Below are 115,343 nucleotides of genomic sequence, written 5' to 3' on the forward strand. Positions count from 1 at the left end.
GTAATTAGTTCCAGCTACAAAATTACCCGCATGATAAACAGTATTATTATTTATTCTAACTCCATTAACTAAATCATATATATTATTTATATTCAAATATGTATTATTAGTATCTCCAAACCCTATCCATCCTCTTACAGTACTTGTATCATCTCTAAAAGCTAAATAACCTGTTTGAGAATTACCTGTACTGTTAGAATCTTGTATAGATAATATAGGTGTATCAGTTAATATTGTTTGATTTACTGAAAAATTGTTATCAATATTTTTTCTAGCGACATCACTGCTAACTGACATTACCTCTCCTGACATACTCAATCCATCACCAACCTTAACTCCTCCTAAAACAGAAGAAGATGCAGTTTGTAATATATAACTTTGTGCAGGGATTTTTTCCCATACGCTACCAGTATAACTAACATCATCACCAACTGCGAATGTTATATTACCTGCTCCGAAATCTCTAGTTCCTGCTACGACTACCCTATAGAAATCACCTCCTGTTCCTGTTCCATTTGATAAACTTGGCGAATTAGTAGAAGCATTATACGTTCCTTTATAAACTTGACTTGCGGAAATTGGTTGCCATGTACCGTTGCCTGCCGCATCACTTCGTAAAAAATATCCATTGGTTGCTCCTGCTGTTAATTTAATTGAAGGAGTTGTTATTGTTCCACTTATTACATTCAAGTTTTGTCCAATACTTACATTATTTGATACTGCTAAATCTTCATTAATTGTTACATCATATTGTAACCTTGTTGTACCCCAAACAGTTAATGCATAACCAGAATCTACAGTTGTACCTATTAATACAGTATCATCAAGAATTGAAGTGCCATTTACCCTAAAATTATATTTTGCATTTAAGAGTCCATTAGATTCAATAGTAGCTCTTACAGTTCCTGTTCTAGTATTAGTTAAAGGTGTTGTGTAGAAATTAATTTTATTAGCGCTATTTTGTTCTGCTAAACCTCCTCCAATGTTAATGTTATTATAACTTATTGAGGATAAACCATTTATAAATGAATACCCCTCTGATTCATTCGTGTGAGCATATTGCGTTCCAGTAATACCATGCCACTTGGTAGTATTATTTGACCGTAACCCTAAACTTAAATTTCCTTTTGACCTGTTACCATTTGTAGTTGACTCCATAACACCTCCAAAAGTTTGATTTACTAAGAAGTTATTATTAACATTAGTATAAGCTAAATTACTAGGTAAACTCGTTAAATAATTTCTTGAATTAACCCAACTTTGAGTAGCATAACCACTCAAACTTTGATGCGAGGTTAAATAACCTTTCGCTGTTATCCAAGATTCTAAACCTAAGTTTGTGATACCGTTGGTTTTTTGTGTGCTTGTTAGATTTTGGTTGTTTACATCTATTCTTAGGCGGTTTCCTAAAGAAGTTGCCGTAGTGGTTGCAAAATTTGGATCATCACCTAAAGCATCAGACAGTTCTCCCAAAGCGTTTAAAGCTTCTGGCGCAGTACCAACTAAACTAGCTACAGCCGCAGCCAATTCAGAATTATCTACAAACGTAGTATTTAATTTATCTATAGACCAGGTTTTGATAGTTGATGTTGTTAAGGTGTCATCTATAGAACTTGCTTTATAATACGTTTCCGCGATGGCAGCTAATAAAGAACTCTTATTATTTGTTGGTAAACCATCCAAACCAATTAACTCTGAAATGTTACCATCCCAGATTGTTTTCCCAAAAATCTTATCTACTAACTCTTTAAAGTTTTCGTTAATTTTTCCACCACCTACTGGCCCACTATCACCAGTACCTACAATATTAATTTTTTCCATACCTAACTAATTTTAAAAACATCATCATCACTAAATAAATCATCTGACTTACCAAAACTCCAAGGTGTATTTACACCACCAATAGAATCTTCTATTTTATACTGTTTAACTTTAAAAGTTAATTGATGTACTGTATTATTTATCATACTATTAATGTCATAAATCCAATTTTATTGGACACGTAACCATCCGCTTCTAAATGAAGATTAAAAAAACCATTCCCATAATTAGGAGTTTCTATTTCAGAAGCCACATTACTAATTACCGTAATCCTAGGAGCACCAATAACTTCACCAAAAACACTTACTTGCTGTAAATACTCCTTAACTAATATGGGTGTAAACCCAGTATAATCAATTCCATATTTTATGACCGTATTTTTAGAATTACCTATATCAATTTTATTAATTGTCACTCCTTGTGATGGTGTAGAAACATTTGTAGCTATCTCCACATACACAACATTACTAAACACCCCACCTTGGTTTGTAACCAATTCATAATAACCAGCTTGCGCACCAATAACAAAAGGAAAAGAAACCAACACATTACTGTAAGCAGCTGTTACATTTACCGTTTTTTCAAAACCAGTGTAAACACCACCATTTGCAATTGTGTTTGTCATTTGCTTAGCAGTAAGCGTTGCATTTACAGGATCAATACCACCAAAAACATGAAACACATTTATACCCCAGATAGGGAAAAAAGCAGATGGCTCTTCAACAAAAGCCGTTATAGAAATAATTGGCGTAACTTTTATAGCTTCCAATACAATTTCTTCAAATGTTGCTATACTTGGAAAATAAATATCATCATAATTAGACTCTATTAAACCCACTTCTGTAACACCTTCTGTTAAATTTAATTCTAACGTTACAGGATTATATCTTCGAACTCCTTTATAACTAAACTCTATTAAATCAAAAGGACTAACCAAACCAATATAAGATCCGCTTATACTTAAATTATATTCTTTTAAACATCCATGATATATTTGATTTAAGCATTCTAAATACGATTGTGATTCTGTATAATTAAATCGTTTCCATTTATCTAACCAAAAACCGACATAATCTACCGTATTAGAAGCATCCGTATTTATTTTACAAAACAATTCATCTACAGCATCTACATATACTGCGCCAGAAGAAATATTTACATAGTTTTTTTGCTCGATAATCTTACCACCTAAAGACTCATCAATTTTTACCACATAATCATCTAAAGCAACTTTTACCGCTGCTACATTTGGTTTTTTAACATATAATTGATACCCAGATTGTAACCTAACATAATCTTCATTTGATAAACCAACTATAATATGATGATACCACAATACGCCAGATTGATTAACAGGTGTTGTGTTATAAAATGTTTTCTGTAAAGAAAAACTTTGCGGCAATAACGTGTTAGCAGTTAATTTATCTTGAACAGACTTTGCAAAACTAAATCTACGTTTAGACAAAGGCATTAAACTATCTGAATGAAACACATCCACACTATGCGAAGTAGTATAATTTAAGTTTCTAGTATTGGTCATCTTTATCTCCTTACCTGTTTTTAACTCCAACACTAAAGACTTATATATTTGAACTCCTAAAAACTTAGCATGTGTTACCGATGGATAAATTCTTAAATTATAATACCCAGCATCTGTAATTTTAAAATCCTTAATATCTAGCGCAACCAACAATTTACCAGCATCTTCTTTATACTCAAAATCATATAAAGACTCTGGTTGCTGAGTAGTTATAAAGTTTGAAACCACTATTTTAGCCGCAGAATCTAACTGAGTTGGCGCAGATTTTTTGGTAATTGAAAAAAAGAAATGACTATCTAAATCCTTATCCTTAACCAAGGTTTTTAATTCATCTACCGTTGTAGTTTTTGCTAAATAAGAATGAAAAGATATTTTTAAAGACAATAGATTTTCATCACCTTTAGATTTTTCTATATAAAACGGTGTTTCTAAATTAACATAATTAGTTGCTAAATCTGCTACCGTAAGAGTTTCACCATACGTATCAAAATAAACATAAGGCCCTTGATCTACTTTTATCATAAAAGTTTCTGCAGTTACTGGCCATGATTTATATTGTAATAAATTATTTACTGTCTGATAATTACTAAAAGCATACTGCCAAACCTTAAAAGTAAAATTCTTACTTCCTTTTTTTTGCCAATACAAAACAGTTTCATCAGCCACATCTGTAACTAAGTTTTTTGGTAAATGCGTTATAATATCAGCAGGCACTAAAGACGTATCATTATTATGATTCCATGTAGTTGTAACCGATTGCAAAGGCGGCACAATAGAAATAGTTGGCGTAGCAAAAAACTTGTTATTTAAAATTGAACGCTCTAAGGTTACATCTTCTACATACTTTAAAACCATTTGCGCATCTGGCGCATATTTCTTAAATAAAATAGTAGTATGATTTATTCTATTAATACCAATAATCATCCATTGGTTATTGTATTGAAACAATTTACAACCAATAGAAGTTAGTAAATCCACCAAGACATCATACACACTTTTTTTATCTTCACCTTCTAAATAAGAAGCTGTATTTACTTCTAACTCCTGGTAAGAAATATCGAAGCCAGTATTTTGTATTGCAGGCGCAAACAAGACATTTAATTTTAATCCTGTAAAAGTTAAACACCTATTTATTACTTCTAAAATCGACTTATGATCTCGATAAAAGTCGTTTGGTAATACTTGATTTTTTAATCGACCAATACCATCTGTAGCCACAAACTCTACAAAGAAATTTTTGTTTATAAAAGGCTCGCTAAATTGTTCTGGTAATAAAAAACCAGTCCACAATACCTTTACATTTTGTGCATCTGTAATATCTTCTAAGTATATTTTAAAGCGAGTTTCTAAACCTGTAAACAAATGAAAAAACACCCCTTCATCTGCAGAAGTAACCAACATATTAAATACTAATTCGCTAGTATTTAGATTCGCAAATTTATCATCTTGACCATTCCAAAGTAAACGCGGAGACTCTACAGATGTATTTTCAAAAATCAACTGTCTACTATTTTCTATAGTATCTACAATTCTAATATTTAGTTTTTCCGCTTGATGCATTATCTTTTTCTAGCGTTTCTTTTTTCTACCCTATCCAACATGATTTTAAACTTATCTCCACTAAAATCTATTGAAGGCATTAAATTAACTTCTACAGCACCACCACCAGCAGCACCAAACATACCATGTAAGTTTTTTTGTTGGCGTTGGTTTAAAATCATTTCACCGCTATTAACTCTAGCAAATAACTTATCTCCTACCACCGAGTTACCACCAACAACACCACCATTTGCAAAAGCACCTGCGTAATTATTATTACCAGAAGTAATACTAGCCGCACTACTTATTAATGTACCTATAGCTACTAATGCAATACCAGCAGCAATTGCAGTAAAAGGATTGGTAAAAGCAGCTTTAATAGCCAACATACCCACTCCAATTTCTATAGCCGCCTTACCCAATTGAACCGCTAAATCACCAATAGTTTTCATTAACCCACCAGCAATATCACCCATAGACAATGACCCATTTGCTAAGCCAGCAATCATTTCACCAAAACTAGACAATACATTTACCGCCGTTGCAGAAACAACGTTCGACGTCTGTTCAGAAAAATCTATAAAACGGTTATTTATATTTGTAAGCGATGTATCAATGTTTTTTTCTTCTTCACTTAAACCATCCGCAATTCCTAAACCTGTTGCTTGCGGCCCTTTAGTTTTTAAACCATGATTTAATCCAACCGCAGTTGGTCTTTTTGCTTTACCAGAACTAACCGCTACACCAGTAGAAACAACTTTATTTTTAACCTTGTTGGCGGTAATTATTTTTAGTAATAAATCTTCTTCGCGCTGTAATTGCTGCAATTGCGCAGCATGAATACCATTTGAAACCTTACCGTATCCAACCTTCTCTAAAGTACGAACCCTTAAACGATCTTCTATAGTAACAGCATCAGCTTTTAACTGCTTTAATTTTTTAGCATCTTTAACTAATTTCTTTGCCTCAGAAATTTCTATATCTATTTTTTTAGATTGTATTTGTTGCAACTTAGATTGCGCGGCCTTTACTTTTGCAGTTTCTAAAAGTTGTTTATTATATTTTTCGACTGCAACTCTAGCTAAATCCGTATTAATTGTTTCTAACGTTAAATGACCTAAGTATTTAGGTGAAATTTTATTTATTTCTTTTAACGCTTTTAATCGTTGAGCCTTAGAAACTCCCTCATGTTTAGCAATAGCCAACAGTTCCGTTAACTTCGCTTTTTCGTTTACAATAGACTTAGCAGCTGTATCATTTATTTGAACTAGTAAACTTTGTGTTTTAACTGTTTTTTCCGTTTCCTCTCTAAAAAAAACAAAATAACTAGCCGCCGCTGCAATTGCAACAGCTAACGCTCCAAATGGATTCGCAGCTATAATTGCCGTTAACTTTATAAAACCTGTTTGTAACAATAATACAGAAGCCCGTAAATAACCAAAAGAAGTAATTAAACCAGGTACAACAGTAGTCATTAATAAACCCAGCGCAACTAATAAAGGACCAATTGCCGCAGCAAAAGCACCGAAAACAACTATAGATTTCTTTGTTTCTGGTGATAATTCTCTAAAAGAATCTGCCAAACCACCAAAATACTTAGCAACTTTTCTAATACCAGGTGCTAAAACCTTGCCAAAAGAAATTGATAAACCCTCTATAGATGATTTTAAACGTAACATAGAACCCTCTAACGTATCTTCAACAATACTAGCCATCTGTTTAGCAGCACCAGAAGAATTCGAGTAACTTTCCGCTAAGTCATCTGCTTTTTCTATATTTTCTGCCAAAACCGTAGCAACCGTAGCACCACGCTTACCAAACAACGAAAGCGCGGTTATGTTTTTATTTGCAGAATTATTAATTTTACTCAAAGCATCCCTAAAACTAAGACCACTTTTTGCAGCATCTAAAAAAACATTCCTCAAACCAGTACCCGCTGTGCTTGCGTCAATACCCGCATTTACCAATATAGATAAATAACCTGTTGCACTTGACAAGCTTTCACCAGCTGTCTTAGCTACAGGAGCTAAAACCCCCATTGCTGTTTTAAATTTCTCTAAATCTAAAGCAGATGAAGAAAAAGATTTAGCCATAACATCTACAACAAAACCTGTATCCGCTGCCGTTAATCCAAAACCACGAATAGTTGAAGCAGCTACCGTAGCACTTCCAGCTAAATCCTCACCAGTAGCAATTGCTAAATCAATAGTAGCCTCTGTAGCTGCTAAAATCTCAGTAGATGAAAAACCTAATTTTGACAAATTAAGCTGCAAACTAGCAACTTGTTTTGCAGAAAACTGAGTGGCCGAACCCAGATCTAAAGCATTATCTTTTAAATCTGTAAAATCCTTTCCAGCCGCGCCACTAACAGCTTGAACCTTTGCCATTTCTTGTTCAAAATCCGAAAAGGTTTTTGAAGCAATTACACCCAAACCAACAATAGGCGCAGTTAAACCAACAGAAAGGTTTGAACCCATTTTCTGCATGTTTTTACCCATCTTGCTAATCTTACGATTAGCATTCTGCATAGAAGTCGAGAAGGACTTTAGATCTGCGGCAAATTTTATATTTATAGTAGCTAAACTCACGTAGTAGATTTCTTATTTTTATCGTATTCATCCCAAAAAGCATCTTGTTCTTCTTGCGATATTGGTTGTTTTTCTTCTAGTTTAGATACTTGTTCTGAGTCCCAAGGAAACGGTAATACATCTGTTATTTTTAATTTTTCTGCACCACCAAAAGCAATTAAACTGCAATACATTTGCCAGCGAGAACGCTCCCAATCACTCTTATACTTATCTTCTTCTTTACGCCTGTACCCTTCTAAAATATTATTAAACTGGCGTGGTTCTAAAAAATAAAACTCATCTATTTTTAACCCTATCTCTCCACAAGCAACTTGTTCTAATTCATCAAATGTTGGGTCAAAAACTTCTGCTTTCGACCCTTTTAGTTTCCCCTACTCTCTGGGTTTACTGGTTCTTTAATTTGCGATTTAGTAAATTCTGCAATTAGATTTTCCATAGCATTTGGCGTTTTCATTACCGTATCTAAAACATCTTCTACAGAAAAATCATCTTCTGCACCCGCATTTAAAACAGCGCATTTAAAAAACTGTCCCAAAAAAGAATATTGTTCAAAAGATGGATCTTCTAGCTTATCAAGCTTATATTTCTTAACCAACTTTCCAAAATCTGAAGGCTTACTATAATCGTAAAACTCTACAATTCTACGTGTTGCACCGAAGCCAAATTTTACTGGATATTTTTTACCGTTAATTGTTAAATGCATGGATTAAGCGTTTGTTGCAAAAGTTGGCTCGCCAATTCCTTTAATAGAAAAATCATAAGTAACCTTTTCTTTGTTAGCAGATTTAATTGTTAAAGACTCATAATAACCATTACCAGAAATAGCCATGTTGCCAGCAACCCCATCAGTCATTTCTAACGCAGCTAATTGCTTAGCTTTCATCGCATCCGCTAAATCTTTTATACCTAACTCACCCGCACCCTCTGGATTATCAGCAATACCGCTACCAGACATAGACCATTCTAAATCTTGTGGATTATAATTTTTTCCAACTATATCTTTTGTCGCTAATTCTTGCATAGCAACATTCATAGAAATATTACACTCAATTTCGTGCTTAAATGTTTTTGTTCCCGATTTAATTCGCATTTTTCCTTCGTATGCTAACATGACTTTCTTATTTTAAAATGTTAAATATTTGTTCTGTATAAATTATATTTTCTTCTGTGTATTTAGGTGTTCCGCTTACCTGTCTGTATTGTTCTGTACTAACACCTAATGCCGCGGTTACTTGATCTGCTATTGCCAAACTATCATCATATTTTTTAGCCCAACTTTCGGTAATTAATTGAAACTGTATAGCATTATCTTTAGATTCTGTTCCTTGATACCTTACAAAATAAGTTACAAACGCATCGCCATCTTTTTCTTCTGCTATTAAAGGCCTTACGCCTTTAACTCCATTATCTAACAAAGCTGTTAAGCCACTAAACGTGCTTAAATCACTATAAACTTTACTTGATATTGCTACTAACATTTATAATCTATCTATTGCTTTTTGTATGTACTTAGTAATCTTACTTTCTGCTGCTGCAGTAACCAATCCTTTTGTTTGGTTATATGCTTTATCCATAAATGGATTCGACTTTATATTTTTTGTTCCTCTAAGAATAAACTGTCTTAAATAGAAACCACCATATTTCTTTTTACCACCAATCGAAATATCTCTTGCTCTTACAACTAGCATCGGGTTTTTTGCCTTGGTTAACATTTTTTTACCAATACTTTTTTTACCCATTCCAGCAGTATAATTTTCTTCTACTACCGTTTTTCTTACTTGACGTTTTTTTCTTGAATAACTTTTACCGTTTACTTTAATATCTGAGGCACTTGGCGTTAATTGTTTTGCTGCTTTTACAGTTGGATTTGCTACTTGACCTAATATTTTACGGACTTCTCTACTCTTTACTTTATCGTTAGTTAGGTTTTTAAGTTTTTTTTCTAACTCATTAAACCCTGTAATTTCTACTAACGACTTACTCACGTCTTAATGTTTTTATTGATAAATACCTCTTTGGTATTTTATCTATTACTGATATTATTTGATATTCCAACCCTTCATCATCTACCACCATCATATCATTTATTTTTCCTTTTGTTAGTGCTTTATCATACCTAACAATAAATTCGGTAGTTATTAAAAATCGAATTTTACCATCTTCTTCTTCATTACCTCGTAGATCAATTTGCTTTGCTCTACAACTTTTAAACAACTCTATTGTATCTACTGGCGCACCTGTTGGCGATTGTGTAGAAGTCTTTTTTTTGATTTCTATACGTACATTTAATTCACCAGGAAATACACTATTTTTCATCTACTTTATAATATCTATACGATTGAAAAATAACGTCTGCAGTTGTGTTTTTTTCTTTTACCGTTGTACCTCTAACTTCATAAAAATCTGTAATCAATAACATAATTGCCTTGATTAAATCTTTTGGTTTTTTAGTATATCCACAGGTTACTTTAAACGATACTGCATCTGGTGTAAACGCTTTTACCTTTGGAAGCGTAACACCTTCTGTATAACAGATTCTGTTTTCGAAATCATCTACGGTATTTAAACTATAACTATCTGCAGATAATGTTTGTACATTACCTTCTTCATCTTTGTAGGTAAACTCATCTAACGACTTAATTTTTTGATACCCAAACGATAATACATCAGCAAAATCTACTCCTGTAATTTGATATTTAGCTTCTGTAATAATAGTATTGGTTGCACGTTCTGCATAAGCAATTGCCGCATCAATACAATCTTGAATTAAATCGTCATCTTCTGTAAAAGAAGTTTCTATATTTAATTGTTTTTTTGCCTTTGCCTTGGTTATTAACTCAGTTGGCGTATGTGCTACATCTATTATTCTAGCCATGATATTATTTTACAAATTCTGCGTATTTATCTTCTACTAGTTCTTCTGCTAATGCCTTTGGATATGATACCACATCACCAACATTTGCTGATAAAAAATATTTACCAGCTACTGGTAATAAAATTTTTATCTTTAATCCTTTAGACTTATTTACTTGCTTTGCCATTTTTTGTTTTTTAAAAAAAAGCCTGCCATTTTTAACAGGCTTTTTCAATTAACCAATAATCAAATTATGAAAACAATTACTATAACGTCATCACTTTATTTACTGCAAATGCTTTTTCATTTGCTACTGCTACATCAGAAAAACCTTCTATAATTAATCTAACATTAGAAGAAGCTGCCTGCGTGTAAGGATCTACCATAATAGAAATAGAACCCCAGTAACCTACTGTTAACTGATTCCAATCTCCAAAAATTAATGGATGTTTGTTTGTATCTAGCGTTGGAACTAAAGTGCTTGCTAAATAATTATAACCGTTTAACTCTTTACCATCTGTTAAGAAAATACCAGAACCTGCATCTATCTTAGTAGTTTTTAAAGAAGCTCTTAACTTAGTGTCCGATAAATAACCTCTTGATACAGATGTACCATTTGCATCATCTACTAAACCTTCTAAAGCAACTACCGTATTATATGTTCCTACACCTGCAGTTGTATTTATATTTGTAGTAATTAAATCTAACAAACCAGTTGGCGCAGCACCACCAGAGCCAGAAATTGCGTTTTGCATTACAGCGTTACCGTATGCTATATTTATTTGCTCTATAATATAAGCTTCAATATCAAAAGAAGTCTGAGCTAATAATTTTTTTGAAATATCTACAACCCCAGAACATCTTTTCGGCTTTAATGTAGGACCAGAAAAACTTACATCTGTTGGATTAACAGGCGCGTTTTCTGCTGCATAACTAAAAGTGAAAGCACCAGAAGTTGGTAACGGAACATCACCCACTAAACCACTCATAACATTAACACCTAAAGATTCAATTGCTATTTTTGGTTGTAACGGCCTAATTAATTGCGGTGTACTAGCAACTAAAACACCACCTTTTGCACCAGAAGATCCATCTACATTTTGGTTTCTGTTTTCCATTGGCATTGATAACACTAAACCTTCTTTTGTCTCCAAGCCTTGGTTACGCATTTCTTCTTGCGTTTGATCATGCAAATCTTTTTCTGCACCAACCAAAGATTTACCGTTTGCTAAGTTTCTTAATCCTTTAAGCAAAGAAAAACGCTCCGCTTTTTTAGGACCATGAATTACAGGCGCGCCAATAGTTCCGCCAGATTTAGACCTAGCCGCTTGGTTTGCTTCAAACTTTTCTACTCTTGCAATATCCACATCAAATGCTTCTACTTCTACCTGTAACGCATCAAACCTTACAGTTTCAGCATCCGTTAAATTTCTTTCACCTTCTGCTCTACCTTTTGCAGCATTCATAATTACTTCTTGTGCGTCAATTTTAGAAGCACGTTCTTGTTTTAACTCTGTTGAATTTTTCATTTTTAAATTCTATTTTTATTAATTACTATTTGTGCTTCTTCAACACTTCTATTTTCGTTAACTTTTATTTCTTCCTGCTCTACAACAGAAACATCAACAACTAATGCTGTTCTAATTTCTTCTAATGTTTGCGCGTTTCTTTTGTGCGCTTCTGGGTTTGCTCCCACAGACACTACAGACCATTCTACTAATTCTGCTCTATCGAAATAAAGCACATCTGCATTTTCACCTGCTTTTTCATCGCCATAATGAGCGTCTAAAATTCTAGCACCTACAGAAGCCATTTTTAAGGTTCCGTTTTGTACTTTTCTAAATATTTTATCGGCCTTTGGATTTACATCGGCTTCTTCAAAAGTTACTCTACCAATCAATTTTCCATCTTCAATTCTAAGCGTAGAAACACCAATTAAATCATCTGGATTATCTGTAGAACTTCTATGCTGATAACACACCACAGGGTTTTGTAAATACCTTTTTAAATCCCAACCATCCATTTTAAAAACAGTACCATAAGAATCTATTGCTTCACTAGAAATAACAAAATCTACTTGTCTATTTTCAATCATTTCTGCAGTTGTCTCTCTAACAAAAGCATCTCTAACAACTACCTTATTTATATCTTGCTTATTCATTTTCTACTTCTTTTAATTTCTTTTGAATCTGCGCCATTGTTTCCATATTTACAGGCGTTAACGGCTCATCTAATCCAGCTAAAGAGTTCATATCTAACAAATTACGAACTTCATTCCTTGTCATAGCACCAGAATAAACCAACGTACTAAACCACATGGCCTGCGTTTTTTTATCAGCTTCTAATAATGAATTTGAATTATGATGTATTCTATATCCGTTCGCTTTTTCTTTTGCAGTAAATAGTTTTTCGTTTTGTTCTTGTCTAAATTTTATAGACCATGGAAGCACCGAATTAGACGTGTGGTCTATATTCTGAGATTCCATATTTGAATAATTACTATTTTCTGTAGATTTTAATTTATGTGAAGGAATGTTTAACCAACGCGCCACTTCTTCTATTGCGTGTTTGTTGGTTTCTAAAAACATTGATTCTTGTGGTGTTAGTTTTACATGTTGAAAACTACCTGCTTGATCTAAAACTGCAACTTTAAACGGATTTGCGCTACTTAATTGGTCTGAAACCGCCTTTGCATAACGTATTTTTGCGTCATCCTTTATTGGTACAGCGTTAGTTATAACACCAACACCAATTCCTTTAGACCTGTAATACTCCTCTGCAAACTCTTGACTTTTTAAAGGAACACTTAAACTTTTTGCAGCATAAGCCACAACACCAATCCCTGTAATTCCGTTATCTGAAAAACCAATAATATGCTCCATGTTTTCCGCAGGAACAACTCTATTATTAAAATGATAGAATAATTTTTCTTCAAACTCCTTTACCGTTACAGGCGTTTTATTTTCGTTGATAAATTGGCGCGATTCAATTTTGCCTGTAAATTTATTTCGTACAATTTCTGAATATGCGTTCCCTTTTAAAATGGCGCATTGCATCATTATAGAATCGTAATTAAACGCACTCATGTATTGATTTGGGCGCGTACCAATTAAGTTATTTACTACGTGTTTTGAGTCTGGCGTTCTGTTATTATCTGCTTTTACTATTACAGATTTTGGTAATTTTGCATAGTCGTTTGACAGTATTGTGATTCCGTTATAAAAAGCTGATAATGTAAGCGCTGAATTGTTATTTACTACTGTTCCGTTCTTAGTTACTGCACCACCACCAAAGAAATTACCAAGAAAGCCACCAGAAGATACTGGTTGTGCCGATCTTGTTTGTAGGTAATTTTGCTGTAATGCGTCAACAATCATAAATAACACCGCTTTTAGACGGTGCTAAATTGTTGCTATTTGATGTAAAAAGTGTGGAATTTTTTCCGCAGTATTAAATTATTTTTTATAAAGTGATTGATAGACAATAAAACCTAAATACAGTTCGAAGATTATTAATAACACCACTAAAATATAACGTACTAAATTTTTAAACAATTCTAATTCTAATAATAATGACGTTATAAAAGCGATTAAAAAGGTTGAAAAGATAACTAAGATTAGTTTTAAATTTGGATTCATTGTATTGTTTTAGATTTTAAGTACTTATTTAAAATTGTGTTGATTCTACTTTCTTTAACTCCTGTTAATTCAGAAATTCTAACTTGGGTGTTATTCTGTTCTGTTAAGAAGTAGTGTATTACTAAAGCTTCTTTTCTTTTTGCTAAATCCATTATTTTAAATTTTTGTTTTTATACTTTCTAAACGCATCATAGGAATTATATAGTTCTTCATCAAAAACCAAATAATACAGTAAATTAACCACCTCAAAAGCAGCTCTTTGCGATCTACATTTTGATAAAATACTATGGTAGTATTGTAAAAAAGCTTGCTTGGTTGCCAAGCGTTTCATTAATACATATAATTGCGACTGTAATTCCTTCTGATATGCTTCGGCTTTTTGTTGTTGGGTCATTGTATTATAGGCTCATTAAAGTAGTTGATGTAGTTGTTTATAGCGTTGAAATCTTTACAACTTCCGTTTTCGATTTCTTTAATTTTTGTTAATGAGATTTCTAAGGTCTTAGAAACATCTTTTTGAGTTTCAAAACGTTTACCCTTAGAGTTTACCACAGATTTCTGTAGTTGATTTCTCAACTCTGCATCGTCTAGCCATGTAAAAAAAGGTTGGTTTTTCAACTATTATTATTTTTAATTAATTGTTTTTTAGGTGATTGTAAGTTTTGTTGGGTTATAACTAGTTAGAATACAATATGCTTTGCCAACGCTTTTTGCAGCCGCCAAATAAAAGAGCTTTATCAAGCACATTTATTCTTTTCCACCTCCGTTTTATTAAGGTTCTCACTTTCACTTGGTTTGTATTTATTTATTAATTCTATCGCTTCTGGTATGTAACTAAAAAAGTGTTCAACCATTGGTAAAGTCCACCCATCACCAACTAAACTTGCTGTATGATTTCTGCTTAAAATATCACAATAATCATCTGGAAAACCTTGAAGCCTTAATAATTCGATTTTTGATAATATTCTAACTGTATAATCTTTCAAAGAATATAAAGGCTCATTTCCTGCTAATAAACATGGGCTTTTACCTTTTGTCACTCTTCCTCTTCGAGTTGTAGAAGTTGGAAAAGATAAGTTTAAACAATCGTTTTCAGTCATTACATCATAACCTTTAGATGTATTTGTTTTTACTCTTACCTCTTGGTTTTCTATGTAAACAATATTTGTAAAGCCTTTTTTATTTCGTTTCCTTAAACTTTCTTGGTTGTTATGTGGTCTGCTTTCAGATTCTAAAACACAAGTTGCTTTTTCCTTATCTACATAAATCATATTTGGTAATTGCTTACCTGCTTCTTCTCTTCTTTTAATAAGGTTTGTAAACTTTTCCATGTCCTTATAACCATAAGTTTTCGCTTCGCTTTCCAATAAAGCTTGTGATTTTTCATTATTTACAAAACCATCTTCAATAATATCTTTAAACATTATTTTTTTGTCTTTAGGTTCTGGAATATGTGTCCATTTATAACCGGTCCAATCTTCATAAACCCTTATATTAGACCAATAATATCTATCTCTTTGCTGTGCAGTAACTAATTTTGAATTATATCTAACAGGTAAAACACCTAAAGCATCACTCATAATCCTAATATCTTTTTTATCAGCACTACCTACATTCTCCTGGAAGAAAATAACATTAGGGTTTAAAGTTTTTATATGGTTTAATATTTCAATAAACACCCAAAACAAACCACTATTAGATCCATTAATTCCTTTTCGCTTTCCGGCAATACTTAAATCTTTACAAGGAGAACCACTCAAAACCAAATCAATACTTTTCCAATCAATATCCCATTCTTTCCAATTAAGAATATTACCTAATTGTATTGTGTCTGGAAAATGGTGTTGTGTTAATTTTATTGCAAATGGTTTTATTTCACTAGAATAATATTTGTTTACTGGTATATCAAGGTTTTTAAGTGCTTGATGACCTGTGCTCATTCCGTTAAAAAGTGATACTACATTTAGTGGTTTCATAATTCTTTATTTCTTATTATCGTAAACAGTTGCGAAAAGCAACACTTTACTACACGTGTTATCCCACGCTAGCATACAGTATCTAACACTGTACAAAATCCATTTCGTGCCTCAACGTATCTTGTACATATACGTTACTAGTAATTGCAATTAATGTTCTGGATAATTTACCCACTCATGTACATCTTCCCAATCAATTATATCTTTGCTATTACCATCAACTATAACCTGTCCGTTTTTTGTGGTCCTAAAAACACCTTTAAACATTCCTACATTATCTATAAATATAATTGCTTGCTTTTCGCTTGGTCTTTCAGTTTCTGCATCAATCCATTGCAACGTTCTAGTAACATCGCATAAATTTAATTGCTTGGTTAGTGTAATTTTACGTTGGTTAATAAGTGTTTTAAGGTCATTTATTGGCGCACCAATATTCATCTTACTTTTAAGGCTGTTTAAAAATTCTATTTCTTCCATTTGTATTTATTTAATTCTGTAATTAATTATCGCAACTAAACTTATGCACGTGCGTTACCCCAAAACAATAGGCACATCTGGATCATTATATTTACTTTCTTTAACTTCTTCTACACCCATTGTGCCAGCCAATGCCATAATTGAAGCGATGATACCATCTATTCTTTTTGTGGACCTTGATTTATCTAATCTTATATTTTCATTAGTATCTGTAATTGAAACACAACCAGAAAGCATCCATTTTAAAATAGGATTATTACCAACTCTTAATTTTCCAGACATTATTAAACGCATAAACTCTTTTGTTGGACTGGCATAATTCATTAAAGTTTGAGTAAATGGAGACAGCTCTATATTCTCTTTTTGTAAATTCTGAACTAACGAACCAGAAAATTTACGATCATATTCTATATGTTTTGTTTTGTTTTTGTAATACTGATTAATAACTACCTTTTCTACTTCTGAATATTCAACCATATTACCAGGTGTAGCTATTAAATACGTGTCATTATCATCTACTGTATTTTCTCTTTTTAAGTTTGACCAATATTTATATGGCACTCTATCTTCTTTACTTCTTTTCTCTATAGTGTCTAAAGGACAAAAGCACCAAACTTTTAAATCTCTTATTCCTTCTGCATCTGGCTCACTCATTAAAGCAAAAGCTGTAATATCTGTAGTTGTAGATAAATCTAAACCGCCACAATTACCTAGTAAAGCAAAGTTTTCTTCCTTAATTGGAACCATACATTTATTCCAATATTCTGAGGGTATCCATTCAGACGCTCCATCCACCCACATATTTAAGTGTTTGGTTTTGAAATTGGGTATTTTACTTGGTTGATTCTTTGCTTTTAAATATTCTTTTCTTAAAAAATCTAATGATACTGTTACTCCTAAATTTGGATTTGCTTTGATCCAATTATCTTCATTTTCCCAATCATCATTTTTATCTAAATCATGTATCATTATCAAAAAAGTGTCATCTTCTGCAACACCTTCTAAAATATTAATACAAGCATCTTCAAAATTTTTACAAACCCCATGTACATTTGTTCCTGCGGTTGTAATTGTAACGGTTAGAGGTTGCAATCTTGATGCAGATGAAGATTCTAAATTTTCTTTTACAGAATCATCTTTATGCGCATGGTATTCATCTATTGTTGATTTATGAGCATTAATACCATCCTGGGTTTTAGAATCACCACCTAAAGGTTTCATAAAACTATTTGTATGAATAAATTTTATTTCTTTTTGATAAACCTTAAACCCTAACTTTTTAAGTGTAGAACTATTATTCACAAATTCACTAGCTTGATTAAAACATAATTTTGCTTGATCTTCCTTTGTTGCTCCTACATAAATTTCTGCACCATATTCTTGATCAAAAGCCATTAAGAATAAATCATCAGCTGCTTCTTCTGCAGTTTTTCCATTTTTCTTAGCCACTTTTACATAAACATTTCTAATCAATCTAATTGATATACCAGATTCATTTGTAGTTTGCCAAGCATACGTATTATAAAATCTAAATTGTTGATATGGTGATAACAAAAACGGTGTGCCTGCGGATTTTCCTTTTGTATGAAAAATAAAATTCTCAATAAACTTAATAACTGCAAAACCTTTTTTATGGTCCAACCAATAACCTTTATCATCTGCAGATTCTATTAATTTATAAAAACGATCAATTGCTTGTTTGATTCGTAAACCACAAATAATTTTACCAGATTTTACACCAGCCGCATACTGAAAGGGTATTGAATTTTGTATGTCTTTTGGTATCTGCATTTAATAAATAAATTCCTCAATTAATTCTATTTTAATTAACTTTTTAAAACCTATTTCACCTTCTTTTTGCAGATGAAAAAATTTTCTCGATACATCACTATAAGACATTCCTAACATAAATATTGTATCATTTTCTTCATCTGTAAGTTTATATAAATGTTTACTGTTCATTTTTTTTAGTATTTAATATTATTTTAACTCCCTTATAATTGTTTATCTATTTACTCCAATAAATATTTATTTATTTATTATCACCCGTGTAACATTTTTTCTACTTCGCCAAATAAAAGACTTAATTGATTATCATTTTCAGAATTTACCGCACCTAATTTTTTACGGTCTTTTATTGATAAGCCAAAATGTGCAGAAACTTCTGCCAAATGTTTATCAGCTTTTTCAATTATAGAAACATAACCAGTTACATTAGTTGCGCCAGAAGCAAACTTTTGTACTAAACCATCAATTCCTTTTTTAGAATTTACTTCTGCAATCGCTTTACATCTTGCATCCATCCAAAACGCGGCCTGTTGTAAATGAATAAGATCCACTTTAGTGGTTTGGTTTGTTTTTACAAATTCATAACCAAACCAAAGCCACCATTTTTTTTGTGAAGCTGACAACTTCATAGATGATTCTGGTTTCGGTAATTCTTTTAAAACCTCATATAAGTTTTGCGTTTCTGGTGTTGTAGATTCTGGTTTTAAAATTTCAGAATTTTTATGTGCAATTTCTAATTTTGTTTTACTCATAACTTATTGGTTTATACCCCCCTTACCTAATTATTACTGTAACTATTTTTCTGACTACAAGGCGATGTACAGGCGGTTTCACTTCTTGTGATTTTACCCCATACCCCTTATTTATTTTACTTTTTATGAGCCTCACGTCCAGACTTTTTATTATGATGACTTGTACATTGCGGTTGAAAGTATTTATCATCTAACCTATCTAAATCAAATGCTTCTGGGCACTCCTCATAAGTTTTAATATGATCTGTTACCTTAGAAGCCTTAACAACACCTTCGCGCTCACAATCTACACACCATGGATGCCTAACCTTATAATCCTTAGAGAAGTTGCGCCACTTTCTACTGTTGTAAAACCAACGCATATCTTTTGTTCTCTGGTGCTGTACACGTTCTACGTGCCATGGCTTCCTCTTAACCGTTGGTGCTGTTGCCATTTTCTTGTTCTTTTAATATTGCTTTACTCCAAGCTATGTAAGTTTTTCTTACTGCTGCCGCCACACCTTTAGAAGATACCAACGCATCATACCTCTTTGGTTCGCTATTCTCTTTTTCTACTTCTACAGCAAACAATTTACCTACAGGAACAGCAGAAACTTTTACACCGTTTCTAATACATATACTCATTGCTTTATTAATATCTATATGTAATTCTCTTACTGCCATTTATTTTTCCCATGGAGCTTTATCCACACTTACGCTATTACTAATACTTTCTATCACCTCTGGTAAACCATCGTCTGAAATTTGAAAAGAAAACTTCTCAAAACCTTTTCCACGTCCAAATACTTCCTCTACATAACTAATGTTACCATCAACAGCATCTTTTGTAATTCTAATAATCGTCTCTGCTTTATTGTTTAATTCAGTTCCTATATGACCCCTAGAATTACCATCGGCTTTATTTTGATGCAATACAGTTGCAATATGAATATCATAATCAAAAGACCATTTCATTAGCAACGTCATTACTTCGGTTGACTCTACAGCATTATTAATATCCATCAGTAAATCACGTACACCATCAACCACTAAAACATCTATTCCATTATGTTCTTTTAATAACAATTCTATCGCCTGGATTCTTTGCTTAGGACTTAACGGACGTAAACCATACATAAACAAACCCTCTTCTTTACCAACTATAGATTTAACCCTTTTAGTTACTCTTTGCACATCTGCTGGACTTTGTTCTGTATCTATATACAACACATCGTTTTTACTATTTGCATTAAACTTTGCAAACAACCGCAGACAACCCACTAAAGCAGATACAAACATTGTTAACGCAAATGTTTTCTTAGATTTAGCTAAACCAATCCATCCAGATATATTACCCTTAGAAAACTTATTTGTATTATCAATCTTCAATAGATATTCATTCTGCTTTATCTTATCTGTAGATTTAATTCTCTTAGATAAAACAGATTGTAAAAAGGTTTCTTCCACAACTGGCGGTTTAGTTTTAGAGACTAATTCCATTGAATACCCTCTTTAAATTCATTCAACTTCTCATCTACCAAAACACTCCAGCCATCACCAGATGCAGATTTAACCGTTTCATCCGTTAATCGGTTATTGTTAACCAAATAAGTTAGTTCTTCCATAAAAAGAAAACTAACTAACTTCTCTTTTTGCGCAGATAATGGATTTTGTATATCCTGCCTTATCTCATAAAAGATTCTACTTAAATGCATTGGAACACCTTCTGCAGCATATCTAAACATATCTCTATACATTCGCTCCAACAACAAAGAATCAATCACTTTTAACAACTTGCTTTGATCCTGTAAAGCTTCAATAGTATTTATTAAAACAATAAAAGCATTAATCATATCTATCTTAAAATCTCTTTGTTTAGCAGACTTTACTGTCTCTAAATCTGATTTCATAACATCAATAAAATAGATAGCGTTTTCTATGTTTTTAGCAATATTCATTTAAAACTTAATATTTAAGTACTTGTTTAAATTATCTTCTTTTAGTAAATATTCTGGTGTTGCAAACTTAAATCCGTGTTGTAAATGAAACTTATTCTTAACAGAACTAGAATACAGATTGGTTACTGCTTTTACCATCTGATCTCCTGTAAATCCACCCGCAAACTGAACAGCAAACAACTTTTTTATATTTTCAGTTATTTGAAACTCCGATTTAGAAATTGTATTAAAAACCCCAATAAACCAATTAAGCTCTAATTCTAAATCAACATCTTTTAAATTTTGTTTACGCATCCATGCTGGAAAATGTTGAAACAATTCCGAATCTGAATGATTTCTTTTTCCTTCTTGACTTTTACACCACAAAACATACTCATCAATTTTATTTTTTACAGTAACAATCTTTATTTTATTTTGAATCGCTACAACTTCCAATAAAGATTCATTTGAAAGTATTTTTTCTTTGTAGTAGATGTATCTATATTCTATATCTACTTCCTTATATATAGAAGTTACATTTTTGTCAGTCGGAGTGACAATTTTGTGAGTTACGTTGTTTACATTTTTGTCACTCAAAATTTGAGGTGTTTCGGTAGGTATATTTTCTTCTGATTTTTTACTGTTACTTACATTTTTGTCAGTCGAAATATTCATTATTTTTTTAGCAGAATTAGTTAAAGAATACCACTTGGTCCTGTCGTTTTTTTTATCGTTAAATTCATCTTGTTTCAACAACTTTTTATCAATCATCTTATCCACTAAATACCTTAATTGTCTTTGTGTGAAATACGGAAAATACTCGTGTAATTGCTTTGCTTTCATACGCACCCAATAATCACCTTTATAATAATTAACATGGTCTGCTTTATTTTTTAAATACCAGAAACAAAAATGCTGCAACAGCAACGCAATATCTACATTGAATTGCTGTGCAACATCGAGAGAAAAAGAATGCGATCTACTCATATAACTTTACTATTAAAATATCTTCTAATTACATAACCTCTTAAAATACTTACTACAGTAAAAAAGACTGTTATTAAAAAATTCTTGGCAACAGAACCCTGCATACCCATTAATGGAAATATCACAAAAGTTGCAGCAAATGAGATAACAAAACCCACTAAAGTATTTGTTAACGATTCTAAAAAGGATTGTTTTTTTGTCTGCATTTTATGCGCTTAACTTTAATTGATTATCAAAAAAGAACTCATTAAAAATTGCTTTTAGTTGTTTTTCAAAAAACCTATCTTTTTGCAATCTAACACCACAAACGGTAACTGCAGATACTACTTTTTTATCTGATAACTTAAAAAATTTAGCCGTTTCTGCAATACTATTATGCAGCATAACCACCGTTAAATACACTTTTAAAACGGCTCTTTTATCATCTGATTTCTCATACTTTTTAAGTATTAGATTTAAACACTTTCTTGGTTGTTTCATACTTTATGATTTCTAAATTGATTAGGTTTTTGCATTTTTATACTGTACGTTTTATACACTTCCGTGGCGTTGTGCTTTCGTTTAGGTAAATAATATCCTAATACTGGATGTATTCTACCTTCTACCACATCATGTAACGTTATTTGTTTAGGCGCTTCCATTTATTTCTTTAACTTTTTCTGTTGCTTTTTCGAAGATTAAAAACCCATTATCTACACCCACATTATATACACCTCTAAACAGCGCAGCTACTTCATTATAATACTGCAATAACTCACTTGGTTTATCTAATCTCTTATACTTAGCCTGTATATCACTTAGCGCATCTATACAATCATTTTCGTTAAAATCACCTTTAGAAAAGTCCACAACCTCACTCATATCACTTTATCGCATTTTTTACATTTTTCTAACTGATCAAAAACATCTACAGGAATACAAATTTTTAACGGATCACATTTTCTTGCACGTACATTACCAATTCTACATGTTAGGTTAGAATCTTGCATCACATACACACGCTCACCTTTACTATTTGTACCTAAAAATCTCATTATATAGCTAGTCTGTTTTGCTCGTCTATTAACGATTGTTCGTTGTATTTTTTCTTTGAAGTTCTACCTTTTCCATGCATCACCTTTAAAACAGAATTAGGGTTTAATTCATTTTTTTGCAACCAATCTACAGTAACACCATATTTTGCAATAGCCGTTTTTCTGTCTATCCATTTTACACGTTTATCTACAGAAGTTTTAATATTTACTTCTACCAACAGATTTAGTAATTGATTTTTATCAATCAACACCAAACCCCTGTTTTCTATTTCATCTATAGATATTACGTTTATACTACTCATATTGTAAAGTGTCTAGTATTTCTTCTAGTCTTGTAACTAAACCAGGTGATGATTTACCATGGTCATAAAAATTTAGTAATTCAAAATCACTAAGCGTTACATCTATACTTTTACAAACATTAAAGAATGCGGTTCTACCTCTAAAACCTAGTTTGTAAAATCCCCTTTGTATAGCGTAACGCTTTTTTATTAATGATTTATGTAAGCTCATTCCTTCTAACTCTAACTGTTTTTCTTGCTGTTTTTTGATTTCTTGGTTTACGCATATCATAATCGCTTGTTGTAGCAATCATAAAAGACTGCACCACCAAAAAGAACATCGATAAAAAGAATTTTACAGGGTTCTGTAAAATGTAAAATCTTGTTACATCTACTGCAGAACGTGCATCTATTTTTTTACGGATATTCTTTGCATGTGTATGCACCGTACTAGTTGCAATAAATAATTGCGCTGCAATTTCTTTTTCAGAGTACCCAAACGAAATTAACTCCGCAATCTTATTTTCTTGTTTTGTAAGTTGCTTTATCATCCTTAAAACTGTTTATTAAAATTGTTACCACCATATTAGAGAAGGAACGATTTTCTTTAACTGCTTTTTCTCTAATTTTATCCGCAAGTGACGAATCTAACGTCAGTAATTTTTTTTCTTTTATTTCTACCATTTATATAGTATTTTATAGTGTAGTTTATTAAAGCTATATATTATTGTATATATTTGAAAGCTGTTTGTTTACAGTTCAAATATATATTAAAATATACTATAATACACTATAATATAGTATATTTAATTTAAATAAATATTTATATGCCTGAAAATCAATTAAATAAAAAACAAGATTTAATAAATTATTTAATAGAATTAGCAAGAAAAAATAATATTTCCGCCTATGAACTCGGAAAAGTGAGTTCAATATCTTCTAGCTCAGTTAATAAAATTTTCTCAGGAGAAAACAAAACCCCAAAACAAAAAACACTAGAAATCTTATTAAATGACTTAGAAAAATCAATCGCAGGAACTACAGGTGATATTGAAGTAAGAAAAGAATATACTACCGAAGCAAGGAGGCAACTAAATATAGTTGCAGAAAAAATATCACCCTACCCAGATTTTGATAGTTTAAAAATAGATGATAAACTAAACATTATACATAAGAAAATTGAGTTAATTAGTAACGCGTTAGGAAACATTATTCTAAATCAAGAAGAAGATTTAGAAAAATTATTAAAAAAACATCTTACAAAGAATTAATTAAATCTTTTACTACATCTTCTTTAGACTTATTTAATTGCTCTCTATATTTTTTTCTAATTTTCTTACGCTCAAAAAAACTAAATTCGTGTTTTTCTTGTTGGTAGTTCAGTATATTGAGTAGTACTTGATAACTCATACATAGCAGTAGTTTTTAGTTATTATTTTAGGTTTTTTTCTAATAGGTCTAGCATTTTTTCTCGCGCCTCTGGTTTGGTATGCAGATACACAAATTTTGCTATTTCTTTACGTTGTTGTTCTAGTTTAGATACTTTAGATTCTGTGAATCTTTTTACCAACCACACCATCCAAACCACAATTGTTGCAGAAATTAGTGTCATTAAATAATAAATTATTCTAGGAAAATCACTCATTTCAAACATCCATAAAAAATAGAAGATTGTACCAGAAATAATTAAACCATGAAGTATTTTTAAAGCTATATTCTCTTTATCAAATTTAAATGAACGAACTAGCATAAACATTGCATAAACAAAAAAGCAAAACATGGGACCAAATTCCCCTAAAAACAACTGCAACGATTTAAAAGCAAAAACACGCTCATCTTTTTTAGCCATTTTAAACGTATTCCATTTTTCTAATGCTACAGCATAGGTTGCAGCATAAGCATCTCCAGCAACAGTTCCCTTAGCATTATCTTTTACAATTTTTAAAGCTGCTTTATTCTTTTTTTCTGCTAAATTATATTCAGTTAAGGCACTATTATACCTATCACTAAAGTTCGGTAAAAACTCAAATGAGTAAAAAGATGTTAAACAAATAACAGCTATTAAGTATGGTGCAAGTTTATTTCTAACTCGGGCCTTTCGGGTCGTTTGTTCCTGGATTGTTTGGGTTTGATGCGTCGTCCTGCTCCGTCCCTTGAATATCCGCTTCAATAATTGTCGATTCATAGTCGTCATTTTTAACAGATAAATTACCACAACCAATAAATAGTCCTGTTATTGCTACAACAATAAATGCTTTTAAGAATTTTTTCATAATACTTATTTTTTAAGATTTTTGAACCTTAAAAATAAGCAAAATAATTCTAAGCCATGTTAAATAGCAATGTAATTTGTCTGTATGTTAGTTAATTTATTTTTCTCTTAAAAAAGCAAAGCGCATCGCTAAGCCTACATTATTTTTTACCCCTATTTTATTTCTTATTACTTCCGTTCTTGATCTAACTGTAGATTCTGTAGTTTTCATATCCTCTGCAATTTCTACAGTAGGCACTTCATTAACAATAGCATTTATAATATTCATTTCTCGCTTCGTTAATGTTTTATTTAACATTTCCCTTGCTTTTTTACTTCGGGTGTTTTTTTCAAACCCAACAAGCTCTAACATAGCCCTCACTTCATTAGAAAAGTACCAGGAATCATTACCAACTGCTTCAACTGCATCTACAATATTTACCGCTAAATCGTTTTTGGTAACGTACCCCATTACCCCTAAATCCATTATAGCTTCAAGTAAACCATAATCTAAAAACCCAGAAAGCACCACAATTCTATGGCGTAGATTATGTTTTTTCAGATACTCCAACACTTCAATACCACCCATTTCTGGCATTTCTATATCCAGCACCACTACATCTGCAGAATTTAGATGCAACCACTTTAATAACTCTTTACCATTTAAGCAACAACCAACTACATCAATAGCAGTTTCTTCAAAAATCCTTTTAAAACCATCGATAACTAAATCGTGATCATCAGCAATAAATACATCCATACAACTTTTAACTTTTTCTCAAGTGTAAAATTAAGAATGATTTTTAAATAAAAAACTAGACGAAATGATGATATTTGTGTTAATTTTTACTAAAACAGTAGGTGTTTTTACCTGTTTTTGTACACTTAATGAAGTTTTTGTATTTTTACTATCAAATAAAATGCTATGAAAAAAATACCGCTTCTCTTACTATTAATATCCAGCAGCTTATTTAGCCAAAAATATTTAGATAGCCTTTATAATTTTAAATTAATAGAAAAACAGATCACATGGCAAAAGGTATTTACAAATATAGACAGCTCTAAAATTAACAGTCACTTAGCAACAACAGAATTTTCCTCTACATTAAAAAAATTAAAAACTTCTTTTACAGGACGAACTGTAAACACTCAAAAAAGAGTTGTAAAAAACCACCCATATTTCGCCACTTTCGGATTTGATGGTTTTTGTAAAATAGAAATAAAGTCAAATAAATTTAGAGTAACATTAAAAGATATTTATTTTAGAGGTCCTACAATACAAGTATATGGTGTTCAAAATAAACAAGACTACCCCTTACAAAACAACGTTATAAAAAAAAATCAGATTAAAAATTCTAAAAGAAATAACAGACTACTAAAAAAATTAGACTCTATTATTAATAGTAAATTCACTATAAAAGAAGAAAAAAAAGATGATTGGTAATTAACCAATAATTTTAAGATGCGCTTCATCACGCACTTCTTGCGGGTGTGTATCTTTATAGATAGTATCAACATCATCGCGCTCATGCCCCATTAATTCACGTAACAAATCTGGATCAATAAATAAACGTTTACCAAGCGTACCAAAAGTATGCCTAGCAACCTTTACAGATAAATTACCACCTAAAGGCAACACTTCTATTTCTAACTTTTTCTGTACATCAATTAAATCTTGTCGCAAGTTGTTATAGAACGTTTTATACCCTTTATAATCTTTTCTCCAGCCAAATAAATACTCACCAGGTACATTATACTTCTTTATAATTTTTCTCGCCGCAGGTGTTATTTTTAAGTCGAATTGATACCCACCATCATCTAATTTACCACGCACAAAAAAGACCCTATCTTTAGCTACATACTTATTTTTTAAAAAATACACATCTTTTAAATCCTGGCCGCCAAAGTAAAACATCAACAACCAAAAATCAACCGAACGTTGTTGCGCTTTTGTAAGAAATTTAGCAGTCTCTAATAAAACAATAGACCCTTTAGATATATTTCGCTTCTTGGTTCTATTACTTTTTACAGTAACACCTTTAAAAACTCCAGAAAACGGCTTTGTATCGGTAATTACCTTTTTTCTAACAGCTTCGTTATAAACAGCGCGATACTTCCTTAAATATGTATGAATGGTGTTTTTTGAATTTCCTAGTTCTAGTTGCCAGTTTTTAAATTCGGTTAATAAACTATAACTAAGATCACTAAATAACAAAACCGCTCTAAACTTTTTTAGTTGGTTTAACGCTGTTGTGTAAATATCATATGAAGCCAATTTATTATTTTCTTTTAAACCGCCTAAAAATTGATTGTAAAACAGGTAGAAGTCCACCATCTGAATATTAGCATTTCCAAACAGCAAATCTTTTATATCATCAAAGGTTATTTGTTTGCCATCAAAACTACTATATTCTAATTCTTCTAACAATAATCTTTTTTTCTGAATTAAAATACTAAGTCGTTTATCTGTTTTCGGAAGCTCGGTTTTTAAATTCCAATCCTCTAAAAAGGAATATTTTTTTAAAGAAATAAATTTACGTTTCCCAGATAAAGAAACCGAAGCAACAATAGGATAGCCATTTTTTCGTAAATTAGCAGTTCTAGTATCTAAGAATATCCTACATTTCATTCCATAAAAATACACAAAAAAAACACACTTTAGGAATAAAAACACCTAAAAACCCACAAAAACCGACATTATAGCGTTGCTTTTTAAGAAAGTAAAAAACAACAAAAAGCCACACTATCACTAGTATGGCTTATGTGAGCCCTAAAGGATTCGAACCTTTGACCGCCTCCTTAGAAGGGAGGTGCTCTATCCAGCTGAGCTAAGAGCCCTAATTTGGATTGCAAATATACAATTTCTATCAAAAAAGCATAATAAAAAACAAAGTTTTTTAAACTATTTTAAAAACTAAAAAACAATAAATTAATTATTAAAATTTTCATTGATTTCTACAGTATTTGCATTCATAGATTTTTGCAATTCATGTAATCTTTTTTTGAGGCTTATTGCTTTTTCAGGAAATTTCTCGGATAAATCTATAGATTCAGAAATATCATCTTTTAAATTGTATAATTCTATTGTGTGATTTACATAAAACTCTAATAATTTCCAATCTCCTTGACATATAGCAGAACCTGGTAACCAACCACTTCCATGATAATGAGGATAGTGCCAATAAATTTCCTTTCTTTTAATAGATTTACCCTCTTCTAAAAGCGAACTAATATCTACCCCATCAATCATTTCATTTTTAATTTTCATGCCTGCCATTTTGTGTAAAGTTGGATAAAAGTCATGGCTCACTACTGGCTCTTTTATAATTTTAATGTTTCCTGAATAATTTGCTGGTTTTATTAATAGTGGAATTCGAATACCTCCTTCATATAACCAACCTTTCCCTGCTCGTAAAAGTAAAAGTGCTGTTGGCCCTTTATTCTTATAATGATAAAAAACAGTCGATAAACCACCATTATCTTAAGTGAAAATTATTGTAGTATTTTCATATAAACCATCATCTTTTATTTTTTTTACAATTCTTCCAACATTTTCATCTAAAGCATATAACATAGAAGCATATTCAGCATTTTGTTGTTTTAAAGTTGTTGTGCCTGCCCCTTCTTTTTTATAAATTGAATCAGTATTTTTAATCGCAGCTAATTTATCTTCAAACTTTTTAAGGTGTTTTTTATTTGCTTCTATTGGCGTATGAACAGTGTAATATGATAAGAACAAAAAGAATGGATTTTTCTTTATAGAATCTATATACCGAATTGATTCTGATGTTAACCTATCGGTTAAATACTCTGCCTTAGATCCATCTTTTAATTTTGGATTATCATAAGGACTATAATAACCACCTCTTGGACTCCCTTTATGGTAACCTCCTTTATTAATATCAAATCCTTGCTGTTCAGGATGAAAATCTTCTTTTCCTAAATGCCATTTTCCTGCAAAAAAAGTATGATAACCATTCTTTTTAAACGATTCTGCTAATGTGTTTTCTTTTAAAGGTAGTTCAAATAAATCTTCTGGTGTTTTCAATTTTTTGTTTTTTAAACTTAACCCAGGAATCCAATCAGTAATATTTACTCTTGCTGAGTGCTTTCCTGTCATAATTGCTGCTCTGGTTGGCGAACAAACTGGGCTTGATGCGTACGCATTTGTAAATTGAATTCTAACTTTTCTTAGTGCATCGATGTTAGGTGTCTCATGAAAAGTACTCCCTGAATACCCTAAATCTGTCCACCCTAAATCATCAACAAGAATGAAAATAAAATTTTGCTTTTTCTCTTCTTTTTTGCAGAAAAAAGCAATTATTAAAATAAAAAAAATAAAATATTTTTTCATTTATAAAATTATTTGTCCTTGTAAATTAATTTTGCCCCAAATTCTTTAAGTTCTTCATCTATATGTTTATTTACATTTAACATATTTACTTTCGATAACGGTGCATGTTTATTAGGCACTAATTTCTTGAAATTATTTACTATAGTTTTATGTTGGTTATCTAGAAATAAATTCTTCCATTCGTTTGGATCATCTTTCAAATTATATAGCTCTCCAGAACCATCTCTATATTGAATAAAATGAAAATCTCCTTTAAATAAAGAAACATTTTTGTATCCATAAGATGTAAGTGCTGCATGATTCCATTCTGTTTTTTCATCTTTAATTAAAGGTAATAAAGTATTTCCTTCATTCTGAATATTATTAGGTAATCCAGCAGCATCAAGTATAGTTGGATACAAATCTATTAAACCAACTGGTTTATTCGTTTTTGTACTTGGTTTTATTCCTTTACCAGCAAATATTAAAGGCACATGAGTTGATCGTTCCCAAAGAGAGTGTTTTGCTGTCCTATCTTTTTCTCCTAAATGATATCCATGATCAGACCATAAAACAATTAGTGTATTGTTTTTATATTCGCTTTTTTCTAGTTTATTCAAAACCTTTCCAATCTGTGCATCTACAAAAGCCATACAAGCTAGGTAAGATTTCACCATATCTTTCCATTTATTTTCTTTAATTAACCAGTTTGTATCTGGCATGGCAGAAATTTCATGTAGCTTTTTTGAAATTTCTGGAATATCATCATAATCATTAGCTTTATATGGTGGTACTTTAATATCATCATCTTTAAACAAATCAAACCATTTTTTTGGGACATACCAAGGCACGTGTGGTCTAACAAAACCTACCGCCATAAAAAAAGGTTTTTCATGTTTTTTATCAAGTTCATTTATTGCCCAATCAGCAATTTTGTAATCTGTCATAGTAGAATCGGGTAAATCCATTGGCGCCCAATCTGTTACTGTATTCCCTCTTTTTTTAGGAAACCATGCTGGATTATAATTCTGACGTTTTCTGTTTTTAAAAAATGGGCCAAATTTCATTTTAGGAAATATGCCGCCATATTCTTGAAACACTCCATTTTCATCACCATTATGAAATACTTTACCAACTGCTAATGTTTTGTATCCGTTATCTTCTAGATAATCTGGTAAATATTTCGTTTTTTGAATTGCTTTATTTTCAACTTTTAAATCTTTATCAGTAAATTGATAATACAGCCCTGTTGTATGAGGATAAAGTCCTGAAAACAAAGAAGCTCTAGAAGGTGCACAAATTGGCGCTTGACAATGCGCGTTGGTAAAAGCCATTCCTTTTGATGCTAAATTATCAATGTTTGGCGTTTTAACATTTGGAAAGTTTTTTAAAAACCCAGACCAATCATTAAGGTCATCAACAGAAATAAATAAAATATTAGGTTTATTTGTAGCAATTTTGCCTTTTATACTTTCTTTTTTTGGTATGCAAGAAATAAAAAAAGAAATAAAAAAAACAGCAGAAATAAAATACTTCATAATTAGTTTGGTTAAAAATTACTTTGAATATCACTTTTAACTTTTCAAGTAGCTGACTTTCATAAATATATGTTCTTAAAATAAAGTAAAACAATAATAATGTTCAAAATTAGGGGGGGGGTAATCAATTTGTTTTGCCTGTTTCTTTTTTTCTTAAAAATATTTACAGTAATATTATTTATTAAATTTTCAACAATAATATAGATATGAAATATTCTAAAATCTTTTTTTTATTTTCAATGATAATTTCAATTTCTTGTAAAGATATACAAACTAAAGAAATTATTTATTCTGATAATTTTGAAAATAATATTGATAGTTGGGTTGTAGAACAAATGAAAGATGGAACAGTAAAAATACTAGACAATAAACTTGATATTTCACAAGGAAATGGTGCTGTAATTTGGTTTAAAGAAAAATTAACAGTTCCCATTACAATTAGTTACGAAGTAACCATAATAGATAAGGGTAACAAGCATGATAGAATTGCTGATATGAATTGTTTTTGGATGGCAAATGATCCAGAAAACCCAAATGATTTCTTTAAAAACTCAGAAAAACGTGGTGGGGTTTTTAAAGAATATTTTTCACACAGTTTGTATTATGTTGGTATGGGTGGACACAACAATACTAAAACTAGATTTAGGAAATATTTTGGAAATGGAGACAGACCTCTTAAACCAGAACACGATTTAACCGATTCAAAATTTTTAATCACACCAAATAAAAAGAATAAAATAAAGATTGTCGTTACTAAAGAAAACACCCAGTTCTATTGTAATGATTTATTAATATATAATATTAAAGAAGACACTATATACACTTCTGGATATTTTGGGTTTAGGTCTTATAAAAATCATCAAAGAATTGATAATTTTAAGGTGACAAAACCATAAAAAAAGAGGTTTCTAATACTTCAGAAAACCTCTTTTAATAAAGAATGGTAGTTATTTTGGATTCTATTTTAATTCTATTTGTTCTGTTTTAGTTTCAACATCTCCTTTAACCATTTTAAACCCAGCTTTCATTTCTTCTAATTTTTTTGGATTTACTGACGCTAAATTATTTTGTTGTCCAATATCATTAGTTAAATTATATAATAAGTATTCAGAAGAATTACCAACTTCAATTTCTACTTGATCTAATACTTTTGGACCTTCATATGGTGGTATCATCACCCAATCTCCTTTTCTATATGCTAATCTAGATGTAGCTTCAATCATTAAATCTTCTCTTCCTTTTTTACTTTCACCTAAAAAAACATCTAATAATTCTTGACTGTCGTCAACTCTAACATCACTTCCAACAAGTTTTGCTATAGATGATAATAAATCGATCTGACAAACCAAGGCTTCAGAAACTGATGGTTTAATTTTACCATTCCAATAGGTAATAAATGGCATATGAGTTCCGGCTTCAAATAAACTGTATTTTCCTCCTCTAAATGAACCAGATGGTTTATGTTTTCCTAATTTCTCAACAGCATCATCAAAATAACCATCATTTAAAACTGGCCCATTATCACTCGAAAAAACGATTAAGGTATTTTCTAATAACCCTTCTTCTTTTAATGTATTAATAAATTCACCAATAATCCAATCAGCCTCCACTATAACATCTCCTCTTGGACCTAAACCAGATGTACCAACAAATCTTGGATGTGGTGTTCTTGGCACGTGGGGTTGTTGAATAGGATAATATAAAAAGAAAGGTTCATTTTTATTTTTCTTAACATAATCTTGCGCTCCTTTTAAGAAATGATCAGCCATATCAACATCACTCCATTTTGCTGCATCACCACCTTTCATATAACCAATTCTGGGTATTCCGTTTATAATAGAACTATTATGTCCATGATGCCATTTCATAGTTAATAATTCTGGATTATCTTTTCCAGTCGGTTGACCTTCAAAGTTTTTAGCATAATTAATTTCTATAGGATCATTTGGGTCCAAACCAACAACATCTCCATTTTCTATGTAAACTGTTGGAACTCTATCTTGTGTTGCGGCCATAATATAAGAATAATCGAATCCTACTTCATTTGGACCAGGAGTTACCTTTTCATTCCAATTTACATGTCCACTTCCAAGACCTAAATGCCATTTACCTACAATCCCTGTATGATACCCTTCTTTTTTAAGCATTTTAGGAATTGTCATTTGATCCGTTTTAATAATCAATGGTGCTGTACCTGGTAAAATTTTTGCTTTTTTATTTTTCCAAGGATATACTCCTGTTAATAAAGCATATCTACTTGGTGTACAGGTTGCAGAAGTTGCATATCCGTTTGTAAAACGAACTCCTCCATTTGCTAAAGCATCAATGTTTGGTGTCTTAATTTCTGATGTTCCGTTTATTCCTATGTCACCATAACCTAAATCATCTGCATAAATAATTACGATGTTTGGTTTTTGATTATTGTCTATTATCTTTTTATCTGTCTTGCAATGGATGAAAATTGAAGAAATTAATAGTAGAAAAAATGTTTTTTTTATAAATGTATCCATCTATTTATTGATTATTTTATTAATAAAAGAATTAATTTAACTTCAAAAAAAAATGCGGCTTTTATCAAAAAACCGCACTTATATCTAAATTTTATATGTCGTTATTTACATTCATTCTTTAAGAAATCTTATAACTGGCACAAAATGAGTTTGCTTTTCATTTAACAAAAAGAATAAAGCAATTAATTATTAATCTTAACAATTAAAGGTGTTTGCTTCTTTTTTGAAAAGTCATTTAAATAATTTTCCCACTCTTGGTTATTTTTAAATTGACCACTTTCTTTCCATCCAAATCCAGAATAATAAACAACCGTATTTCTTTCAACTTTTAAGTTTGCATATGCATTACTTAAATCTTTAGCATCAACATTATATGTTTCAGAATCTAAAAAAGTTGATGGTAAAGCAATAATAGCAGTTCCTAATTCAGAATCTGCATGAGGTTGCCAATAGCTTACCCAACCGTTTTCTTTGTTACTATTTACAACACCATCTTTTTCATGCAGTGTTAATCCAGCAGAAATATTATCTGATCCGATAATAGTTGTTTCGAATTTAGAAAAATTACTTCCTTTATCTAAACTAATAATTTTAGATTCTTTTATTGTTGATTCTCCTGCTTTCCAATCTCCATATTCTAAAGAAAAACTAGTTCTTAATGGACCAGTAGTGATGGTTCTCCATTTTACATAGTTCTTAGAAAAATAATATGTTGTATCAACTTTTACAGCGATTCCTCCAGCTCCACGACTAATCCCTACATGAAAATTATCTAAACCTTCACCAGTATCTTCATGATACGACCCAGTTCCATCTACATATTCTTTATACCATTTATTGATAATAGGATAATCCACTTTTTTTAACCAAGGATCTACACCACTAGAAAGTGTTCCTCCAGGAACGTTATCTTCAATCATTTTCTGAGCTGTTGGTCCGTAAACACGAAAAGCAACTCTATCATTTTCCCAAGTATAATCATCTGTTCTTTCAGGAACAAAACGAGAAAAACAATATTCAATTGAAGATGGTTTTTCTTCTCCCTTAATAGTTACAACTTCAAACTCTGATTCAGAATTTGCAGAAACTTTAGGCTGAAATAAAATTTGATCTACAACTCCATCACCATCATTATCAACAGTTTGTGTAACTTGTAAATCACCTGATTTTACATCACGAATACCAACAGTTGTTAAATCTTCTACTTTTAAATCATCTTTTGACAACTCAACTGTTTCAAAAGATTTATCAACATCTAATGTGTTTTTAATTGTAATAGAAGTATTTTCTTTTTGCGAACAAGAAGTAAAAACACCAACTAACACTAAACATAAAATAGTTTTAATAGTATTCATCATATATATTTTAATTATTATTCATTTGCTGGTTTACCGATAGTCGCTAAAATTCCACCATCTACATAAACAACATGACCATTTACAAAATCACTTGCTTTAGAACTTAAAAAAATTGCAGCACCTTGTAAGTCTTCTGGAGCTCCCCAACGTGCAGCTGGAGTCCTTTTGATAATAAATTCATTAAAAGGATGACCATCAACTCTTATCGGTGCAGTTTGACTTGTTGCAAAATACCCTGGACCAATTCCGTTGGTTTGTATATTAAATTTTGCCCATTCTGTAGCCATACTTTTAGTTAACATTTTTAAACCTCCTTTTGCAGCTGCATAAGCACTTACGGTATCTCTACCTAGCTCACTCATCATAGAACAGATGTTAATAATTTTACCACCACCTCTTTCAATCATTCCTTTCACTACATTTTTAGAGACAATAAATGGCCCAACAAGATCTACATCAACTACAGCTTTAAAATCTGCAACTTCCATATCAACAATTGGTGTTCTTTTTATAATACCAGCATTATTTACTAAAATATCAATATTACCAACTTCTTTCTCAATTTTTTCGATGGCTGATATAACTGCTTTTTCATCAGTTACATCAAACACATATCCATAAGCGTTTAAACCACAAGCTTTATATTCTGCAACAGCTTCTTCTAATGCATCCTTAGAAAAATTATTCACAACAATTGTTGCTCCAGCATTTCCTAATCCTTTTGCCATAGCCATTCCTAAACCATGAACTGCTCCTGTAACTAATGCTACTTTCCCTGTTAAATCAAATAAGTTAACTGACATATTCTTTATTTTTTATTATTTTAATTCGTTTGTTTTACAGTGATCCATATCACCATAATCTAAGTTTTCTCCTGCCATTCCCCAAATAAAACTATAAGAACTAGTTCCTGATCCTGAGTGAATTGACCATGGTGGAGAAATTACTGCTTGATCATTTGTCATCCAAATGTGTCTAGTTTCAGTTGGTTCTCCCATAAAGTGACATACTGCTTGATCTGCATCAATTTCAAAATAGAAATATACTTCCATTCTTCTATCATGTACATGTGCTGGCATTGTATTCCAAGAACTACCTGTTTTTAAAGTAGTCATACCCATTTGTAATTGACAAACATCAACAACACTATTTACAATATATTTTCTTAATGTTCTTGCATTTGCAGTTTCTGGTGATCCTAATTCGATAACTTCAACATCATCTGTTCCAATTTTTTTGACTGGATATTCTTTATGTGCTGGAGCTGAATTTAAATAAAACTTTGCTGGATTACTTGCGTCATCACTTGAAAATATAACTTCTTTATTTCCTGACCCAACATACAATGCTTCTCTGTGTGATAAATTATAAACTGTTCCATCTACAGAAACTGAACCACTTTCACCAATATTAATAATACCTAACTCTCTTCTTTCCAAAAAGTAAGATGCTTTTAATGGATCAATTGTTTCTAAATTTAAAGGAGTACTTGTTGGAACAGCACTACCTGCGATATATCTATCGTAATGCGTGTATACTAAATTAATAGCATCCAACTCCATTAAATTATCTATTAAAAATTCTTCTCTTAATCTTGTTGTATCATAAGATTTTACATCTTTTGGTGATGCTGCATATCTAGTACTGTAATTTGTTTTCATATTAATATTGACAATGATTTATTATATTATACGTATATTTTACAAATATATGAAATAAAACAACAAATACAATCGATTGTATTTTAAAATATTTTATATATTTGTCTTCTCCCATTCTCCCATTAGTTATAAATTAATGATCATTTTATGAAAACAAACAAAGTAACAATACACGATATTGCTAGAGCTTTGGGATTAGACAGCTCAACAGTATCACGCGCATTAAACGACAGTTCTAGAGTCACAAAAAAAACTAAAGAAAAAGTACAAGCAAAAGCAAAAGAACTTGGATACCAACGTAATCTAATTGCTGCAAATCTAAGAAAAAGCGTAACAAATACCATAGGTGTAGTTGTACCTAGGATTTCTCGTTACTTCTTCTCCTCTGTTATTGAAGGAATTGAAGAAACTGCCTACAAAGAAAATTACAATGTAATTATTTGTCAATCTTTAGAAGAATTAGAAAGAGAAAAACAAATTTTAGACACATTAGTTTCTAATAGAGTTGATGGAGTGTTAATCTCTATATCAATGGAAACAAAGGATTACAATCATATGGATAGTTTAAAAACTAGCGGAACTCCATATGTGCTTTTTGATAGATATTGCGATATTCCTAAAAATAACAGCGTATTAATTGATGATTTTAAAGGTGGATACAAAGCAACAAATCATTTAATATCTAAAGGGTATAAAAATATCATACATTTTTCTGGACCATTGGATTTAGAAATGTACAAAAACAGATTAAAAGGATACAAGAAAGCACTAGAAGACAATAATATTAAATTTAATGAAGATTTTGTTCTTACATCTAAATTAATGGAAAAAGATGGTATGAATATTGCTGCTCAATTATTAGAAAACAAAGTAAATTTTGACGGTATTTTTTCCGCGAATGATGTTGCAGCAATTGGAGCCATGAAACATTTAAAAAATAATGGTATTAAAATACCTGATAACGTTGGTATTGTAGGCTTTTCTAACGAGCCTATTTCCAGAGTAATAGAACCCGGCTTAACAACAATTGATCAATCTGGTAATATTATGGGAAAAAAAGCGACTGAATTACTATTGAAAACAATAAAAAATAAAGATTTTATTTCGGAAAGTCAAACAATTATATTAGATTCAAAACTTATTGAGCGCAACTCGTCAAATAAATAATGAAAAATATTAGGTATACTACTTTTTTTATATGTTACTTCCTCTTTTTATCAGTCTTTGGACAGGAAGAAAGCACTTTTAAGTCGATAAAATTTAAGCATTTTTCTCTTAAAGATGGTCTTTCTCAAAGCTCTGTTTTATCTATAACTCAAGATAGTGATGGCTTCTTATGGTTTGGTACAAGAGACGGACTTAATAAGTATGATGCCTATTCGTTTAAAACTTTTAGACATCATCAAGAAGATTCTACCTCTATAAGTAATAATTATATAAAAACTCTTTTTGAAGATCCAAATGGGAATTTGTGGATAGGCACTCAAAACGGTCTTAACAAATACAATAAAGAGAATGACTCATTTAAAAAAATTCACTTAAACAATTCGAACAGTATTAATGCTGAAATATGGAATATTATATCATTCGATAAGGAAAATATCCTTGTTGGAACAAATAAGGGTATTAATAAAATAAACATCAATACAGAAAAAGCTGATGATAGTTTTCCAAAAATCTCAACTCCAATAAGGGCATTATTTATTGATAGTAATAGAAATTTATGGGTAAAATCAGTAAATAATGTAGAGGTTTATAATTTAAATGATAAAGAGCAAGAAAAAAGATCTTATAAATTAGACAAAACAGAAGAACTAACATCAAATAGAGTTTCTTCTATTTACGAAGATCGACAAAACAACATTTGGATTGGTTATAAAAACGGTTTAGCTATTTATAATAAAGAAAAAGATAGTTTCGATCTTTTTAAACTAAATAACAAACCTGTTATCTCCGAACACGTAAGAGACATACATGAAGACTATCTTGGAAACTTATGGATAGGAACTTATGATGGAGTATATATTTTTAACAAAACAAAAACACAAGTTAAATATATTCAACACCAAGAAAATGATCCTAATAGCCTAAGTCAAAATTCTGTATATAAAATTTTTGAAGACAGCAAAGGAGATATTTGGGTAGGAACTTATGCTGGTGGAATTAATTATTATGATAGAAGTTTTGATTCATTTAAACTTTTTTCTTCAGGAACAACAAACTCATTAAATTATAAAGTTGTTAGCTCAATCGTAGAAGACAACCAACACAACTTGTGGATAGGTACTGAAGGTGGAGGGATAAACTTTTATAATAAAAAAACAGGGGACTTTAAACACTACACAAAAAACAACTCTCAAAGAAGCCTTAGTACAAATAATGTAAAAGCAATTTTAAAAGATAATGACGATAATCTTTGGATAGGAACACATGATGGAGGATTAAATTTTTTAAATACTAAAAAAGAACCTTTTTCTTTTGAAAAATTCAGAAATAACCCGAATGATACATTGTCACTTAGTAATGACAGAGTAGTTGTATTACATGAAGATTCAAATAAAAATATTTGGATTGGAACTTCAGGTGGCGGAATAAACACACTAAACAAAAAAAGAAAAAACATTAAAAGACTTCCTGCCTTATCTACTACTGTTGGAGATTATATTTATACAATCACAAACTCAACTGATAAAAACTATATATATATCGGAGGTGACAAAGGATTATGCAAAACTGATATAAACACTCTTAAAGTTGAAAAAATAGATTTTCAACAAAACAAAAAAAACAACAATACACTTTCTGTTTTCGAGGATGAAAATAAAAATTTATGGATTGGTACCGAAGGTGATGGTTTGTATTATTACGATTCAAAAACCAAAGAAAGCACAAAGTATGGAACAACCAATGGTCTATTAAGTGAAATTGTTTACGGGATCTTACCTGATGATGATGGGAGTATTTGGCTAAGTACTAATAAAGGTTTAAGTAAATTTGATATAAAAAACTTCCAAATAAAAAACTTTGACGTATCTGACGGCATTCAAGGAAATGAATTTAATTACGGAGCCTATTTAAAAGGATATAATGGAGATTTATACTTTGGAGGTGCAAACGGTTTAACTGCATTTAATCCTAATAAAATTACAGAAAACTCATTTGTACCACCTGTACTTATTACCGATGTATTAATCAACAATCAACCCTACAAAAAGAAGTATAAAGAAAAAATAACATTAACACATGATCAAAATGTTTTTGGCTTTAATTTTATTGCATTAAGTTATTCAAAAGCAAATAAAAATCAATTCGCCTATAAATTAGAAGGTTTTGATAAAGACTGGAATTATGTAGGCACAAGGAAATCAACAGTATATACAAATATAGACGCTGGCACTTACACTTTTAGAGTAAAAGCATCTAATAGCGATCGATTATGGAATGAAAAAGGAGCTGAATTAAAAGTTAGAATTCTTCCTGCACCATGGAAAACTTGGTGGGCTTATTTGATTTATATTATTGGAGCTGCATGTTTGCTTTATTTATTTAGAAAATATTATTTAATTAGAATAAAAGAAAAAAACGAACTTAAAAAAGAACGTGAAGAAAAAGAGCAGATTGAAGAAGTAAATGCTTTAAAACTACAATTATTCACGAATATTTCTCATGATTTCAGAACACCTTTAACATTAATTATTGGTCCTTTAGAAAAAATGATTAATGAGCAAAAAGGGGATTCTTTTATCAAAGAACAACATTCTGTAATGCACAGAAATGCAATGGTTTTGCTACAACTTATTAATCAATTATTAGATTTTAGAAAAAACGAATCTGGTCAACTTAAATTAAAAGCTTCTAAAAATAATATTGTTTCATTTATTAATGAGATTAAAATTTCTTTTAATGAATTAGCTAAAGCAAAAAATATAAATTTCAACTTAGATACTTCTGATGAAAACATAAAAGTTTGGTTTGATAAAATTAAACTAAAGAAAATAATGTATAATTTATTATCTAATGCATTTAAGAACACAAATGATGGTGGAGAAATTTCTATAAAAATCTCAACAAAAGAAAAAAAAGACACAAAGTATATTCAATTAGATATAGAAGATACAGGCAAAGGTATTTCTAAAGAAAATGTAAAATATATTTTTGATCGCTTTTACCAATTAGGACAAAAATCAAATACCCAACTAGGTACTGGTATTGGTTTATCTTTAACAAAAAGTTTGGTAAACTTACATAACGGAAAAATAACTGTAAAAAGCACAAAAGGAAAAGGATCTGTATTTACAGTAACATTACCTCTTGGTAAATCACATCTAAAAAAGAATCAATTAGTAAATGATAAAAATTTAATTGAAAACAGCACCTCACAATTTCTTAATCCGATTCATCAAGCAACTCCTCAAACAATAAATAACGATATTTCAAAAAATCAAGTAGATAATACTTTATCTACACTGCTTATTGTAGAAGACAACCCAGAAGTTAGATCTTTACTTAAAAGCATATTTAATAACAACTACAATATTGTTGAAGCCGAAAACGGAAAAATTGCATTAGAATTAGCAATAGAAAAATCTATTGATTTAATTTTAAGTGATGTAATGATGCCTGAAATGGATGGAATTGAGCTATGTCAAAATATAAAATCTAATATAAAAACCAGCCATATTCCAGTTGTGTTATTGACAGCTAAAACATCAAAAAAATCACAAGATTCTGGCTTTCAAACTGGAGCAGACTCTTATATACTGAAACCATTTGACCCTAAAACATTAAGCTTAAGAATTGACAACCTTATCAATTCAAGAAAAAACTTAATCTCTAAATTCAGAAAAGAATTAATTACCAAACCTAAAGAAATTGTAGCTACTTCTGCTGATGAAAAATTCTTAGCAAAAGCGTTAGAAATTGTTGAAAATAATTTATCGAATCCTGATTTTTCTGTAATTGATCTTACAGAAAAATTAAATATGAGTAGATCTGTTCTATACAGAAAAATTAAAGCATTAACAGGGCAGTCAATTGCAGAATTTATCAGGACTATTAAATTAAAAAGAGCTGGCCAATTAATAACTTCAAAAACAGACATGAATATTTCTGAAATAGCTTATGAATTAGGTTTTAATGATTTAAAACATTTTAGAAAACTCTTTAAAAAACAATATAATGAGCTCCCCTCTCAATATAGAGTAAATCACACAAAATAAAGCACTTAGAACCTCACAAAACCTTTATGAACAAATAATACCCCTTCTTAGGGTCTTTTCCCCCTTGGTTATTATCTTCAAAAGAATAATATTTGTAACTTACAAATAACTAAAATTCTAATAAATATGAAAAATGAGTCTAAATTTTTCTTAAAAAAGATTAAAAACTCTGTAGTACTCTATATCTCTATTTTTATAATAGGACTAAGTACAAATGCTACTTTTGCTCAAAGTAAAGTTGTTAAAGGTACTGTAAAAGATGATACTGGAGAAGTTGTACCTGGAGCAAGTGTTTTCGAAAAAGGCACTTCAAACGGTACTTCAACGGATTTTGATGGAAACTATTCTTTAAAAGTAAGTGAAAGTGCAACATTAACTTTTTCTTACGTTGGTTACGCTGCTAAAGAAGTTTTAGTTGGAAACCAAACGAACATCAATGTTACATTAATCAGCAATAATTCACTTGATGAAGTAGTTGTTATTGGTTATGGTTCTGTAAGGAAATCCGATCTGACCGGCGCAATCTCTAGTGTTGGAGCAAAAGATTTTGAAAAACAACCTTTATTTAGAGCTGAAGACGCTTTACAAGGAAGAGCTGCTGGTGTTCAAATAAGTAAAAACTCTGGAGCACCTGGAGCTGAATTAAAGATACGTATTCGTGGAAACAACTCAATAACAAGAGGAAATCAACCCTTAGTTGTTGTTGATGGTGTATTTGGAGCAGATCTAAGAGCTGTTGATTCAAACGATATTGAATCTATACAAATTTTAAAAGATGCATCCGCAACAGCAATCTATGGAGTTCAAGGGTCTAATGGGGTAATTTTAGTTACAACCAAAAAAGGACGAGGTAAAGCAAAAATAAGTGTGTCATCTTATACTAGTTTTTCTGAAGTTCCGCGTTTTGTGGATAAATTAAGCCCTGAAGAATTTGCACAAATAAATGGAGAAACACTAATTGGATCAGGGACAGATTATCAAAAAGAATATTTTAAAACTGGTATAACTAGTAATACTCAATTATCTCTTAGAGGAAAAAGTGATAATGTTGGTTATTTTATTTCTACTAGTATTTTAGATCAAGAAGGTATTGACATTAATTCTGGTTATGAAAGATATAATTTAAGATCGAATACAAATGTTGATGTAAATGAAAACCTTAAAATTGGACTGAATATTAATGGTACCGTAGAAAATTATTTTAATTTATTATCTAACGGATCTAGAACATCTACAGACAATAGAGCTGGTATTAATGCTCTAATAGGATGGGATCCATTAACGCCAGTAACAGATGAAAATGGAAGTTATAATTTAACATCTACAAATAACTTAGCTTCTCAATTTGTCAACCCAATTGCGGTTAGAAGAGAATCTGAAAGAAAAAATACTAAAACAACAATTAACACCAATTTAAATATTAATTATAAGTTAAATGAAGATTTAACATTAAACTTATCTGGTTCATATTTACATAGAGGGAGTTTTACAAGGAACTATATTGGTGTACAACCTGGATTAGATCCTTTAAGACCTTCTAATTCTGGTGCAGGTTACAGCTCTCGAACATCTATCCAAGGAACTTCAACTTTAAATTGGGTAAAAGAATTTGGTAAGCACAGAATTGAAGCATTAGCAGGTTTTGAAATAATATCAAGATACACCAAAAGGTTTAGTGGTAGTGTTGGTGATATAGATGACCCATTTGACACTAAAGAGTTTTATCTTGTAGATCAATTCCCTTTAAATGAGAAAGGGTACTCTAATGATTTAGACAAAAGATTTATCCGTTCTTTATTCGCAAGAGTTCAGTATGTTTTTAATGATAATTTATTAATTACAGCTACAGTTAGACGTGATCAAGCTGGAGTCTTTGTAGGAAAAAATCAAGTTGGTATTTTCCCTTCTGGTGCTATTGCTTATAAGCTTGACGAAATACTGCCTGAAGATTCTTTCATTAATTCATTAAAATTAAGGATGAGTTATGGTGAAACTGGTAATCAAGGTGCAAGCTTTGGAGATACAACTCCTAAGTTTGAAGAACGTACTATAAATTTCCCATTAGATGGAATAAATGCAGATAATGGTGGATTAGTTTTAGGAAGTCCCGCAAATGGAAATTTAGTTTGGGAAACTACAAGACAAGCTGGCTTAGGTTTTGACATGTCTATGTTTGATAATAGAGTAAATTTAACCGCAGATGTTTATTACAAAAGAACTTCAGATTTATTTTTAGATGTTGATTTACCAACATTTTTAGGCTTAGATCACGCAAATAATCTTGGAGGAAACATAAATATTAAAAAATTTATTGATAATGTAGGACAAGTTTCTAATAAAGGGTTAGAAATAAGCATAAATGGAAATATTATAGAGAATGACAAATTAACATGGAGTTCATCTGTAAACTTTTCTATGAATAGAAATAACGTAGACAAATTAGACGGAGTTCAAACTGAAATATTTGTAAATCCAGCCGGAAGAAGTGGTTCAACAAATGGGGCAATGGCAATTGTTAAAGTTGGAGAACCTTTGGGACTATTTCATGGTGTTACTTTTCTTGGAACTATTAAATCGGCAGAGTCTGGTCTTGGTAAACCTGCGGGTGGAGTTAAATATATTACTGATGACACTAATTCATCCATTACTGGCATTATTGGTAACCCTAATCCAGATTACACACTAGGTTTTAGTAATACATTAACTTATGGTAATTTAGACTTTAGTTTTCTTATAAATACAACACAAGGATTTGATGTATTAAACTTAACTAGAGGAGTAAATTCATTAAATGTTGATAATCCTACATGGGGAGATTATAGAGATAGATGGACACCAGAAAATGAAACTGACATTCCAGTTACTGGTACTAACTTTATTAATTCAACCAGATATGTTGAAGATGGTAGTTTTATTAGGTTAAGTAATGTGTCTTTAGGGTATAATTTAAAAAATATGATTAACGGATTTAATTTAGTTCGTGTATATGCAAGTGGACAAAATTTATTTACAATTACTGATTATACAGGTTACGACCCTGAGGTAAGTTCTACAACGGTTAATTCATCTACTGGAGCTTCTATAGATTGGGGAGCATACCCTAACCCAAGAACAATAACCATTGGTATCAATTTAGAATTTTAAAATATAAAATAATTAAAGTCATGAAAAATAAACTTAACTTAATTAAGAAACCTATAGCATTACTTTTATGTAGCTTATTGTTGTTTGTATCTTGTGGAGATATAAACGATACGCCAAATGAAGCATTAATTGATCCAGCGAATTTAACTAGTGTAAATAGTTTAAAACTAGCAACTATTGGAATGTTTAAAACTATTACTTCTGCTACCAGAAGAACTAATTCATTTCAAAATGCTTTTGGAGGCGATGATATTACTAGCTCTGCAGCTAATAATAAACTTAGGTTTCAAACAATGGACAAAAGAACCTTTGATAATAGTAATGAGGATTTAATATGGCAATGGGGAAGACCTTATTCTGTTATAGAAGCAACAAATTTTATTCTTGAAAATGAATCAAATATAGAAACTAAAAGCTTAGACGAAAAAAATCAATTAAATCTTTTTATTGGTGAAGCATACTTTGTTAGAGCATATTTTTACTTTGAATTAACAAATAATTTCGGTAAAATTCCTTTAGTACTAAGTACTCAATTAGATTCGAAAACACCTAAATCTGAAATAATTGATGTTTATAAACAAATTGAATCTGATTTATTGAAAGCAGAATCACTACTTCCAAACAAACATCCTGATGTATCTGTTGGTATAAAACCAAATAAAGGTTCCGCTAAAGCTATCCTAGCAAAATTGTATATGCATTGGGCAGGTTGGCCATTAAAAGGAGGTACAGACATGTACAAAAAGGCAGCAACTAAAGCGAAAGAAGTTATTAATAACGCAGGTACACATGGTTTTGCTTTGGTTAGTGACATGAACACATTATGGACAGAAGAGGAATCTGAAAGGTTGAATTCTGAAATTGTATGGGGAGCTGCACACGCGCAACATGTCGACAACCACTTTTCAAATAGAGTTACTGGTAGCGTTGCATTTCCTACCGAAGCTGGTGGATGGAATGAAATTTTTTCTGAAATAAAATATTTTGAAGATTTTCCTGCTGGCCCAAGAAAAGATGCAACATTTATAACAGAAATAAAAATAATAAGGGAAGATAAGTTATTACCAGACGGCACAGACAGAACAACACCACTACCGTTAGGAACGATTGTTAGTTGGGAAGATTTAGATACAGGTGCACGTCCAATGTTTAAAAAAGCCATCGGTCAAGGAGATATTACATTAATTAATCCTAGAAATAGTAATACACGTATAACAAGTTATTTTATGAGATATTCAGATTTACTATTACTATATGCTGAAGCAGAAGGTAGGTCAGGCGGTAACTCTCCTGATGCTTGGAGAGCTATAAATGATGTAAGAGATAGAGCTTATGGTGTTGGAAATCATAATGATGATAGAAGTGCCGGCTTAGCAGAAACTGCTTTTAAGGAACGCAAATGGGAACTTGGAGGTGAGTTCAAGCGTTGGTATGATTTAGTTAGAATGGAAAGAGTTGAGTCAATTCTTACAGCAAATAGATCTCCAAGAGAATCTATTGATAAAGTTATATCTGGTTGGGGAGACTTATCTCCAAATAATTACTTTGTGCCTATTCCTCAAGAAGAAATTGATAGAGCACCACATTTAGCAGACTAATCTATTATATTTCAAAAAAATATTAAACACCTTCAAGATAAAACCTTGAAGGTGTTTTTAAATGTAGTAATTTAGTTTTATAAAAATCTTTATGAAAGTTTTAAAATTTATATCATTTTTAATAATTCCTTTACTAATTTTCTCTTGTCAAAAGAAAAAATTATTATTTGATCACGTATCATACAAAGAAAGTGGCATTACTTTTTCTAACAAAATTATAGAGTCACAAGATTACCATTATTATAAATATATTTATTCTTATAATGGTGGAGGTTTAGCAACTGCAGATTTCAATAACGATGGCTTAGTTGATGTCCTTTTTACTTCAAATCAATTTGAAAACAAACTTTACATAAATAAAGGTGAATTAAAATTTGAAGATATAACATATCAAACTGGATTTAAAAAAAATAATGGTTTTACATCGGGGGTTTCTGTTGTAGATATTAATAATGATGGTTTGCTAGATATTTATATTTCAAAAGCAGGTAAATATAATGACGAAAGGCTAACAAATGAATTATATATAAACAACGGGGATTTAACATTTACTGAAAAAGCAAAAGAATATGGTATAGATGATTCAAATAGATCTACCAATGCCAGTTTTTTTGATTATGATAAAGATGGTGATTTAGATTTATTTGTTCTTAATACTCCAATAATTACAGGAAGAAGTCAAGGAATTGAAAACTTAGATTCTATAGCAGAAGACCCAAAAACTATAGCTTTAAAAGGACATGATAAATTGTACAAAAATAATAATGGAAAATTTACTGATGTATCTAAAGAAGCTGGAATACAAATTGACAAAGCATTTGGGTTAAATGCTCAAATAAGTGATTTAGACAATAATGGGTATCTAGATATTTATGTAAATAATGATTTTGATATGCCAGATTTTGTATATCTAAATAATGGTGACGGTACGTTTACAGAAAGTAGAAATAAGATTTTAAAACACATGTCTTTCTATAGTATGGGTAGTGATATTGGAGATATTGATAATGATGGTTTAATGGATATTATTACATTAGACATGAGTCCAGAAGACTATATCCGTTCAAAAACAACCATGGCTATGAGTTCTGTTGAAAAATTTGACAAAATGGTTAAAATGAATTATCATCATCAATACATGCATAATATGTTACATGTAAATAATGGTAATGGAACTTTCAGCGATATATCACAGATGGCAGGGGTTTCAAATACGGATTGGAGTTGGTCTACCCTGTTTGCAGATTTTGATTTAGACGGGTTTAATGATATTTATATAACTAATGGAATTTATAGAGATGTTTTAGATCAAGATAAAACAAATGAAATCAGAAAAGTTATTAGATCTAAAAAAAGGAAACCAACTCAAAAAGATTTATTGGAATATTCTCAAATGTTTCCTCAGCAAAAACTGAAAAACTATTTTTTTAAAAATTCAGGAGATAGAACGTTTACAAATCAATCTGAAAATTGGACAAATCAAAACCCAACATTTTCAAATGGAGCGGCTTATGCAGATTTAGATAATGATGGAGACCTAGATATTATTGTAAATAATATTAATGAAAAAGCTACAGTTTTAAAAAATAATGCGATTGAAAATAATATTGGGAACTACATTCAATTTAAATTTAAAGGGTCAAAAGAAAATCAATTTGGTACTGGAGTAAAAGTTGAATTGTTTTTAAATGATAATCAAATATTAACAAGAGAGTTAATTACAAATAGAGGCTACCTCTCCTCTATTTCAAACAAACTACATTTTGGACTTGGAAAAACTTCAACAATACCTAAAGTGAAAATTATTTGGTCAGATGGAAAAGAACAAAAACTAACAAACATAGAATCTAATCAATTAGTAACAATTAACTATTCAAATGCTTCTGAAATTAATCATAAGATAAAGGATAATAAAGATGATCTTTTCAGCAAACAAACTTTTAATTATGCTCATAAAGATTCGGTTTTTAATGATTTTAATAGACAAATATTATTACCTCATAAATTATCTCAAACTGGTCCAGCAGTAGCAGTTGCAGATATAAATAATGATGGTATTGATGATTTATACCTTGGAGGTTCATTTGGTTTTGAAGGACAATTACTAATAGGGAATAATAATGGCGAATATAATAATATTATAGTTAATGATTTTATAGAAGATAAATATCATGAAGACATTTCTGCTACATTTTTTGATTCGGATAACGATGGAGATTTAGATTTATATGTGGTAAGTGGTAGCTATGAATATTCAGAAAATCACCCATTACTAAATGATCGATTATATATAAACACAAATGGAAACTTTAAAAAATCAATAGATTTATTACCAGAAATTAATTCAGCAGGTTCGATAGTAAAAGCTTCTGATTATGACAATGATGGAGATATAGATTTATTTATAGGCAGTAGAGTAATTCCTGGATTATATCCTTACTCACCTATTAGTTATCTTTTAAATAATGAGAAAGGTAAATTCACAATTGTAACGAAAAATATAGCTCCAGAACTTGAAAAAATAGGCATGGTAACAGATGCTGTGTGGAATGATATTGATAATGATAATGATGTTGATTTAATTGTTACTGGTGAATGGATGGGAATTGAAGTATTTGAAAACGCAAATGGAAAACTTAAAAAATCAAAAAAAAATTCAGAACTATCTAATCAAAAAGGTTGGTGGAATAAAATTGTAATTACTGACATCAATAATGATGGAACAAAAGATATTATAGCTGGGAATTTAGGCCTGAATTATAAATTTCATGCAACTAAAGATAAGCCTTTTCATGTGTACACTTCAGATTTTGATAGAAATGGTGCAGCTGATATTTTACTAGCAAAATATTATAAAAACAAACAAGTACTGGTAAGAGGAAAACAATGTACTACTCAACAAATTCCTGGTTTAGAAAAAATCATTCCTACTTATACAGATTTTGCAAATAAAGATGTTAAAGGTGTTATAGGCAATAATTTAGAAAGTGCATTACACCTTCAAGCTAATGAATTTCGATCAGGTATATTTTATCAAGATAAAAATGGTGATTTTAGTTTTAATTCTTTTGAAAACAAAGTCCAACAATCTCCAGTAAATAGTATTTTATATAACGATTTTGATGGTGATGGAATTAATGACTTATTATTAGCTGGAAACAACTATCAATCTGAAATTGAAACAACTAGAGCCGATGCAGGAATTGGTTCATTATTAAAAGGAAACACTAAAGGGGAATTTACTTTTATTGATAATAAATCTCATGGATTCTTTGAAGATAAGGATGTGAGAGATATGAAAATTGTCAAAACAAACAATGGTGAAATTATTATAATAGCAAATAATAATGATAAGTATACTACCTACAAATACAACACACCAAAATAATAATGAATATAAATACTTTGTTCTTTGGTTGATAATCACCTGTTAAGTGAACTACAATTCCACCTATAAAACTTAGTACTATAGCTATCTTTACTTTATTAAACATCAATATTATATATACAATATTGATTCCCCCTTAAAAAGATAGTTTAGAAAATGCTTAACCAAAAAAATATATTACTACATCTAAAACATTTTTTGGTGATTTTATTTTTACCAATATTCTTATTTACAAATTGTAAAAAAGATAATAATAAGCAAACAAGTTTTAGAATTGATTTTAATGATAATCAAAATCAAAACTCACTAAAAAAACAATATCAATCAAATTCTAAGCATGAATGGAAAATAAAAAACAAGAAAATTGAATGTTTAGTTAGTAGAAAGAATAGAAGTGTAATACTTCTCGATAGGCTTTTATCAAAAGATATAGGAAATTTAGATATGAGTTTAAATATTGGTTTTTTCAATAAGAAAATTTCTAAAGAAAATAAAAATTGGGCGGGATTTAGTATCGGACAAAAAGATTATTCTTCAGAGAATATAAGTAAAATAGAACCTGAACACGGACTAAATCTTGGAATCAGTACCAATGGAGCATTATTTATTGGTAAACCAACCTTAAATCATAAAAATCAGATTATAATAAATAAATTATTTAATGGAATTATCTTGCATGTCAAAATCACTCCTATAGAAAGTAAGTACACAATCGATTTAACTGCTAAAGATATTGAAACTGAAAAAATGCTAGCAAGTATTTCAAAAAATAATATTTCTAATGAACAATTAAAAGGAAATATTTCTCTTGTTAGTAATTTTGTTGATACAAATAATAAAAATTCAGATTCTAAAAGTGTTTGGTTTTCAAGCTGGGAAATAAAAGGGAATAAATTATCAAAAAATAATTAAAATATTTAATCATAATTTCTTTAAAATTAGATTTTAATAATAAAATGGTATATTTAAGAACTGTTTTTACTTTATTTTAAGTAAATGTATAATATATGGCTAGCCCTCAAGAAGAATCTTTTGAAAACGTAGATGTTTTAGAAAAATACCAAGCTAATAAAAACACTATTTCAACTACAAAAAACCACAAAAGATTCGGCCAAAATTCATTGTTTTTGCAATGAAGACTTAAAGGAATTTCTTTTCAGAACTTCCTTTTTTATTGCAAAAAAAAAGGAATTTATTTACTATCATGAATAAACTTAAAAGAAATTTTCAACTCATTTTTTTAGTTATTACTAGCTTATTTATTTTTTCATGTAAAACAGATGAATCAAAAAAGGATTCTAAAAAGATAGAAAAAGTGTTGAATGAGAATTCATCTCACCAAGAAAGTAAAGAAGAATTTTATACAAGAATGCAATGGTGGAAAGACGCTAAATACGGTATGTTTATTCACTGGGGATTATATTCTGTTTTAGCAGGCGAATATAAAGGAGAGATTACGCCAAAAATTGCTGAATGGATTCAGAATACGTTAAAAATCCCACTATCAGAATATAAAAAATTAGTTAAAGAATTTAATCCACAAAAATTTGATGTAGATGCTTGGGTAGCTGTTGCTAAAGCAGCAGGTATGAAATACATTGTACTCACTTCAAAACATCATGATGGGTTTGCTTTATTTGACTCAAAAGTATCCAATTATGATATTATGAGTACGCCCTTTAAAAAAGACATTGTCAAGCAATTAAAAGATGCATGTCATAAAGGAGGTTTAAAATTCGGACTTTATTATTCTCATATGATCGATTGGGAGCATCCTCATGCGTATGTTGGAAAAGGTAGATTAAATCAGCGAATGAACACCTTAGATTATAGTCCAGATAACATGAATAGAGAAATCTATTTAAAAGAAAAATCAATTCCACAATTAAAAGAAATTTTAACTAATTATGGTAAAATCGATATTATTTGGTTTGATATGGGTGGTGGCTTATCTTCAGATGAAATTAAACATTTTGCTAAAACAGCAAGAGAATTACAACCTGAAATAATAATTAGCTCAAGAATTGGAGAATATGGAGTTCCAACAAAACTTGATAAAAAGATTGTATATGATTTTTATACTCCTTCTGATAATTACTTTACTGGTGATAATTTGCCAACTCCTTGGGAAATGTGCGGAACAACAAATACGTCTTGGGGATTTAGAAATGATGATACAGAATGGAGAAAACCTAAATTAATTTTAAATTCATTAATTGCAAGCGCAAGTAGAAATGGTAATTACCTTTTAAATGTTGGTCCCAAGGCTAATGGTGAACTCCCAAAAGAACCTATAAAAAATTTAAAAATTGTTGGGAGTTGGTTAAAATCAAATGGTGAAGCTATTTACGGTTCACATGGTTCATCTTTTCCTTGGAATTATGATTGGGGTTATATTACAGAGAAATCCAAAAAAATATATTTAAATATATTCAATTGGCCAGAAAATAATAGTATTGAATTAAATGGATTACTAACAGAGATTCAATCCATCACTCTTTTAAATAGTGAAGAAAAATTAAATTATAAACAAGAAGGCAGATTTCTTACTATTGATATTAGTAAAATTAAGAATAATGATTTAGCTACAGTAATTGTATTAAATCATAAAAACAAAAAGTTAAAAGTAGATACTGAAATATCACAATCTTTAAATAAAAAAATCAGATTAGATAGAATTTGTTCAACATATAATGAAGAAAAACAAGTGTCAACTTGGAGATTTAATATTCATGCCCCTGGAAAATTTAAAGTTGAAGTAATTAGCAATGAAAAAGCAAGACATTCAAATCCAAAATGGATTGGTTCAGAACAAAAAGGAGTAATTAAAATTGCTGATAAAATTATTCCTTTAGAATTAAAAAGAGATCAAGAGGAAATTAATAAATCATTGTTTTTCTATAAAAAAATAACAAGCAATGCAGGAGAAATAATTATTAATAAAAAAGGTAAATACAGCTTGAATTTAGAAGGGTTTAACATCAATGCAGGGAAATGGAAAAAAGGCCTAGGTTTAGATTATATTTTGTTGTCCCCTATTTAACAAATGTCAATGATTATTTAGATTTAATCAATAAAATATAATTACAACACAAACAATACAATCGATTGTATTTTTAGTTATATTTTATATATATTTGTTTTCAATTGATTGTTTACTGTTAAAATAGTCAAGATTAAAAACTAAGACTTAAAAGCTGAATTAAATTTTATAAATTCAGTTTAAAATAACATACTAATTATGAGAAAAATTTTCATCTTACCCATACTTGCTCTATTGATATTGAGTTCTTGTAACTCGGTTCAAAAGCAAAAAACTATAAAACTGGCTCATGGGTTAGATATTAGTCATCCTGTTCATAAAGCAATGGTTTTTATGGGACAAGAATTAGAAAGAAATTCTAACGGAACAATGAAGTTGGAAATTTATCCGAGTCAACAATTAGGTTCAGAACGTCAATGTTTAGAGTTATTACAAATTGGAAGCCTAGGTATGACTAAAGTTTCTGCTGCAGTAATGGAAAATTTTTCACCTAATATGAAAGTGTTAGGATTACCTTTTATCTTTAAAGGAAAAGAACATTCTTTTAGAGTTTTAGATGGTCCAATTGGCCAAGAATTATTAGATGGTGGAACAAAATATTGGTTAAAAGGTTTAGGATATTATGATGCAGGTAGTAGAAGTTTTTATACGAAAGAAAAACCAGTAAATAACCCTGATGATCTAAAAGGATTAAAAATTAGAGTGATGGAAAGTGTTACAGCCATGAATATGGTAAGTAATTTAGGTGGATCCCCTACTCCAATTTCTTTTGGTGAATTATATACATCATTACAACAAGGTGTCGTAGATGGAGCAGAAAATAATCCACCAAGTTTTTATTTATCTAGACACTATGAAGTATGTAAATACTATGCGTTAGATGAACATACTACAATTCCAGATGTATTAATTATGAGTACACATTTATGGGATAGTTTAACAGAGGAGCAACAAGGCTGGGTTACAAAAGCTTCAAATGCTTCTGTAAAACGTCAAAGAGAATTGTGGTCTGCATCCGAAAAAGAAGCTTTAGAAGCTGTTCAAAAAGCAGGTGTTACTGTAGTAAGACCAGATAAATCTGCATTTCAAGAAAAAGTATTATCAATGTATGATTCATATAAAGATGATAAAGAAATATATAGTTTGATTAACCGAATTCAGGAAACAAATTAATTATGGAGTTAAGAAAAAAAATAGATAAAATTCTAGGAGCTGCACTTGCAATTATAATGGGTGCAATGGTAATCAATGTATTATGGCAAGTATTTACCCGTTTTGTAACAAGCTCTCCAAGTTCTTTTACAGATGAATTGGCAAGATATTTAATGATTTGGGTAGGTGTTTTAGGAGCAGCATATATTTCTGGAAGAAGAATGCATGTAGCTATTGATTTATTACCAGCAAAATTGAATAAAGAAGGACAAATAAGACTTAAAAAAATAGCGAGTATTATCATTATCGCTTTTTGTTTTTTCGCATTGGTTGTTGGAGGTTTTAGATTAGTATATATAACCTATACTCTTGGACAATCTTCACCAGCATTACAAATACCTTTGGCATTTGTTTACTTAGTAATTCCAATTAGTGGAATTTTAATTATTTATTACAAAGTTTCTGACATTTTAAACAAACAATTCTAATGGAATATTTACCAGTAATTATATTAATAGTTAGTTTTTTAGGTTTATTATTAATTGGTGTTCCTGTAGCTTGGAGTATTGCAATTTCATCATTATTAACAATGATGGTTAGCATACCAACCATACCAGCCTTAACAACAGTTTCACAACGAATAGGAACAGGTTTAGATAGTTTTGCTTTATTGGCCATACCATTTTTTGTCCTCTCAGGTCAACTCATGAACAAAGGTGGAATTGCCCATCGATTAATTGATTTTGCAAAAACTTTAGTAGGTTCACTTCCAGGTGGATTGGCATTAATTAATGTTATTGCAGCTATGTTAATGGGAGCAATTGCAGGTTCAGCAATGGCATCTGCTTCTGCAATGGGTAGTATCTTAGGACCTGAAATGGAAAAAGAAGGGTATTCAAAAGAATTTGGAGCTGCAGTAAATATTACATCATCTACTACAGGATTAATAATCCCTCCAAGTAATGTATTAATTGTATATTCTTTAGCAAGTGGTGGTGTATCTATTGCTGCTTTATTTTTAGCTGGATATATTCCTGGAATCATAACTGGATTACTTTTAATGATAGTCGCGTCTTTCTGGGCAAAGAAAAAAGGCTATAAAGTTGGTAAGAGAAGTACATTAAAAGAAGTTGCTAGAACATTTGTAAGAGCATTTCCAAGTTTAATGTTGTTAGTGGTTGTAATTGGTGGAATTGTTGCAGGTATTTTTACTGCTACAGAAGCTTCTGCAATTGCTGTTTTATATACACTACTTTTAGGGTTCTATTATAAAGAAATTAAAACAAAAGACATTCCAGAAATTCTATTAGAATCTTGTGGAACAACTGCTATAGTTATGCTATTAATTGGTGCTTCTATGAGTATGTCTTGGGTGATGTCTTATGAAAATATTCCTCAAAATATTAGTAATTTATTATTAGGTGTAAGTGATAATCCAATTATCATTTTATTAATAATAAACTTGATATTATTATTTGTTGGAATCTTTATGGATATGACGCCTGCTGTTTTAATATTCACACCAATATTTTTACCAATTATCACTAAATTAGGAATGGATCCAGTTCAATTTGGAATCATGATGGTATTAAATCTTTGTGTAGGTTTATGTACACCACCCGTTGGTTCCGTCCTCTTTGTTGGAGTTGGAGTAGCAGGAACAACTATAGAAAAAGTCGTCAAACCGTTATTACCTCTTTTCCTGGCAATGATTGTTTCACTTTTATTAGTGGCTTATATTCCTCAATTAAGCTTATGGTTACCGAGCTTATTTGGATTATAAAAATTGAAAAAAAAATGTTATGATAAAATTTATTAAAAAATCTAGATTGGAATTATTTTTAGTGTTTTTTTATATATTAATATTTCTTAGTGGTTATATGATTATAAAAACATTTTAATTAATAAATATAGTATGAATATTTAATCTACCAAACCTTAATAGAATTGTATTTTTTGATTAATTTAGAAACTTATTTTTTAAATTAAATTAATGCAGAAAAATAAACCTACACTTGTCATACTTGCAGCAGGAATGGGTAGTAGATACGGAGGATTAAAACAAATGGATGTTTTTACTCCAGAAGGTGATACTATTATTGACTTTTCTTTGTTTGATGCATTAGAAGCTGGTTTTGGAAAATTTGTATTTATTATCAGAAAGAACTTCGAAACTGAATTTAAATTAGCGTTCGATAAAAAATTAAAAAATAAAGCTGAAGTAGTTTACGTTTTTCAGGAAGTAGAAAACATCCCTGTTAAATATTCTAATCAAAATCGTATTAAACCTTGGGGAACTGGTCATGCACTTTTAATGGCTAAAGAAGTAGTTTCAGAAAACTTCGCAGTTATAAACGCAGATGATTTTTATGGGAAAGAAGCTTTTATAGAAATGGCTAAGTCTCTTATAAATACAGATAAAAATTCATATGATTTTAAAATGATGGCGTATTTATTAAAAAATACGGTTTCAGATTTTGGATATGTTTCGAGAGGAGAATGTAAGGTGAATGGAGAAAATCACTTAACTGAAATTACTGAAAGAATTCATATTGAAAAAATTGACAATCTAATTCAATTTAAAGATGAAATTGGAGAAATATCAATCATAGATAAAAACACAATTGTTTCTATGAATTTTTGGGGGTTTTCTCCAAAAATATTTGACTATACAAGTAAATTATTTGAGCAATTTTTAGAAGAAAATCACAATGATTTAAAATCTGAATTTTATATTCCTTTAATTATCTCAGAATTTATTACCTCTAACAAGGCAACTGTTGAAGTTTTAAAATCAGATGCAAAATGGTTTGGCGTAACTTATAAAGAAGATAAAGAAGTTGTTCAAAAAGCAATTCAAGAGTTAAAAAGGAAAAATGTCTATCCTAAACATCTTTGGAATTAATGAATTTTCCTAAAGATGAATTAAAATTAATCTTTAACACTTTTAAACACAGAAGTGAAATCTCATCTATTTCAGAATTTATTTTTGGTCATATAAACGATACCTTTTTAATTAAGACAACACATAAACCTTATTATATTCTCCAACGCATTAATCAGAATGTTTTTATAGATATTCCAAGTCTAATTCACAATAAAGTTAGTGTCAGTAAACATATTTTGAAAAGGTTATCTCATTTATCCGAAGAAGAATTAAAACAAAAAGTTCTAACTTTTATTCCTTCTAAAAAGGAGGTTTTTTATCATATTGATGAAAAAGGAAATTACTGGAACTTGATGATTTTTATTGATAACAGTATAACTTTTGATCAAGTTCCAAATGAAGAAATTGCTTATGAAGGAGGAAAACTCTTTGGAGATTTTCTAAATCTTACAAATGATTTTGATGTCAATAAATTAATTGAAGTTATTCCTAACTTTCATAAAATGTCCTTTCGTTTTTCACAATTCCAAGAAGCTTTAAAAAATGCTTCCAAAAAGAGGATACTAGCAGCATCAGAATTAATTGAAAAAATAAAGGTAATTAAAGATAAAATGCATCAAATAGAAAAATATTTAAATAAAGGTGATATTAAATTAAGGGTAACACACAATGATACAAAAATTTCAAATGCACTTTTTGATAGTAATAATAAAGGACTTTGTGTTATAGATACGGATACTGTGATGCCTGGAATTATACATTATGATTTTGGCGATGCTATAAGAACAATTTGTAATTCTGCTGCAGAAGATGAAAAAAACTTAGATTTAGTTACCTTTAACCTCAACTTTTACAATGCTTATAAAAAAGGTTTTTTAGAAGAAGTGAAAAATACATTATCAGAATTAGATATAAAATTATTGCCTTTAGCAGTAAAAACAATGACTTTTATCATGGGAATTCGTTTTTTAACCGATTTTTTAAATAATGATACTTACTATAAAACTAAATATTCTGATCATAACCTTGTACGTGCAAAAAATCAATTTAAATTAATTGATAGTATGTCGAATCAACTTAAAATATAAATTCTAACTAAAATTTATGATTTCATTAAGCACATTAGATTACGCATTAATAATTTTATTTTTCTCAATTACTTTAGCTATAGGGATCTATGTATCTAAAAAGTCTGGAAAAAATTCATCTGAGTTTTTTCTTTCTGGCAGAACAATGCCTTGGTGGTTATTAGGTGTTTCAATGGTTGCAACTACTTTTTCTACCGACACACCAAACTTAGTAACAGATATTGTTAGAACTAACGGTGTTTCTGGTAATTGGGTTTGGTGGGCATTTTTATTAACAGGACTATTAACTGTTTTTGTCTATGCAAAACTTTGGAGAAAATCTAACGTAAAAACAGATTTAGAATTTTATAAATTACGATATGGCGGAAAACCAGCAGAGTTTCTTAGAAAATTTAGAGCAGTATATTTAGGTGTTATTTTTAATGTGATAACCATGTCTGCTGTAACATTAGCTGCTATAAAGATTGGCGGAATTATGTTAGGATTAGAACCTTGGCAAACAGTTATATCTGCAGGATTGATAACAGTCGTTTTTAGTGCTTTAGGTGGATTTAAAGGTGTAGTATACACAGATTTTATTTTGTTTTTTGTAGCTATGGCTGGAGCAATTGGCGCAGCATATTATTTAATTAATATTCCAGAAGTTGGTGGTTTAGATGCTTTATTAGCAAACGAAAATGTAGCAAATAAGCTTTCTATTTTACCAGATTTCTCAGATAAGAATGCCATAATTACACTTCTAATAATTCCGTTAGCAGTACAATGGTGGAGTTCTTGGTATCCTGGTGCAGAACCTGGTGGTGGTGGATATATTGCTCAAAGAATGTTAGCAGCTAAAGATGAAAATCATGCAATTGGTGCAACTTTCTTTTTTAATATTATGCATTATGCTTTACGTCCTTGGCCTTGGATTCTAGTTGCTTTAGCTTCATTAGTGGTATTTCCTGATTTAGCAAGTATTCAAGAAGCATTTCCTTCGATTTCAGATGATAAGCTAGGACATGATTTAGCGTATTCTGCGATGTTAACAAAATTACCAAGTGGTTTATTAGGACTAGTTTTAGCATCGTTAATTGCAGCTTATATGAGTACAATTTCAACACAATTAAATTGGGGTTCTTCCTATTTAGTATTTGATTTTTACAAACAACAAATAAATCCAAATGCTTCAGAAAAAAAATTAGTTGCAGTTGGTAGAATTTCTACAGTTATCCTCATGGTTTTAAGTGCTGCATTGGCATTATTACTTCAAAATGCGATGCAGATATTCGATTTACTTTTAGTTTTTGGAGCTGGAACTGGACTAATTTTTATATTACGTTGGTTTTGGTGGCGAATAAATTCTTGGAGTGAAATAACAGCAATGTTTGCATCTGGAATTATATCAATCTTACTTAAATTAACACCCTTAGGAGAAACATTATTTGGAGCAGAAAACGGAATTTTTGAAAGCTATTTACAATATCCTTTTGTTGTTTTAGTCACAACAGTTATATGGTTAATTGCTACTTTTATGACACAACCAGAAAGTCAAGAAGTACTCCAAAGTTTCTATAAAAAAACGCAACCAGGTGGACCAGGTTGGTCAAAAGTTGTCAACAAAGCAACTATCAATAATATTACGATTAAAGAAAACACAGAATCTTGGAGCGTTCCTTCAGGTATTTTAGCAATGCTACTAGGTTGTGTGTTAATTTATAGTTGTATGTTTGCTACAGGATATTGGATTTATGGTGAATATAAAAGTGCTATCATTACGATAAGTCTTGCCATAATATCAGGTTTCTTACTTATAAAAACTTGGAAAAAAGTAAAAGCCAATATTTTATAAAGACATTAATTTAAAAGTATAACTAAACAGATGAGCAATTATCATATAAAACATTTAGAAGAATATTATCAAGTTTACAGAAAATCAATTCAAGAGCCTGAAAATTTTTGGGAAGAAATAGCTGAAGAGCATTTTGTATGGAGAAAAAAATGGGACAAAGTTCTAGATTGGGACTTTAACAAACCTGAAGTTAAGTGGTTTCAAGGTGCGAAATTGAATATTACAGAAAATTGTATCGATAGGCATTTGGCTACTCGAGGAGATAAAACTGCTATACTTTTTGAACCTAACGATCTCAATGAAGTTGCTGAACACATCACTTATAACCAACTACATAAACGCGTAAATCAATTTGCAAATGTTTTAAAAGAACAAGGTGTAAAAAAAGGAGATCGTGTTTGTATTTATGTTCCGATGATTCCTGAATTGGCAATATCAGTATTAGCATGTGCAAGAATTGGTGCTATCCATTCTGTTGTATTTGCAGGATTTTCGGCAACAGCTTTAGCGACACGGATTAATGATTCTGATTGTAAAATGGTAATTACCGCCGATGGTTCATATAGGGGTTCAAAAACAATTGATCTAAAAGGAATTGTAGACGAAGCCTTAGAACAATGCACTTGCGTAGAAACGGTTTTGGTAGCAAAACGTATTCAATCAAACATCAACATGAAAGAAGGTCGTGATAAATGGTTGCAACCTCTTTTAGATAAAGCATCAGCTGCATGTGAAGCAGAAATAATGGATGCTGAAGATCCGTTATTTATACTATACACTTCGGGTTCTACAGGAATGCCAAAAGGTATGGTTCATACAACTGCAGGCTATATGGTTTATAGTGCTTACACGTTTAAAAATGCATTTCAATATAAAGAAAACGATGTGTATTGGTGTACCGCAGATATTGGTTGGATTACAGGACACAGTTATATTGTTTACGGCCCATTAGCAAACGGTGCAACTACTGTGATGTTTGAAGGTGTACCGAGTTATCCTGATTATGGTCGCTTTTGGAATATTGTTGAAAAGCATAAAGTGAATCAGTTTTATACAGCGCCAACTGCCATAAGAGCATTAGCAAAACAAGGCGTTGAATTAGTTGACAAATACGATTTATCTTCTTTAAAAGTTCTAGGGTCTGTTGGTGAACCGATAAATGAAGAAGCATGGCATTGGTATAATGATGTTGTTGGAAAAAAGAAAAGTCCGATTATAGACTCATGGTGGCAAACAGAAACTGGCGGAATTATGATTACACCAATTCCTTATGTTACACCTACAAAACCAACGTATGCAACCTTACCATTTATTGGAATTCAACCAGCCATTATGGATGAAAACGGAAACGAATTAGAAGGTAATCAAGTTGAAGGTCGTTTGTGTATAAAATTTCCATGGCCAAGTATTGCAAGAACCATTTGGGGAAATCACCAACGTTATAAAGACACCTATTTTTCTGCTTTTGAAAATATGTATTTTACTGGTGATGGATCACTTAGAGATGAAGTTGGCTATTATAGAATTACTGGTAGAGTTGATGATGTAATTATTGTTTCTGGTCATAATTTAGGAACGGCGCCTATTGAAGATGCAATCAATGAACATCAAGCAGTAGCAGAATCGGCAATTGTTGGCTTTCCGCACGATATAAAAGGAAGTGCATTATACGGTTACATTACCTTAAAAGATAGTGGAGAAGATAGAAACCACGATAATTTACGTAAAGAAATCAATCAACTTATATCTGATAAAATAGGTCCAATTGCGAAACTAAATAAAATTCAATTTACAGAAGGATTGCCAAAAACACGTAGCGGTAAAATTATGCGACGTATTTTACGTAAAATAGCTTCTAATGACACCTCTAATTTAGGAGATACTTCAACCCTTCTTAACCCAGAAGTTGTAAATGACATTATAAAGGAATCTCTTTAACATGATGCTAAAGCTTTGATTTAATTAGTGAAGTTGACGACTAATTAAACACCTCTTATTGTTTTTGAACGATACCCCCCTTAAAAATGACTCATATATTCCTTTATAAATGTAAATAAAAAAAGAAATTTACATTTTCTAAAAAAGAAATAATACAACCATAATTAACATCAATTAATATAATGTTTTTTAGGTGTATTTTTTTTTAATAAGAAAAATCAATTTATCAACAAAATTAACCCTTGACCTAAAATTAGACTCGTATGAGAATATTAAAATTTGGATGTATTCTACTAACTATTTGTATAATCCAATCTTGTAATTCAGTAAAAGAGGAAACTACTTTAAAATCATCAACTGCCAAATTAGAATTAGCAGAAAAACAATTATCTCTTTTATTATCTGATGCTGAAAAAGCAAACAAAAATCCAAGAACTTTAAATGCAGATGGAGAAATGCATTGGGTTAGAGATGGTTTTGATTGGACAGAAGGTTTTTTTCCAGGGAGTTGTTGGTATTTATACGAAGCTACAAAAAATGAAAAGTGGAAAAATGCAGCAGAAAAATTTCAAGCATTATATGAAGATCATAAGTATAAAACTACAAATCACGATTTAGGTTTTATTTTCAATTGCTCATACGGAAACGGATATAAATCAACTAATAATGAAGCTTTTAAAAATGTAATGATTACAGCAGCAGATTCATTATCAACACGTTTTAATCCTAATGTAGGTGCAATAAAAAGCTGGGATGTAGATGGTGGATGGCAAGCTAAAAGAGGATGGAAATATCCTGTTATTGTTGATAACATGATGAACCTTGAACTTTTATTTAAAGCAAGTGAAATTACAGGAAAAGATACTTATAAAAATATAGCAATCACACATGCAAACACAACTATTAAAAATCATTTTAGAGAAAACAATAGTTCATTTCACGTTATAGATTATGATCCAGAAACTGGGGCTGTAAGAAGTAAAGAAACTGCACAAGGATTTGCAAACACAAGTTCTTGGGCAAGAGGTCAAGCATGGGGAATTTACGGATATGTTGTTTCTTTTAGGTATACGCAAGATCAAACATATTTAGATCAAGCTAAAAAAATAGCTGATTATATTATTAATTTTGAAGGAACACCAGAAGATGGCATCCCTTATTGGGATTATCATGCAGGTAAAATCCCTAACGAACCTAGAGATGTTTCTGCAGCTGCAATTACAGCTTCTGCTTTAATCGAACTTGATGGATATACAAAAGAATCTTATCTACCAGCTATTGACAAAATAATGAATTCTTTAGCAACTGATGAATACACAGCTAAAATAGGTGAAAACAAAAATTTTATTTTAAAACATAGTGTTGGGAGTATTCCACATAACAATGAAATTGATGTTCCATTAAATTATGCTGATTATTATTATATTGAAGCTTTATTAAGATATAAAAACAGGTATAATAAATAATACAACAATTTAACAAACAACTATTAAAACAATTTCTAGGATTAACTTAGAGATTGTTTTTTTTTACACTACATTTAAAGAGTATAGTAATATTATTGATTATGAAAATCGTATTAAAAATTTGTTTATTAATATTCTGTGTTATAGCTATAAGTTGTAAAAATGAAAAAGAACAACTAGCTAAAGAAAATATAAAAAGCGATAAAAAACCCAATATTTTAATCATCTATCCAGATCAATTAAGAAGATACAGTGCTGGTTTTTGGTCAGAAGACAAATACAAAAAACATGTTATTGGAAAACCAGATCCAGTGGTAACACCAAACATGGATAAATTAGCAAAAAACGGTGTGGTTTTCACACAAGCAATAAGTAATTTTCCGCTATGCAGTCCAGCAAGAGGAATGTTACTATCTGGTATGTATCCTGAACAAAACGGGATTTGGAATAACTGTAGAAAAGACAGGAAAGATAAATTAAAAGATGAAATTCCAACTATTACCGATTTATTTTATGATGCAGGCTACAACACCTCTTACTTCGGAAAATGTCATTGGTTAAATAACGACCCTTTGTTTGATAATAAAGGTAATTATGTTGGCACAATAGAAGAACCTGGAGGTCATTATCTTAATAAATACGACACCTATATTCCACCAGGTAAATCAAGACATAGCATAGAATATTTTTATCAATCTGTAAAAGATGCACATGTAGATCCTTTAGTCTTTTCTAATATTCCAAACACTATTGAAGGTAAAAAAGATGGAGAGCTACATCAACCAAAAATCTTTACACCTAAAAATGAGGCGCAAAAAATAGTTGAATACCTTCAAAACAAAAATTCTGAAAGAGATAATAACAAGCCATTTTGTATGATTTGGTCTCTTAATCCTCCACATAATCCTTGGAATGATAAAAATACAGATATGGAGATGCTTAAAAAGCATTATGATACTGATAAATTTCCGAAGATTGATTCAACTTTAGTTGTAAGAAAAAATGCAGATTTAAAAATTGCAAAATATGCACGACATTATTTTGCAAATGTTACTAGTGTAGATAAATACATTGGTATTGTTATAGAAGAATTAAAAAAACAAAATCAATTAGACAATACCATTATTATTTTAAGTTCAGATCATGGTGAATTATTAGGAAGCCATGGAAAAAAAGGAAAAAACATCATAGAAATGGAAGCAATGGCTGTCCCCTTTACAATACATTGGCCTAAAGGCATAAAAGCTGGTACTATTAATAACACATTATTAAGTGTTCCAGATGTTTTACCAACTTCAATGGGACTTGCAGGGTTAAAAAATAACATACCGAATGAAGTTGAAGGAATTGATTTTTCAAAAAATATTACTAAGCCTTCAAGTAATTATAAAAACAAACCGGAAAGTATTTTATTATTACTAAGTAATTCAAGAGGAATATTAACCGATAGGTATACACTTTGTATTACTGGTGGTAAAAAACCTTTTGAAGCATTTATTTATGATAATGTAAATGACCCATATCAACTTAATAAAATATCTTTTAATGAAAAACCTAAAATTGCCACTCAATTACTCAAACAATTGGGTGAAAAATTAATTGCTACAAATGATCCTTGGTATAAAAAAAGGAGATATAAAAAAATCATACCTTATACAAAAACCCAGTGACAGTAAGGTTTTTTTATAAAAAAATCATTAAATGAACATTTACCCCCCTTATTTTGATTCATTTAGAACCTAAAAACACTAACATATTAATTATGTTTGTATAACTTTAATCAATAAATATTTTAAATTATGAAAAAAATTACTTTATTATTTGCTTTACTAATAACATTTAGTTTTGCAAACGCACAAACAGATTTTACTGAGAATTTTGACACACTTACTCATAATGTTTGGCATAATGATCACGATGATCCTGTTAATGAAGAACAAACACTTGGCTGGGATCGTAAATGGAAATTAAAAGATGTTAAAGCTGAAAAACCAGGTAGATACGACAGTTCATTTTCATTAGCTGGAAGATATAATACCGAAAAATCAGCACTAACAGCTTACGACTTACCAGGAGGGATAAGTAAAGTAGCTTTTAATGTAGCTCAATATTGGGGAAATCCTACAACAGGTGTTGGCGGTTTTAAAATATTCATTGACGATCAGTGGGTGAAGGATGTTAAAGCTACTGTTACAGGCAAATATCAAGTATCTGAAGCTATAACAGGTGCTGATGATAGTAAACTACGTACTTTAAGAATAGAATGGTTTTGTTTTGATTGTGCAGATGGAGAAAAGCAAAATGCTGCTATAAGTAATGTTACAATTACAACAGCTACTACATTAAGTCTAGAAAACAATACTTTAAGTAAATCTTTAACTATATACCCAAACCCTGCTAATGGTTTATTAAACGTTAAACTTAACAACAATGTTGCTGCAAAAAGAGTACAATTAGTTGACTTAACTGGTAAATCTGTTTATAGCAGTAATAATGCTAAAGCAATCAACGTAAGTAAATTTGCTAGAGGTTTATATATCTTAAAAGTAACTTCTAATGATGGAGCTACTGCTAGTAAAAAAGTTGTTTTACATTAAACTACCTTTTTAATATAAAATTAAAAAATCTCTAAGAATAGTATTCTTAGAGATTTTTTTTATCCGAAAGGGAGAATTACTTTAAAAATAAAAAACCTTGTGAAATTTCACAAGGTTTTTTATTTTTAATTAATGTAGTCGGGGTGGCAGGATTCGAACCTGCGACCTCCTCGTCCCAAACGAGGCGCGATGACCGGGCTACGCTACACCCCGAGGCAATTCTTAGCGGAGAGACAGGGACTCGAACCCTGGCGACAGTTTCCCGTCGACAGATTAGCAATCTGCTGCATTACCACTCTGCCACCTCTCCTCGACTTTAATACTAAATGTATTAGTAAAAATTGCGAGTGCAAATGTAATATTAGAATTACAAATTAGCAAACCTTTTTAATTATTAATTTGATTATTTTAGTCTGGGTACTCTACTCTAAGATGATAGATATTTAATAGCTTCTTTTTTATTATTTTTTTAATTACCTCTATCTCTCTAAAAGTAATATCAGAATTTACAAATTGATTATCATTTTTTTGCTTTTCAACAATTTTATTAATCAATTCATCTATAGATTGTGCTGTAGGGTTTTTAATACTTTTTGTTGCAGCTTCTGCTGCATCGCAAATCATTAAAATAGCAGTTTCTTTAGAAAAAGGAATGGGTCCATTATATTTAAATTTATTTACATCAACTTTTACATCTGGATTTGAATCTTGCTCTTTCTTATAAAAATAATACACTAAGCTTGTTCCATGATGTGTTCTAATAAAATCAATTATTCTATCTGGTAATCTATGCTGTTTAGCTAATTCTATTCCTTTAATAACATGATCTAAAATAATAGTTGCACTATCTCTAGGCGATAAATCATTGTGTGGGTTTACACTTGTGGATTGATTTTCTATAAAATACATTGGATTCAACATTTTACCAATATCATGATATAATGCACCTGTCCTTACCAACATAGAATTAGCACCAATTTCATTTGCCGCTGCTTCAGCTAAATTAGCTACTTGCATTGAGTGCTGAAATGTTCCAGGTGCTTTTTCATTCAATTCTCTTAATAACTTGGTATTTGTATTAGAAAGTTCTAATAAAGTAACATCAGACACTAAACCAAACATTTTTTCATACATATAAATTAAGAAAACAGCTAAAAACGATAAAACTCCATTCGCTGCAAATAACCCGAAGTATGTAAAGTTTAACGACGATGCATTTCCTTCTTTTATAATAGAAAAAGCAAAATAAGTAATCATATAAATCAAGGTAATTTGACCTATAGAAATAAATAAATTCGCTCGTTTGTATAATTCTGAAACTGTAAGAATTGTTACGATACCAGCAATTATATGCAAGTAAATAAACTCGAAACTATTAGGCACAATAAATCCTAATAACAATACTGTTAACACATGTGTAAACAACCCTAAACGCGCATCAAAGAAAGCTTTGATAATAATTGGTAACACACTTAATGGCACAATGTATAAATAATCTGAGTTGTATTTTATAACAAGAGTCTGCACCAAAATCATCAATAAAACATTAAAAAAAATAAAGGTTACTTTCGTATTATTATTATAAATTTCTACTCTATATTTTTTTAGAAAGAGTAATAACATCAATAATGCTAAAGAAACTAAAATTGAATATCCAAAAACAATCCAATTGTAATTAGATTCTGTCCAAACTTTAGATTCAGACTCCTGTTTTAAAGAGTTTAACACTGCAAAATTTCTTCCTTCTACTATATCACCCTTTAAAATAATAAGCTCATCTTTCGACACTTTTCCTTTTGTATAGGAAATATTATTAAAGGATTCTTCAATAACTTTTTGAGTAAAATCATCATCATAAAAAACATTCGGTTTTATTATCTCTGATAAAATATTTAAAAGAATATCTTGTTGAAAATTAAAAGGTTTATCTCCTAAACTATTAGTTATTGTTTTAAAAACTTCATTGGAAATTAGCACTTTTTTATGCGAAATTTCTTCAACCTCATTTCCTTTTCGTAAAACGATAAGATCTTTTTTAATTTTACTTTGACTAGCTACATCTATAAATCCACTTTTATAAACTTTTTTTATAATATAATTTCCTTGACTTTCAAGTTTTACAATATCAGGTTCCGTTAAAGAATCATTCACCTGGATTCGGTCTATATTACTTTTAAAATTATCTTCTACTTCATTGACAGCTTCAATATTGTAAAGAAAAAACTGCTTAGCATCTCTTTCTATAGATTCTTTTTCTACACTTATTTCTTCATCAGATTTTTGAATTGCTAAGTCTGAAGGCGCATATAGATTATCATATTGCCAAGGCTTCCCTTTTGTAAAATCATACTTAAATTGGCCACCTTTTGGAAATAAATAAACAACAGATATTGTAGTTATTAAAAACAATACTACTTTGTAAATAATAGCATTATTCTTTGATAATTTATTGATGAATGAACTCATAGAATTAGATTAGTTTATAGTGATAAACTTTTTGCAAAATACAAATATTAATATGATTTTGATAGTTTGATTTACTAATACTAGTAATAAAATGGTATTTTTGTTAAATACAAATTAAACCGAAAATTTAATGAAAGATGTAGTTATAGTTTCTGTTGCTAGAACACCAATAGGGAGTTTTATGGGGAGTTTATCTTCTATTCCAGCACCAGAATTAGGTTCAATTGCTATAAAAGGAGCTTTAGAAAAGATTAATTTATCTCCAGATAATGTTAATGAAGTTTTTATGGGAAATGTTGTTTCTGCTGGTTTAGGACAAGCTCCCGCCCGTCAGGCTGCACTTTTTGCAGGAATTCCAGACACAGTACCTTGTACAACTATTAATAAAGTTTGTTCTTCCGGAATGAAATCTATTATGCTAGCTGCACAATCCATTGCTTTAGGTGATGCTGATATTGTGGTTGCCGGTGGTATGGAAAATATGAGTTCAATTCCACATTATTTTCATGCAAGAAAGGGAACCAAATTTGGCCCTACTAAAATGGAGGATGGAATGCAGAAAGATGGTTTAGTTGATGCATATGATAAAAACGCCATGGGAGTTTGTGCTGATGCATGCGCTACTGAATATAATTTCTCAAGAGAAGATCAAGATGCTTTTGCTATTGAATCTTACAATCGTTCTGCAAAAGCTTGGAAAGAAGGTAAGTTTGCAGATGAAGTTGTCCCTGTAGAAATTCCACAAAGACGAGGAGAATCAATTATTTTTTCTGAAGATGAAGAATATAAGAACGTAAAAATGGAGAAAATTCCTGCTTTACGTGCTGCTTTTACCAAAGAAGGAACGGTAACTGCTGCCAATGCTTCAACAATTAATGATGGTGGCGCAGCCCTAGTGCTAATGTCTGCTGAAAAAGCAAAAGAATTAAAAATAACACCATTAGCAAAAATTAAAAGTTATGCAGATGCTGCGCAAGAACCAAAATGGTTTACAACTGCTCCTGCTAAAGCGTTACCAAAAGCATTGGCAAAAGCTAATATTTCTATTGATGATGTAGATTATTTTGAATTAAATGAAGCTTTTTCTGTTGTTGGTTTAGCAAATATGAAAATACTTGGTTTAACTGATAAAAATGTAAATGTAAACGGTGGAGCTGTGTCTTTAGGACATCCATTAGGAGTTTCTGGAGCTAGAATCATTATTGCATTAACCAATATTTTACATCAAAATAATGCTAAGATAGGTGCAGCTGGAATTTGTAATGGCGGTGGTGGTGCAAGTGCCATGATACTTGAAAAAATATAATTATTTAATAACAATAGAAAACCAATAAAAAATTGTCTTACGGCATTTGTAATTTAAGTATTGTTCCTCTTCGATTAGAGTCTACTGATACATCAGAAATGGTGAATCAAGTATTGTTTGGTGAACATTTTAAAGTTCTTGAAAGAGAAAACAAATGGAGTAAAATTTCTTTACATTTTGATAGTTACGAAGGTTATATTGATAATAAACAGTTTGAAGAAATTTCTGAAGAAACATATCATCAGTTATCAGAAGAAAATCCAAAATATAGTGGTGAGCTAATTGATTTTATTACCAATAATACAAGTCAACTTTCTACCATTTCTATAGGGTCTAGATTGCCTTTTTTACATAATCATAGTTTCAATATAAATGATCGTATTTTTTCATATAAAGGAATTACTTTTTCAGAAAAACTACCTAAATCAGAAATCGTACAAAAAGCTTTTTTATTTTTAAATACACCCTACTTATGGGGAGGGAAAACACCCTTCGGAATTGATTGCTCTGGTTTTACTCAGTTGGTTTACAAACTATGTGGACATCAATTATTAAGAGACGCTAAAGAACAAGCAACGCAAGGAGAAGTGTTAAGTTTTATTGAAGAAAGTGAACCTGGAGATTTAGCTTTTTTTGATAATGAAGAAGGCACTATTACACATGTTGGAATCATTATGAAAGATTATAATATTATACATGCTCATGGTAAAGTACGTATTGATAAATTAGATCATAGCGGTATTTATAATGTAGATACACAACAACATTCTCACAAACTCAGAGTCATTAAAAAAATGATATAAAAAAACCGAAACAATTTGTTTCGGTTTTTTTATATACATCTAAACTTTAGTTTAGTTTGTTTTCATTGATTTATACAAAGCTCTAAATTTATCTGCCTTTTCTTCCATTTCTAGTGTATCATATAAATTTAGTAAAGTTCTAACAGTATCAATATCTCTTTCTAACTCATCAGCTTTTTCTAAATAAGGTATTGCTTCTTTATGAACAGCTTTTTGTTCCAATTCTAACGCATCATACTTTTTAAAGTTATCTAAATTATTGTTCATTTCTTCAATAATAGATTTCTCTTTATCTAAAACAGCAACTGCTAAATTCATATATGCATCTCTGTAATCTGGCTTTAACTCAATTGCTTTTTTGTAATATTTTTTAGCATCATCAACTCTTTTTTGATTCATACTAACAACCCCTAAGTTATAAAACAATGTTGGATTTGTTGGATCTAACTCAGTTGCTTCTTTCATTAACTCTCCAAATTTATCCATCCTTTTTAACTTAATGTATAAATCTGCTTCAGTTAATAATAAATCAAGGTCTTTAGGATCAGATTTTCTAGCTTCTTGCACAGCAGCAATCGCTTCTTCTGTTTTCCCTAATTTAATATACACTAAACCAATTTGCTTTACAATTGTAGCTTGCTTAGATTCTGAAGTTTTATTCTCTGGATTTGTATACGATCCAGATTTAACCATTAAATCTCTTTGTGGTTTAGAACCTAAGTTTTCTACCTTACCTGTCTCCTTATTTGTTGCTAGGTATTCTTTAACAATTCCTTTATAATTTATTTTTTTCAGCTCTGAAAAATATTTTAAAGAAGCTTCATATTCTTCCGCTTGTGATGCAGAAATTGCTGCATTATACAAATGAGAAGTATCTTTAGGACTTAATAAATAAGTTAAATAAAAACTTTCTGAAGCTGCTTTATAATTTTTATCTTTTGAATATAAATTAGCCGCTTTTGTAGACGAATCATCTACTAATTTATTAAGCAAAGGTTTAGCTTTAGCTGTATACTTAGCTTTACCAGTTTCTTTTTCATGCTTCATTAACATATTAAAAGCTTCGGCAGCCATTTTAAAATCTTTCTTTCCTGCAAAAACTTGTCCTTTTGTAAAGTAAAAAAGTGCCTTTTGCTTAGCATCCATATTTCCAATTAAACCTTCGGCAGAATTAATTGCAGCCAAAGCAGTTGAAAAATCGCTCTTCTTTAATGCTTTACTCGCAGCTTTTAATTCGTTCTTTTGTGCAAACGCTCCAATTGTCATTAATCCGAGAGAAAGTGCTAAAATTTGTTTTTTCATTATAAGTTAATTTAATTCTTAATAGTTATTCTTGATTTTCATTTGAATCATTTTCAATTTCCGTGCCATTTTCATTTTCTTCTTCAATTTCTTCTTCTTCATGCATAACCTTTGCGACAGCAGCAATACTGTCTGAATCTTTAATGTTAATTAATTTAACGCCTTGTGTAGCTCTACCCATAACTCGTAAATCCTCAACTGCCATTCTAATAACAATACCTGATTTATTGATTATCATTAAATCATTAGAATCATCAACATTTTTAATGGCCACTAAATTACCTGTTTTTTCTGAAATATTCAAAGTCTTCACTCCTTTACCTCCTCTATTAGTAATTCTATAGTCTTCTAACTTAGAACGTTTCCCGTATCCTTTCTCAGAAACTACTAGAATATTACTTTCCATATCGTTTACAGCAACCATACCAATTACCTCATCTTTATCGTGTTGTAACGTAATTCCTCTAACACCGGAAGCAGTTCTTCCCATCGGTCTTGTTTTCGCTTCTTCGAAACGAATTGACTTTCCAGACTTTAAAGCAAGCATTACTTGGCTATCTCCTGTAGTTAATTTAGCTTCTAAAAGCTCATCTCCTTCTTTAATAGTAATTGCATTGATACCGTTTGTTCTTGGTCTAGAATATTGCTCTAAAGACGTTTTCTTAACCTGACCTCTTTTGGTAGCCATAATAACATAGTGACTATTAATATAGTCTTCGTCTTTTAAATCTTGTGTTACTAAGAATGCTTTTACTTTATCATCTTGTTCAATATTAATAAGGTTTTGCATTGCTCTACCTTTGGTATTCTTCCCTCCTTCTGGGATTTCATAAACGCGCATCCAGAATACTTTTCCTTTTTGAGTAAAGAACATCATGTATTGATGATTTGTACCAACAAACAAGTGCTCTAAGAAATCTTCATTTCTTGTTGCAGTTCCTTTTTGACCTCTTCCTCCTCTATTCTGAACCTTATATTCATCAAGATTTGTACGTTTTAAATATCCAGCATTAGAAATTGTTACCACAACTTTAGTATCAGGTATCATATCTTCGATACTCATATCACCACCTGCGTAATCAATTACTGAACGACGATCATCTCCATATTTATCTCTAATATGAATTAATTCATCTGTAATAATTTGATAACGTCTAGGTTCATTAGATAAAATATCTTTTAAATCAGTAATCGTTAACATAATTTCATCAAACTCTGCACGTAACTTATCTTGCTCTAATCCTGTTAACTGACGCAAACGCATTTCTACTATTGCTTTTGCTTGAATCTCAGTTAATTCAAAACGAGTAATTAAACTTTCTCTTGCTTCATCAGCATTAGAAGAAGCTCTAATAATTTTAATTACTTCATCAATATTATCAGAAGCAATAATTAATCCTTCTAAAATATGTGCTCTAGCTTCGGCTTTCTTTAATTCAAATTCTGTTCTCCTAACAACAACTTCATGTCTATGTTCAACAAAATATTGTATTAATTGTTTAAGATTTAATTGTTCTGGTCTCCCTTTTACAAGTGCAATATTATTGACACTAAAAGAAGTTTGTAATTGTGTATACTTATATAATTTATTTAGAACGATATTTGGAATTGCATCACGTTTTAGAACATACACAATACGCATTCCGTTTCTATCAGATTCATCTCTAATATTAGAAATACCTTCTAGCTTTTTATCATTTACTAACTCAGCAGTCTTTTTAATCATTTCTGCTTTGTTAACTTGATATGGAATCTCAGAAACAATGATACATTCACGTCCTTTTACTTCTTCAATTTCTGCTTTTGCACGCATTACAATACGTCCTCTACCAGTATGAAAAGCATCTTTTACACCTTCATAACCATAAATGATTCCTCCAGTAGGAAAATCAGGGGCTTTTACATGTTGCATTAATTCATCAATCTCTATATCGTTATTTTCGATATAAGCAATCGTTCCGTTTACAACCTCAGTTAAATTGTGTGGCGCCATATTAGTTGCCATACCAACAGCAATACCAGAAGCTCCGTTTACTAATAAATTAGGAATACGTGTTGGTAAAACTGTAGGTTCTTGTAAGGTATCATCAAAATTCAACCGATGATCCACCGTATCTTTTTCAATATCAGCTAACATATCTTCTGATATTTTCTGCATTCTAACCTCTGTATAACGCATTGCTGCAGGAGAATCACCATCAACAGAACCAAAATTCCCTTGACCGTCAACCATCATATAACGTACACTCCAATTTTGAGCCATACGCACCATTGAATCATACACGGATGTATCACCATGCGGGTGATACTTACCTAAAACTTCTCCAACAATTCTTGCTGATTTCTTATACGCTCCAGTTGCTTTAATTCCTAATTCATGCATTCCAAAAAGGACTCTTCTATGTACGGGCTTTAAACCATCACGCACATCTGGTAATGCTCTTGAAACGATCACCGACATTGAGTAGTCGATGTACGCAGATTTCATCTGCTCTTCAATGTTAATCGGAATTAACTTTTCTCCGTCTGCCATAAAGTATATTTTTAATATTTAGTTACAATTTCTTATGTTAAAAAAGTGAATTTTATCAATCGTAAAACTCACTTCAATTTCCTTCAAAAAAAGGATGATTTTTCAATCCAATGCAAGATAGTTAATATCCCAGTATTATCAATAGTTTCAAAAGAAAAAATACCCTATAGTTATTAACATTTTTAGTGAGTTTTTAACAGTTGAAATTCATTATAAAAAACCATCATTTTCAGCCCCTATTTTTCAGTCATTTTGGCATTAAAAAATAGATGGCATCTTTTTTGTAATTCTTTATCAAAATTTTCTACTAACTTTACATCAGATAGAATTAAAAAATATGGACGATAATTTTTCACCAAAAGTAAGAGATGTCATCACTTTCAGTAAAGAAGAAGCGCTACGTTTAGGGCACGATTTTATTGGAACTGAACATTTATTACTTGGTTTAATTAGAAAAGGAGAAGGAAAAGCAATTGAAATCTTAGCTACTTTCGATTTAGATTTTAATTTAATACGTAAGAAGTTAGAGCAATTAAATCCGTCTAATCCTACCTTTGAAGAAAATAAAAAGAAGAGCTTACACTTAACACGTCAAGCCGAAAAAGCAATTAAAACTACTTTTTTAGAAGCTAAACTTTATCAAAGTGATGCAATAGATACAGCACATTTATTATTATGCATTTTACGTAATGAAAATGATCCAACAACTAAGTTGCTACAGAAATATGATGTTAGTTATGATGAAGCTAAAGCTTTATATAAAGAACTGCATGTAGAAGATCAAGAAATTGATTTACCGATAAATCCAATAGCAGAAAATCAATCTGATGATGAGTTTGCAGAGGAAAAAAATAATCCTTTCGGTGGCGGACAGCAAGCACAAAAAGGAAAAGCTGCTAAAAAATCTAAAACACCAGTTTTAGATAATTTTGGACGTGATTTAACAGCATTGGCAGAAGCTAATAAATTAGATCCTGTAGTTGGTAGATTAAAAGAAATTGAACGTGTTTCGCAAATATTAAGTCGTAGAAAAAAGAACAATCCAATGTTGATTGGTGAACCTGGTGTTGGTAAATCTGCCATCGCAGAAGGTTTAGCCTTGCGAATTGTAGATAGAAAAGTATCTAGAATTTTATTCGACAAACGTATTGTTTCCTTAGACTTAGCAAGTTTGGTTGCTGGTACAAAATACCGTGGTCAGTTTGAAGAGCGTATGAAAGCCTTAATGAACGAGCTTGAGAAAAATGAAGACATCATTTTGTTTATTGATGAAATTCACACCATTGTTGGTGCTGGTGGAGCAACTGGTTCTTTAGATGCATCAAATATGTTAAAACCTGCGTTAGCTCGTGGAGAAATACAATGTATTGGCGCTACAACGCTAGATGAATTTAGAACAAATATTGAAAAAGATGGCGCGTTAGAACGTCGTTTTCAAAAAGTAATAGTAGAACCTACAACGGTAGAAGAAACTACACAGATTTTACATAATATTAAAAGCAAATACGAAGAGCATCATCATGTAAATTATACGGATGAAGCGATTGAAGCTTGTGTAAAGTTAACTAATAGGTATATGACGGACAGATACTTACCAGACAAAGCGATTGATGCTTTAGACGAGGCTGGTTCTAGAATTCATATTACCAATATTGTGGTTCCTCAACAAGTTTTAGAACTTGAAACAGAACTAGAAAGTATAAGAGAACGTAAAACAAAAGCAGTAAACGGACAGAAATATGAAGAGGCTGCCAAGTTACGTGATGATGAAAAAAATATGGAAGCTGCCTTAGACTCTGCACAAAAACAATGGGAAGACGATTCTAAATTAAATAGAGAAGTTGTTACCGAAGATAATGTTGCTGAAGTAGTTTCTATGATGACCGGGATTCCTGTAAATAGAGTTGCAGAAGCAGAAAGTCATAGATTGGCAGATTTACCTAATATGATAAAAGGTAAAGTTATCGGTCAAGATGAAGCGGTTACTAAAGTGGTAAAAGCGATACAGCGTAATAGAGTTGGATTAAAAGATCCTAACAAACCAATTGGTTCGTTTATTTTCTTAGGATCAACTGGTGTTGGAAAAACACAATTAGCTAAAGTTTTAGCACGTGAATTATTTGATTCTGAAGATTCTTTAATTAGAATTGACATGAGCGAATACATGGAAAAATTCGCTATTTCTAGATTAATTGGTGCACCTCCGGGCTATGTTGGTTACGAAGAAGGCGGGCAATTAACGGAAAAAGTAAGACGTAAGCCTTATTCAGTTATTTTATTAGACGAAATTGAAAAAGCGCATCCTGATGTGTTTAATATGTTGTTACAAATTTTAGACGACGGACACATTACTGATAGCTTAGGGCGTAAAATTGATTTTAGAAATACCATCATTATTATGACGTCTAATATTGGAGCTCGTCAAATAAAAGATTTCGGTGGCGGCGTAGGTTTTGGTACAGCTTCTAAAACTGCACAAGCAGACGAACATGCAAAAAGTATTATAGAAGGAGCGCTTAAAAAATCATTTGCTCCAGAGTTTTTAAATAGAATTGATGATGTTATTGTGTTTAATTCTTTAGAAAGAGAAGATATTCATAAAATCATTGATATTGAGCTAGATAAATTACTGAATCGTATTTTAGATTTAGGCTATACATTAAATCTAAGCGAAAAAGCTAAAGATTATATAGCTGACAAAGGCTTTGATAGAAAATATGGTGCTAGACCTTTAAAAAGAGCCATACAAAAGTATATTGAAGATGCTTTAGCCGAAGAAATAGTAAATGCTAAGCTAGATGAAGGCGATACAATTTCTATGGATTTAAATGAGAAGGACAACAAACTGACCATTAAAATTAAAAAAGGCAAAAAGCCCAAAGAAACACGAACAGAAACAGAAGTTGATGAATAACTAAAATCCCAAACGAAAGTTTGGGATTTTTTTATGCATTTAGGTTTATTTGTTTTTAAATTTAAAATAGTATAAATTCGTTTTTGGTTGATATATCGAATTGAAACTGGACATATCTTAATCCGTTGTGGTGCATAAAAAACACCTGCCGTTAAGATAAATTTAAACGAATTAAAAGAAAATATATGGGATATTTTTGGGCTACATTTTCAAAAAAGAATGATAATTATTATCGGTTTGACACACGGGTATACTTCGACACAATTGATAAAATTGATGATAATGATATATGTATTGGAGCAGTTGTTGGAAAAAATCCAGGAAGTGCATTACCTGAGAATTTAATTTTAGATACTCCTTGTAAAATTAATTTGTCTGGAGATAAGTTACTTCCAACACTTAGAAATATATTGAAAAAAGCGAACCCTTCACTTGGAGGAAGACAGTATGTGCAGGTGTTAAACTTATTCTATCTGTGCAACCCCAATTTATCAGAAGCAATATCTGATTATAAAAAAGAAGATATAAGTAAAATTGAGATTACTTGTGGTAAAGAACAGTCAAGTTTTAATTGGCTTTGGTTTTTATGGGGTGGTAATGATAATCAATTGAATGATATGAAAAATCGATTTAAAACAGTAAAAGCAACCAAATATTTCTACCTGAACAACAATGATAAAAAGATGTACTCGGATTTCCCTCAAAATAATGTTTGTGCAAAGCATACACAAGGGATGACACAAGATTTAGTAATACCATATTTAAAAACACTAAGTAAAATACCGTGTAAAATTAATTGATAAATTTAACCTATTTACGAATATCTTCACGATTTTTTTATTCGATTTGGATTTGTTAAATTAGGTACTTAAAACACCTAACTAACCTCTTCCAAAACGAAACTACCCAAATAATTCACCAACTTCAACAGTAAGATTATCTATAAAACTTTCTGAGGTTTTAATATCGTTATGTAAGACTCTGTCTTCTTCTACAATAGACACTTCTTGTCTAAAAGAATTAACAAAAGATTGTATTAAATCAGAAGTTTTTAAATCTCTAAAATGTAAGGCTTGTGAGGCATTTAATAATTCAATTGCTAACACCGTTGTAATATTATCTACTACTCTTTTAATTTTTGTAGCTGCATTTGCCCCCATAGAAACATGATCTTCTTGTCCGTTACTTGACACAATAGAATCTATACTTGATGGTGTACAATATTGCTTAGTTTGCGATACAATACTTGCGGCGGTATATTGCGGAATCATAAAACCACTATTCAATCCAGGGTTTGCTACTAAAAAAGAAGGCAATCCTCTTTCTCCAGAAATTAATTGATAAGTTCTTCTCTCAGAAATCGACCCTAATTCTGCCATTGCAATCGCTAAATAATCTAACGCTAATGCCAAAGGTTGTCCGTGAAAATTCCCTCCTGAAATAATAGTATCTTCTTCTACAAAAATATTTGGATTATCGGTTACCGAGTTTATTTCTGTCAATAATGTTTTAGCAACAAAATCTAAGGTGTCTTTTGTTGCGCCGTGTACTTGCGGCATACATCTAAAAGAATACGGATCTTGCACATGTACTTTATCTTGTTTAATTAATTCACTTCCTGCTAAAAATTCAGTAATTCTTTTTGCCGTTTTTAATTGTCCGTTATGCGGTCTAATTAAATGAATTAATTCATTAAAAGGTTCTACTCTTCCGTCAAAAGCTTCTAAAGAAACTGTACCAATTAAATCTGCTAAATAAGATAACTTGTACGATTTTATTAAGTTAATAATTCCGTAGGCACTCATAAACTGAGTTCCGTTTAATAAAGCTAATCCTTCTTTAGATTTTAAATTTATTTTCTCCCAGCCAAATTTTTCTAACATTTCAGCTCCTGAAATTTTTGCTCCGTCTACATACACTTCGCCTAAACCAATTAAAGGCAATGCTAAATGTGCCAGTGGCGCTAAATCGCCAGAAGCTCCTAAAGAACCTTGGGTGTAAATTACTGGAAGTAAATCGTTATTATAAAAATCGATTAATCTATTTACCGTTGCCAATTGTGCTCCAGAATGACCATAACTAATCGATTGAATTTTTAACAACAACATTAATTTCACAATCTCTTTTGGAACTTCTTCTCCTGTACCACATGCATGGCTTTTTACTAAATTTTCTTGTAATTGCTGTAAATGATCTTCACCTATTTTAACATTACATAAAGAGCCAAAACCTGTATTTATTCCGTAAATAGGTGCAGAATGTGTTTTCATTTTTGCATCTAAATAAGCTCTACATTTTTCTACTTTAAGAATAGCCTCTTCCGATAAAATTAATTGCTTGTTCGTAAAAATAACATCATAAATAGTTTCTAATTCTAGTCTGTTGGAATTGATATGATGTAGCTTCATTTATAAATATTTACGTACTCAAAAATCAACAAAGAAATCAATATATGCAACATATTTATAAGAATTTTAAAATTCTATCTACTATATTTGCTTAAAAATTAATAATATCACAATAATGAGAAAAGTACTGCTATTTTTAGTTGCATCAATTTTAATTATTTCATGTAAAGAAAAGCCTTTAAATGATTTTGTAAGCCTATCTGGTAAATTTGAAAATATCCCTGATAGCACATTAACAATCAATGGTAAAAATTTAAATAAAGAAATCAAAATTAATAAAGATGGTACTTTTAAAGATACGTTAAAAGTTGAAAGCCTTGGATATTATACCTTAAGAACTTCTTCTCAAGTAAACATTCCTATTTATTTAAATAATGGATACGATTTAAAAATTAATGCTGATGCTAATGACGTTATTAACAGCGTAACATATGAAGGTTATGGTGAAGATTCTAATAATTTTACGACTGCTCAAATAGTTTTTACAAAAAAAATGGGAGATCCAAATGAGTTTTTCTCACTAGAGAAAGAAGCATTTGATACTAAAATTAATGGGCTAAAAGCTGAATATGAAACTATTTTTAATACCTATAAAAATATTGACAGTTCATTATTAGCAAGTTCTAAAACACAGAACACTCGTTTTTTCGATTATTTCACTCAAAATTACGAGAGAAATCATAGTGCAGCTAAAGCAAAAGCATTGGCTATGGCAAAAGTTGCTGTAGGAAATCTTTCGCCAGCTTTTACAGATTATGAAAACTATAAGGGTGGAAAAAATTCTTTACCAGATTATAAAGGAAAGTATGTTTATATCGATTTATGGGCAACTTGGTGTGGCCCATGTATTAGAGAAATACCTTCTTTAGAACGATTAGAAAAAGAATATCATGATAAAAACATTGAGTTTATTAGTATTTCTATCGATAATAATAATCGTGCTGGAACTTGGGAAAACGCACATAAAAAGTGGAAAGACTTTGTAAAGAAACGTAACTTAACTGGCGTACAACTTTGGGCAGGAAAAGACACTCAATTTCAATCAGATTATCATGTAACTGGAATTCCAAGATTTATTTTAATAGATGATAAAGGTAAAATTGTTAGTAATAATGCTCCAAGACCTTCAAATCCTAGTTTAAAAACTTTATTTAACGAATTAGGAATCTAAATCTAAAATGACAATAAACAGAAAAGCACAATTCTAAGAATTGTGCTTTTCTGTTTTATATAACTTTCTATAGTTTCTATTCTTTATAAACACCCATATCAGCGTATTTCTCCATTCTAGAAGTAACTAATTGTTTTTGTGTTAAATCTTTTAATTCATCAAAAGCTGTTAAAATTTGATTTTTCACTGCCTCAAAAGCGCCTTCTCTATTTCTGTGTGCTCCTCCTAGTGGTTCTTTTATAATAGCATCAATTAACTTGAGTTTTTTCATATCATCTCCTGTTAATTTTAATGCTTCTGCAGCTTGCTCTTTATATTCCCAACTACGCCATAAGATAGAAGAACAAGATTCTGGTGAAATAACTGTATACCAGGTATTTTCCATCATGTATACTTTGTTTCCAACACCTATGCCAATTGCTCCTCCCGAAGCACCTTCACCAATAACGATGGTAATAATAGGTGTTTTTAAACGTGTCATTTCTAGAATATTTCTTGCAATTGCTTCTCCTTGCCCACGCTCTTCTGCTTCTAATCCTGGATAAGCTCCTGGTGTATCTAATAAGGTAACAACAGGAATTCCGAACTTTTCAGCCATTTTCATTAAACGCAATGCTTTTCTATACCCTTCTGGATTTGCCATCCCGAAATTTCTATACTGACGCGTTTTTGTATTATATCCCTTTTGCTGACCAATAAACATAAATGATTGATCACCAATTTTACCTAAACCACCAATCATAGCTTTATCATCTTTTACATTTCTATCACCATGTAATTCCATAAAAGTATCTCCACAAATTGCATGAATATAATCTAATGTATACGGTCTATTAGGATGACGAGACAACTGAACACGTTGCCAGGCAGTAAGGTTTTTATAAATATCTTTTTTAGCTTTATCAAGCTTTCTTTCTATCTTTTTACAAGTAGCAGTAACATCAACTTCGCTATCTTCTCCTATTTCATAACACTTTACCAATTGTTCTTCTAACTCTTTAATTGGCAATTCGAAATCTAAATATTCCATGTTCTAATAGTTATTTTAATAAACTAATTTGAGTTGTTTGTGGCAACAAACATACTATAAAATTTGTATTGAAAAGCAATATTTTTTTAACTTTTTCAAATGATTATTCTACTATTTTAGTCTTCTTTTTCATTCTATTTTTTATAATACCGTTTAATAATACTACAAAAAGCACAATAAAAGCTCCATAATAAAAAGCAGGTTTCATCTGTTCTTTTTCACCAAAAACAAGCAAGGCCAATATAATTGCATAAACTGGTTCTAAATTAATGGTTAACATTACGGTATAGGGTGATAAATATTTCATCACTTTTACAGAAGCAATAAACGCATAAGCTGTACAAAAACTACTTAAAATTAATAAATACATCCAATCTTTTGATGACAGTATAAAAAAGTCAACAGAAAACTTACCAGTAAAAAGTAGTAAAACAGTAATTGCTAAAACACCGAAAAATAATTGATAAAACGATATGATATTTGCATTATACTCTTTGATATATAAGCCGTTTAATACAGCAAACAACGCTGATAAAAACGATGATATTAGTGCGTAAATAATTCCTAATCTATAATCTGACTCAAAATTAAAAATGATATATAATCCGCAAATAACTAATAATCCTAGTAGAATTTCTACTGGTTTTATTCTACGTTTAAAAAAGAAGGGTTCTATAAATGATGTAAAAAATGCACCTGTACTCATCATTACTAAAGCTACTGAAACAGTTGAAACTTTAATCGCCTTAAAAAAAGTAATCCAATGTACGGCTATAATAATTCCAGAAATTAAAAACTTTATTAATCCTTTTTTATCAACTTTTAAATCCTTTTTTCTGATTAAAAAATAGATTAGAATAAATAATACAGCTAATAACATTCTATACCAAACTAAAGGAATGGCGTCTATTGTTATTAACGCTCCTAAAATTGCTGTAAAACCCCAAATAAAAACGATGAAGTGTAAGTGTAGGTAATTTTTTAACTTATTTTCTAGCATTAAAATAGAGATAAATAGCCAGTACCCCAAAAACAATATTAGGCACCCATACATATAATAAGGAATTTGCTCCTGCTACAGCTCCTAAAACTTCAGAAACTTTTAGAAAGAAAATATAGATAAACATAATTCCGATTCCTATAGCTAAATTTACACCAATACCTCCTCTTCTTTTTCTAGAAGCCATAGCAACTGCAATAAGTGTTAGTATATATGTTGCTATCGGCAAACTGGTTCTTTTATGTAATTCGACTAAATATGCATTTAAATTTTTTACGCCTCTTTTTTTAGAAATATCGATAAATTTAGTTAATTCATGTGATGGCATTTCTTGTGATAATGCCGATTTATAAACTAAATCTTTTGGTGTAAATGCAAAAACAGTATCTAGGTTAGTTCCATTAAAAATACTATCATTTTTCTCAAATACTTTTCTAATACGATAGGTCGATAATTTAAAAGTACTATCTTTTTTATTCCATTTAATAGTTTCGGCAGAAAGTTTAGACTTTAATTTTAATCCATCATAGACTTCTGATGAAAAATTATATCCTTGATTCCCTTTTAAATTAAAATTATGAATATAAATATAAGTACTATCGGTAAGTTGCAGGCTAAATTCCTTAACATTTTTATCTGCATAGGTTTGTTTTTTTAAATAAGTGTTTTCAAATTTCTTTCTAATTTTACTACTACTTGGCACCACAAAATGATTCATTACTAATGCTAAAATTGTTATCAAAGTTGCACCAATAAAATATGGATATAAAAAACGTGTGAATGATATTCTTGCACTTGTAATAGCAACAATTTCAGTATTGTTTGCCAGTTTAGATGTAAATAAAATTACAGCAATAAATACCGCCAACGGCATAAAAGTATTGGCATAATAAATAACGAAATTCTTATAATATTCATCTAAAACTTGAAGAAGCCCTAGATTATCGTGATATAGAAATTTATCAATCTTTTCTGCTACATCAATTGCGACAGCAATCGGAATAAAGATTAATAAGGTAAACAGAAAACTTACCAAATAACGTTTTAATATGTACCAATCTAATTTTTTCAAATTACAAACGTTTGTCCATTTGTTTTACCATTTTGTCTTTCCATTGAGTAAAATCTCCTGCTAAAATATGTTTTCTAGCTTCTCGGGTTAGCCATAAATAAAATCCAAGGTTATGAACTGAAGCAATTTGCTTTCCTAACATTTCTTTTGCTGCGAATAAATGACGTAAATATGCTTTAGAATATAACGTATCTACATAGGTTATACCCATATCATCAATAGCAGAAAAATCATTTTCCCACTTTTTATTTTTAATATTAATCGTTCCATGCGCAGTAAATAGCATTCCATTTCTTGCATTTCTAGTTGGCATCACACAATCAAACATATCAATACCCAAGGCTATGTTTTCAAGAATATTTATCGGAGTTCCTACTCCCATTAAATATCGTGGCTTATCTTCGGGTAAAATTGCAGTTACCACTTCTGTCATCGCATACATTTCTTCTGCTGGTTCTCCTACTGATAATCCTCCAATAGCATTTCCTTGTGCTCCAGCATTTGCAATATATTCTGCGGATTGTTTTCTTAAATCTTTATAAGTACTTCCTTGAACTATTGGAAAAAATGTTTGCTCGTATCCATATTTAAATGGTAGTTTTTCTAAATGGTTAATACATCGATTTAACCATCTATGTGTCATATGCATCGATCGTTTTGCATAATTATAATCACACGGATATGGTGTACATTCATCAAACGCCATGATTATATCTGCACCGATAGTTCGCTGTATTTCCATCACATTTTCTGGCGTGAAAAAATGCATAGAACCATCAATATGACTTTTAAACTTTACACCTTCTTCTTTTATTTTTCTTCTTCCTGATAAAGAATACACTTGATATCCTCCGGAATCAGTTAAAATATTTCTATCCCAATTCATAAATTTATGCAAACCTCCTGCCTGTTCTAAAATAGAAGTTTGAGGACGTAAGTATAAATGATAGGTATTTCCTAATATAATATCAGGATTTATTTCATTTTTAAGTTCTGTCTGATGAACACCTTTTACAGTACCTACTGTACCTACTGGCATGAAAATTGGTGTTTCTATGGTACCATGATCTGTTGTAATAACACCAGCTCTGGCTTTACTTTTTGGGTCTGTACTCTTTAAATCAAATATCATTGAACGCAAAGATAAAGAAATGGTAACATGTAAAAACCCAAAAAGATATTAAATAACAAAGGGATTTAATAATAAATTCTTAAATTTATGAATTCAAATTTTGAACCCAATAACCGTAATCGTATGAAAATTAAATTACTATTAATAATTAGCTGTTTTTGTTTTGCTTTAACGGCCAATTCACAAAAAAGAAAATGTGCTCCTATTAATGATATGAGTGTCTATTTATCGAACCCAGAAAATTTAAAAGCACATCAAGCAAATGAAGCTTTTATAAAAAAGTGGGTAAACGATAAAAAAAATAATAGAATAAAAAAAGAAGTAATTACTATTCCAGTAGTTGTTCATGTTGTATATAGAACAGAGGCTCAAAATATTTCTGATGCTCAAATTAAATCTCAAATCGCAGTTTTAAATGAAGATTTCAGAAAATTAAATTCTGATATTAGTGTTGCTCCTGCTGCATTTTCAGAAGTTTCAGCAGATATAGAGATAAATTTTGCTTTAGCCAATAGAGATCCTGATGGAAATACTACTACAGGTATTACAAGAAGAATGACTACTACCGTAGATATTGGTAAAGCTCTAACTGGAGCTGACTCAAATGTAAAAAACACAAATACAGGTGGAACTGACTCATGGGATGTTTCTAAATACTTGAATATTTGGATTGCAGAAGCAGGAAAAGAAGGAGGAAGTGATATTTTAGGGTACGCTAGTCCTCCACAAGCTAGTTCTACTCTACAAGCATTAGCTGATCAAGATGGAGTTGTAATAATATCTACAGCTTTTGGAAATACTGGTACAGTTCAATCACCTTTTAATCTTGGAAGAACGGCAACACATGAAGTTGGTCATTATTTAAATTTAATACATATTTGGGGTGATGGAGATTGTAATGTAGATGATGAGGTTGTTGACACACCTCCACAGGGGGCTTCTACTTCAGGGTGTCCAGTTTTCCCAGTTACTAGTGGAGGCACACATTGTGCTGCTGCTCCTAATGGCCCAATGTTTGTAAACTACATGGATTATTCTAATGACGCTTGTTTAGTCATGTTTACTCAAGGACAAAAAACAAGAATGTTAGCTGCTTTAGCGGGTCCAAGAATAGGTTTAAAAACATCTAATGGTCTTTCTGTTAAAGATTTTAGTGCTGATTTCAATCTTAGTATCTATCCAAACCCTAGTAAAGATAATATCAATTTAACTTATAATAATTTATTAGCTAGAAATGGTGGTGATGTTTTAATTTATGATATTACAGGTAAGGAAGTTTTACAAGAAAAAATTAATAAAAATCAGTTTAGTAAAAGCATTAATGTTAGTAAATTAACTAACGGAATTTATTTCCTTAAAATTAATTCTGATAACAAAAACTTAGTTAAGAAAATAATTATTGAATAAATTATTTTCTTCTCCTTCTTCCAAAAGAATTCTTAGGTTTCTTTTTATTGGATGTTGGATTTTTAGAAAAATTTAAAGAGGCTTCTTCTGTTTTTACAGAAGAAGCTATTTTTTTATTGATTGCTACTATTTCTTGTTCTGTTAATTCTCGCCAATCACCCGGTTTTAGGTTTCCTAAGTTTACATTCATGATTCTAGTACGTTTTAACTTAGTTACATTAGAATCTAAGTATTCGCACATTCTTCTTATTTGACGATTTAAACCTTGAACTAGAACAATTTTAAATGTTGTATCGTTTATTTTTTCGACCTTACATTTCTTAGTAACAGTTCCTAAAATAGGGATTCCATTACTCATTTTATGCACAAAACGATCTGTTACTGTTTTATCTACAGAAACTATATACTCTTTTTCATGATTATTTCCAGCTCGTAATATTTTATTGACAATATCTCCATCATTGGTTAAAAAAATCAACCCTTCAGAAGGTTTATCAAGACGTCCTATTGGAAATAATCGTTGTGGATGATTAACATGCTTTACAATGTTCTTTCGCTCTTTAGAATCTGTTGTAGAAACAATACCGACTGGTTTATTTAAAGCAATATATAAGGGTTTAGGTTTTGTTTTTAATTTTCTTCCATCTACTTTAACAACATCATCTTCGAAAACACGATTCCCTAATTGAGTTGGTTTACCGTTTAAGGTGACACGTCCTTCGCTTATTAGCTTATCAGCTTCTCTACGAGAGCAAATTCCTGTTGCGCTAATAAATTTATTAAGGTTCGTTGAAGATTGCTGTTTGTTGTCCAAAAAAATATTTTTTACAAAGAAACTTAATTTTATAAAACGATTGTTCTAAAAGTTAAATTTATTCTTGGTGTATGAACTTTTTTCGTTGGAGGCAATCTATGTAACCAATTAGTTTGCGTAGTATCTTTCATAACAATCAAACTTCCTCTTTCTAAAATGATATCTATTTTTTGCTTAGATTCTTTATGTTTAAAAGAAAATTTACGCTGTGCACCAAGTGATAAAGAGGCAATTGCTCCATTCTTTTTCAACATTTTTTCACCGTCCGAATGCCAAGCCATCCCTTCATCTCCAGAATGATACAAATTTAACAAACAAGAATTATAGGTTTCTTTCGTTTCTTTTTCTACTATTTCTTTTAATTCTAGCAGTTCTTTTGTCCAAATAATAGCTTGTTTTGTAACGTTTGAGTAATTATAATTATACTCAGAATCTCCATACCAGGCTACTTTTCTTTTAGTGATTATCTTTTTACCAAAAATAATAGCTTCATCATTTTTCCATTGGATTGTTTCTAAAAGGCTTTTATAATATACACTACATTGATTTTGAGAAAGCACTATACCATGATAATTGGTAACTCCATCGTACGGTAAAATATTCTTGGATTCTTTTTTATCAAATAAATCTAATTGAGAAAACATTTACATTTTCTTTACAACTACAAATTCTGTTCTTCTATTTTTTTGATGTTCATCATCAGAACATTCTATAGTATTACTACAATTATTTACTAACTTATTTTCTCCAAAGCCTTTTGCTGAAATTCTACTAGCAGAAATGCCTTTAGAAACAATATACTCTCTTGTAGATATTGCTCTTTTTTCTGATAAAGTTTGATTATACGCATCATTTCCTCTAGAATCTGTATGCGAACTTGCTCTAATTTCAATTTCAGGATACTTATTCATAATTAGTACAACTCTATCCAATTCCTTAGTTGCATCTGGTCTTATAGTAGCTTTATCTAAATCAAAATAAATAGGTTTGATGTTAAGAATCATTTCTAACTTATCTGAATATCTAAAATCATCATTTAGGCGAAGATCCATTTTTTTTGCATTCAATACTCCTACAGAACCTTCCGTATAAAAAATCTGATTGTCTGGTTTATAGTACCTACTTTTTCCTATTAACTTATAATTTTCATTACAAGGTAAAATAAATTCAAATCTAGCATCTTTACCTACTCGTAAACTATCTACTTTTAGATTATTTTTATCAAATAATGTAACGCTAGCACCCACTAATAATTCGTTAGTTACTTTATCTTTTACTTGTCCAACAATTTTAACATTACAAGGTTTCTCTTTTTCATTAACAATAAATGAATAAATATCATCATCTCCTTTTCCTCCTTCTCTATTTGATGAAAAATAACCAGTCTTTTGCTCTTTATTTACATAAAAAGAAAAATCGTCTTTTTGACTATTGATCGGTACACCAAGGTTAGAAACCCCATTGTACTCATTTAATGCATTTAAATTACTTTCAAAAACATCTAATCCACCAAGCCCTATGTGTCCGTTAGATGAAAAATAAAGCGTATTATCATTTCCAATGAAAGGGAACATTTCTATTCCTTCTGTATTAATTTCTTTTCCTAAGTTTATTGGATTTCCATAGGTTCCATCTTCATGAATAGAAACTTTATAAATATCTGTTTTTCCAAATCCTCCAGGTTTTTCTGAAACAAAATATAATGTTTTATTATCTGAACTTAACGCTGGGTGTCGAGTAGAATACTCGCTGCTATTAAATGGTAGTTCGGTAATATTTGTCCATTTAGAGTCTACAAAATCTGCTCTATAAATTTTTAATTGCGAAACTTGTCTTTTACTTGTTTTAAGTTTCTTTCCATCAAAATCATCTCTGGTAAAATACATGGTTTTACCATCATTTGTAATAATAGCATTTGAATCATGATATTGCGAATTAACCTCTTTTAGAATCGTCTCATTTTCAATATCAGTAAAATTGATGTTCTTTTCATTATCAAAAACTACTTGATCTGCTTTATAAATATTATAAAACGGCTGATTGTTCCAATGATATTTTTTTTCCAGCTTACCAAATGTTTTAGGTTTCGTTGAAGAAAAATAGAGTATTCCATTATGAACATAAGCTCCATAATCTGAATATTTAGTATTTACTGATAGATTATGAATACTTCTAAACGCATCTTTATCTTTAGAAAAAGTATCGAAATAATTTTTATTCTCTATTAACTTTTTTCCTCGACTGTCTATGTTGTTTAATTTTCTAAATTCTAATAGTATTTTATCCGACTCTTTATAGTTTCCATTACTTTTTAATACTTGTGCATACCTAAAATAACTCTCTAACTGTAAAGTATCTTTTCTATATAATTCAAATAATTTCTTATACCATGTTTCAGCTTTAACTGTTTTATTATTAAAATAATAAGAATCTGCTAACCTGGTAACAACAAGCTTAGATGTATCACCTCTTTTAAATAATTCTTCATATAATTTAGCTGATTTTACATAAGAATAATCACTAAAATATTTATTGGCAGCATATTTTCTTTGACCAAAAGAAACAACTACTATAAAAAGTAAACAAAGTGTGCTGATTTTTTTCATATTAAAAGAATCTTGGGGATTTTAATTTAGGTGCTCTTGTAACATCAAATATTAACATAAGTTCATGTGTTCCAGAATTATAATTTCTATAATTAGATGTTGTTAAGTCATAAGCATAGCCTATATGCCAATTTTTATTAACTTTTAATCGTAAAAGTGTGCTAATAGAATCATCCCATCTATAAGCAATTCCTAAAGTAAATTTCTCATAAAATAAAAAGTTAGCTGATAAATCTACTGATAATGGTGCTCCTGACACTATTTTGGATATAAATGCAGGCTTAAACTTAATATCATCAGATAGATTAAACACATATCCACCAATTAAAAAATAATGCAATCTTTCTGCTGCAATAGATTCTACAAAATCATCATAATGATCTGTTCTGATAAAATTAGGAATCGATAATCCTACATACCAATTTGTTTTATGATAATATAATCCTGCACCAATTGATGGTAAAAAACGATTATTTACATTCTGATTAAAAATTGCATCTTCATTTTGATAACGTCCTTTACTCCAATCTAAACTTAAACTTCTACCTCCTAATCGTAAACCAAAAGCTAAATTACCTTCTTCACTTGTTCTAATGGTATAAGAAACATTTCCATCAAAATATACTTCACTAGAAGGACCTAATTTATCATTAATAATATTTAAACCAATTCCAACCCCACTATAACCCAAAGGTTTATTAAAACTAAATGTCTGGGTTTCTGGAGCGCCAGGAAAACCAACCCATTGCGTTCTTGCCAAGGCTGTAGCTGTAAAATAACCTTGAGAACCAGCATATGCTGGGTTTATACTCATTGTATTATACATATACTGTGTATATTGTGGATCTTGCTGTGCATTAACAGAGGTTAATCCAACTAGAATAATAAATACTAGAAGTAGTCTTCGGGGAAAATTCATACTTAATTTGTTTACTTTATTCATGTCTATCTATTAATATAAATCCAACCCTTTTGTGGTGTAATTCCATTTCCTAAATCTAATACATAATAATACGTTCCAACTGGTAACTTTTTATCTGTATTTATTGTTGCTCTTCCATTTGAAGTCCCGTTCCAAGAATTGTTGTAATTTTTCATTTTGAATACTGTATTACCCCAACGATTAAAAACTTCTAAAACATTATTTGGATACTGTTCTATACAATCGATAACAAAAACATCATTTATTCCATCATCATTAGGTGTAAACTCATTGTAAATAGTTAAACAAATTGGTGTTGTTGATGAACTTCCTGAGTTATTACTTGGATTAGAATCTAGTTGATCTAATTGTGTAATACTTACATTATTTTCATAATCTCCCTGTTCTCTCACTTTCACTTTTACTACTAAAGTTGTCACAGCTTTATCTGCTAAACTTGCTATCGACCAATCTCCTGTAAATTCATCATATATTCCTGTTGTAGTTGTATGAGAAATATATTGATAACCTGAAGGTAATGTTTCATTTAAAATAATATTAGTTGCCAAACCTGGACCATTATTTGTAATGGTAATTGTAAAATTAATTTCGTCATTTACGGTAGGATTAGGACTGTCTACTGTTTTTGTAACTGCTAATTCTACAGCAATTAAATTAATAGTAGAACTATCATCATCATCTTCTCCATTGGTAGTAGTCCCGTTCCCTGAATCACTATCTGGATCATACTGATCTGCTTCAGAAACTTCTGCAATGTTTAAATACTCTCCGGCTGCTCCAGTTGGCGTAAGTACTTTTACATCCATAATTAATGTTGCGGATGCTTGATTTGCTATAACACCTATAGTCCATAAACCAGTAGCATCATTATATGCACCGTTAACATTATCAGAAACATAATCAAATCCAATAGGAAGTTCATCTTTTACTTTAACATTGGTAGCATCATCTGGCCCATCATTTTTAACAATAATTGTAAATTGAATGATGTCTCCAACATTAGCATCACTAGTATTAACTGTTTTAGTAATACTTAAGTCAGAAACTTGAGGCACAATACTTACAGCTGCTTCATCATCTTCTAATTGACTACCATTATCATTTCCAATCCTACTGTTTGGATCATATTGATCACTTTTGGTTACCTGTGCTATATTCTTATACTCTGTTGTAGAAATTGGTAAAACACTTGGTTTATTTACTTTTACTTGATAGGTTACATCTGCTGATTTATTAGTATCGATATTAAGTCCAGACCAAGTTAATGTGTTTTCTGCAACATTGTATACACCATTATTTGATGCTGATGAAGCTACATACGTTAAACCTACTGGGAGTTTATCTACAAATTCGACATTTGTTGCATTATCTGGCCCTTTATTACTAAGTGTTAACGTAAAGTCAATAGTATCTCCAACATTTGGATTTGAATTACTTACTGTTTTTGCTAAACTTAAATCTGCAATTTGAATTGTTACATTAACATTAGCTTCGTCATCTTCGCTTTGATCACCATCATCATTATTTAATGAACTATCTAAATCCTTTACATCACTCGCTGTAATTTGTGCAACATTTTTGTATTCATTTACAGGAACTGGTATAACAGTTGGTTCTTTTACTTTAACTTTATAGGTAACTTTTATAGAACCAGACACAGGTATAGTTAAATCAGACCATGTAATTTTATTACCAAATGCACTAAATATTCCATTATTGGAAGCACTAGTCACTTGATATGTTAATCCTACTGGTAAAGTATCTTCAAATCCTACTCCAGTAGCAATACTTGGTCCATCGTTAGCTATTGTTAAAGTAAATTCTAAGATATCGCCAACATTTGGATTGTTATCGGATACTGTTTTAGATAAACTTAAATCTACTGCTTCTACAGAAATTGTATTACTAGCCTCGTCGTTTTCGCTCTGATCACCATCATCATTATTTGGTGTACTATCTATATCTTGACTATTACTTGCTGTAACTTGAGCAATATTAGTATATTCTCCTGATACCCCAGTTGGCGTTTTTACAGTTGCCTTATATGTAAGTGCTAAACCAGTTAATGGAACATTTAAGTTACTCCAAGATATCTTATTATTTGTCAATGTACCTCCTTGGGTTATCAAATTAATGTTTCCATAACCAATTGGTAAATTATCTTCAATTCCAACCCCTGTTGCTGGATCTGGCCCATCATTTTTAAGTAATATTGTAAAAGTTACTTCATCACCAACATTCGGATTATTATTACTTATTACTTTCTCCATACTCAAATTAGAACAAGCATTTACTGTAATATTTATCAATACTCTATTACTAATACAGCCTGTAGATAAACTTCTACTTGCAGCATAATATATTCCTGTTGATATTGATGAATTATTAGGTAATAAATTTCCTCCTGTCATTGCATCATACCAAATTAATTCCTCTCCAGAAGCAACAGTACCAATAATATCACTTATTGTTGAGCTTCCACAAAATACTTGATCCATTGCGGTTGGAACATTTGGACTTACAGGCTCTGTAATAGTTGCGGTAAGTACATTACTTGTACAACTTGTAGATACATCAACAACCTTAATATTTGTATAATTACCAGCTAACACATTAACAACATTAATAGTTCCGTTTGTATCAGAACCAACAGTTTTTGTTATTGATGAACCATTAATTTCATAGGATAGTTGATAACTAGTATTAGCTGTTAAACTACTAATCTGGAAACTACCATTTCCTACACTACAACTTGTTGAATTAACAACAGTTCCTAAAGTAATATTGGGTGATGCTGGTGAAGTAATATCCACACTTGCTAAAGTATTTGATAAGCAACCATCTGTACTTCTTACTTGAATATTTGTATAAGTACCCACTGCTAATCCCATTGTAACAATACTTCCAGAAGCATTAGATGTAGATGCAATATCAACAACAGTTTCATTAAATGTGTATACTAAATTATAAGGCTCATTTTCAACTAAACCTAGCACTTCAAAACTACCAGTTCCTGTACATTGTGTTGGTTGTACAACTTCTCCTAAGCTTATCACAGGTGGATTAATAACTGCTCTTGCAATAGTATTTGAGGTACATCCTGCAGTAACAACATACATATTCTCGTATAAACCTGGTGCTAAACTAGGCACAATCAATTTTCCGTTAGCATCAGAATTTAAAGCTACTGTAGTTTCTGTTCCATTAAATGTATATACAAAAGAGTGACTTGTATTTACTGCTAATCCTAAAAACTCTATACTTCCGTTACCAGAACAAGTCATTGGGTTATTTACAGCTTCTAATACTAAATTTGCCGCCATTGGATCCGATAAAACTACTGCTTCTAATACATTACTAGTACAATTATCTTTAACAACACTAATATTTGTATAATTACCAGCACTTAAATCATTTAGGGCATAATTACCAGATCCATCCGCAGTAATCGTTACATTCTTATCTGCGCTATTTTCCTTATACGTTAATGTATAATTCCCTCCATTTTCTAATCCAGAAATCATTATTGTTCCATCATTCCCTCCACAACTAGTTGGGTTACTATTCGAAACTAAATTAATTACTGCTGGAGTAGGTTCGTTTAGAACAAATGGTCCTGAAAGTATATTAGACATACATCCATTTAAACTAACTTGAAAATCGATATAATTTCCTTCTGATAAATTAGAGATTTGTATGTTTCCAGACCCATCAGTAGTTGATGTTGAATTAACAGTTGCACCATTTTTCTTATATGATAAATTATACGTAGTTGCATTTGCTAAACCTGTTAATTGGATACCTCCATTAGTTCCATCACATGTTGTTATTTGACTAATAACTCCTTCAGTAATAGCTGGAATCACATTAATAGTTACTGATGTTACACTAGTATTACTTATACAGCCTGTAGATAAATCTTTACTCGCCGCATAATAATTTGTAGATGTTAATACAGTTGAATTATCTAATAAATTACCGTTCATAGCAGCATCAAACCAAATCAATTCTTCACCAGAAGCAACACTTCCTACTAAATCACCAATAGTTGAAGGTCCACAAAATTCTTGGGTACTATTTACTGTTGGTTGATTTGGTGCTGAAGGATTTTCAATAACAGCACTTAAAATATTACTATCACAATTAGTTGATGTATCCGTAACTTTTATGTTGGTATAATTTCCATCAGTTAAGTTTGATAAAACAATTTCTCCTATAGCATCTGTGCTTAATGACTGATTTGTTACAGTTCCATTTAATGTATAACTAACAGTATAAGCTGTATTACTTATCAAACTTTTTAATTGGAGACTTCCAGTACCTGTATCACAACTTGAAGAATTGGTTACAGTTCCTAAAGTAATAATTGGAGAAACTGGAACAGAAATAACTACACTAGCAATACTATTAGAAATACAATTGTTTCCGTCTAAAACTTTAACATCTGTATAAGTACCAGCATTTAAGCCAGTAACAATTATACTACCATTACTTGTAGAAGTAGATGCTTGCGTAATTGTATTTCCAGCTAACATATACTGTACTGTATAACCAGAACTATTTACCAATCCTTTAATTTCAAATGTACCTGTTCCATTACAAACAGTTGAATTTGTTACTGTACCTAAACTTATTACCGGCGGATTTATCACCGCACGAGCTATGGTATTTGAAATACATCCAGCAATGGTTACACTCATATTTTCATACGTACCAGGATCTAAATTACCTACTAACAAAGCTCCATTAGTATCACTGGTTACAGATCTAGTTAAAATCACACCGTTTTGTGTAAAGTTAAACGTGTAATTTGTACTTGGAGATAAATTAACAAACTCAATACTTCCTTGCTCAACACAAGTAGTTGGATCATTTACTTTAGACAAACTAAAGTTTGGTGCAGTAGGATCCATTAATACAATATTGGTGCTTAAAATATTACTAGTACAATCATTTTTTGTAACACTAATAGCAGTATAATTTCCTGATGCTAATCCTGCAATAGTATAGTTCCCAGAAGCATCAGCTGTAATATTTATATTTTTATCTACACTATTTTCTTTATAAGTTAATGCATAATTTTCTCCATTTTCTAATCCAGAAATCACTATCGTTCCATCACTTCCTCCACAGGTAGTTGGATTTGTATTTGAAACAAACCCAATCATAGCAGAAATAGGTTCTGAAACAATTATTGGCCCTGGTAAGGTATTAGATGTACAACCATTTAAGTCTACTTTAAAGTCCGTATAAGTACCTATTAATAAATTTGATATATTGATGATTCCACTAACATCTGATGAAATAGTTTTTGTTATTTCTCCACCATCCTTTTTATAAGTTAAACTATAAATAGCTGAATTTTCTAATCCTGTCAACGCAATACTTCCATCACTTCCTCCACAGGTACTTATCTGAGTCACTGCACCTTGATTAATCGATGGTACAGGTTTTACAATAACCGTTGCTTTGGTCGTTGGACTCACACAGCCTGTAGTTAAATCTCTACTTGCTGCATAATAATCGCCTGAAGCTAGTGCTGTAGTGTCTGCTAGTAAGTTGCCTCCTGTTGCTGCATCATACCATACCAACTCCTCGCCTGAACCTATACTTGCTGTTAAATCATTCACCGTAGAAGGACCACAAAACTCTTGTGGATCTATTACTGTTGGTGCGCTTGGACTTGGTGGTACCGTTAGAGTTGCACTAACACTTGTACTCTCACAATTTGTTGATACCTCAGTTACTTTAATATCGGTATATGCGCCTGCTGATAAGTTTGATAATACAATTTCACTTGAACTATTGGTTCCTAATGTTTGTGTTACTGGTGTTGCAGATCCATCTAAGGTATATACCACTTCATAGGAAGTATTGGTATTTAATCCTGTTAATTGAATACTTCCACTATTAGTCACACAACTATCTGGATTCGTTACCGTACCTAATAATAAATTGGGTACTGCTGGTGTGGTTATTTGAACACTTGCAATACTATTTGAAGAACAATTATTGCCATCAATTACTTTAATATCTGTATAGGTTCCTGCTCCTAAATCGGTTATTGTTATAACACCTGAATTGTTTGAGGTTACTGATTTTGTCGTTGCACTCGATGCTCCATTTAAAATATAACTTAATGTATACCCTGTATTACTTACTAAGTCTTCTAACTCAATCGTTCCTGTGCCTGTACATTGGGTTGGATTGGTGACCATTCCTAAACTAATAACCGGTGGGCTAATTACTGCTCTTGCAACTGTATTTGAAGTACAACCTGCAATGGTTACACTCATATTCTCATACGTACCTGGATCTAAATTAGGAACTACTAACGTTCCACTAGCATCACTGGTTAATGAAAGATTAAAATTTGTTCCTCCTAGTGTATAACTAAATGTATAATTTTGAGTATTCCCTAATCCGATAAATTCTAAACTTCCTTGTCCGGTACAAGTTACTGGATCATTTACCTTAGATAATCCTAAATTGGGTGCTGTTGGATCCATTAGCACAATTGCTGTACTTAGGATATTACTTGTACAGTTGTCTTTGGTAACACTGATATTTGTATAACTTCCTGATGGTAATCCGGTAAGACTGATTGTTCCTGTTCCACTACTGGTTATCGTTGGACTAGTCGGTGTTCCGTCTTTCTCGTAACTTACCGAGTAAGAGGCTGAATTTTCTAATCCTGAGATAACGATCGTTCCATCACTTCCTCCACAGGTTGTTGGATCGGTCTTTACACTAAAAGCAATAGCTGCTGGTGTTGGTTCTGCTAAAACTATAGGGCCTGAAAGCGTATTAGATACACAGCCATTTAATGTAACTTGGATATCTGTATAGGTACCTGGTGGTAAACTACTAATCAGTAAATTACCTGAACCATCTGTTAATGCATTGGTTAAACTTGTTGGGTTAGAATCTTTATTATAGGTAACTGAATAGGCTGTATTGGCTGTTAAGTTTGTCAACGCAATACTTCCATCACTTCCACCACAGGTGCTTATCTGAGTCACTGTACCTTGATTGATTGATGGGACAGGTTTTACAATAACCGTTGCTTTGGTCGTTGGACTCACACAGCCTGTAGTTAAGTCCCTACTTGCCGCATAATAATCACCTGAGGCTAGTGCTGTTGTGTCTGCTAGTAAGTTACCTCCTGTTGCTGCATCATACCATACCAACTCCTCACCTGAACCTATACTTGCTGTTAGATCATTCACCGTAGAAGGACCACAAAACTCTTGTGGATCTATTACAGTTGGTGCGCTTGGACTTGGTGGTACCGTTAGAGTTGCACTAACACTTGTACTCTCACAATTTGTTGATACCTCGGTTACTTTAATATCGGTATATGCGCCTGCTGATAAGTTTGATAATACAATTTCACTTGAACTATTGGTTCCTAATGTTTGTGTTACTGGTGTTGCAGATCCATCTAAGGTATATACCACTTCATAGGAAGTATTGGTATTTAATCCTGTTAATTGAATACTTCCACTATTAGTCACACAACTATCTGGATTCGTTACCGTACCTAATAATAAATTGGGTACTGCTGGTGTGGTTATTTGAACACTTGCAATACTATTTGAAGAACAATTATTGCCATCAATTACTTTAATATCTGTATAGGTTCCTGCTCCTAAATCGGTTATTGTTATAACACCTGAATTGTTTGAGGTTACTGATTTTGTCGTTGCACTCGATGCTCCATTTAAAATATAACTTAATGTATACCCTGTATTACTTACTAAGTCTTCTAACTCAATCGTTCCTGTGCCTGTACATTGGGTTGGATTGGTGACCATTCCTAAACTAATAACCGGTGGGCTAATTACTGCTCTTGCAACTGTATTTGAAGTACAACCTGCAATGGTTACACTCATATTCTCATACGTACCTGGATCTAAATTAGGAACTACTAACGTTCCACTAGCATCACTGGTTAATGAAAGATTAAAATTTGTTCCTCCTAGTGTATAACTAAATGTATAATTTTGAGTATTCCCTAATCCGATAAATTCTAAACTTCCTTGTCCGGTACAAGTTACTGGATCATTTACCTTAGATAATCCTAAATTGGGTGCTGTTGGATCCATTAGCACAATTGCTGTACTTAGGATATTACTTGTACAGTTGTCTTTGGTAACACTGATATTTGTATAACTTCCTGATGGTAATCCGGTAAGACTGATTGTTCCTGTTCCACTACTGGTTATCGTTGGACTAGTCGGTGTTCCGTCTTTCTCGTAACTTACCGAGTAAGAGGCTGAATTTTCTAATCCTGAGATAACGATCGTTCCATCACTTCCTCCACAGGTTGTTGGATCGGTCTTTACACTAAAAGCAATAGCTGCTGGTGTTGGTTCTGCTAAAACTATAGGGCCTGAAAGCGTATTAGATACACAGCCATTTAATGTAACTTGGATATCTGTATAGGTACCTGGTGGTAAACTACTAATCAGTAAATTACCTGAACCATCTGTTAATGCATTGGTTAAACTTGTTGGGTTAGAATCTTTATTATAGGTAACTGAATAGGCTGTATTGGCTGTTAAGTTTGTCAACGCAATACTTCCATCACTTCCACCACAGGTGCTTATCTGAGTCACTGTACCTTGATTGATTGATGGGACAGGTTTTACAATAACCGTTGCTTTGGTCGTTGGACTCACACAGCCTGTAGTTAAGTCCCTACTTGCCGCATAATAATCACCTGAGGCTAGTGCTGTTGTATCTGCTAGTAAGTTACCTCCTGTTGCTGCATCATACCATACCAACTCCTCACCTGAACCTATACTTGCTGTTAGATCATTCACCGTAGAAGGACCACAAAACTCTTGTGGATCTATTACAGTTGGTGCGCTTGGACTTGGTGGTACCGTTAGAGTTGCACTAACACTTGTACTCTCACAATTTGTTGATACCTCGGTTACTTTAATATCGGTATATGCGCCTGCTGATAAGTTTGATAATACAATTTCACTTGAACTATTGGTTCCTAATGTTTGTGTTACTGGTGTTGCAGATCCATCTAAGGTATATACCACTTCATAGGAAGTATTGGTATTTAATCCTGTTAATTGAATACTTCCACTATTAGTCACACAACTATCTGGATTCGTTACCGTACCTAATAATAAATTGGGTACTGCTGGTGTGGTTATTTGAACACTTGCAATACTATTTGAAGAACAATTATTGCCATCAATTACTTTAATATCTGTATAGGTTCCTGCTCCTAAATCGGTTATTGTTATAACACCTGAATTGTTTGAGGTTACTGATTTTGTCGTTGCACTCGATGCTCCATTTAAAATATAACTTAATGTATACCCTGTATTACTTACTAAGTCTTCTAACTCAATCGTTCCTGTGCCTGTACATTGGGTTGGATTGGTGACCATTCCTAAACTAATAACCGGTGGGCTAATTACTGCTCTTGCAACTGTATTTGAAGTACAACCTGCAATGGTTACACTCATATTCTCATACGTACCTGGATCTAAATTAGGAACTACTAACGTTCCACTAGCATCACTGGTTAATGAAAGATTAAAATTTGTTCCTCCTAGTGTATAACTAAATGTATAATTTTGAGTATTCCCTAATCCGATAAATTCTAAACTTCCTTGTCCGGTACAAGTTACTGGATCATTTACCTTAGATAATCCTAAATTGGGTGCTGTTGGATCCATTAGCACAATTGCTGTACTTAGGATATTACTTGTACAGTTGTCTTTGGTAACACTGATATTTGTATAACTTCCTGATGGTAATCCGGTAAGACTGATTGTTCCTGTTCCACTACTGGTTATCGTTGGACTAGTCGGTGTTCCGTCTTTCTCGTAACTTACCGAGTAAGAGGCTGAATTTTCTAATCCTGAGATAACGATCGTTCCATCACTTCCTCCACAGGTTGTTGGATCGGTCTTTACACTAAAAGCAATAGCTGCTGGTGTTGGTTCTGCTAAAACTATAGGGCCTGAAAGCGTATTAGATACACAGCCATTTAATGTAACTTGGATATCTGTATAGGTACCTGGTGGTAAACTACTAATCAGTAAATTACCTGAACCATCTGTTAATGCATTGGTTAAACTTGTTGGGTTAGAATCTTTATTATAGGTAACTGAATAGGCTGTATTGGCTGTTAAGTTTGTCAACGCAATACTTCCATCACTTCCACCACAGGTGCTTATCTGAGTCACTGTACCTTGATTGATTGATGGGACAGGTTTTACAATAACCGTTGCTTTGGTCGTTGGACTCACACAGCCTGTAGTTAAGTCCCTACTTGCCGCATAATAATCACCTGAGGCTAGTGCTGTTGTGTCTGCTAGTAAGTTACCTCCTGTTGCTGCATCATACCATACCAACTCCTCACCTGAACCTATACTTGCTGTTAGATCATTCACCGTAGAAGGACCACAAAACTCTTGTGGATCTATTACAGTTGGTGCGCTTGGACTTGGTGGTACCGTTAGAGTTGCACTAACACTTGTACTCTCACAATTTGTTGATACCTCGGTTACTTTAATATCGGTATATGCGCCTGCTGATAAGTTTGATAATACAATTTCACTTGAACTATTGGTTCCTAATGTTTGTGTTACTGGTGTTGCAGATCCATCTAAGGTATATACCACTTCATAGGAAGTATTGGTATTTAATCCTGTTAATTGAATACTTCCACTATTAGTCACACAACTATCTGGATTCGTTACCGTACCTAATAATAAATTGGGTACTGCTGGTGTGGTTATTTGAACACTTGCAATACTATTTGAAGAACAATTATTGCCATCAATTACTTTAATATCTGTATAGGTTCCTGCTCCTAAATCGGTTATTGTTATAACACCTGAATTGTTTGAGGTTACTGATTTTGTCGTTGCACTCGATGCTCCATTTAAAATATAACTTAATGTATACCCTGTATTACTTACTAAGTCTTCTAACTCAATCGTTCCTGTGCCTGTACATTGGGTTGGATTGGTGACCATTCCTAAACTAATAACCGGTGGGCTAATTACTGCTCTTGCAACTGTATTTGAAGTACAACCTGCAATGGTTACACTCATATTCTCATACGTACCTGGATCTAAATTAGGAACTACTAACGTTCCACTAGCATCACTGGTTAATGAAAGATTAAAATTTGTTCCTCCTAGTATATAACTAAATGTATAATTTTGAGTATTCCCTAATCCGATAAATTCTAAACTTCCTTGTCCGGTACAAGTTACTGGATCATTTACCTTAGATAATCCTAAATTGGGTGCTGTTGGATCCATTAGCACAATTGCTGTACTTAGGATATTACTTGTACAGTTGTCTTTGGTAACACTGATATTTGTATAACTTCCTGATGGTAATCCGGTAAGACTGATTGTTCCTGTTCCACTACTGGTTATCGTTGGACTAGTCGGTGTTCCGTCTTTCTCGTAACTTACCGAGTAAGAGGCTGAATTTTCTAATCCTGAGATAACGATCGTTCCATCACTTCCTCCACAGGTTGTTGGATCGGTCTTTACACTAAAAGCAATAGCTGCTGGTGTTGGTTCTGCTAAAACTATAGGGCCTGAAAGCGTATTAGATACACAGCCATTTAATGTAACTTGGATATCTGTATAGGTACCTGGTGGTAAACTACTAATCAGTAAATTACCTGAACCATCTGTTAATGCATTGGTTAAACTTGTTGGGTTAGAATCTTTATTATAGGTAACTGAATAGGCTGTATTGGCTGTTAAGTTTGTCAACGCAATACTTCCATCACTTCCACCACAGGTGCTTATCTGAGTCACTGTACCTTGATTGATTGATGGGACAGGTTTTACAATAACCGTTGCTTTGGTCGTTGGACTCACACAGCCTGTAGTTAAGTCCCTACTTGCCGCATAATAATCACCTGAGGCTAGTGCTGTTGTATCTGCTAGTAAGTTACCTCCTGTTGCTGCATCATACCATACCAACTCCTCACCTGAACCTATACTTGCTGTTAAATCACTTACCGTAGAAGGACCACAAAACTCTTGTGGATCTATTATAGTTGGTGGATTAGGTGTTGCTTTAAATGTAAGTGTTGCTTCTGATGATTCTAAGGCACAACTATTATTAATACTAGTAACTAAAACTTTATATCTATTGTTATTTAAAGTGTTTACAGCATTTGTTAACATTAATGTAACTGTTGAAGTCCCTGTATATATTCCTCCATCAGATAAATTTGTGTAAGTACCCCCAGCATCCGAACTTACTTGCCATTGATATCTAATATCTGTTGTAGGCACAGCAATTGTTGTATTTGGAGTAACTGAATAATCAGTAATTCTTGTACCTGAAGCTGCTACAGTAAAGGTTGTAGATGTGGCAGTACAAATTGATACGTCTATAGGTTGCGTATCAATCATCATTGCATCTGCGATAGTAACTCCAGTTGTTGTAGCTTGTGGACTACCTGTGTTAGTTGGTACACCATCTGCTCCAACACTACCTTCATCTTCATCTGCTAAATTCGAAGAAGATGTTATCTCTGCAGATGTAAAGTTTCCATTTGCTTCAATTGCATCTAAACATCCATCTCCATCAGAATCTGTATCTAAATAATCTGGTGTTCCATCATTATCTGTATCTGTAGGGTTTGTTTTTGGATTATTATCTCCATCAGTATTCGCATCTTCAACTGAATCTAAAATTCCGTCATTATCATTATCTAAATCTTTAGAATCATTTACTCCATCTTTATCATAATCTGCTTCAACTGGCAATACTACTTTCGCTTGATCGTCTTCTATTCCAATATTATTATTTGGTATACTGTCTGGATCACCTATATCTGACGCAGTAATTTGAACTGTATTTTCATATTCGTTTGCTGGATAATTCGGTAATACAGTAGGTGGATTCACCGTAACTTTATAGGTGAATGTTTTACTTGTATTTGCAAAAATTGTTTGCCCAGACCAAGTAATTTTACTTGAAGTATGTGATCCACTATTTGTTGCAGAACCTGCTACATAAGTATACCCAATTGGCAATACATCTTCTATAGCAACTCCCGTTGCATTATCATCACTAGAGTTTATAACTCTAATAGTAAATGTTAATTCATCTCCCAATCTTGGCGCAGTGTTACTTGGAGTTTTACTGATAGATAAATCTGCCAGTTCAAAATTAATTTCTACTTTATTAGAGATTGCGTTTTTAGAAATATTTGTTGGTGTTTTACTATCTACAGTTGCAATATTTTCTAATTTTTCTGCAATTACATCTGCAGTAGTAATAGTATATTGTTTTGTATAAATCCAAGTTTCAGTCTGATCTAAATTTCCATCTGAATCACCATCTCCACTTGCAGGTCCAGAAATTGCCCCACCTAATTTAGGATCATCTACAATAATATCTTTTAAAAATGTACCTCCTGTATTTTTTACAGTAAAAGTAAAATCGACCGTATCACCAGCTTGAACTCCATCTCCTCCATCATTTAAAACAAAACTTTTATCAATGGTAATACCACCTGTAAATATGGTAACATCTTCAGAAAAATCGTCTGGTGTTTGATTTGTTGTTTCTGTCTGATCTTGAGTGTTGGAAACAATATTGGTTACATCTCCACCTGTACTTCCAGCAGGAGCTGAACCTACTAATGTTAATGTGTGTATTTCACCAGCATTCATTGTTCCTATAGACCAATTAGGTTGTGTCCAAGTACCAGTACTTGGTGTAACTGCTCCTATGTTTAGCCCGGCAGGAAAAGCATCATTAATTACTAAGTTAGTTACAGGTTGTAACCCTAAACTTTGAACCGTTACAGTAAATGTTACATCTTCTCCTTCAAGAATTCCATTTGTATCTGCAGTTTTCTTAACCACAATATCAGGATCACAATTATATACTGAAACTACGGCAGAATTATAAGAACAAGTACCTTTAGTAACTTCTACATAATAATCTCCTAATCCAAAAGGTACCAATGTAGAATTATTGGCTCCTAAAACAGGACTATTATTATAATACCATTGATATGCGTCAAAATTACCTGTTGTCTCTTCTAGATCTGAACCTGGAAAACATCCACCACCAGTAAGTTCTACTTCTACAACTGGTACTGTGTCAAATCCAGAAAAATACCCTGCTAATCCTGCATTATTTTGATCAGTCATAAAAGTACCAACAGCAATAGGTCCAGTTGATTGAACATCTACATCGCCTGACAAATTATTCACAAAAAATGTTTTCCAATCACTTGTTCCTTGCGCTAGTACAGGAGCTGGTAAAGAAACTGCAACACCATTTTGTCTAACAACAATATTTGCATTTGGTGTAGAAGTAGATGCAATAATTGTTAATGCGGCTTCTACGTTATTAGTTAAACCTGCAATATTATTTATAGCTCCAACTTCATCTAATTTATCTGGTAATAAACAATTTACGGGGGCAATAAAGTTCATTCCAATTGTCTGAATACTATTTCCAGATTTCCCTTGTAAACATTGATATGCATATGCATCTTTTGATGTAGTAACATACATATTTGCACCTGCTGTAGCACTTGAATAAAAGGTGCCAGGAATTTCTAAATAACCTCCATTATTTACAGTACCAACGAAATTACCACCTGCATAGACATTTGTTCCATTTTGAGTACCAACAATAATTGGAAATTCTGTCTCGTTCGAACCATTTCCTCTTACAAAAACATATTCTCTACCCAAAGCATTTGTTGCCACTGGTTGATCTATACCTACATCTCTACTAGCAGAAGTAGTTCTTATACCAACATTTAAACCTCCATTACTTATAACGATAGGCTTATTAGAAGTGACACTTGCTCCTAACCATCCATCAATATTCGAGGTTGTTCTATTTTTAGGAGCTTCTAAAACAAATGATTCTCCTTTATTTAAAGGTATTGTTAAAGCATCATCAGTAATGTAACCTCCAACTATAGTAAATCCTAAAGGATTCGTTGCTCCTCCTCCAAATCTAAATTGGCATCCTGAATCATAGCCAAATACTTGCACAACAGTTCCGTCTTCTGTTGCCATCATTCCTAAACTAGTGGTTAAATTTGCATTGTTTGCTCTATTTGGTATACCTCCCCATCTAAAATCTGTCCCTAAAGCTCTTGCTCCTTTAGATGTTAACGAACCTGCTTGCGCACCTGACCTACCTCGATAGTTAACATAAAATTTTTCTCCATTAATAGATTCTAAACGTAATCCTGCTTCAGTAATAACCACTCCAGTTTTAGCATTTGAAACAAGAGAAATATCATTATCTCCATTAGGTAAATCATACTTAATTGAGTTTCCTTTAGATAAATCGTTTAGTGTTGTTAATAAGGTATTCCCTTTATAAACACGTACAGAAAATTTTTCTGCAAGTGGTACAGGAGTAGATAAATACAACGATTGTTGTTTTATCGCTGGTGGATTATTTTTATTACCATGGGTAACTTGCTTTAAAGGCGGTAAATAGTGTAGATTATCAAGTTGTGCAAAAATATTCTGCGTACATAAAAAAACAAGTAAGAAAAACAGAAGGTAGGATGGCGTTTTCTTCATATGGGAAAATAATAAGATCTATTTATTAATAAAATATCTACTAGATATTTGACACTAAAATACAAAAATAGTCACTTCAAAAGTAATAATCAACCCTTGAAAATTAATTTTTATTGGACACCTTAATTTCTTGTTAAATGTTATGAAAACAAAAAACCTCACAACAATGTTGTGAGGTTTTGCGGAGAGTAAGGGATTCGAACCCCTGGACCTGTTACAGTCAACAGTTTTCAAGACTGCCGCATTCGACCACTCTGCCAACTCTCCTTTAGCGGTGGCAAATATAAAAAGCTTTTTCTTTATGCAAAAGGTTTTTCATGTTTTTTAAAATAAAAATTTCACCTCCCCATAAATATCTTTTACCTATTATAAATTGTAACTTTTATCTTAATAAAGTAACTTTGTAGCTTAATTTACTTTTATGTTCAATTCCTTTGGAAATATTTTAAAACTTACTACGTATGGAGAATCTCACGGTATCGCAATTGGCGGTGTTATTGATGGATTTCCTGCTGGTTTAACTGTAGATTTTGAAGCTATTCAAAAAGAGTTAGATAGACGTAAACCAGGTCAGTCTAAAATTGTTACACAACGTAAAGAACCAGATACTGTAGAATTTTTATCGGGTATTTTTGAAGGAAAAACTACAGGAGCTTCTATTGGTTTTGTGATAAAAAATACCAATCAGAAAAGTAAAGATTACAATCATAATACAAATGTTTATAGACCTTCGCATGCAGATTACACCTACGATAAAAAATATGGTGTAAGAGATCATAGAGGTGGCGGAAGAACTTCTGCACGTGAAACTGCAAACTGGGTTGTTGCTGGCGCTTTAGCCAAACAACTAGTTGCACATATTAATATTAATGCCTTTACCTCTTCCGTTGGAGAAATATTTTTAGAAAAACCGTACCAAGATCTTGATTTTTCTAAAACAGAATCTAATGATGTTCGTTGTCCAGATGAAACATCCGCAGAAAAAATGATTTCTAAAATCAAAGAAATAAGAAAAGCGGGGGAAACTATTGGAGGGACTATAACGTGTGTTGCTCAAAATATGCCTGTTGGCTTAGGCGAACCTATTTTTAGAAAATTACATGCAGAATTAGGAAAAGCAATGCTTTCTATTAATGCTGTAAAGGGTTTTGAATTTGGAAGTGGATTTTGCGGCGCAAAAATGAAAGGCTCTGAGCATAATGATATTTTTAATGCTGATGGCACAACTCAGTCTAATTTATCTGGCGGAATTCAAGGTGGTGTAAGTAACGGAATGGATGTTTATTTTAGAGTTGCTTTTAAACCTGTTGCAACCATTATGCAAAATCAACAGACCATAAATTCTGAAGGAGAACTAACCGAAATTCAAGGAAAAGGACGACATGACCCTTGTGTTGTACCAAGAGCCGTACCTATTATAGAAGCTTTAACTGCATTGGTTTTAGCTGATTTTTGGTTACTTGATAAAACACGAAGAATTTAAAATAAATTATGAACTCTTTAGAACTAATCATTCAGAAATTAGAGAGTCATTGGGAAGATACAATCACATTAAAAAGAAACGATTTTCTAGTTTCTAAAAATTCAGTAAGCACCAATCTATATTTAGTTGTGGAAGGTAGTTTACGTGTTTTTATTGAAGATGAAATTGAAGAACATACCATACGTTTTGGGTATCAAAACTCAATTATTACCGCTTTAGATTCATTTCTTACTGATAAACCAACTTCATTTTATATTCAAGCATTAAAAAAGTGTACGTTAAAAGTAATTTCTAAAAAAACCTATTTAGAAGTAATTAATTCAAGTAAAGAAAATGAAGATGCTTGGAAAAAATTATTGGAGAGTTTTGTGTATCAACAAATAGAACGTGAGGTTGATTTAATTACCTATTCACCTCAAAAAAGATTTGAACGTGTGTTTAAAAGAAGTCCGCAAGTATTTCAAGAAATTCCACAGAAATATATTGCTTCCTATTTAAGAATGACCCCAGAAACTTTGTCTAGAATTTTAAAAAATCTTGATTAGAATCAACTTTTAAAAGCTTATAATATATCAACTTTGTAAAAAACAACGTGATGATTATAAATAGCAATCAATTATTATCTGAATTAAACGCATTAGTTTCCTCTCACATAGAAGAAGCTAAATTATTTCTAACAGTAACAGACGATAAACTACAAAATAAGATAAATCCAGAATCGTGGTCTGTTATAGAGTGCATAGAACATTTAAACTTATATGCTGTCTTTTATAATACAGAAATAAACAAGTGTTTAAATAATTCAACTAAGGTTTCTGAACCTAATTTTAAAAGCGGTTTTTTAGGAAATAAATTTGCTTTAGATATGTTACCAAAAGAAGGAATGAAAACGATGAAAACCTTTAAAAGTAAAAACCCTATTCATTCTAAATTAGACACTAAAAAAGTATTGACTACTTTTATTACCTATCAAGAAGAGTTACTAGATTTATTAGAAATAGCAAAAGATAAAAACCTAACTAAGAATAAAACAAAAATTACCTTACCACTTTTAACCTTTAGATTAGGTGATACTTTTAGATTTGTTATCTATCATAATCAAAGACATATTGTACAAGCTAAACGTGTACTGGATTCGTTATAAAATTTAGTTTGTTTCTAAACTTATTTTCTGATAACTTCGCTAACTCCGAATATAAATCACATGTGCTGAACTGGTTTCAGTATTGAAACGATGCATATTCGTAAAGTTGTGTATAATGTAACAGTGAGAAAGAAATATTAATTTGAATAATTTTTACAAATTGCTAAATAATATTAATATGAAAAAAATATTTCTTACTTTTCTTACTATTATTTTTTTTTATTGTACTTCGAAAAAAGAAGAAACTAATATAATTCATTTAAAACTAAGAGAAGTTAATAATTTTGGTTCTTTTAAAAAGTCTTTTTCCATGCTGCTTAAGAGTTCTTCAGAAAAAGCAGAAAAAGAAAGTAAAGGAATTCCAAAAGATTGGAAAGAGTTTTATATTAAGCGAATTTGGATTGACGCATTTCAAGTAGTTTATCAAGACTTTATCAAGAAAAATTTAGACGAATCAAAATTTAATGATAAATATAAAACGTGGATAAAAAATCCGAACCAAAGAAAACTTTCCAAAAAATCAATTAATAGCTATGTTAATATTATTTTTAGAGAAAATAAAAATGGAGAAGTTGAATATATTTTAGATACGAATAACAATAAAGACTTCTCAGATGAAGAAATCAGAATTCCATTAAAAGTTAGTGATAATTTTAACTATTCAATTAGCGCAAAAAAATCACCTTTTGTAGATTATCAATTGAGCACGAATAATGGAATTTTAAAAGAAAAAGTAAAAGTTCTAGTTTTGTTAAATTCAAATAAAGATTTAATGTATGGGTTTCCCCAAATTTTTGAAACTTCATTTTTAAATAGAAAAATACAGGTAAGTCATGGTTTTTCAAATGTAACTTTTGATGAAAAATCTGTATTTATGATTGAGAATAAAAAAGAAGAAATTAATATACATGAAATAGTGAAAATTGATGATTTTATGTATAAAAATCTTGGTGTAAACATTAATACCAAAACATTAATTTTAGAACGAATTCCAAGAGATAAAGAACTTTTTTCTACAAACGTAGGTTTTAAAGCTATTCCTTTTAAGATTAAAAAAATGAATTCTAAAGATTCTATTTCAATATTAAACTACAGAGGTAAATTCATCTATATCGATTTTTGGGGAACTTGGTGTGCTCCATGTTTAATGGAAATTCCAACTATAGAATATGCTTACGAAGAAACTTCCAGAAGTGATATTGAGTTTTTAGGAATTGCAGTTCATGACACTAAAGAAAAAGTTAAATCATTTAATCTAATCTACCCTCAATTTTTGGAAAGTGATTCTAAAAATTTAAAAGAAAAGTATAATATAATAAAGTATCCAACTACTTTTTTAATCGATAGAAAAGGAAAAATTGTAGCTAAAGATTTAAAAGGAGAAAAATTGTTAGACACACTTAATTTTTACATCAAAAATTATAAAAACTAATATTAAATGTTTTTTTACTTAAAAAAAGTAGAAAATTAAATTTATAGTAAAATGAACAATTGAAGAAAAAGAAATTAAGTATATTTCCTATTATTTAATCAGATTGTCGAATTACGAAAATGAAATAATAACCAAAAATACATTATACACAAAAACCTTATATAATTTATTACTGGCTTCTTGTCTACTAACGAAAGTCCTCACAGACTTTCTTGGCTGGTAAGTATTTACTAAATTAGTTGCTTTAAATTCGCAACAAACCATATACAACAACGTTAGCGAAACCTTAAAGAAATCATAAAAAAAACCGAAACTAGTTAGTTTCGGTTTTTTTATTTTATGCTTGACCAGTAGGTCCAAAATTCATTGGAATTGGTGGTTGCTCATAATCTTTTATTTCACCATGTGCTTCTTCAAACTTTCTAACATTATCTGCTAAAGCCTTTGTAAGTCTTTTAGCATGCTGTGGTGTTAATATAATTCTAGATTTTACTTTTGCCTTTGGAATACCTGGCATAATATTTATAAAATCTACAATAAACTCTGATACAGAATGATTTATAATTGCAAGGTTAGAATATGTTCCTTCAGCAATTTCTTGGTCTAATTCAATATTTAACTGACCATCGTTATTTTGATTTTCTTCCATAATTTGTAACGTTAAGTTGTATAACTGTTGAAAAGTACAAAAATAAAAAGTTGAATTGAATAGTGTAATTAAGTTACAGCAAACAATTCAACTTTTAAACTTTTTAACGATTAAACGTTTATTTAAAAACTTTTTTCTATCTCTTCTTTAGGACCAACAATTATTTGATCATAAGACCTCATTCCTGTACCTGCTGGTATTTTCTTACCAACAATTACATTCTCTTTCAATCCTTCTAAAGTATCTATCTTACCGTTAACGGCAGCTTCATTTAATACTTTAGTAGTTTCCTGGAACGATGCCGCAGAAATAAACGATTTAGTTTGTAACGATGCTCTAGTAATACCTTGTAATACTTGTTCTGCTGTTGCAGGCTTCGCATCTCTAGCGGTTACTAATGCATTATCGTTTCTACGTAAAATTGAATTTTCATCTCTTAACTGACGTGCAGAAATAATCTGACCCGCTTTTAAGTTTTCAGAATCTCCAACTTCTTCAACTACTTTCATTCCGTAGATAGCATCATTTTGAAGAATAAAGTCATTTTTATGAATTAATTGATTCTCTAAGAATAATGTATCTCCAGAATCAATAATCTTAACTTTACGCATCATTTGACGTACAACAACCTCAAAGTGCTTATCATTAATCTTTACACCTTGTAGTCTATATACTTCTTGAATTTCGTTTACTAAATATTCTTGAACCGCAGATGGGCCTTTAATTCTTAAAATATCTGCTGGAGTTGTAGCTCCATCTGATAATGGCATACCTGCTTTAATAAAGTCATTTTCTTGAACTAAAATCTGATTAGAAAGTTTTACTAAATACTTACTAATTTCTCCAGTTTTAGATTCAACAATAATCTCTCTATTACCACGCTTTATTTTACCAAAAGAAACAACACCATCAATTTCTGAAACAACAGAAGGGTTAGAAGGATTACGTGCTTCAAATAATTCTGTTACACGAGGTAAACCTCCTGTAATATCTCCTGCTTTACCAGATTTTCTTGGTATTTTAACAAGTGTATGTCCAGATTCTACTTTATCTCCGTCACTTACCATTAAGTGTGCACCTACTGGTAAACTATAAGAACGTAAAGCATTACCATCTTTATCTTCAATAATTAAAGAAGCGATAATTTTCTTATTCTTAGAATCTGTCATTACCTTCTCTTGGAAACCTGTTTGTTCATCAATCTCTACAGAGTAGTTCATACCTTGCTCAAGATTATCAAACTTCACTTTTCCTGCAAATTCAGAAACAATTACACCGTTAAATGGATCCCACTGACAGATAACATCTCCTTTTTTAATCGATTTTCTACCTTTTTCAAAAATGTAAGAACCGTAAGGAATAATATTTGTACTCTGTGTTATATCAGTTTTCTTGTCTTTAATTTTAATTTCTGCTGTTCTAGAAATTACAATATCAACTTCGTTTCCATCATTATCTTTACCTTTTACAGTACGCAAATCATCAATAGAAACTTTACCTTCAAACTTAGCAATCAATTTATTTTCTTCCGAAATATTTCCTGCAACCCCACCAACGTGGAATGTTCTTAATGTTAACTGTGTTCCAGGCTCTCCAATAGATTGCGCAGCAATTACACCAACAGTTTCACCAATTTGAACTTTTTTTCTTGTTGATAAACTTTGACCGTAACATTGTGCACAAATTCCTCTTTGAGACTCACAAGTTAATGCAGAGCGTACTTCTACTCTATCTACACCAGCAGCTTCAATAATACCAGCTAATTCTGGTACAATTGTTTGACCTGCAGCAACTAAAAGATCTTCAGATGAAGGTGCATATACATCATGTAATGCAACACGTCCTTCAATTCTATCATATAAAGATTCTACAATCTCATCATTTTTCTTTAATGGAGTAACTTCTAATCCTCTTAATGTACCACAATCTTCTTCGTTTACGATTACATCTTGAGAAACATCTACTAGTCTACGTGTTAAGTAACCTGCATCGGCTGTTTTTAATGCCGTATCTGCTAATCCTTTACGCGCACCGTGCGTTGAGATAAAGTATTCAAGAATTGATAATCCTTCCTTAAAGTTAGAAAGAATTGGATTCTCAATAATCTCTCCACCACCTGCAGTAGATTTTTTAGGTTTTGCCATTAATCCACGCATACCTGTTAACTGACGAATCTGTTCTTTAGATCCCCTAGCTCCAGAATCTAACATCATATATACTGAGTTAAATCCTTGTTGGTCTTCACGTAAATTTTTCATAGATAATTCAGTTAATCTATTGTTGGTTGATCCCCAAACATCAATTACCTGATTGTAACGCTCTTTTTGCGTTAACATACCCATATTATAGTTTCCTACAATTACATCCACCTCTTTGTTGGCTTCGTCAATCATAGATTGTTTTTCCTTTGGAATAATGATATCTCCTAATGAGAATGATAAACCACCTTGGAAGGCAAATTTATATCCCATATTTTTGATTTCATCTAAAAATGCACCTACCGTTGGAATATCAGTTACTTTTAAAATACCACCAATAATTCCACGTAAGTTTTTCTTCGTTAAAACTTCATTAATATATCCAGCGGCAGGAGGTACAACTTCATTAAATAAAACTCTACCAACAGTAGTTTCTATTATTTTAGTTACTTGTTCTCCGTTCTCATCTAGATCTTGCGTTCTAACTTTAATACCCGCATTTAATTCTACTCTTTCTTCGTTAAAAGCAATTGTTACTTCTTCTGGAGAATAGAATGTTAATCCTTCTCCTAAAATTGGAACTTTTTTAGTAGACTTACGCTCTTTGGTCATATAATATAAACCAAGTACCATATCCTGAGAAGGTACAGTAACAGGAGCTCCATTTGCAGGGTTTAAGATATTATGAGAAGCTAACATTAATAATTGTGCTTCTAAAATAGCTTCTGGTCCTAATGGTAAGTGAACTGCCATTTGATCTCCATCAAAATCGGCGTTAAATGCCGTACAAACTAATGGATGTAATTGTATTGCTTTTCCTTCAATTAATTTTGGTTGAAAAGCTTGAATACCTAATCTGTGTAATGTAGGAGCACGATTCAGTAATACTGGATGCCCTTTAATTACATTTTCTAAAATATCCCAAACAACTGGTTCTTTTCTATCTATTATTTTCTTAGCAGATTTAACTGTTTTTACAATTCCTCTTTCAATTAATTTTCTAATTACAAAAGGCTTGTAAAGTTCAGCTGCCATATCTTTTGGGATACCACATTCTGATAGTTTTAATTCTGGTCCAACAACAATTACAGAACGTGCAGAATAATCAACACGCTTTCCTAATAAATTCTGACGGAAACGCCCTTGTTTACCTTTTAATGAATCTGATAAAGATTTTAAAGGTCTGTTAGATTCAGTTTTTACTGCTGATGATTTACGTGTGTTATCAAATAATGAATCTACTGATTCTTGTAACATACGTTTTTCATTACGTAAAATAACTTCTGGAGCTTTTATTTCAACCAATCTTTTTAAACGATTGTTTCTAATAATAACTCTTCTATATAAATCATTTAAATCTGACGTTGCAAAACGACCACCATCTAATGGTACTAATGGACGTAATTCTGGTGGAATTACTGGAACCACTTTCATGATCATCCATTCTGGATTATTCTCTCTATTCTTTTGAGAATCTCTAAATGCTTCAACAACATTTAAACGCTTTAATGCCTCAGTTTTACGTTGTTTAGAAGTTTCTGTATTTGCTTTGTGTCTTAATGTATATGATAACTCTTCTAAATCGATACGAGCTAATAAATCAATTAAACACTCTGCCCCCATCTTAGCGATAAACTTATTTGGGTCTGAATCTTCTAAATATAAATTTTCTTGTGGTAATGCTTCTTGAATATCTAAGTATTCTTCTTCCGTTAAGAAATCCATTTTTTGTAATGGTTCTCCTTCAGCATTA

General features: G+C 31.1%; 92 protein-coding genes, 4 tRNA genes and 1 pseudogene (2 of these 97 cut by a window edge). 30 read left to right on the forward strand and 67 right to left on the reverse strand.

The window, feature by feature from the left end; genetic code table 11:
• The 37 genes from OD91_RS04210 to OD91_RS13465 form a co-directional block, all read right to left on the reverse strand.
• Positions 1-1,821, reverse strand: partial view of a tail fiber domain-containing protein gene (locus tag OD91_RS04210; RefSeq protein ID WP_144895144.1) — the 5' portion only. Its footprint begins 654 nt before the window's first position; the window shows 1,821 of its 2,475 coding nt (coding positions 1-1,821); it begins with the start codon at positions 1,819-1,821; the stop codon falls past the left edge of the window.
• Positions 1,822-1,823: 2 nt separating this feature from the next.
• Entirely contained in the window at positions 1,824-1,967 is a 144-nt protein-coding gene (locus OD91_RS13430; protein ID WP_186434396.1) for a hypothetical protein, read from the reverse strand.
• On the reverse strand, positions 1,964-4,921 hold the full coding sequence (locus OD91_RS04215; RefSeq protein ID WP_144895145.1) for a hypothetical protein: 2,958 nt from the start codon (positions 4,919-4,921) through the stop codon (positions 1,964-1,966). The genes OD91_RS13430 and OD91_RS04215 overlap by 4 nt, the downstream gene beginning before the upstream one ends.
• Positions 4,921-7,488 (reverse strand): phage tail tape measure protein, encoded by a 2,568-nt coding sequence (locus OD91_RS04220; RefSeq protein ID WP_144895146.1) that lies wholly within the window; start codon positions 7,486-7,488, stop codon positions 4,921-4,923. Before OD91_RS04220 ends, OD91_RS04215 begins: the two co-directional genes overlap by 1 nt.
• Entirely contained in the window at positions 7,485-7,661 is a 177-nt protein-coding gene (locus OD91_RS13435) for a hypothetical protein (RefSeq protein ID WP_186434398.1), read from the reverse strand. The genes OD91_RS04220 and OD91_RS13435 overlap by 4 nt, the downstream gene beginning before the upstream one ends.
• Before the next feature lie 188 nt (positions 7,662-7,849).
• Complete coding sequence (locus tag OD91_RS04225; RefSeq protein WP_144895147.1) at positions 7,850-8,191, reverse strand: hypothetical protein; 342 nt, start codon at positions 8,189-8,191, stop codon at positions 7,850-7,852.
• A 3-nt stretch (positions 8,192-8,194) separates the two neighbouring features.
• Positions 8,195-8,599 (reverse strand): phage tail tube protein, encoded by a 405-nt coding sequence (locus OD91_RS04230; protein WP_144895148.1) that lies wholly within the window; start codon positions 8,597-8,599, stop codon positions 8,195-8,197.
• A gap of 7 nt (positions 8,600-8,606) precedes the next feature.
• Complete coding sequence (locus OD91_RS04235; RefSeq protein ID WP_144895149.1) at positions 8,607-8,966, reverse strand: hypothetical protein; 360 nt, start codon at positions 8,964-8,966, stop codon at positions 8,607-8,609.
• Complete coding sequence (locus tag OD91_RS04240) at positions 8,967-9,473, reverse strand: hypothetical protein (RefSeq protein WP_144895150.1); 507 nt, start codon at positions 9,471-9,473, stop codon at positions 8,967-8,969.
• Complete coding sequence (locus tag OD91_RS04245; RefSeq protein WP_144895151.1) at positions 9,466-9,804, reverse strand: phage head closure protein; 339 nt, start codon at positions 9,802-9,804, stop codon at positions 9,466-9,468. Before OD91_RS04245 ends, OD91_RS04240 begins: the two co-directional genes overlap by 8 nt.
• On the reverse strand, positions 9,794-10,363 hold the full coding sequence (locus OD91_RS04250) for a head-tail connector protein (protein ID WP_144895152.1): 570 nt from the start codon (positions 10,361-10,363) through the stop codon (positions 9,794-9,796). Before OD91_RS04250 ends, OD91_RS04245 begins: the two co-directional genes overlap by 11 nt.
• Before the next feature lie 4 nt (positions 10,364-10,367).
• Complete coding sequence (locus tag OD91_RS13440; protein ID WP_186434399.1) at positions 10,368-10,529, reverse strand: hypothetical protein; 162 nt, start codon at positions 10,527-10,529, stop codon at positions 10,368-10,370.
• 79 nt (positions 10,530-10,608) lie between these two features.
• On the reverse strand, positions 10,609-11,871 hold the full coding sequence (locus tag OD91_RS04255) for a phage major capsid protein (protein WP_144895153.1): 1,263 nt from the start codon (positions 11,869-11,871) through the stop codon (positions 10,609-10,611).
• A 2-nt stretch (positions 11,872-11,873) separates the two neighbouring features.
• Positions 11,874-12,503: an HK97 family phage prohead protease gene (locus OD91_RS04260; RefSeq protein WP_144895154.1), complete on the reverse strand. Its 630-nt coding sequence runs from the start codon at positions 12,501-12,503 to the stop codon at positions 11,874-11,876.
• On the reverse strand, positions 12,496-13,719 hold the full coding sequence (locus tag OD91_RS04265) for a phage portal protein (RefSeq protein WP_144895155.1): 1,224 nt from the start codon (positions 13,717-13,719) through the stop codon (positions 12,496-12,498). The genes OD91_RS04260 and OD91_RS04265 overlap by 8 nt, the downstream gene beginning before the upstream one ends.
• 257 nt (positions 13,720-13,976) lie before the next feature.
• Complete coding sequence (locus OD91_RS13445) at positions 13,977-14,132, reverse strand: hypothetical protein (RefSeq protein ID WP_186434400.1); 156 nt, start codon at positions 14,130-14,132, stop codon at positions 13,977-13,979.
• Positions 14,132-14,374 (reverse strand): hypothetical protein, encoded by a 243-nt coding sequence (locus tag OD91_RS04270; protein WP_144895156.1) that lies wholly within the window; start codon positions 14,372-14,374, stop codon positions 14,132-14,134. Before OD91_RS04270 ends, OD91_RS13445 begins: the two co-directional genes overlap by 1 nt.
• Positions 14,371-14,598, reverse strand: coding sequence for a hypothetical protein (locus OD91_RS04275; RefSeq protein WP_144895157.1), 228 nt, complete (start codon positions 14,596-14,598; stop codon positions 14,371-14,373). The genes OD91_RS04270 and OD91_RS04275 overlap by 4 nt, the downstream gene beginning before the upstream one ends.
• 119 nt (positions 14,599-14,717) lie before the next feature.
• On the reverse strand, positions 14,718-15,956 hold the full coding sequence (locus tag OD91_RS04280; protein ID WP_144895158.1) for a DNA cytosine methyltransferase: 1,239 nt from the start codon (positions 15,954-15,956) through the stop codon (positions 14,718-14,720).
• 150 nt (positions 15,957-16,106) lie between these two features.
• Complete coding sequence (locus OD91_RS04285) at positions 16,107-16,433, reverse strand: hypothetical protein (protein ID WP_144895159.1); 327 nt, start codon at positions 16,431-16,433, stop codon at positions 16,107-16,109.
• Between the two features lie 54 nt (positions 16,434-16,487).
• The gene (locus OD91_RS04290) at positions 16,488-18,224 is read right to left on the reverse strand and encodes a terminase large subunit (protein WP_144895160.1); all 1,737 of its coding nucleotides are present in this window, start codon (positions 18,222-18,224) and stop codon (positions 16,488-16,490) included.
• The gene (locus OD91_RS13450) at positions 18,225-18,395 is read right to left on the reverse strand and encodes a hypothetical protein (protein ID WP_186434401.1); all 171 of its coding nucleotides are present in this window, start codon (positions 18,393-18,395) and stop codon (positions 18,225-18,227) included.
• A gap of 80 nt (positions 18,396-18,475) precedes the next feature.
• Complete coding sequence (locus OD91_RS04295; RefSeq protein WP_144895161.1) at positions 18,476-18,973, reverse strand: P27 family phage terminase small subunit; 498 nt, start codon at positions 18,971-18,973, stop codon at positions 18,476-18,478.
• Positions 18,974-19,089: 116 nt separating this feature from the next.
• Positions 19,090-19,407 (reverse strand): HNH endonuclease, encoded by a 318-nt coding sequence (locus OD91_RS04300; protein WP_144895162.1) that lies wholly within the window; start codon positions 19,405-19,407, stop codon positions 19,090-19,092.
• A complete protein-coding gene (locus OD91_RS04305; RefSeq protein WP_144895163.1) occupies positions 19,385-19,636 on the reverse strand; it encodes a hypothetical protein in 252 nt (83 codons plus the stop codon). Before OD91_RS04305 ends, OD91_RS04300 begins: the two co-directional genes overlap by 23 nt.
• Entirely contained in the window at positions 19,637-20,452 is an 816-nt protein-coding gene (locus tag OD91_RS04310; RefSeq protein ID WP_144895164.1) for an AAA family ATPase, read from the reverse strand. It abuts the gene before it with no gap.
• Positions 20,443-20,910, reverse strand: coding sequence for a hypothetical protein (locus OD91_RS04315; RefSeq protein WP_144895165.1), 468 nt, complete (start codon positions 20,908-20,910; stop codon positions 20,443-20,445). Before OD91_RS04315 ends, OD91_RS04310 begins: the two co-directional genes overlap by 10 nt.
• Positions 20,911-21,876 (reverse strand): hypothetical protein, encoded by a 966-nt coding sequence (locus OD91_RS04320; RefSeq protein ID WP_144895166.1) that lies wholly within the window; start codon positions 21,874-21,876, stop codon positions 20,911-20,913.
• Positions 21,873-22,082: a hypothetical protein gene (locus OD91_RS04325; RefSeq protein ID WP_144895167.1), complete on the reverse strand. Its 210-nt coding sequence runs from the start codon at positions 22,080-22,082 to the stop codon at positions 21,873-21,875. The genes OD91_RS04320 and OD91_RS04325 overlap by 4 nt, the downstream gene beginning before the upstream one ends.
• Position 22,083: 1 nt before the next feature.
• Entirely contained in the window at positions 22,084-22,356 is a 273-nt protein-coding gene (locus OD91_RS04330) for a hypothetical protein (RefSeq protein WP_144895168.1), read from the reverse strand.
• Complete coding sequence (locus OD91_RS13455) at positions 22,353-22,517, reverse strand: hypothetical protein (protein WP_186434402.1); 165 nt, start codon at positions 22,515-22,517, stop codon at positions 22,353-22,355. Before OD91_RS13455 ends, OD91_RS04330 begins: the two co-directional genes overlap by 4 nt.
• Positions 22,504-22,737, reverse strand: coding sequence for a hypothetical protein (locus tag OD91_RS04335; RefSeq protein ID WP_144895169.1), 234 nt, complete (start codon positions 22,735-22,737; stop codon positions 22,504-22,506). Before OD91_RS04335 ends, OD91_RS13455 begins: the two co-directional genes overlap by 14 nt.
• Positions 22,734-22,910, reverse strand: a complete 177-nt coding sequence (locus OD91_RS13460; protein WP_186434403.1) for a hypothetical protein — start codon at positions 22,908-22,910, stop codon at positions 22,734-22,736. The genes OD91_RS04335 and OD91_RS13460 overlap by 4 nt, the downstream gene beginning before the upstream one ends.
• Positions 22,910-23,212, reverse strand: coding sequence for a hypothetical protein (locus OD91_RS04340; protein ID WP_144895170.1), 303 nt, complete (start codon positions 23,210-23,212; stop codon positions 22,910-22,912). The genes OD91_RS13460 and OD91_RS04340 overlap by 1 nt, the downstream gene beginning before the upstream one ends.
• On the reverse strand, positions 23,205-23,423 hold the full coding sequence (locus OD91_RS04345) for a hypothetical protein (protein ID WP_144895171.1): 219 nt from the start codon (positions 23,421-23,423) through the stop codon (positions 23,205-23,207). Before OD91_RS04345 ends, OD91_RS04340 begins: the two co-directional genes overlap by 8 nt.
• A complete protein-coding gene (locus tag OD91_RS04350; protein ID WP_144895172.1) occupies positions 23,410-23,742 on the reverse strand; it encodes a response regulator transcription factor in 333 nt (110 codons plus the stop codon). Before OD91_RS04350 ends, OD91_RS04345 begins: the two co-directional genes overlap by 14 nt.
• Positions 23,711-23,875: a hypothetical protein gene (locus tag OD91_RS13465; protein ID WP_186434404.1), complete on the reverse strand. Its 165-nt coding sequence runs from the start codon at positions 23,873-23,875 to the stop codon at positions 23,711-23,713. The genes OD91_RS04350 and OD91_RS13465 overlap by 32 nt, the downstream gene beginning before the upstream one ends.
• 143 nt (positions 23,876-24,018) lie before the next feature.
• Between OD91_RS13465 and OD91_RS04355 the strand changes: the two genes are divergently transcribed.
• Entirely contained in the window at positions 24,019-24,462 is a 444-nt protein-coding gene (locus OD91_RS04355; protein ID WP_144895173.1) for a helix-turn-helix domain-containing protein, read from the forward strand.
• Here the strand turns inward: OD91_RS04355 and OD91_RS13470 are convergent.
• The 3 genes from OD91_RS13470 to OD91_RS04365 all read right to left on the reverse strand — a co-directional run bounded on the left by OD91_RS13470 (position 24,449) and on the right by OD91_RS04365 (position 26,202).
• Entirely contained in the window at positions 24,449-24,601 is a 153-nt protein-coding gene (locus OD91_RS13470) for a hypothetical protein (RefSeq protein ID WP_186434405.1), read from the reverse strand. The two genes, OD91_RS04355 and OD91_RS13470, sit on opposite strands and share 14 nt — an antisense overlap.
• 22 nt (positions 24,602-24,623) lie before the next feature.
• On the reverse strand, positions 24,624-25,361 hold the full coding sequence (locus tag OD91_RS04360; protein ID WP_144895174.1) for a hypothetical protein: 738 nt from the start codon (positions 25,359-25,361) through the stop codon (positions 24,624-24,626).
• Positions 25,362-25,560: 199 nt separating this feature from the next.
• On the reverse strand, positions 25,561-26,202 hold the full coding sequence (locus OD91_RS04365) for a response regulator transcription factor (RefSeq protein WP_144895175.1): 642 nt from the start codon (positions 26,200-26,202) through the stop codon (positions 25,561-25,563).
• A 165-nt stretch (positions 26,203-26,367) separates the two neighbouring features.
• Between OD91_RS04365 and OD91_RS04370 the strand changes: the two genes are divergently transcribed.
• The gene (locus OD91_RS04370; RefSeq protein WP_144895176.1) at positions 26,368-26,886 is read left to right on the forward strand and encodes a hypothetical protein; all 519 of its coding nucleotides are present in this window, start codon (positions 26,368-26,370) and stop codon (positions 26,884-26,886) included.
• Here the strand turns inward: OD91_RS04370 and OD91_RS04375 are convergent, their stop codons facing one another.
• The 5 genes and pseudogenes from OD91_RS04375 to OD91_RS04390 form a co-directional block, all read right to left on the reverse strand.
• Entirely contained in the window at positions 26,887-28,071 is a 1,185-nt protein-coding gene (locus OD91_RS04375; RefSeq protein WP_144895177.1) for a site-specific integrase, read from the reverse strand.
• A 135-nt stretch (positions 28,072-28,206) separates the two neighbouring features.
• Positions 28,207-28,280 (reverse strand) — tRNA-Arg (locus OD91_RS04380).
• Between the two features lie 91 nt (positions 28,281-28,371).
• Positions 28,372-28,833: pseudogene (locus OD91_RS13575) on the reverse strand (sulfatase/phosphatase domain-containing protein); the annotation flags it as partial.
• A gap of 90 nt (positions 28,834-28,923) precedes the next feature.
• A complete protein-coding gene (locus tag OD91_RS13580; RefSeq protein WP_222428669.1) occupies positions 28,924-29,796 on the reverse strand; it encodes a sulfatase-like hydrolase/transferase in 873 nt (290 codons plus the stop codon).
• 8 nt (positions 29,797-29,804) lie between these two features.
• Entirely contained in the window at positions 29,805-31,313 is a 1,509-nt protein-coding gene (locus OD91_RS04390; protein WP_144895178.1) for a sulfatase, read from the reverse strand.
• Between the two features lie 206 nt (positions 31,314-31,519).
• Between OD91_RS04390 and OD91_RS04395 the strand changes: the two genes are divergently transcribed.
• Positions 31,520-32,209 (forward strand): DUF6250 domain-containing protein, encoded by a 690-nt coding sequence (locus OD91_RS04395; RefSeq protein ID WP_144895179.1) that lies wholly within the window; start codon positions 31,520-31,522, stop codon positions 32,207-32,209.
• Between the two features lie 63 nt (positions 32,210-32,272).
• Here OD91_RS04395 and OD91_RS04400 read toward each other — a convergent pair whose 3' ends face one another.
• The 4 genes from OD91_RS04400 to kduI all read right to left on the reverse strand — a co-directional run bounded on the left by OD91_RS04400 (position 32,273) and on the right by kduI (position 36,842).
• Positions 32,273-33,823, reverse strand: coding sequence for an arylsulfatase (locus OD91_RS04400; RefSeq protein WP_144895180.1), 1,551 nt, complete (start codon positions 33,821-33,823; stop codon positions 32,273-32,275).
• A gap of 182 nt (positions 33,824-34,005) precedes the next feature.
• Positions 34,006-35,178 carry a DUF4861 family protein gene (locus OD91_RS04405; protein WP_255513175.1) on the reverse strand — a complete coding sequence of 391 codons (1,173 nt, stop codon included), beginning with the start codon at positions 35,176-35,178 and terminating at the stop codon, positions 34,006-34,008.
• A 17-nt stretch (positions 35,179-35,195) separates the two neighbouring features.
• Positions 35,196-35,984, reverse strand: a complete 789-nt coding sequence (locus OD91_RS04410) for a gluconate 5-dehydrogenase (protein ID WP_144895182.1) — start codon at positions 35,982-35,984, stop codon at positions 35,196-35,198.
• Between the two features lie 15 nt (positions 35,985-35,999).
• Positions 36,000-36,842 (reverse strand): 5-dehydro-4-deoxy-D-glucuronate isomerase, encoded by an 843-nt coding sequence (gene kduI, locus OD91_RS04415; RefSeq protein WP_144895183.1) that lies wholly within the window; start codon positions 36,840-36,842, stop codon positions 36,000-36,002.
• Between the two features lie 147 nt (positions 36,843-36,989).
• Between kduI and OD91_RS04420 the strand changes: the two genes are divergently transcribed.
• The 17 genes from OD91_RS04420 (at position 36,990) to OD91_RS04500 (ending at position 66,193) form a co-directional block, all read left to right on the forward strand.
• Complete coding sequence (locus OD91_RS04420; protein WP_144895184.1) at positions 36,990-38,009, forward strand: LacI family DNA-binding transcriptional regulator; 1,020 nt, start codon at positions 36,990-36,992, stop codon at positions 38,007-38,009.
• Complete coding sequence (locus tag OD91_RS04425) at positions 38,009-42,061, forward strand: two-component regulator propeller domain-containing protein (RefSeq protein WP_144895185.1); 4,053 nt, start codon at positions 38,009-38,011, stop codon at positions 42,059-42,061. Before OD91_RS04420 ends, OD91_RS04425 begins: the two co-directional genes overlap by 1 nt.
• 126 nt (positions 42,062-42,187) lie before the next feature.
• Positions 42,188-45,205 carry a TonB-dependent receptor gene (locus tag OD91_RS04430; RefSeq protein ID WP_144895186.1) on the forward strand — a complete coding sequence of 1,006 codons (3,018 nt, stop codon included), beginning with the start codon at positions 42,188-42,190 and terminating at the stop codon, positions 45,203-45,205.
• A gap of 20 nt (positions 45,206-45,225) precedes the next feature.
• Entirely contained in the window at positions 45,226-46,803 is a 1,578-nt protein-coding gene (locus OD91_RS04435) for a RagB/SusD family nutrient uptake outer membrane protein (protein ID WP_144895187.1), read from the forward strand.
• A 91-nt stretch (positions 46,804-46,894) separates the two neighbouring features.
• Positions 46,895-50,191 carry a VCBS repeat-containing protein gene (locus OD91_RS04440; RefSeq protein ID WP_144895188.1) on the forward strand — a complete coding sequence of 1,099 codons (3,297 nt, stop codon included), beginning with the start codon at positions 46,895-46,897 and terminating at the stop codon, positions 50,189-50,191.
• Positions 50,192-50,392: 201 nt separating this feature from the next.
• Positions 50,393-51,103 (forward strand): hypothetical protein, encoded by a 711-nt coding sequence (locus tag OD91_RS04445; protein ID WP_144895189.1) that lies wholly within the window; start codon positions 50,393-50,395, stop codon positions 51,101-51,103.
• A 292-nt stretch (positions 51,104-51,395) separates the two neighbouring features.
• Positions 51,396-53,234, forward strand: coding sequence for an alpha-L-fucosidase (locus tag OD91_RS04450; RefSeq protein WP_144895190.1), 1,839 nt, complete (start codon positions 51,396-51,398; stop codon positions 53,232-53,234).
• A 198-nt stretch (positions 53,235-53,432) separates the two neighbouring features.
• Positions 53,433-54,407: a TRAP transporter substrate-binding protein gene (locus OD91_RS04455; RefSeq protein WP_144895191.1), complete on the forward strand. Its 975-nt coding sequence runs from the start codon at positions 53,433-53,435 to the stop codon at positions 54,405-54,407.
• Between the two features lie 2 nt (positions 54,408-54,409).
• Positions 54,410-54,874: a TRAP transporter small permease gene (locus OD91_RS04460; protein WP_144895192.1), complete on the forward strand. Its 465-nt coding sequence runs from the start codon at positions 54,410-54,412 to the stop codon at positions 54,872-54,874.
• Complete coding sequence (locus OD91_RS04465; RefSeq protein WP_144895193.1) at positions 54,874-56,169, forward strand: TRAP transporter large permease; 1,296 nt, start codon at positions 54,874-54,876, stop codon at positions 56,167-56,169. Before OD91_RS04460 ends, OD91_RS04465 begins: the two co-directional genes overlap by 1 nt.
• Positions 56,170-56,379: 210 nt before the next feature.
• Complete coding sequence (locus OD91_RS04470; protein ID WP_144895194.1) at positions 56,380-57,291, forward strand: sugar phosphate nucleotidyltransferase; 912 nt, start codon at positions 56,380-56,382, stop codon at positions 57,289-57,291.
• Entirely contained in the window at positions 57,291-58,361 is a 1,071-nt protein-coding gene (locus tag OD91_RS04475) for a phosphotransferase enzyme family protein (RefSeq protein ID WP_144895195.1), read from the forward strand. The genes OD91_RS04470 and OD91_RS04475 overlap by 1 nt, the downstream gene beginning before the upstream one ends.
• Before the next feature lie 16 nt (positions 58,362-58,377).
• A complete protein-coding gene (locus tag OD91_RS04480) occupies positions 58,378-60,192 on the forward strand; it encodes a sodium:solute symporter family protein (RefSeq protein WP_144895196.1) in 1,815 nt (604 codons plus the stop codon).
• Between the two features lie 30 nt (positions 60,193-60,222).
• Positions 60,223-62,130, forward strand: coding sequence for an acetate--CoA ligase (gene acs / locus OD91_RS04485; protein ID WP_144895197.1), 1,908 nt, complete (start codon positions 60,223-60,225; stop codon positions 62,128-62,130).
• 263 nt (positions 62,131-62,393) lie between these two features.
• A complete protein-coding gene (locus tag OD91_RS04490; RefSeq protein WP_144895198.1) occupies positions 62,394-63,596 on the forward strand; it encodes a glycoside hydrolase family 88 protein in 1,203 nt (400 codons plus the stop codon).
• A gap of 101 nt (positions 63,597-63,697) precedes the next feature.
• Complete coding sequence (locus OD91_RS04495) at positions 63,698-65,266, forward strand: sulfatase (protein ID WP_144895199.1); 1,569 nt, start codon at positions 63,698-63,700, stop codon at positions 65,264-65,266.
• A gap of 129 nt (positions 65,267-65,395) precedes the next feature.
• Complete coding sequence (locus tag OD91_RS04500) at positions 65,396-66,193, forward strand: T9SS type A sorting domain-containing protein (protein WP_144895200.1); 798 nt, start codon at positions 65,396-65,398, stop codon at positions 66,191-66,193.
• A gap of 138 nt (positions 66,194-66,331) precedes the next feature.
• Here OD91_RS04500 and OD91_RS04505 read toward each other — a convergent pair.
• From OD91_RS04505 to OD91_RS04515, 3 genes are all read right to left on the reverse strand, one after another.
• Positions 66,332-66,406 (reverse strand) — tRNA-Pro (locus tag OD91_RS04505).
• A 13-nt stretch (positions 66,407-66,419) separates the two neighbouring features.
• A tRNA-Ser gene (locus OD91_RS04510) sits at positions 66,420-66,503 on the reverse strand.
• A gap of 98 nt (positions 66,504-66,601) precedes the next feature.
• Positions 66,602-68,659 carry an HD family phosphohydrolase gene (locus OD91_RS04515; RefSeq protein WP_144895201.1) on the reverse strand — a complete coding sequence of 686 codons (2,058 nt, stop codon included), beginning with the start codon at positions 68,657-68,659 and terminating at the stop codon, positions 66,602-66,604.
• A gap of 130 nt (positions 68,660-68,789) precedes the next feature.
• Between OD91_RS04515 and OD91_RS04520 the strand changes: the two genes are divergently transcribed.
• On the forward strand, positions 68,790-69,965 hold the full coding sequence (locus tag OD91_RS04520) for an acetyl-CoA C-acyltransferase (protein WP_144895202.1): 1,176 nt from the start codon (positions 68,790-68,792) through the stop codon (positions 69,963-69,965).
• Positions 69,966-69,997: 32 nt separating this feature from the next.
• A complete protein-coding gene (locus tag OD91_RS04525; protein WP_144895203.1) occupies positions 69,998-70,768 on the forward strand; it encodes a C40 family peptidase in 771 nt (256 codons plus the stop codon).
• Positions 70,769-70,819: 51 nt separating this feature from the next.
• Here OD91_RS04525 and OD91_RS04530 read toward each other — a convergent pair whose 3' ends face one another.
• Positions 70,820-72,070, reverse strand: a complete 1,251-nt coding sequence (locus OD91_RS04530) for a tetratricopeptide repeat protein (protein WP_144895204.1) — start codon at positions 72,068-72,070, stop codon at positions 70,820-70,822.
• A gap of 25 nt (positions 72,071-72,095) precedes the next feature.
• Positions 72,096-74,603 (reverse strand): DNA gyrase subunit A, encoded by a 2,508-nt coding sequence (gyrA, locus tag OD91_RS04535; RefSeq protein ID WP_144895205.1) that lies wholly within the window; start codon positions 74,601-74,603, stop codon positions 72,096-72,098.
• Between the two features lie 337 nt (positions 74,604-74,940).
• On the opposite strand from gyrA, the gene OD91_RS04540 reads away from it, so the two are divergent.
• Together OD91_RS04540 and OD91_RS04545 are read left to right on the forward strand one after the other, a co-directional pair.
• Entirely contained in the window at positions 74,941-77,517 is a 2,577-nt protein-coding gene (locus OD91_RS04540; protein WP_144895206.1) for an ATP-dependent Clp protease ATP-binding subunit, read from the forward strand.
• Between the two features lie 185 nt (positions 77,518-77,702).
• A complete protein-coding gene (locus OD91_RS04545) occupies positions 77,703-78,317 on the forward strand; it encodes a hypothetical protein (RefSeq protein WP_144895207.1) in 615 nt (204 codons plus the stop codon).
• Between the two features lie 102 nt (positions 78,318-78,419).
• On the opposite strand, the gene hutH is transcribed toward OD91_RS04545, so the two are convergent.
• Positions 78,420-79,925: a histidine ammonia-lyase gene (gene hutH / locus OD91_RS04550; RefSeq protein WP_144895208.1), complete on the reverse strand. Its 1,506-nt coding sequence runs from the start codon at positions 79,923-79,925 to the stop codon at positions 78,420-78,422.
• A 115-nt stretch (positions 79,926-80,040) separates the two neighbouring features.
• Between hutH and OD91_RS04555 the strand changes: the two genes are divergently transcribed.
• A complete protein-coding gene (locus OD91_RS04555) occupies positions 80,041-81,096 on the forward strand; it encodes a TlpA disulfide reductase family protein (RefSeq protein ID WP_144895209.1) in 1,056 nt (351 codons plus the stop codon).
• 76 nt (positions 81,097-81,172) lie between these two features.
• Here OD91_RS04555 and OD91_RS04560 read toward each other — a convergent pair whose 3' ends face one another.
• The 4 genes from OD91_RS04560 to tgt form a co-directional block, all read right to left on the reverse strand.
• The gene (locus OD91_RS04560) at positions 81,173-82,126 is read right to left on the reverse strand and encodes an acetyl-CoA carboxylase carboxyltransferase subunit alpha (protein ID WP_144895210.1); all 954 of its coding nucleotides are present in this window, start codon (positions 82,124-82,126) and stop codon (positions 81,173-81,175) included.
• Between the two features lie 103 nt (positions 82,127-82,229).
• Positions 82,230-83,126: a DMT family transporter gene (locus OD91_RS04565; protein WP_144895211.1), complete on the reverse strand. Its 897-nt coding sequence runs from the start codon at positions 83,124-83,126 to the stop codon at positions 82,230-82,232.
• Complete coding sequence (locus tag OD91_RS04570) at positions 83,113-84,198, reverse strand: LptF/LptG family permease (RefSeq protein WP_144895212.1); 1,086 nt, start codon at positions 84,196-84,198, stop codon at positions 83,113-83,115. The genes OD91_RS04565 and OD91_RS04570 overlap by 14 nt, the downstream gene beginning before the upstream one ends.
• A gap of 1 nt (position 84,199) precedes the next feature.
• Positions 84,200-85,330: a tRNA guanosine(34) transglycosylase Tgt gene (gene tgt, locus OD91_RS04575; protein WP_144895213.1), complete on the reverse strand. Its 1,131-nt coding sequence runs from the start codon at positions 85,328-85,330 to the stop codon at positions 84,200-84,202.
• A 123-nt stretch (positions 85,331-85,453) separates the two neighbouring features.
• Between tgt and OD91_RS04580 the strand changes: the two genes are divergently transcribed.
• Positions 85,454-86,737 (forward strand): T9SS type A sorting domain-containing protein, encoded by a 1,284-nt coding sequence (locus OD91_RS04580; RefSeq protein WP_186434406.1) that lies wholly within the window; start codon positions 85,454-85,456, stop codon positions 86,735-86,737.
• Position 86,738: 1 nt separating this feature from the next.
• On the opposite strand, the gene rluF is transcribed toward OD91_RS04580, so the two are convergent.
• From rluF to OD91_RS04610, 6 genes are all read right to left on the reverse strand, one after another.
• Positions 86,739-87,551: a 23S rRNA pseudouridine(2604) synthase RluF gene (gene rluF / locus OD91_RS04585; protein ID WP_144895215.1), complete on the reverse strand. Its 813-nt coding sequence runs from the start codon at positions 87,549-87,551 to the stop codon at positions 86,739-86,741.
• Between the two features lie 29 nt (positions 87,552-87,580).
• Positions 87,581-88,195, reverse strand: coding sequence for an alpha-ketoglutarate-dependent dioxygenase AlkB (locus OD91_RS04590; protein WP_144895216.1), 615 nt, complete (start codon positions 88,193-88,195; stop codon positions 87,581-87,583).
• Positions 88,196-90,157 carry an OmpA family protein gene (locus OD91_RS04595; RefSeq protein ID WP_144895217.1) on the reverse strand — a complete coding sequence of 654 codons (1,962 nt, stop codon included), beginning with the start codon at positions 90,155-90,157 and terminating at the stop codon, positions 88,196-88,198.
• A gap of 1 nt (position 90,158) precedes the next feature.
• On the reverse strand, positions 90,159-91,100 hold the full coding sequence (locus OD91_RS04600) for a type IX secretion system membrane protein PorP/SprF (RefSeq protein WP_255513177.1): 942 nt from the start codon (positions 91,098-91,100) through the stop codon (positions 90,159-90,161).
• A 2-nt stretch (positions 91,101-91,102) separates the two neighbouring features.
• Complete coding sequence (locus OD91_RS04605; protein ID WP_144895219.1) at positions 91,103-106,684, reverse strand: gliding motility-associated C-terminal domain-containing protein; 15,582 nt, start codon at positions 106,682-106,684, stop codon at positions 91,103-91,105.
• 182 nt (positions 106,685-106,866) lie between these two features.
• Positions 106,867-106,951 (reverse strand) — tRNA-Ser (locus OD91_RS04610).
• Between the two features lie 154 nt (positions 106,952-107,105).
• On the opposite strand from OD91_RS04610, the gene aroC reads away from it, so the two are divergent.
• From aroC to OD91_RS04630, 4 genes are all read left to right on the forward strand, one after another.
• Positions 107,106-108,167 carry a chorismate synthase gene (aroC, locus tag OD91_RS04615; RefSeq protein ID WP_144895220.1) on the forward strand — a complete coding sequence of 354 codons (1,062 nt, stop codon included), beginning with the start codon at positions 107,106-107,108 and terminating at the stop codon, positions 108,165-108,167.
• An 8-nt stretch (positions 108,168-108,175) separates the two neighbouring features.
• Positions 108,176-108,712, forward strand: coding sequence for a Crp/Fnr family transcriptional regulator (locus OD91_RS04620; RefSeq protein WP_144895221.1), 537 nt, complete (start codon positions 108,176-108,178; stop codon positions 108,710-108,712).
• Positions 108,713-108,762: 50 nt separating this feature from the next.
• Complete coding sequence (locus tag OD91_RS04625; protein ID WP_144895222.1) at positions 108,763-109,311, forward strand: DinB family protein; 549 nt, start codon at positions 108,763-108,765, stop codon at positions 109,309-109,311.
• A gap of 178 nt (positions 109,312-109,489) precedes the next feature.
• On the forward strand, positions 109,490-110,743 hold the full coding sequence (locus OD91_RS04630) for a TlpA disulfide reductase family protein (protein WP_144895223.1): 1,254 nt from the start codon (positions 109,490-109,492) through the stop codon (positions 110,741-110,743).
• Between the two features lie 337 nt (positions 110,744-111,080).
• Here the strand turns inward: OD91_RS04630 and OD91_RS04635 are convergent, their stop codons facing one another.
• Both OD91_RS04635 and rpoC read right to left on the reverse strand, forming a co-directional pair.
• Positions 111,081-111,392 (reverse strand): DUF3467 domain-containing protein, encoded by a 312-nt coding sequence (locus tag OD91_RS04635; protein WP_144895224.1) that lies wholly within the window; start codon positions 111,390-111,392, stop codon positions 111,081-111,083.
• 122 nt (positions 111,393-111,514) lie between these two features.
• Positions 111,515-115,343: the 3' portion of a DNA-directed RNA polymerase subunit beta' gene (gene rpoC / locus OD91_RS04640; RefSeq protein WP_144895225.1), read on the reverse strand. It continues 446 nt past the right edge of the window; the window shows 3,829 of its 4,275 coding nt (coding positions 447-4,275); its start codon lies off the right edge, out of view — the gene reads right to left on this strand; the stop codon is at positions 111,515-111,517.

The organism is Lutibacter sp. Hel_I_33_5 (genome assembly GCF_007827455.1).
Classification (GTDB): domain Bacteria; phylum Bacteroidota; class Bacteroidia; order Flavobacteriales; family Flavobacteriaceae; genus Polaribacter.

Excerpts from the sequence above, each read along its gene's own strand:
- OD91_RS13430 (WP_186434396.1), bottom strand. The coding sequence starts at position 1,967 with ATGATAAATAATACAGTACATCAATTAACTTTTAAAGTTAAACAGTAT.
- OD91_RS04215 (WP_144895145.1), bottom strand. The coding sequence starts at position 4,921 with ATGCATCAAGCGGAAAAACTAAATATTAGAATTGTAGATACTATAGAA.
- OD91_RS13435 (WP_186434398.1), bottom strand. The coding sequence starts at position 7,661 with ATGTATTGCAGTTTAATTGCTTTTGGTGGTGCAGAAAAATTAAAAATA.
- OD91_RS04225 (WP_144895147.1), bottom strand. The coding sequence starts at position 8,191 with ATGCATTTAACAATTAACGGTAAAAAATATCCAGTAAAATTTGGCTTC.
- OD91_RS04230 (WP_144895148.1), bottom strand. The coding sequence starts at position 8,599 with ATGTTAGCATACGAAGGAAAAATGCGAATTAAATCGGGAACAAAAACA.
- OD91_RS04235 (WP_144895149.1), bottom strand. The coding sequence starts at position 8,966 with ATGTTAGTAGCAATATCAAGTAAAGTTTATAGTGATTTAAGCACGTTT.
- OD91_RS04245 (WP_144895151.1), bottom strand. The coding sequence starts at position 9,804 with ATGAAAAATAGTGTATTTCCTGGTGAATTAAATGTACGTATAGAAATC.
- OD91_RS04250 (WP_144895152.1), bottom strand. The coding sequence starts at position 10,363 with ATGGCTAGAATAATAGATGTAGCACATACGCCAACTGAGTTAATAACC.
- OD91_RS13440 (WP_186434399.1), bottom strand. The coding sequence starts at position 10,529 with ATGGCAAAGCAAGTAAATAAGTCTAAAGGATTAAAGATAAAAATTTTA.
- OD91_RS04255 (WP_144895153.1), bottom strand. The coding sequence starts at position 11,871 with ATGAAAAATTCAACAGAGTTAAAACAAGAACGTGCTTCTAAAATTGAC.
- OD91_RS04260 (WP_144895154.1), bottom strand. The coding sequence starts at position 12,503 with ATGAATAAGCAAGATATAAATAAGGTAGTTGTTAGAGATGCTTTTGTT.
- OD91_RS04265 (WP_144895155.1), bottom strand. The coding sequence starts at position 13,719 with ATGATTGTTGACGCATTACAGCAAAATTACCTACAAACAAGATCGGCA.
- OD91_RS13445 (WP_186434400.1), bottom strand. The coding sequence starts at position 14,132 with ATGGATTTAGCAAAAAGAAAAGAAGCTTTAGTAATACACTACTTCTTA.
- OD91_RS04270 (WP_144895156.1), bottom strand. The coding sequence starts at position 14,374 with ATGACCCAACAACAAAAAGCCGAAGCATATCAGAAGGAATTACAGTCG.
- OD91_RS04280 (WP_144895158.1), bottom strand. The coding sequence starts at position 15,956 with ATGAAACCACTAAATGTAGTATCACTTTTTAACGGAATGAGCACAGGT.
- OD91_RS04285 (WP_144895159.1), bottom strand. The coding sequence starts at position 16,433 with ATGGAAGAAATAGAATTTTTAAACAGCCTTAAAAGTAAGATGAATATT.
- OD91_RS04290 (WP_144895160.1), bottom strand. The coding sequence starts at position 18,224 with ATGCAGATACCAAAAGACATACAAAATTCAATACCCTTTCAGTATGCG.
- OD91_RS13450 (WP_186434401.1), bottom strand. The coding sequence starts at position 18,395 with ATGAACAGTAAACATTTATATAAACTTACAGATGAAGAAAATGATACA.
- OD91_RS04295 (WP_144895161.1), bottom strand. The coding sequence starts at position 18,973 with ATGAGTAAAACAAAATTAGAAATTGCACATAAAAATTCTGAAATTTTA.
- OD91_RS04300 (WP_144895162.1), bottom strand. The coding sequence starts at position 19,407 with ATGGCAACAGCACCAACGGTTAAGAGGAAGCCATGGCACGTAGAACGT.
- OD91_RS04305 (WP_144895163.1), bottom strand. The coding sequence starts at position 19,636 with ATGGCAGTAAGAGAATTACATATAGATATTAATAAAGCAATGAGTATA.
- OD91_RS04310 (WP_144895164.1), bottom strand. The coding sequence starts at position 20,452 with ATGGAATTAGTCTCTAAAACTAAACCGCCAGTTGTGGAAGAAACCTTT.
- OD91_RS04315 (WP_144895165.1), bottom strand. The coding sequence starts at position 20,910 with ATGAATATTGCTAAAAACATAGAAAACGCTATCTATTTTATTGATGTT.
- OD91_RS04320 (WP_144895166.1), bottom strand. The coding sequence starts at position 21,876 with ATGAGTAGATCGCATTCTTTTTCTCTCGATGTTGCACAGCAATTCAAT.
- OD91_RS04325 (WP_144895167.1), bottom strand. The coding sequence starts at position 22,082 with ATGCAGACAAAAAAACAATCCTTTTTAGAATCGTTAACAAATACTTTA.
- OD91_RS04330 (WP_144895168.1), bottom strand. The coding sequence starts at position 22,356 with ATGAAACAACCAAGAAAGTGTTTAAATCTAATACTTAAAAAGTATGAG.
- OD91_RS13455 (WP_186434402.1), bottom strand. The coding sequence starts at position 22,517 with ATGGAAGCGCCTAAACAAATAACGTTACATGATGTGGTAGAAGGTAGA.
- OD91_RS04335 (WP_144895169.1), bottom strand. The coding sequence starts at position 22,737 with ATGAGTGAGGTTGTGGACTTTTCTAAAGGTGATTTTAACGAAAATGAT.
- OD91_RS13460 (WP_186434403.1), bottom strand. The coding sequence starts at position 22,910 with ATGAGATTTTTAGGTACAAATAGTAAAGGTGAGCGTGTGTATGTGATG.
- OD91_RS04340 (WP_144895170.1), bottom strand. The coding sequence starts at position 23,212 with ATGAGTAGTATAAACGTAATATCTATAGATGAAATAGAAAACAGGGGT.
- OD91_RS04345 (WP_144895171.1), bottom strand. The coding sequence starts at position 23,423 with ATGAGCTTACATAAATCATTAATAAAAAAGCGTTACGCTATACAAAGG.
- OD91_RS04350 (WP_144895172.1), bottom strand. The coding sequence starts at position 23,742 with ATGATAAAGCAACTTACAAAACAAGAAAATAAGATTGCGGAGTTAATT.
- OD91_RS13465 (WP_186434404.1), bottom strand. The coding sequence starts at position 23,875 with ATGGTAGAAATAAAAGAAAAAAAATTACTGACGTTAGATTCGTCACTT.
- OD91_RS04355 (WP_144895173.1), top strand. The coding sequence starts at position 24,019 with ATGCCTGAAAATCAATTAAATAAAAAACAAGATTTAATAAATTATTTA.
- OD91_RS13470 (WP_186434405.1), bottom strand. The coding sequence starts at position 24,601 with ATGAGTTATCAAGTACTACTCAATATACTGAACTACCAACAAGAAAAA.
- OD91_RS04365 (WP_144895175.1), bottom strand. The coding sequence starts at position 26,202 with ATGGATGTATTTATTGCTGATGATCACGATTTAGTTATCGATGGTTTT.
- OD91_RS04370 (WP_144895176.1), top strand. The coding sequence starts at position 26,368 with ATGAAAAAAATACCGCTTCTCTTACTATTAATATCCAGCAGCTTATTT.
- OD91_RS04375 (WP_144895177.1), bottom strand. The coding sequence starts at position 28,071 with ATGAAATGTAGGATATTCTTAGATACTAGAACTGCTAATTTACGAAAA.
- OD91_RS13580 (WP_222428669.1), bottom strand. The coding sequence starts at position 29,796 with ATGAAAAAATATTTTATTTTTTTTATTTTAATAATTGCTTTTTTCTGC.
- OD91_RS04390 (WP_144895178.1), bottom strand. The coding sequence starts at position 31,313 with ATGAAGTATTTTATTTCTGCTGTTTTTTTTATTTCTTTTTTTATTTCT.
- OD91_RS04395 (WP_144895179.1), top strand. The coding sequence starts at position 31,520 with ATGAAATATTCTAAAATCTTTTTTTTATTTTCAATGATAATTTCAATT.
- OD91_RS04400 (WP_144895180.1), bottom strand. The coding sequence starts at position 33,823 with ATGGATACATTTATAAAAAAAACATTTTTTCTACTATTAATTTCTTCA.
- OD91_RS04405 (WP_255513175.1), bottom strand. The coding sequence starts at position 35,178 with ATGAATACTATTAAAACTATTTTATGTTTAGTGTTAGTTGGTGTTTTT.
- OD91_RS04410 (WP_144895182.1), bottom strand. The coding sequence starts at position 35,984 with ATGTCAGTTAACTTATTTGATTTAACAGGGAAAGTAGCATTAGTTACA.
- kduI (WP_144895183.1), bottom strand. The coding sequence starts at position 36,842 with ATGAAAACAAATTACAGTACTAGATATGCAGCATCACCAAAAGATGTA.
- OD91_RS04420 (WP_144895184.1), top strand. The coding sequence starts at position 36,990 with ATGAAAACAAACAAAGTAACAATACACGATATTGCTAGAGCTTTGGGA.
- OD91_RS04425 (WP_144895185.1), top strand. The coding sequence starts at position 38,009 with ATGAAAAATATTAGGTATACTACTTTTTTTATATGTTACTTCCTCTTT.
- OD91_RS04430 (WP_144895186.1), top strand. The coding sequence starts at position 42,188 with ATGAAAAATGAGTCTAAATTTTTCTTAAAAAAGATTAAAAACTCTGTA.
- OD91_RS04435 (WP_144895187.1), top strand. The coding sequence starts at position 45,226 with ATGAAAAATAAACTTAACTTAATTAAGAAACCTATAGCATTACTTTTA.
- OD91_RS04440 (WP_144895188.1), top strand. The coding sequence starts at position 46,895 with ATGAAAGTTTTAAAATTTATATCATTTTTAATAATTCCTTTACTAATT.
- OD91_RS04450 (WP_144895190.1), top strand. The coding sequence starts at position 51,396 with ATGAATAAACTTAAAAGAAATTTTCAACTCATTTTTTTAGTTATTACT.
- OD91_RS04455 (WP_144895191.1), top strand. The coding sequence starts at position 53,433 with ATGAGAAAAATTTTCATCTTACCCATACTTGCTCTATTGATATTGAGT.
- OD91_RS04460 (WP_144895192.1), top strand. The coding sequence starts at position 54,410 with ATGGAGTTAAGAAAAAAAATAGATAAAATTCTAGGAGCTGCACTTGCA.
- OD91_RS04465 (WP_144895193.1), top strand. The coding sequence starts at position 54,874 with ATGGAATATTTACCAGTAATTATATTAATAGTTAGTTTTTTAGGTTTA.
- OD91_RS04470 (WP_144895194.1), top strand. The coding sequence starts at position 56,380 with ATGCAGAAAAATAAACCTACACTTGTCATACTTGCAGCAGGAATGGGT.
- OD91_RS04475 (WP_144895195.1), top strand. The coding sequence starts at position 57,291 with ATGAATTTTCCTAAAGATGAATTAAAATTAATCTTTAACACTTTTAAA.
- OD91_RS04480 (WP_144895196.1), top strand. The coding sequence starts at position 58,378 with ATGATTTCATTAAGCACATTAGATTACGCATTAATAATTTTATTTTTC.
- acs (WP_144895197.1), top strand. The coding sequence starts at position 60,223 with ATGAGCAATTATCATATAAAACATTTAGAAGAATATTATCAAGTTTAC.
- OD91_RS04490 (WP_144895198.1), top strand. The coding sequence starts at position 62,394 with ATGAGAATATTAAAATTTGGATGTATTCTACTAACTATTTGTATAATC.
- OD91_RS04495 (WP_144895199.1), top strand. The coding sequence starts at position 63,698 with ATGAAAATCGTATTAAAAATTTGTTTATTAATATTCTGTGTTATAGCT.
- OD91_RS04500 (WP_144895200.1), top strand. The coding sequence starts at position 65,396 with ATGAAAAAAATTACTTTATTATTTGCTTTACTAATAACATTTAGTTTT.
- OD91_RS04515 (WP_144895201.1), bottom strand. The coding sequence starts at position 68,659 with ATGAGTTCATTCATCAATAAATTATCAAAGAATAATGCTATTATTTAC.
- OD91_RS04520 (WP_144895202.1), top strand. The coding sequence starts at position 68,790 with ATGAAAGATGTAGTTATAGTTTCTGTTGCTAGAACACCAATAGGGAGT.
- OD91_RS04530 (WP_144895204.1), bottom strand. The coding sequence starts at position 72,070 with ATGAAAAAACAAATTTTAGCACTTTCTCTCGGATTAATGACAATTGGA.
- gyrA (WP_144895205.1), bottom strand. The coding sequence starts at position 74,603 with ATGGCAGACGGAGAAAAGTTAATTCCGATTAACATTGAAGAGCAGATG.
- OD91_RS04540 (WP_144895206.1), top strand. The coding sequence starts at position 74,941 with ATGGACGATAATTTTTCACCAAAAGTAAGAGATGTCATCACTTTCAGT.
- OD91_RS04545 (WP_144895207.1), top strand. The coding sequence starts at position 77,703 with ATGGGATATTTTTGGGCTACATTTTCAAAAAAGAATGATAATTATTAT.
- hutH (WP_144895208.1), bottom strand. The coding sequence starts at position 79,925 with ATGAAGCTACATCATATCAATTCCAACAGACTAGAATTAGAAACTATT.
- OD91_RS04555 (WP_144895209.1), top strand. The coding sequence starts at position 80,041 with ATGAGAAAAGTACTGCTATTTTTAGTTGCATCAATTTTAATTATTTCA.
- OD91_RS04560 (WP_144895210.1), bottom strand. The coding sequence starts at position 82,126 with ATGGAATATTTAGATTTCGAATTGCCAATTAAAGAGTTAGAAGAACAA.
- OD91_RS04565 (WP_144895211.1), bottom strand. The coding sequence starts at position 83,126 with ATGCTAGAAAATAAGTTAAAAAATTACCTACACTTACACTTCATCGTT.
- tgt (WP_144895213.1), bottom strand. The coding sequence starts at position 85,330 with ATGATATTTGATTTAAAGAGTACAGACCCAAAAAGTAAAGCCAGAGCT.
- OD91_RS04580 (WP_186434406.1), top strand. The coding sequence starts at position 85,454 with ATGAAAATTAAATTACTATTAATAATTAGCTGTTTTTGTTTTGCTTTA.
- OD91_RS04590 (WP_144895216.1), bottom strand. The coding sequence starts at position 88,195 with ATGTTTTCTCAATTAGATTTATTTGATAAAAAAGAATCCAAGAATATT.
- OD91_RS04595 (WP_144895217.1), bottom strand. The coding sequence starts at position 90,157 with ATGAAAAAAATCAGCACACTTTGTTTACTTTTTATAGTAGTTGTTTCT.
- OD91_RS04600 (WP_255513177.1), bottom strand. The coding sequence starts at position 91,100 with ATGAATAAAGTAAACAAATTAAGTATGAATTTTCCCCGAAGACTACTT.
- OD91_RS04605 (WP_144895219.1), bottom strand. The coding sequence starts at position 106,684 with ATGAAGAAAACGCCATCCTACCTTCTGTTTTTCTTACTTGTTTTTTTA.
- aroC (WP_144895220.1), top strand. The coding sequence starts at position 107,106 with ATGTTCAATTCCTTTGGAAATATTTTAAAACTTACTACGTATGGAGAA.
- OD91_RS04620 (WP_144895221.1), top strand. The coding sequence starts at position 108,176 with ATGAACTCTTTAGAACTAATCATTCAGAAATTAGAGAGTCATTGGGAA.
- OD91_RS04625 (WP_144895222.1), top strand. The coding sequence starts at position 108,763 with ATGATTATAAATAGCAATCAATTATTATCTGAATTAAACGCATTAGTT.
- OD91_RS04630 (WP_144895223.1), top strand. The coding sequence starts at position 109,490 with ATGAAAAAAATATTTCTTACTTTTCTTACTATTATTTTTTTTTATTGT.
- OD91_RS04635 (WP_144895224.1), bottom strand. The coding sequence starts at position 111,392 with ATGGAAGAAAATCAAAATAACGATGGTCAGTTAAATATTGAATTAGAC.